The sequence below is a fragment of the Veillonella sp. 3627 genome, assembly GCF_003992195.1.
Classification (GTDB): Bacteria; Bacillota; Negativicutes; order Veillonellales; family Veillonellaceae; genus F0422.
The window spans coordinates 173015-282528 of record NZ_RQVG01000001.1 but is presented as its reverse complement, the minus strand read 5'-3'; the positions used below and the strand labels follow the sequence as shown (position 1 = coordinate 282528).

Annotated in this window: 106 protein-coding genes and 1 pseudogene (1 of these 107 cut by a window edge); 94 read left to right on the top strand and 13 right to left on the bottom strand. The window is 38.0% G+C overall.

All coding sequences use genetic code 11. From position 1 onward, the window contains the following. From EO114_RS07830 to EO114_RS01255, 14 genes and pseudogenes are all read left to right on the top strand, one after another. Positions 1-499: pseudogene (locus tag EO114_RS07830) on the top strand (hypothetical protein); the annotation flags it as partial. Between the two features lie 160 nt (positions 500-659). Next, on the top strand, positions 660-1094 hold the full coding sequence (locus EO114_RS01315) for a DNA/RNA non-specific endonuclease (RefSeq protein ID WP_164723734.1): 435 nt from the start codon (positions 660-662) through the stop codon (positions 1092-1094). Positions 1095-1098: 4 nt separating this feature from the next. Then, positions 1099-2649, top strand: a complete 1551-nt coding sequence (locus EO114_RS01310; protein ID WP_164723733.1) for an immunity protein YezG family protein — start codon at positions 1099-1101, stop codon at positions 2647-2649. Positions 2650-2666: 17 nt separating this feature from the next. Then, complete coding sequence (locus EO114_RS01305) at positions 2667-4325, top strand: ShlB/FhaC/HecB family hemolysin secretion/activation protein (protein WP_126941027.1); 1659 nt, start codon at positions 2667-2669, stop codon at positions 4323-4325. Positions 4326-4421: 96 nt separating this feature from the next. Next, positions 4422-5657, top strand: coding sequence for a serine hydroxymethyltransferase (glyA, locus tag EO114_RS01300; RefSeq protein ID WP_127061079.1), 1236 nt, complete (start codon positions 4422-4424; stop codon positions 5655-5657). A gap of 23 nt (positions 5658-5680) precedes the next feature. After that, on the top strand, positions 5681-6307 hold the full coding sequence (gene upp, locus EO114_RS01295) for a uracil phosphoribosyltransferase (protein ID WP_126941025.1): 627 nt from the start codon (positions 5681-5683) through the stop codon (positions 6305-6307). A 71-nt stretch (positions 6308-6378) separates the two neighbouring features. Further along, positions 6379-7755, top strand: coding sequence for a DNA repair protein RadA (gene radA, locus EO114_RS01290; RefSeq protein WP_127061077.1), 1377 nt, complete (start codon positions 6379-6381; stop codon positions 7753-7755). A gap of 83 nt (positions 7756-7838) precedes the next feature. Next, positions 7839-8972 carry a PIN/TRAM domain-containing protein gene (locus EO114_RS01285; RefSeq protein ID WP_126941023.1) on the top strand — a complete coding sequence of 378 codons (1134 nt, stop codon included), beginning with the start codon at positions 7839-7841 and terminating at the stop codon, positions 8970-8972. A 12-nt stretch (positions 8973-8984) separates the two neighbouring features. Next, the gene (gene ispD, locus EO114_RS01280; RefSeq protein WP_127010834.1) at positions 8985-10151 is read left to right on the top strand and encodes a 2-C-methyl-D-erythritol 4-phosphate cytidylyltransferase; all 1167 of its coding nucleotides are present in this window, start codon (positions 8985-8987) and stop codon (positions 10149-10151) included. Between the two features lie 3 nt (positions 10152-10154). Further along, positions 10155-11594 carry a glutamate--tRNA ligase gene (gene gltX, locus EO114_RS01275; protein ID WP_126941022.1) on the top strand — a complete coding sequence of 480 codons (1440 nt, stop codon included), beginning with the start codon at positions 10155-10157 and terminating at the stop codon, positions 11592-11594. A 24-nt stretch (positions 11595-11618) separates the two neighbouring features. Further along, positions 11619-13067, top strand: coding sequence for a cysteine--tRNA ligase (cysS, locus tag EO114_RS01270; protein WP_126941021.1), 1449 nt, complete (start codon positions 11619-11621; stop codon positions 13065-13067). Further along, positions 13057-13515 (top strand): Mini-ribonuclease 3, encoded by a 459-nt coding sequence (locus EO114_RS01265; RefSeq protein ID WP_164723732.1) that lies wholly within the window; start codon positions 13057-13059, stop codon positions 13513-13515. Before cysS ends, EO114_RS01265 begins: the two co-directional genes overlap by 11 nt. A gap of 662 nt (positions 13516-14177) precedes the next feature. After that, positions 14178-14897: a 23S rRNA (guanosine(2251)-2'-O)-methyltransferase RlmB gene (gene rlmB, locus EO114_RS01260; protein ID WP_126941020.1), complete on the top strand. Its 720-nt coding sequence runs from the start codon at positions 14178-14180 to the stop codon at positions 14895-14897. Positions 14898-14907: 10 nt separating this feature from the next. Continuing rightward, positions 14908-15444 (top strand): NYN domain-containing protein, encoded by a 537-nt coding sequence (locus EO114_RS01255; protein WP_126941019.1) that lies wholly within the window; start codon positions 14908-14910, stop codon positions 15442-15444. Positions 15445-15623: 179 nt separating this feature from the next. On the opposite strand, the gene rpsT is transcribed toward EO114_RS01255, so the two are convergent. Next, a complete protein-coding gene (gene rpsT / locus EO114_RS01250; RefSeq protein ID WP_009354152.1) occupies positions 15624-15884 on the bottom strand; it encodes a 30S ribosomal protein S20 in 261 nt (86 codons plus the stop codon). 210 nt (positions 15885-16094) lie between these two features. On the opposite strand from rpsT, the gene polA reads away from it, so the two are divergent. The 8 genes from polA (at position 16095) to trxA (ending at position 24401) form a co-directional block, all read left to right on the top strand. Then, positions 16095-18710 carry a DNA polymerase I gene (gene polA / locus EO114_RS01245; protein WP_126941018.1) on the top strand — a complete coding sequence of 872 codons (2616 nt, stop codon included), beginning with the start codon at positions 16095-16097 and terminating at the stop codon, positions 18708-18710. A 79-nt stretch (positions 18711-18789) separates the two neighbouring features. Beyond that, positions 18790-19404 (top strand): dephospho-CoA kinase, encoded by a 615-nt coding sequence (gene coaE, locus EO114_RS01240; protein WP_126941017.1) that lies wholly within the window; start codon positions 18790-18792, stop codon positions 19402-19404. Next, complete coding sequence (locus EO114_RS01235) at positions 19401-19964, top strand: lytic transglycosylase domain-containing protein (protein WP_062402504.1); 564 nt, start codon at positions 19401-19403, stop codon at positions 19962-19964. Before coaE ends, EO114_RS01235 begins: the two co-directional genes overlap by 4 nt. 11 nt (positions 19965-19975) lie before the next feature. Then, complete coding sequence (locus tag EO114_RS01230; RefSeq protein WP_126941016.1) at positions 19976-20620, top strand: hypothetical protein; 645 nt, start codon at positions 19976-19978, stop codon at positions 20618-20620. A gap of 100 nt (positions 20621-20720) precedes the next feature. Beyond that, entirely contained in the window at positions 20721-22733 is a 2013-nt protein-coding gene (locus tag EO114_RS01225; RefSeq protein ID WP_126941015.1) for an ABC-F family ATP-binding cassette domain-containing protein, read from the top strand. A gap of 9 nt (positions 22734-22742) precedes the next feature. After that, complete coding sequence (gene gluQRS, locus EO114_RS01220) at positions 22743-23669, top strand: tRNA glutamyl-Q(34) synthetase GluQRS (RefSeq protein WP_126941014.1); 927 nt, start codon at positions 22743-22745, stop codon at positions 23667-23669. A 24-nt stretch (positions 23670-23693) separates the two neighbouring features. After that, positions 23694-24065, top strand: a complete 372-nt coding sequence (locus EO114_RS01215) for a CoA-binding protein (RefSeq protein WP_062402516.1) — start codon at positions 23694-23696, stop codon at positions 24063-24065. Positions 24066-24077: 12 nt separating this feature from the next. Beyond that, entirely contained in the window at positions 24078-24401 is a 324-nt protein-coding gene (gene trxA, locus EO114_RS01210; protein ID WP_009354160.1) for a thioredoxin, read from the top strand. A 42-nt stretch (positions 24402-24443) separates the two neighbouring features. On the opposite strand, the gene EO114_RS01205 is transcribed toward trxA, so the two are convergent. Next, complete coding sequence (locus tag EO114_RS01205; RefSeq protein WP_062402519.1) at positions 24444-25772, bottom strand: threonine/serine exporter ThrE family protein; 1329 nt, start codon at positions 25770-25772, stop codon at positions 24444-24446. A 1-nt stretch (position 25773) separates the two neighbouring features. Then, a complete protein-coding gene (locus EO114_RS01200) occupies positions 25774-26040 on the bottom strand; it encodes a DUF896 domain-containing protein (protein WP_231723410.1) in 267 nt (88 codons plus the stop codon). 151 nt (positions 26041-26191) lie between these two features. Between EO114_RS01200 and nth the strand changes: the two genes are divergently transcribed. The 15 genes from nth (at position 26192) to EO114_RS01125 (ending at position 39380) form a co-directional block, all read left to right on the top strand. Next, positions 26192-26827, top strand: a complete 636-nt coding sequence (gene nth / locus EO114_RS01195) for an endonuclease III (protein ID WP_009354082.1) — start codon at positions 26192-26194, stop codon at positions 26825-26827. A gap of 1 nt (position 26828) precedes the next feature. Then, positions 26829-28331, top strand: coding sequence for a hypothetical protein (locus EO114_RS01190; RefSeq protein WP_127061075.1), 1503 nt, complete (start codon positions 26829-26831; stop codon positions 28329-28331). Between the two features lie 2 nt (positions 28332-28333). Next, on the top strand, positions 28334-28624 hold the full coding sequence (locus tag EO114_RS01185; protein ID WP_009354108.1) for a YdbC family protein: 291 nt from the start codon (positions 28334-28336) through the stop codon (positions 28622-28624). Between the two features lie 86 nt (positions 28625-28710). After that, complete coding sequence (gene rpmE / locus EO114_RS01180) at positions 28711-28908, top strand: 50S ribosomal protein L31 (RefSeq protein ID WP_009354094.1); 198 nt, start codon at positions 28711-28713, stop codon at positions 28906-28908. A 72-nt stretch (positions 28909-28980) separates the two neighbouring features. Beyond that, positions 28981-29871: a DUF1385 domain-containing protein gene (locus tag EO114_RS01175; protein WP_062402528.1), complete on the top strand. Its 891-nt coding sequence runs from the start codon at positions 28981-28983 to the stop codon at positions 29869-29871. Positions 29872-29883: 12 nt separating this feature from the next. Further along, positions 29884-30966 (top strand): peptide chain release factor 1, encoded by a 1083-nt coding sequence (gene prfA, locus EO114_RS01170; protein ID WP_062402531.1) that lies wholly within the window; start codon positions 29884-29886, stop codon positions 30964-30966. Further along, positions 30959-31915 carry a peptide chain release factor N(5)-glutamine methyltransferase gene (prmC, locus tag EO114_RS01165; protein WP_127061073.1) on the top strand — a complete coding sequence of 319 codons (957 nt, stop codon included), beginning with the start codon at positions 30959-30961 and terminating at the stop codon, positions 31913-31915. Before prfA ends, prmC begins: the two co-directional genes overlap by 8 nt. A 264-nt stretch (positions 31916-32179) precedes the next feature. Further along, a complete protein-coding gene (locus EO114_RS01160; RefSeq protein WP_127061071.1) occupies positions 32180-33274 on the top strand; it encodes an L-threonylcarbamoyladenylate synthase in 1095 nt (364 codons plus the stop codon). Positions 33275-33430: 156 nt separating this feature from the next. After that, positions 33431-33874 (top strand): low molecular weight protein arginine phosphatase, encoded by a 444-nt coding sequence (locus EO114_RS01155; protein ID WP_127061069.1) that lies wholly within the window; start codon positions 33431-33433, stop codon positions 33872-33874. Between the two features lie 176 nt (positions 33875-34050). Beyond that, complete coding sequence (rpiB, locus tag EO114_RS01150) at positions 34051-34488, top strand: ribose 5-phosphate isomerase B (RefSeq protein ID WP_127061067.1); 438 nt, start codon at positions 34051-34053, stop codon at positions 34486-34488. Positions 34489-34647: 159 nt separating this feature from the next. Continuing rightward, positions 34648-35409, top strand: a complete 762-nt coding sequence (gene surE, locus EO114_RS01145; RefSeq protein ID WP_127061065.1) for a 5'/3'-nucleotidase SurE — start codon at positions 34648-34650, stop codon at positions 35407-35409. 265 nt (positions 35410-35674) lie between these two features. Further along, positions 35675-36241 carry a biotin transporter BioY gene (locus tag EO114_RS01140; RefSeq protein ID WP_127061063.1) on the top strand — a complete coding sequence of 189 codons (567 nt, stop codon included), beginning with the start codon at positions 35675-35677 and terminating at the stop codon, positions 36239-36241. Between the two features lie 109 nt (positions 36242-36350). Further along, a complete protein-coding gene (gene bioD / locus EO114_RS01135) occupies positions 36351-37058 on the top strand; it encodes a dethiobiotin synthase (RefSeq protein ID WP_127061061.1) in 708 nt (235 codons plus the stop codon). Between the two features lie 70 nt (positions 37059-37128). Continuing rightward, positions 37129-38475, top strand: coding sequence for an adenosylmethionine--8-amino-7-oxononanoate transaminase (bioA, locus tag EO114_RS01130; protein WP_127061059.1), 1347 nt, complete (start codon positions 37129-37131; stop codon positions 38473-38475). 77 nt (positions 38476-38552) lie between these two features. Then, the gene (locus EO114_RS01125; RefSeq protein ID WP_127061057.1) at positions 38553-39380 is read left to right on the top strand and encodes an Rpn family recombination-promoting nuclease/putative transposase; all 828 of its coding nucleotides are present in this window, start codon (positions 38553-38555) and stop codon (positions 39378-39380) included. A 154-nt stretch (positions 39381-39534) separates the two neighbouring features. On the opposite strand, the gene EO114_RS01120 is transcribed toward EO114_RS01125, so the two are convergent. Next, positions 39535-41262: an NFACT family protein gene (locus EO114_RS01120; protein ID WP_127061055.1), complete on the bottom strand. Its 1728-nt coding sequence runs from the start codon at positions 41260-41262 to the stop codon at positions 39535-39537. A 487-nt stretch (positions 41263-41749) separates the two neighbouring features. Between EO114_RS01120 and EO114_RS01115 the strand changes: the two genes are divergently transcribed. From EO114_RS01115 to EO114_RS01035, 16 genes are all read left to right on the top strand, one after another. Next, positions 41750-42631 (top strand): YicC/YloC family endoribonuclease, encoded by an 882-nt coding sequence (locus EO114_RS01115; RefSeq protein WP_127061053.1) that lies wholly within the window; start codon positions 41750-41752, stop codon positions 42629-42631. A 24-nt stretch (positions 42632-42655) separates the two neighbouring features. Beyond that, on the top strand, positions 42656-43288 hold the full coding sequence (gene gmk / locus EO114_RS01110; RefSeq protein WP_127061051.1) for a guanylate kinase: 633 nt from the start codon (positions 42656-42658) through the stop codon (positions 43286-43288). A gap of 30 nt (positions 43289-43318) precedes the next feature. Continuing rightward, the gene (gene rpoZ, locus EO114_RS01105; RefSeq protein ID WP_009354099.1) at positions 43319-43531 is read left to right on the top strand and encodes a DNA-directed RNA polymerase subunit omega; all 213 of its coding nucleotides are present in this window, start codon (positions 43319-43321) and stop codon (positions 43529-43531) included. A 179-nt stretch (positions 43532-43710) separates the two neighbouring features. Continuing rightward, positions 43711-44205: a YajQ family cyclic di-GMP-binding protein gene (locus tag EO114_RS01100; RefSeq protein WP_127061049.1), complete on the top strand. Its 495-nt coding sequence runs from the start codon at positions 43711-43713 to the stop codon at positions 44203-44205. A gap of 54 nt (positions 44206-44259) precedes the next feature. Next, complete coding sequence (gene cbiD / locus EO114_RS01095) at positions 44260-45378, top strand: cobalt-precorrin-5B (C(1))-methyltransferase CbiD (RefSeq protein ID WP_127061047.1); 1119 nt, start codon at positions 44260-44262, stop codon at positions 45376-45378. Beyond that, a complete protein-coding gene (gene cbiE / locus EO114_RS01090) occupies positions 45354-45980 on the top strand; it encodes a precorrin-6y C5,15-methyltransferase (decarboxylating) subunit CbiE (protein WP_127061045.1) in 627 nt (208 codons plus the stop codon). Before cbiD ends, cbiE begins: the two co-directional genes overlap by 25 nt. Further along, on the top strand, positions 45977-46558 hold the full coding sequence (gene cbiT, locus EO114_RS01085) for a precorrin-6Y C5,15-methyltransferase (decarboxylating) subunit CbiT (RefSeq protein ID WP_127061043.1): 582 nt from the start codon (positions 45977-45979) through the stop codon (positions 46556-46558). The genes cbiE and cbiT overlap by 4 nt, the downstream gene beginning before the upstream one ends. A 1-nt stretch (position 46559) precedes the next feature. Continuing rightward, positions 46560-47318 carry a precorrin-4 C(11)-methyltransferase gene (gene cobM, locus EO114_RS01080; RefSeq protein ID WP_127010810.1) on the top strand — a complete coding sequence of 253 codons (759 nt, stop codon included), beginning with the start codon at positions 46560-46562 and terminating at the stop codon, positions 47316-47318. Continuing rightward, the gene (locus EO114_RS01075) at positions 47318-48418 is read left to right on the top strand and encodes a cobalt-precorrin 5A hydrolase (protein WP_240629044.1); all 1101 of its coding nucleotides are present in this window, start codon (positions 47318-47320) and stop codon (positions 48416-48418) included. Before cobM ends, EO114_RS01075 begins: the two co-directional genes overlap by 1 nt. After that, positions 48415-49104 (top strand): precorrin-3B C(17)-methyltransferase, encoded by a 690-nt coding sequence (gene cobJ / locus EO114_RS01070; protein WP_240629045.1) that lies wholly within the window; start codon positions 48415-48417, stop codon positions 49102-49104. Before EO114_RS01075 ends, cobJ begins: the two co-directional genes overlap by 4 nt. Then, positions 49101-49877: a precorrin-6A reductase gene (cobK, locus tag EO114_RS01065; RefSeq protein WP_127061039.1), complete on the top strand. Its 777-nt coding sequence runs from the start codon at positions 49101-49103 to the stop codon at positions 49875-49877. Before cobJ ends, cobK begins: the two co-directional genes overlap by 4 nt. Continuing rightward, a complete protein-coding gene (locus EO114_RS01060) occupies positions 49864-50529 on the top strand; it encodes a precorrin-8X methylmutase (protein ID WP_127061037.1) in 666 nt (221 codons plus the stop codon). Before cobK ends, EO114_RS01060 begins: the two co-directional genes overlap by 14 nt. A gap of 35 nt (positions 50530-50564) precedes the next feature. Next, positions 50565-51527: a FecCD family ABC transporter permease gene (locus tag EO114_RS01055; protein ID WP_370447265.1), complete on the top strand. Its 963-nt coding sequence runs from the start codon at positions 50565-50567 to the stop codon at positions 51525-51527. Then, a complete protein-coding gene (locus tag EO114_RS01050) occupies positions 51527-52300 on the top strand; it encodes an ABC transporter ATP-binding protein (protein ID WP_127061033.1) in 774 nt (257 codons plus the stop codon). The genes EO114_RS01055 and EO114_RS01050 overlap by 1 nt, the downstream gene beginning before the upstream one ends. A gap of 430 nt (positions 52301-52730) precedes the next feature. Then, positions 52731-53444, top strand: a complete 714-nt coding sequence (locus EO114_RS01040) for a DUF4241 domain-containing protein (RefSeq protein ID WP_127061031.1) — start codon at positions 52731-52733, stop codon at positions 53442-53444. A gap of 178 nt (positions 53445-53622) precedes the next feature. Further along, on the top strand, positions 53623-54096 hold the full coding sequence (locus tag EO114_RS01035; RefSeq protein ID WP_127061029.1) for a DUF2004 domain-containing protein: 474 nt from the start codon (positions 53623-53625) through the stop codon (positions 54094-54096). An 85-nt stretch (positions 54097-54181) separates the two neighbouring features. Here the strand turns inward: EO114_RS01035 and EO114_RS01030 are convergent, their stop codons facing one another. Further along, a complete protein-coding gene (locus EO114_RS01030) occupies positions 54182-55126 on the bottom strand; it encodes an ABC transporter substrate-binding protein (protein ID WP_127061027.1) in 945 nt (314 codons plus the stop codon). 74 nt (positions 55127-55200) lie between these two features. Further along, complete coding sequence (locus tag EO114_RS01025) at positions 55201-56172, bottom strand: sirohydrochlorin cobaltochelatase (RefSeq protein ID WP_370447299.1); 972 nt, start codon at positions 56170-56172, stop codon at positions 55201-55203. A gap of 341 nt (positions 56173-56513) precedes the next feature. Here EO114_RS01025 and EO114_RS01020 point away from each other — a divergent pair, with 341 nt between their 5' ends. From EO114_RS01020 to EO114_RS00930, 19 genes are all read left to right on the top strand, one after another. Continuing rightward, on the top strand, positions 56514-61670 hold the full coding sequence (locus EO114_RS01020; protein ID WP_206168656.1) for a TonB-dependent receptor domain-containing protein: 5157 nt from the start codon (positions 56514-56516) through the stop codon (positions 61668-61670). A 422-nt stretch (positions 61671-62092) separates the two neighbouring features. Next, positions 62093-67339 (top strand): TonB-dependent siderophore receptor, encoded by a 5247-nt coding sequence (locus EO114_RS01015; protein ID WP_127061020.1) that lies wholly within the window; start codon positions 62093-62095, stop codon positions 67337-67339. A 426-nt stretch (positions 67340-67765) separates the two neighbouring features. After that, positions 67766-73021, top strand: coding sequence for a TonB-dependent receptor domain-containing protein (locus EO114_RS01010; RefSeq protein ID WP_127061018.1), 5256 nt, complete (start codon positions 67766-67768; stop codon positions 73019-73021). A gap of 458 nt (positions 73022-73479) precedes the next feature. Beyond that, positions 73480-74688: an ATP-binding protein gene (locus EO114_RS01005; RefSeq protein ID WP_127061016.1), complete on the top strand. Its 1209-nt coding sequence runs from the start codon at positions 73480-73482 to the stop codon at positions 74686-74688. 68 nt (positions 74689-74756) lie between these two features. After that, on the top strand, positions 74757-75185 hold the full coding sequence (locus EO114_RS01000; protein ID WP_127061014.1) for a YbaN family protein: 429 nt from the start codon (positions 74757-74759) through the stop codon (positions 75183-75185). A gap of 246 nt (positions 75186-75431) precedes the next feature. Beyond that, positions 75432-76184 carry a type I 3-dehydroquinate dehydratase gene (gene aroD / locus EO114_RS00995; RefSeq protein WP_127061012.1) on the top strand — a complete coding sequence of 251 codons (753 nt, stop codon included), beginning with the start codon at positions 75432-75434 and terminating at the stop codon, positions 76182-76184. A 576-nt stretch (positions 76185-76760) separates the two neighbouring features. Further along, on the top strand, positions 76761-78224 hold the full coding sequence (locus EO114_RS00990; protein ID WP_127061010.1) for an anthranilate synthase component I family protein: 1464 nt from the start codon (positions 76761-76763) through the stop codon (positions 78222-78224). Between the two features lies 1 nt (position 78225). Continuing rightward, entirely contained in the window at positions 78226-78804 is a 579-nt protein-coding gene (locus EO114_RS00985; RefSeq protein ID WP_127061008.1) for an aminodeoxychorismate/anthranilate synthase component II, read from the top strand. A 154-nt stretch (positions 78805-78958) separates the two neighbouring features. Beyond that, positions 78959-79975, top strand: a complete 1017-nt coding sequence (trpD, locus tag EO114_RS00980) for an anthranilate phosphoribosyltransferase (RefSeq protein ID WP_127061006.1) — start codon at positions 78959-78961, stop codon at positions 79973-79975. Between the two features lie 225 nt (positions 79976-80200). After that, complete coding sequence (gene trpCF, locus EO114_RS00975; RefSeq protein ID WP_127061004.1) at positions 80201-81706, top strand: bifunctional indole-3-glycerol-phosphate synthase TrpC/phosphoribosylanthranilate isomerase TrpF; 1506 nt, start codon at positions 80201-80203, stop codon at positions 81704-81706. A gap of 59 nt (positions 81707-81765) precedes the next feature. Then, positions 81766-82959 carry a tryptophan synthase subunit beta gene (gene trpB / locus EO114_RS00970; RefSeq protein WP_127061001.1) on the top strand — a complete coding sequence of 398 codons (1194 nt, stop codon included), beginning with the start codon at positions 81766-81768 and terminating at the stop codon, positions 82957-82959. Further along, positions 82952-83737 (top strand): tryptophan synthase subunit alpha, encoded by a 786-nt coding sequence (gene trpA / locus EO114_RS00965; RefSeq protein WP_127060999.1) that lies wholly within the window; start codon positions 82952-82954, stop codon positions 83735-83737. Before trpB ends, trpA begins: the two co-directional genes overlap by 8 nt. 271 nt (positions 83738-84008) lie before the next feature. After that, on the top strand, positions 84009-84428 hold the full coding sequence (locus EO114_RS00960) for a HutP family protein (protein WP_127060997.1): 420 nt from the start codon (positions 84009-84011) through the stop codon (positions 84426-84428). 81 nt (positions 84429-84509) lie between these two features. Beyond that, positions 84510-85352: a 1,4-dihydroxy-2-naphthoyl-CoA synthase gene (gene menB / locus EO114_RS00955; protein WP_126937465.1), complete on the top strand. Its 843-nt coding sequence runs from the start codon at positions 84510-84512 to the stop codon at positions 85350-85352. Between the two features lie 11 nt (positions 85353-85363). Further along, on the top strand, positions 85364-86992 hold the full coding sequence (gene menE, locus EO114_RS00950; RefSeq protein WP_127060995.1) for an o-succinylbenzoate--CoA ligase: 1629 nt from the start codon (positions 85364-85366) through the stop codon (positions 86990-86992). Positions 86993-87058: 66 nt separating this feature from the next. Next, a complete protein-coding gene (locus EO114_RS00945) occupies positions 87059-87490 on the top strand; it encodes a PaaI family thioesterase (protein WP_127060993.1) in 432 nt (143 codons plus the stop codon). Positions 87491-87678: 188 nt separating this feature from the next. Continuing rightward, positions 87679-88509, top strand: coding sequence for a tRNA (guanosine(37)-N1)-methyltransferase TrmD (gene trmD, locus EO114_RS00940; RefSeq protein WP_127060991.1), 831 nt, complete (start codon positions 87679-87681; stop codon positions 88507-88509). Further along, a complete protein-coding gene (locus tag EO114_RS00935) occupies positions 88510-89082 on the top strand; it encodes an RNA methyltransferase (RefSeq protein ID WP_127060989.1) in 573 nt (190 codons plus the stop codon). It begins immediately after the preceding gene. A gap of 9 nt (positions 89083-89091) precedes the next feature. Next, on the top strand, positions 89092-89820 hold the full coding sequence (locus EO114_RS00930; RefSeq protein WP_127060987.1) for a YebC/PmpR family DNA-binding transcriptional regulator: 729 nt from the start codon (positions 89092-89094) through the stop codon (positions 89818-89820). 331 nt (positions 89821-90151) lie between these two features. Here the strand turns inward: EO114_RS00930 and EO114_RS00925 are convergent, their stop codons facing one another. From EO114_RS00925 to EO114_RS00900, 6 genes are all read right to left on the bottom strand, one after another. Beyond that, the gene (locus EO114_RS00925; RefSeq protein ID WP_127060985.1) at positions 90152-91018 is read right to left on the bottom strand and encodes a DNA adenine methylase; all 867 of its coding nucleotides are present in this window, start codon (positions 91016-91018) and stop codon (positions 90152-90154) included. Between the two features lie 58 nt (positions 91019-91076). Further along, the gene (locus tag EO114_RS00920) at positions 91077-92663 is read right to left on the bottom strand and encodes an ATP-dependent endonuclease (protein WP_127060983.1); all 1587 of its coding nucleotides are present in this window, start codon (positions 92661-92663) and stop codon (positions 91077-91079) included. A gap of 36 nt (positions 92664-92699) precedes the next feature. Continuing rightward, complete coding sequence (locus tag EO114_RS00915; RefSeq protein ID WP_127060981.1) at positions 92700-93773, bottom strand: tyrosine-type recombinase/integrase; 1074 nt, start codon at positions 93771-93773, stop codon at positions 92700-92702. A gap of 149 nt (positions 93774-93922) precedes the next feature. Beyond that, positions 93923-94909, bottom strand: coding sequence for an Abi family protein (locus tag EO114_RS00910; protein WP_127060979.1), 987 nt, complete (start codon positions 94907-94909; stop codon positions 93923-93925). A gap of 216 nt (positions 94910-95125) precedes the next feature. Beyond that, a complete protein-coding gene (locus EO114_RS00905; RefSeq protein WP_127060977.1) occupies positions 95126-95908 on the bottom strand; it encodes a hypothetical protein in 783 nt (260 codons plus the stop codon). 119 nt (positions 95909-96027) lie between these two features. Further along, positions 96028-96366 carry a helix-turn-helix domain-containing protein gene (locus EO114_RS00900; RefSeq protein WP_127060975.1) on the bottom strand — a complete coding sequence of 113 codons (339 nt, stop codon included), beginning with the start codon at positions 96364-96366 and terminating at the stop codon, positions 96028-96030. A gap of 167 nt (positions 96367-96533) precedes the next feature. Between EO114_RS00900 and EO114_RS00895 the strand changes: the two genes are divergently transcribed. The 5 genes from EO114_RS00895 (at position 96534) to EO114_RS00875 (ending at position 98346) form a co-directional block, all read left to right on the top strand. Further along, positions 96534-96734, top strand: a complete 201-nt coding sequence (locus EO114_RS00895) for a DUF739 domain-containing protein (protein WP_127060973.1) — start codon at positions 96534-96536, stop codon at positions 96732-96734. 84 nt (positions 96735-96818) lie between these two features. Further along, positions 96819-97019: a hypothetical protein gene (locus EO114_RS00890; RefSeq protein WP_127060971.1), complete on the top strand. Its 201-nt coding sequence runs from the start codon at positions 96819-96821 to the stop codon at positions 97017-97019. 507 nt (positions 97020-97526) lie between these two features. Next, positions 97527-97709, top strand: coding sequence for a helix-turn-helix transcriptional regulator (locus EO114_RS08040; protein ID WP_127060969.1), 183 nt, complete (start codon positions 97527-97529; stop codon positions 97707-97709). Positions 97710-97724: 15 nt separating this feature from the next. Then, positions 97725-97943 carry a hypothetical protein gene (locus EO114_RS00880; protein ID WP_127060967.1) on the top strand — a complete coding sequence of 73 codons (219 nt, stop codon included), beginning with the start codon at positions 97725-97727 and terminating at the stop codon, positions 97941-97943. Positions 97944-98013: 70 nt separating this feature from the next. Next, a complete protein-coding gene (locus EO114_RS00875; protein ID WP_127060965.1) occupies positions 98014-98346 on the top strand; it encodes a hypothetical protein in 333 nt (110 codons plus the stop codon). A gap of 313 nt (positions 98347-98659) precedes the next feature. Here the strand turns inward: EO114_RS00875 and EO114_RS00870 are convergent, their stop codons facing one another. Next, positions 98660-99364, bottom strand: coding sequence for a hypothetical protein (locus EO114_RS00870; protein ID WP_127060963.1), 705 nt, complete (start codon positions 99362-99364; stop codon positions 98660-98662). Between the two features lie 48 nt (positions 99365-99412). Between EO114_RS00870 and EO114_RS00865 the strand changes: the two genes are divergently transcribed. From EO114_RS00865 to EO114_RS00785, 17 genes are all read left to right on the top strand, one after another. After that, a complete protein-coding gene (locus tag EO114_RS00865) occupies positions 99413-99790 on the top strand; it encodes a hypothetical protein (RefSeq protein ID WP_127060961.1) in 378 nt (125 codons plus the stop codon). 107 nt (positions 99791-99897) lie between these two features. Beyond that, positions 99898-100224 (top strand): hypothetical protein, encoded by a 327-nt coding sequence (locus tag EO114_RS00860; RefSeq protein WP_127060959.1) that lies wholly within the window; start codon positions 99898-99900, stop codon positions 100222-100224. Then, the gene (locus tag EO114_RS00855) at positions 100217-100579 is read left to right on the top strand and encodes an HNH endonuclease (protein WP_127060957.1); all 363 of its coding nucleotides are present in this window, start codon (positions 100217-100219) and stop codon (positions 100577-100579) included. Before EO114_RS00860 ends, EO114_RS00855 begins: the two co-directional genes overlap by 8 nt. 210 nt (positions 100580-100789) lie before the next feature. After that, positions 100790-101581: a hypothetical protein gene (locus EO114_RS00850; protein WP_127060955.1), complete on the top strand. Its 792-nt coding sequence runs from the start codon at positions 100790-100792 to the stop codon at positions 101579-101581. Positions 101582-101592: 11 nt separating this feature from the next. Then, a complete protein-coding gene (locus EO114_RS00845; RefSeq protein ID WP_164723731.1) occupies positions 101593-101961 on the top strand; it encodes a single-stranded DNA-binding protein in 369 nt (122 codons plus the stop codon). A gap of 286 nt (positions 101962-102247) precedes the next feature. Continuing rightward, the gene (locus tag EO114_RS00840; protein ID WP_127060951.1) at positions 102248-102631 is read left to right on the top strand and encodes a DUF5651 domain-containing protein; all 384 of its coding nucleotides are present in this window, start codon (positions 102248-102250) and stop codon (positions 102629-102631) included. Between the two features lie 80 nt (positions 102632-102711). Next, positions 102712-103407: a dUTP diphosphatase gene (dut, locus tag EO114_RS07920; protein ID WP_206168655.1), complete on the top strand. Its 696-nt coding sequence runs from the start codon at positions 102712-102714 to the stop codon at positions 103405-103407. Between the two features lie 74 nt (positions 103408-103481). Continuing rightward, a complete protein-coding gene (locus EO114_RS00830) occupies positions 103482-103931 on the top strand; it encodes a hypothetical protein (RefSeq protein WP_127060949.1) in 450 nt (149 codons plus the stop codon). A gap of 29 nt (positions 103932-103960) precedes the next feature. Next, complete coding sequence (locus tag EO114_RS00825; RefSeq protein WP_127060947.1) at positions 103961-104254, top strand: hypothetical protein; 294 nt, start codon at positions 103961-103963, stop codon at positions 104252-104254. Continuing rightward, entirely contained in the window at positions 104232-104426 is a 195-nt protein-coding gene (locus EO114_RS00820; RefSeq protein WP_127060945.1) for a Lar family restriction alleviation protein, read from the top strand. Before EO114_RS00825 ends, EO114_RS00820 begins: the two co-directional genes overlap by 23 nt. Before the next feature lie 18 nt (positions 104427-104444). Next, positions 104445-104879 carry a hypothetical protein gene (locus EO114_RS00815; RefSeq protein WP_127060943.1) on the top strand — a complete coding sequence of 145 codons (435 nt, stop codon included), beginning with the start codon at positions 104445-104447 and terminating at the stop codon, positions 104877-104879. A 174-nt stretch (positions 104880-105053) separates the two neighbouring features. Then, the gene (locus EO114_RS00810; protein ID WP_127060941.1) at positions 105054-105458 is read left to right on the top strand and encodes a terminase small subunit; all 405 of its coding nucleotides are present in this window, start codon (positions 105054-105056) and stop codon (positions 105456-105458) included. Beyond that, complete coding sequence (locus tag EO114_RS00805) at positions 105445-106788, top strand: hypothetical protein (RefSeq protein WP_164723730.1); 1344 nt, start codon at positions 105445-105447, stop codon at positions 106786-106788. The genes EO114_RS00810 and EO114_RS00805 overlap by 14 nt, the downstream gene beginning before the upstream one ends. A gap of 23 nt (positions 106789-106811) precedes the next feature. Beyond that, the gene (locus EO114_RS00800; protein ID WP_127010640.1) at positions 106812-107021 is read left to right on the top strand and encodes a hypothetical protein; all 210 of its coding nucleotides are present in this window, start codon (positions 106812-106814) and stop codon (positions 107019-107021) included. A 9-nt stretch (positions 107022-107030) separates the two neighbouring features. Then, entirely contained in the window at positions 107031-108758 is a 1728-nt protein-coding gene (locus EO114_RS00795) for a portal protein (RefSeq protein WP_127060935.1), read from the top strand. Beyond that, positions 108755-109111: a hypothetical protein gene (locus tag EO114_RS00790; RefSeq protein ID WP_127010636.1), complete on the top strand. Its 357-nt coding sequence runs from the start codon at positions 108755-108757 to the stop codon at positions 109109-109111. The genes EO114_RS00795 and EO114_RS00790 overlap by 4 nt, the downstream gene beginning before the upstream one ends. Continuing rightward, positions 109104-109514, top strand: partial view of a hypothetical protein gene (locus EO114_RS00785; RefSeq protein ID WP_127060932.1) — the 5' portion only. It continues 213 nt past the right edge of the window; the window shows 411 of its 624 coding nt (coding positions 1-411); its start codon is at positions 109104-109106; the stop codon falls past the right edge of the window. Before EO114_RS00790 ends, EO114_RS00785 begins: the two co-directional genes overlap by 8 nt.

The window sequence follows — 109514 nt, the reverse complement described above, 5'->3', positions numbered from 1 at the left end:
GTATATGACTACAAAAACCTTTTTTCGATATGAAATAAATTATTTTTTTGAATTTAGGGATTATTTTAACGATATCAATATTGAAAATAAGGTGTATAGTTACACTGTAAAAGGTGATAACTTATATACTTATGGATTATCAGGATATACGAAGACAAAATTGGGGTTGGATATTCATATTATTAAAGTTTTGAATATAGAGTATGATAAAAACTATATTCATGACATAGAAGAAAGAAAATCTTATTCTAGCTTGGAGGGATTAAAAAATAAGTACATGTATGATGATGTTACCTTTACTAAAAGTTTTCATTCAATGGATGATGAAGATATAAATACTTTTTATATGTTGTATAAAAGAATACCAGATATTGAAGTATTTTTGTCTTCTATAGAAAAATCTCATTTATCTTATAAAGATGGAAAAAAAGTGGCACAAGGTCTCCGAGAACTAAACAATTCCTTAATTAAAGAATATATGAAGAGGAATGAGAAATAAACAATACTTCTAAATAATAGTTAAAACCTAGATGTTATGCAGAAATCTATGAGTATCCTTTAAACAATCTACTACTGAAACGGCAAGTCCTAATACAAACACAACAAGCTTAGCTGATAGTCCAGATATTTATCGGAATGGTGAGCAATATAAACCAGGAGTGGGAGCTAGACAATTAAAAGAAAACATTATATATGAGAGTAAAGGGTATTATTACCAAACTGATGAATTGGGGCGTATAAAAGCGGCCCAAGGTGAATTGCGATTAGAAGATGGCGTGAGAAATAAGGGGGATCAATTAAAAGCAGGTGGTGATGACCGATTACCAGGTGACCATGGTGGGCATCTAATAGCTAAAATCTTTGGAGGATCAGGAGAGTTAGATAATCTAGTTGCGATGGATAAAATTGTGAACACTGTAGAATATAGAGAATTAGAAAGGGTTTGGTATAAAAGATTAAATGAAGGTAAAAAAGTAGAAGTTACAATTGATGTTAAATACGAAGAAGTTAATAAGCGACCAACGGGATTTGATGTTATATATAAAGTAGATGACAATCCTGAGGTTATTCAGTTTCTTCCTAATGGAGGATGAATATATGTTTGTAAAAGAAATGAAAGATGAAGTAGCAATTAAGTTGACTGACTTACTAAAAGATAGATTAAATATTTTGTTACAAGATAATTGGGAAAGTTTAGTTTTTTTTGGACAGTGCTGGAGGTCAAGTTTAGCACCAAGATACATAATTACTTTTGAGGATGGAACATATATCATGGAGGGAGAGCTATTTTGTTTTTCCTCTGAACGTATTGGAGATAGGTCATTTTTTAATATGTTAGTGGATAATTTTCTCAAAGTATATAAGTTTAAGAATAAGGATAATGTGCACACTCTTAATATACTGAATATTGAGATTGGAAAAAATGGAGATTCTAGATATACATATAGCGAAGATTTGTATGGTAACTATGAATATCCACATACACCGTATATTTTATGGTCATATGTAGAGGTAGGAAATACAAAGGGATTTATAAGGGAGGAGGAAATAGAAGCAGAAAAGTATATTGATAAGTACAGTTTACAACCTAAAAGAATATTACAGCGTAGAACAAAAACTCTTAAAATACCTGATTTGCTAGAGAACTTGCTCTATAAACAAATTATGTATATCAATAGGTATTTGCCTAGTAAAACTAAAAAACTATACTTTCATTTAGATAGGCTGCATGAAAATTGGAAACTTAGTCTTTACATTAATACTATAGATAATAACTGGACACGAATTAGAAATATACAATCTAATGATAAGATGTGTACATATCAAGAGTTAATTATCTCATTAAAAGGAAGTATTGATGAAATTGATGAGTTGCATCGTATTTGCAGCAAAATGTATACATCTATTGACTACATTTTCGACGTTTCCACCGGTGAACTCTCTTATGTATATGACAATGTCACAGAAGATAATTTTACTGATGAGCTAGCTTTAGTAGAAGCTTGGGAAAAAAGATATTTCTCCCCAGATGGGGAACCACTGCTTACGCATGCAGTAGCACCCCATGAAGGATGTATCACAGGGACTATGCACATAGATATGTCTCAGTTTATTGAAGAGGAGGAAGAAGAAGTGGTTAGTGTAGATCCAGCTATAGAATTTACAGGGGAAGATATTCACGATTTGATTCCACAATATCTTCAAAATAGTTACGATATTTTGTATTCTATCTTGCCAGGTACATATCAGCGGATATACCTATATGTAGAGAATGATGGAACGGTATGTCGTCAACTAGGGTATATCATTGTCGATGGTGAATACCTTACTTTTGAGGAAATGATAGACCATAAGGTGGTTTCTAAGGCGACTTATGATGCTACAATGGAACAACTAGCACTGTGGTCGAATTACATGCGAAATGCATTTATTGCTTGTCATCTTGAACCGTGGACGGTGTTCTCCTATATGATAGATGAAGAACGACATATTTCTACTAACTTTGGTTACGATGTATTAGCAGAACAAGCCTATGACAATGAACTCTTTGACCTTTGGTCTTATGAAAAATTAGGAATTAAGAGTCCTAACTTGTCTGAAGAGAAGATAGCATCTATTGTTCCAAAAAATGAGTATGCCAAATTTTAATATGAAGGAGTCTAGGATTGACAAATCATAAAATAGTTACAGGCCTTGCTTGTTTGTGTATAGGGGCGCTTTCTCATAGTGTTCATGCTAATACTATAGACGAGCAAGGTAAACTGCTAGAGCAGATGGAGCGTTCTATATCTCATGTAGAGCAAAAGACACCCCCAGCTTTCACAGTTATTACAGAAGAGAAAGTATCTGAAAAGGTGAATCTACTATCCAATTATGCACCAGAATTTTTAATTCATCATATTGAACTTTCACAGGTTCCACCAGAGTTTAGTTTTCTGCAAACCATGGTGGCTAAGAAAGAACATCAATCGTATGGGGTAGAAACAATTAATACCTTGTTGCAGGAACTTAATACAGCATTACTAGATAGAGGTTACGTTACCTCTAAGGTCTATATGGAGCCTCAAAATATAGGAAGTGGCACACTTCGCTTATCCTTGCTGGTAGGAACCGTGGAAGAAATACAATTTAAGGGCGTGGCAGGTAATTATACAAACGCAATAGCCTTTCATAAGGGGCATATCTTAAATATAAGGAAGATAGAACAAACGGTAGATAATCTAAATACAGTGCCCCATCAGAAGGCTACGGTACAGTTACAACCGGGAAGTAAGTTAGGTACATCTATAGTGGTATTTCAGATAGAAAATAGGTCTAAAGTAGAGGTCACCACAGGATTTGATAATTTCGGTAATGAAGGAACAGGACGCTTTCAAGGGAATGTGTCCATCACGGTAGGTAGACCATTAGACCGTAGTGATACCTTGTACTATAGCTTAACTAGATCTAGACACTCAGATAGCATCAATACAAGTACATCAAATTATGTATCATATCAAATACCTATTGGATATGATAGTATTACCTTTAGCCATTCTAATTCAGACTATCAACAACGGGTTGGCTATGCCATTAAACCTTTTATTTCTAGCGGTAACTTTACTAGCAGTGAATTACGATGGAAACACGTATTGCACAGGAATAGTCAACAGATTACAGAATTAGTGCAAGGTCTTACGCATAAGACAAGGCATTCTTTTATCAATGGTAGTGAAATTGATGTGCAACGGAGAAATACCACGTCTTGGTCTATAGGAATACACCAAAAACGATATAGCAAGAATGGAAGTCTAGATTGGTTAGTGCAATATGAAAAGGGTGTTCCTTGGTGGGCTAGCCCTGGTCCTACTGATCATTTAGGAGAAGCCACTACACAATATCATATATATACGGGGAAAGTGAACTATCAGCGTACAATGACTCTTTGGAACCGGAAAGCAACCTATACAATGGAAGCGAAAGGACAGTATACGAATAGTAATCTTTACAGTAGTGAGTTCTTTACCATTGGTGGATGGTATACGGTGCGTGGGTTTACCGGCGATAGAAATCTAGCCGCAGAACGAGGGTTCTATGTACGGAACACCTTAGATGTATCATTAAATCAGAATCATACAGTGTATGTAGGTTTAGATTATGGTAAAGTATACGGAAAATCTACGGAAGATATATTGGGTACAGCGTTATGGGGCGGAGCGATTGGTATGAAAGGACACTATGGAAGTGCTAACTATAATATATTCTTATCCACCCCGTTACAAGTGCCAAACGGTTTTACAGTGCCATATCGAGTCCTAGGAATACAGATGAGTACTGCCTTCTAAGCACGGTTAGGTGATTCACTAATTTACCTTGCAAAAGGCTGTGATTATTACTATAATAAAGGATAGATTAATATGTTTCTTTCACAGGAGGTTACCATGAGCTATGTAAAACAGCAAGACCCTAAAGTTCAAGAAATGATTGAATTAGAGTTGGGTCGTCAACGCAATAAATTAGAAATGATTGCATCGGAAAACTTTGTGTCTCAAGCTGTGATGGAAGCACAAGGTAGCGTATTGACAAATAAATACGCAGAAGGATATCCACATAAACGCTATTACGGTGGATGTGAATATGTCGACATGGTAGAAGAGTTGGCTATTGAAAGAGCGAAACAACTATTCGGCGCAGAACATGTGAATGTACAACCTCATTCTGGCTCTCAAGCAAACTTTGGCGTGTACTTTGCCTTATTAGAGCCAGGCGACACTATTATGGGGATGAATTTATCCCATGGTGGACATTTAACACATGGATCTCCAGTGAATGTATCTGGTAAGTATTTTAATATTATTCCTTATGGCGTAGATGCAGAAACAGGTCGCATTGATTATGAGGAAATGCGTAAAATTGCGCAAGAGCATAAGCCTAAAATGATTATCGGTGGTGGCAGTGCTTATTCCCGTCAAATTGATTTCAAAACCATGGCAGATATTGCCCATGAAGTAGGCGCAATTTTCATGGTGGATATGGCACACTTTGCTGGCTTAGTGGCAGCAGGATTGCATCCAAATCCAGTGGAATATGCTGATATTGTAACTACCACTACACATAAAACATTGCGTGGACCACGTGGTGGTATGATTATGTGCAAAGAAGAATATGCTAAAGCGATTGATAAATCTATCTTCCCTGGTATTCAAGGTGGTCCATTGATGCATGTCATCGCTGCCAAAGCAGTTGCTTTTGGTGAAGCATTACAACCAGAATTTAAGGAATATGCAAAACAAATCATTGTGAATGCCCAAACATTAGCTGATGCGTTACAAGAAGAAGGTTTTACTATCGTATCTGGTGGTACCGATACGCATGTATTATTAGTAGACCTACGTACTGTAGGCTTAACTGGTAAAGTAGCTGAACATGTACTAGATGAAGTAGGTATTACATGTAATAAAAATACAATTCCATTTGATCCGGAAAGCCCATTTGTTACATCTGGTATCCGCCTAGGCACTCCAGCGTTAACAACTAGAGGTTTACATGCAGAAGATATGAAAGAAATTGCAAGTATCATTTCTTTAGTATTAAAACAGCCAGAAGATACTGCTGTATTAGCAGAGGCTAAACAACGTGTAGCAACACTTTGTGAAAAATATCCAATTTATGCTTAATTAATAAAAAGGAAGTAAGTAAGATGAACGTAAATGTAATGACACATCCTTTGATTCAACATAAAGTAACGTTGATTCGATCTGTAGATACTGGGACAAAAGATTTCCGCCAATTATTAGAAGAAATCGCTTTGTTAATGGGCTATGAAATCACACGTGATTTGCCATTAGAAGATGTAGAAGTAGAGACCCCATTGGTGAAAGCAATTGGTAAACAAATTGCAGGCAAAAAATTGGGTATTGTGCCTATCCTTCGTGCTGGCTTAGGTATGGTGAATGGTTTGTTAGAATTAATGCCAATGGCAAAAGTAGGTCATGTAGGTATGTATCGTGATCCAAAAACATTGCAACCAGTAGAGTACTATTGCAAATTACCATCTGATTTGGCTGATCGTCGAATTATCGTGACAGATCCAATGTTGGCTACAGGTGGTAGTGCAGCAGCAGCGATTTCTTTATTGAAAGAAAAAGGTGCTAAAGAAATTCAATTAATGTGTCTAGTAGCAGCCCCAGAAGGTGTAGAAGTTGTGAATAAAGCGCATCCTGACGTACGCATCTATGTAGCTGCATTAGATGAAAAATTAAATGACCATGGATATATTTTACCTGGTCTTGGTGATGCGGGAGATCGTATTTTCGGTACGAAATAAACGGTGTTACCCGAAGAGTAGTGCGCGTTTCTTTTCAGTGACGCGCATTATTTTTATAAGAAAGGGTATATATGGCTAAAAAGAAAACAGTTTTTTTCTGCTCAGAGTGTGGAAATGAATCATCGAAATGGTTTGGTCGTTGTACTGCTTGTGATGCTTGGAATACGGCGGTGGAGGAAGAACTGCAACCGGAAGTTAAAACAAAGCATGTAGCGTCTTATCGACCGGTAAAAGATGAAGATAACAAGCCCAAGGCTTTGACAGAGATTGAGGTAGGCGCTATAGCCCGAATTACATCTGGATATGGAGAAATTGATCGTGTTCTTGGCGGTGGCATTGTACCTGGTGCGTTAATCTTGCTAGGTGGGGACCCAGGTATTGGTAAGTCTACCTTACTGTTACAAGTGTCTGGTCGTATTGCAGAAGAGTCAGGTAAAGTCCTATATGCATCTGGAGAAGAATCAGATATGCAGTTAAAGCTGAGAGCGCATCGACTAGGTATCAATTCTTCCAATCTCTTAGTGCAGGCAGAAACTAATTTAGATACCATATTGAATGAAGCTAAACGAAGTCAACCAATGTTACTTGTTATTGACTCTATCCAAACTATGTATGTAGGTTCTGTAGAATCTGCACCGGGAAGTGTCAGTCAAGTTCGTGAATGTACAGCTAGATTGTTACGCTTTGCAAAAGATCAAGACATTCCAGTGATTATCATTGGTCATGTTACCAAAGATGGTACTATCGCAGGACCTCGTATGTTAGAGCATATGGTAGACGTAGTATTGTATTTTGAAGGAGAACGGTCCTATCAATTTCGTATTTTACGAGGAATTAAAAATCGATTTGGATCTACATCGGAATCAGGATTATTTACCATGGAAGAAGAAGGGTTAGGTGAACTCCTCAACCCATCAGCTACTTTATTAGCAGAGCGATCAGAAGAAGAGACGGGTTCTGCCATAATGGCATACTTAGAAGGAGTACGACCTATCTTGGTAGAAGTGCAGAGTTTAGTGGTATCCACTGCCTTTGGTATGCCACGAAGAACGGCTATTGGGTATGATTTAAATAAGCTGATTTTACTACTAGCAGTATTAGAAAAACGCTGTGGCTTTACCTTAGGTAACAAAGATGTGTATGTTACTATTATTGGGGGCTTAAAAATTAATGAACCTGCTTGTGACCTAGCCATGGCAGTAGCCATAATTTCTAACTTAAAAAATAAGCCTGTACCTCCAGATATGGTGATATTAGGCGAAGTAGGATTGACAGGGAATATTCGTAGTATTCCAAGAATAGAACACCGAATTGCAGAAGCCAAGAAATTAGGGTTTAAACAATTTGTGATTCCTGCTGGGAATGTAAAACAGTTGAAAGGAATACAAGAAGGTATCTCCATACAAGGGGTGACTAGTATTCAAGAAGTGATGAAAAGTATTTTCTAACCCTATGTGCAGAGTCTTTACTATCAAGTATTCATTAAAATTACACGTAGGGCTAGTATACTAAAAAAAGAGGAGGTGACCATATGATCTATAAATTATTGCGCTATGCTATTGCTATTTTATTTGGCAGTATGGGGTACGTCGGAGCAGATGCACTATCAACACTTATGGTATCTATATGGGATGAAAAGATGCTGCAAATGGGTGTATTTGGAATCTCTGCAGTGATGATATTGTACTATACTATAAGTATCTTACTGGCAGCTTTTATCGGCTATTTAGTGTCCCAGTATATTTTGCGTATAGGATTAAGAGTAGCAAAACAAATTGAACGTATTTTAAGTCGAGTTCCTAGTCAACAACTAGTAGCTGGCACGATAGGATTATTATTTGGACTCATTATTGCTAATTTAATTGGTATGGCTTTTGAGCGTGTACCAATTATTGGCTCATACTTACCTATCGCGCTCAGTGCTGTATTGGGATATATAGGGATTCGTTTGGGAATGGATAAAGGGCCAGACTTATATAAAGCTATGGTATCTTATACGTTTAGAGGATTGCTCAATAAGGGTAGATCACCTAAAGAATCAAAAGTAAAAGAAATCCGAACTTGTTCTGCTAAGGTCTTAGATACATCGGTTGTCATTGATGGTCGAATTTTAGATATTGTGAATACAGGATTTTTGGAAGGTCCTTTCATAGTGCCTGTATTTGTACTAGAAGAATTACAAAAATTGTCTGATTCTGCGGATACTTTGAAACGTAATAAAGGCAGACGAGGGTTAGACTTACTACAGACAATGCGTGAAAAATTAACAGAATCCATGGAAATCATAGATGTTGATTATGAAGATCTGTCAGAAGTAGATTTGAAATTGATTCGACTTAGTATGGATAAACATTGGAAGCTCATAACCAATGATTTTAATCTGAATAAAGTAGCCACATTGCAAGGAGTTGGGGTGTTGAACCTAAATGATCTAGCAAATGCTATTAAGCCAAAAATGACGAGTGGTGAAACCTTACTAGTACGTATTATGAAAGTTGGTAAAGAACCACATCAAGGAGTTGCCTATTTAGATGACGGTACTATGATTGTTGTGGAAAATGGTGTAGACTATGTGGATCAAACAGTAAATGTAGTAGTTACCTCTGTATTACAAACCAGTGCGGGACGAATGATTTTTGCCCGTGTAGAGGAATCAAATTCCTAGAAAGGGAGTACCATGATTAGTTGTATCTTATTAGCAGCAGGTGCAGGACGCCGAATGGGCTATACAGAGAATAAAGTGTGTATGCCGTTGGGACAGTATACAGTGTTACAATGGAATTTACATCACATGAAACAATGGGAAGGCTTAGAAGAAGTCATTGTGGTTGTATCGGAACAAGATCAACTCTCTATTCAAGAACAAGTGGAAGCTATGCAGGTACCGTGGATGGTACAATATGTGATTGGCGGTGCAGAACGACAAGACTCTGTAGCTGCTGGACTTTCACAAGTATCGAATGGAGCAGAGATTGTATTAGTGCATGATGGTGCAAGACCATTAGCGAACAAGGAGTTAGCTCATCGAGTGGTTGAGGGGGCTAAAGTATATGGAGCTGCAGTGCCAGCCATTCCTGTAGTAGATACGATAAAACGTGTGAATGCAGAGGGATATGTAGAAGAAACATTAGTACGTTCTGAATTATATGGAATGCAAACACCACAAGGGTTTCAAACTGCTATTTTGTTAGATGCTTATGTATATGCGGAAGAACACAGATATAAAGGAACCGATGATGTGTCTTTAGTAGAGTTTCAAGGAAACCCAGTGCACATTGTAGAAGGGGATAGAAAAAATATTAAATTAACAGTCCCTGAAGATGTGGCAATTGCTAAGAAGTATTTAGGAGTAGAATCTATGATGCGTATTGGTTATGGTTATGATATCCACCGTTTCAAAGAGGGACGACCTTGTGTATTAGGAGGGGTAACTATCGATAGCCCTATTGGTCCTGATGGGCATTCTGATGCGGATGTGTTGATTCATGCCCTTATGGATGCTATGCTAGGGGCTGCAGGTATGCGAGACATTGGCTATTATTTTCCTCCAGAAGATGATGCTTTCAAAGGGATTTCTAGTAGGCTATTATTAGAAAAAGTGGTACAATTATTAAAGGACTCAAATTTTGGAATCTACAATGCAGATATCATGGTCATTGCAGAAGCTCCAAAATTGAAACCTCATATTGAAAAAATGAAAGAAAATCTAAGTGTGGATTTAGGTATCCCTCTTAGTAGAATTAGTATTAAAGCAACGACAAATGAAGGGTTAGGTGCCTTGGGAAGAACAGAAGGTATAGCCGCACAAGCTGTTGTTTCAATGTATGAAAGAGAGGAGTTATAACTCATGAAAGTTCGTTTTGCACCGAGTCCAACCGGTCCATTTCATATTGGTGGAGCTCGTTCCGCATTATTTAACTATTTATTAGCTCGCAAGGAGCAAGGTACATTCTTATTGCGCGTGGAAGATACTGACCAAGCTCGTTCTACTCGTGAAAGCGAAGAAAACATTAAGGCTGCTCTTAAATGGCTTGGTATGGACTGGGATGAAGGTGTTGACGTAGGGGGCGAACATGGTCCATATCGCCAAACAGAACGTTTAGATATTTACGAAAAAGTAACACAACAATTGTTAGAATCTGGTCATGCTTACGAATGTTATTGTTCCCAAGAAGAATTAGATTCCGTTCGGGAAGAGCAATTAGGTCGTGGTGAAACTCCAAAATATAATGGTCATTGTCATCATTTAACGGAAGAACAAAAAGCTGCCTACAAAGCAGAAGGACGTAAACCAACCATCCGTTTACGTGTTCCGTTGCATGAAACAGTAGCTTTTGATGATATGGTTCGTGGTCATGTATCCTTTGAGTCTAATGGTATTGGAGATTTCGTTATTGTTAAATCCGATGGAATTCCTGTCTATAACTATGCCGTTGTGGTAGACGATCACACAATGGGTATTTCTCATGTTATCCGTGCGGAAGAACATTTATCTAACACACCACGTCAAATCGTGATCTATAAAGCTTTGGGCTGGGATGTACCAACATTTGGTCATATTTCCTTGATTATGGGCAAAGATGGCAAAAAAATGAGTAAACGACATGGTGCTACCTCTGTTGAACAATACCGTGAGTTGGGATACTTGCCAGAAGCGATTGTGAACTTCTTAGCCTTACTAGGCTGGGCTCCTGAAGGTGAGGAAGAACTATTCACTAAGGAAGAGTTGTGTCAAAAATTCTCTATGGATCGAGTGGCAAAAAATCCAGCTGTCTTTGATATTGATAAATTGAATTATATTAATTTCAATTATATGAAACAATTGACACCAGATGCATTATATGAATTATGTTTACCTCATTTGGTAAAAGCTGGCTACGCTAGTGAAAGTCCGTCTACAGAGGAACAAGCATGGCTCACAATGCTTTGTACTTGCGTGAAAGACCATATTAGTTATGGTGCTCAAATCGTAGATGAAGTAAATATGTTCTTCCAAGATGATATCCTAGAAGATGCAGAACATGCAGAAGAGATTGCAGCTGTGAAAGCAGAAGAATCCTATCCAACAGTAATTGGGACTTTTAAAGAAAAAATTGAAGCTATGGATGAGATTACCCCAGATGCTGTCAAAGCAGCAATCAAAGCGATTATGAAAGAAACAGGATTAAAAGGCAAATTTGTATTTATGCCAATTCGCATTGCTACCACAGGTCAAATGCACGGTCCTGATTTGAATTATATTATTACCTTATTTGGCAAAGAAAAAGTACTTCGCCGTCTAGGCTAAGTGCATACAAGGAGGCTATTTCTAATGAGAGAACTGACCGTTTTCAACACGATGACTCGTGAAAAATCAGTATTCCAACCTGTGAAAGAAGGGGAAGTTAGCATCTACGTATGCGGTGTAACACCATATAATCATCCTCATATTGGTAATGCACGTCCTTTTGTAACTTGGGACACCATTCGTCGTTATTTGAGCCATGTAGGCTATAAAGTAACATATATACAAAACTTTACAGATGTGGATGATAAAATCATTAATACGTCTAATGGTGAAGGGGTAGCATGGAATGTAATCTCTGATCGCTATATTGATGCCTACTATGATGTAATGGATGCATTACATGTGCGTCGTGCCGATGTATATCCTCGTGTGTCTACGCATATGGAAGAAATTATTTCCATGATCACTACATTAATCGACAATGGCTATGCCTATGCAGTAGATGGTGATGTGTACTATCGTGTAGAGAAATTTGAGCATTATGGTAAGCTATCTGGTCGTACTTTAGACGATATGGAAGCTGGTGCTCGTGTAGATGTAGATGACCGTAAGGAAAATCCAATGGACTTTGCTTTATGGAAAGCGGCAAAACCAGGCGAACCATTCTGGGAAAGCCCTTGGGGGCAAGGCCGACCAGGTTGGCACATTGAATGTTCTGCTATGAGTCAAAAATATTTGGGCGAAGAATTTGACTTCCATGGCGGTGGATCTGACTTAATCTTCCCTCATCATGAAAATGAAATTGCCCAATCTGAAGGATGCTCTGAACACCATCCAGCTGTACGTTATTGGGTGCATAATGGTTTCATTACGATTAATCAAGAAAAAATGAGTAAATCCTTGAACAATTTCTTCTTGGTGAAAGATATTTTAGAACAATATAGTGCAGATGCATTACGTTTCTTCTTGTTGAGCACACATTATCGTAGTCCATTGGACTTCAGTGATGAACGCTTAGATGAAGCGACTAAGGCTATTGAACGATTCCAAACCGTGATTGACAACTTACTGTACTTAGAAAGTCGTCCAGAAGGATTGTGTGAACTGGAAGCAGCAGAATTATTGAAAAATGCTCGTAACTATAAAGAAGAGTTTGAAGCAGCTATGAGCGATGATTTCAATACAGCGTTAGCAACAGCACCAATCTATGGTTTGGCAAAAGAAATTAACATCTATTACCAATCTGTTCAAAGCTGTGATGGCACTGTATGCCATAGTACTATTGGTGAAGTTAAAGAAATCTTTAAAATGATGTTAGATATTCTAGGTTTATTAGAAGAGGGCTGGAAAGGTCAAGAAACTAGTAATGAAGAATATAATCAATTAATGGAAGTCATCTTGAATATTCGTCAATGTGCTCGTGATCAAAAACAATGGGGCATTGCAGACTCCATTCGTGATGAATTGGCCAATATTGGAATTGTCATCGAAGATTCCCCACAAGGGGCACGGTGGAAAAAACGTGAACTTTAATCGATACAAACAGCTACGATCTATGGCGATTGATAAATTAAAATCTTCAGTGAAAGTAGAAGCAAATGGAGAGGGTCCTTTAGAGGACTCTCTTATGCTTGCTTATATTGGAGATGGTGTATATACTTTATTTATCAGAAATCGTGTAGTAGAAACGGGCATTACAAAAACACAAATACTTCATGATGTAGTGACGTCATTTATCAATGCAAAAGCACAGGCGAAAGTATTACAGGCATTAGAGCCAACTCTGACAGAGGAAGAGTTATTAGTGGCAAAACGGGCTCGCAATAGTAATGTGCATGTACCGAAAAGTGCCAGTGTACAGGAATACCGCATGAGTACAGCCTTTGAGGCGTTGTTGGGGTATACCTATCGCAAGGGGGATGAAGAGAGACTTACTACTCTCATGGAATTCGCTTTTTCTGAAACGTTGTCACATTTATAAAGTAAAAATCGCGACATATTCCTCCACAAACTGATCCTACGGTAGGTTTGTTCTGGAACATGTCGCGCTTTTTACTATAGACTGGCTCTGACAACGTTTCAGCGGGTGTCGCTTAGAGGAAAGGGAAGAGCACGGCATACCCCCTCTCAAACGGTATTTCATAATGTTTGTTCGGGGGCATACCGTGCTCTTCTTGTGTTTTCTAGATTAGAAAAAATTGAACGTGACATCGTATAGAATGTATCGCACTTTTTCATTATATGCTAGTGGCAGTGATAACGTTTCAGCGGATGGTGCTCAGAGGAGAGGGAAGTGCGCCACACATTCCTCCACAAACTGATCCTACGGTAGGTTTGCTCCGGAACATGTGGCGTTCTTCTAGGTTTTCGGCTAATCATCAAAAAGCCACAGACTTCTTATAGCAAATACAATATATCTTCATGGAAGTCTATGGCGTATTTCTTTAAAAGTATATAGGATGACAACGTTTCAGGGGGGCGCTCATGTGTTATGTTGGGGTTGTCCTCTTTTAATGGTATAATAGAGTAATAGCTAGTAGTAGCTAGTTTTTATAGATTCTGATGATATGACATAGATGCTATGTAATGGTAATAGCTTAACTAATATAGGTCGTATTACTGTTGGGAAGGTTTGAGGTTTTCATGGATACGTTTATTGTAGGTCGTAATGCTGTGCGTGAGGCGCTGAAGTCGGATCGTGGGATTCATCGTATTTTAGTGGCAGAAGGTAAGCAAGGTGGCTCTCTTTCGGAGATATTGGGCTTGGCAAAGTCTAAGGGTATTGAGGTTCGTCGCGTGAAGGAACGGGATTTACAGAAGTATCCTAGTGACGTGCCGAATCAAGGTGTGGTAGCCTTGGTGAATGCGGTGAAGTTTCAAGAGCTGCAAGATGTATTGCTCAAGTGTACGGAAGAGCATCCGTTGTTGATTTTAACGGATGGTGTGGAAGATCCTCATAATATGGGGGCCATCATTCGTACGGCAGAGTGTGTTGGTGCTACGGCTGTATTGATTCCCAAACGTCATAATGCGCCTATTAATGCGACGGTAAGTAAAACCTCTGCAGGGGCTGTAGAATCGATTCCTTTGGTGCAAATTGGTAATGTAGCACAGACCATTGAGCAATTAAAAAGTCAAGGATTCTGGGTGATGGGTGCTCATATGGATGGGACTGTGATGTATGATGTCAATATGACAGGTCCTATTGTATTGGTCATTGGTAATGAGGGAAAAGGTCTAAGTCGATTGACAAAGGAATTGTGTGATGTATTGGTAACGATTCCTATGTTTGGAACCATTAACTCATTAAATGCATCGGTAGCAGCAGCGGTCCTTTTATATGAAGCGAGACGTCAACGATAATAGGTATACTATGAAAAAAGATATTTTAATTGTAGATGGGTATAATGTTATTTTTGATTGGGCTGACTTGAAATCACTCAGTAAGGAGTCTTTAGAACATGCCCGATTAGAATTACGTCATAGATTACTCAATTATGGGACCTATAAGGGATATAAAATTATTCTTGTATTTGATGGTAAGCACGCACCTTTTACAGCAGATGAACAACGTATATCTGCAGATTTTATTGAAGTCTTTACAGGTACCCATGAGACGGCAGATGCTTATATTGAGCGTGAAGTCTTTAGTAAAAAGGGTCAATATAAAACAATCTATGTAGTAACAAGTGATGGGGAAGAACAAAACCAAATTTTAGGATTTGGAGGATTACGCATATCAGCACGTGAATTACGTCATCAAATAGACTTAGCTAAACAAGAAGAACGAAAACGATATACAGGTTATCATCAACGTGATGCTATGACATTACAACGTAATGAATTAGGTGCACATATTGATGGGGATGTGGCGGAAAAGCTTGAACGAATACGACGAGGGGAGCTATGAAAGTAGCTCCTTTTGTTATAATTGCCTTGATAATTTTTATAGAGGAATACTAGAATCAGTAGATACATGCATACATACTAGTATCTTACGGTGATTCTAGAACATAGAGGTGATATATAAAAAAGAGGGTTAACTAAGAGAAATAGTATTTCTCCTTGTTAACCCTCTTTTAGAGTTCATTATAGAGCATTTACTTTAGCTGCTAAATTGGATTTTTTGCGAGCTGCAGTATTTTTATGAAGAACGCCTTTGGAGGCTGCTTTATCAATTACGCTTGTAGCATGAACTAGTGCTTTTTTAGCTTCTTCTACAGCGCCTGCTTGAGCAGCTTCTACAGTCTTACGAGTAGCTGTACGAATTTGAGATTTTACAGCAGAATTTTTCGCACGACGTTCAGCATCCGTTTTTACGCTTCTAATACTGGATTTAATATTTGGCAATTGAGTCACCTCCTTGTGATTTACTGTATTATTACTAAAGTAGTATATCATAGGGCGTACAGTTTTGCAACTATTTTTATATTTACTCTAAGGAATATTGGCTTATATAGCAAGGGTTCATACAGGAATAACCTATATTTTCATCACTCATGAGAGCAGGAAATATGATATAATTAAGGATACATAAATCTATTAATAGGAGATGTTTATATGAAAAAATTAATGGTTATAGATGGCAGTAGTTTATTATATCGTGCATTTTTTGCGCTTCCACCACTGCAAAATGCTCTAGGAGTTCCTACTAATGCGGTGTATGGATTCTTAACAATGCTTACAAAACTGTATGAGGAAATCAATCCAGATTATATCGCAGTTGCCTTTGATAAAGGTAAACAAACATTCCGTATGGATATTTACGAAGACTATAAAGGAACTCGTCAAAGTGCACCAGATGAATTGCGCCCACAATTTAGCTTGATCCGTGAAGTCTTAGAATCCTTAGGTATCATTGTCATTGAAGAAGAAGGATTTGAAGGCGATGATATCATTGGCTCGTTGAGTAAAAAATGGGGCTCGTCAGACCTTGCTGTTCATATCATTACTGGCGATAGAGACAACCTGCAACTAGTCGATGAGTATACCAGTGTGTTTTTAACGAAAAAAGGCATCACTGATATGCTTCATGTGACTATGGCTAATATGGAAGAACTGTATGGGTATGGACCTCAAATGGTTATTGAAATGAAATCTCTTATGGGAGATTCTTCAGATAATATTCCAGGTGTGCCTGGTGTTGGTGAAAAAACAGCCCTTAAACTATTGAATCAATATGGTACTCTAGAAGGTGTATATGAGCATATTGAGGAACAAAAGGGAAAACTGAAAGAACGATTAGTAGACAATAAAGACTTAGCGTTCATTTCGCATCAACTAGCTACCATCAAAACAGATATGGATATGCCTTATGAACTAGAGCAATTTGTTCCTACTGTACATCGTGGTGAAGTGACACCTTTATTTGAAAAGTTAGGTTTTCACGCAGTAACACCAAGATTACTAAAGGCTATGGGTGTGGCAGAAGAAGGGACTTTATTCGATCAATTCTTAGCTCCACCAGCGGAAGAAATTGAATTAACTCATGTCACAGAAGTACCACGAGAATTTTACGAAGATAAAGTGATTAGCCTTGTCTTGAAAGAAGCGGGAACACATCCATTTAGGACGATAGAAGCCTTATATCTATATAATGGGGATACCCAATTAGTTGTGAATGGATTTGTAGATGTAGGGCATTTAGAAACAGTCTTTCAAGGGGCTAAGGAACTGGTTACAGATAATGCAAAATTGTTATTTGAAGTGTTAGGTACTGAAACAACAGGTCGTATTTCAATTTTGAAAGAAGAAACTGTTCATATCAAAGATCTTACATTAATGGCGTATTTACTTGATCCTACACGAGCAAACTATGGTATGACCTATTTATGCGAACGTTTTGGACAACCTTCCATTCCTGCTACGGAAAATGAAACAGAGTGGGCTCTACAAGCACAAGCTTTATACCATATGCACGAGAAGGCTACGGAAGAGATGGAAGTAGCAGGTGTGTGGGACTTATATCGAGATATTGAATTGCCATTATTACGTACTCTATGTGTACTAGAAAAAAATGGTATTTACATGGATGTAGACCAATTACACACTACATTGGAACGCTTCAAAGTAGAGGTTAGTGAACTACAAGAAAAGATATTTACATTGGCTGGAGAAACTTTCAACATTAATTCGCCAAAACAATTAGGTGTTATCTTGTTTGAAAAATTACAATTGCCAGTGATTAAGAAAACAAAAACTGGTTATTCTACGGATGCTGAAGTCCTAGACATGCTCAGAAATGACCATGAAATTGTAGAACAAATTTTGGCCTATCGTTCAGTAGTAAAATTGGTATCTACCTACTTAGAAAGGTTTGAAGGACTTGTAAATCCTCATACTAATCGGATTCATACTTCTTTTAATCAAATGGTAACAGCTACTGGTCGTTTAAGTAGTTCCGATCCGAATTTGCAAAATATTCCTGTACGCAGTGAAAAAGGCCGAGAAATTCGAGCTTTATTTAAACCTCATGATGGATATGATATGTTCATTAGTGCCGATTATTCTCAGATAGAATTACGTATTTTGGCGCACTTGTCAGAGGATCCTGCCTTAATTCAAGCATTCCAAAATGGTGAAGATATTCACCGTTTTACAGCAGCAGAAGTATTAGGTAAATCCTTAGAAGAAGTAACGCCACTAGAACGTTCCCATGCAAAAGCTATCAACTTCGGTATTATTTATGGTATTAGTGACTTTGGCTTGTCTCGTGACTTAGGTATTACGAGAGCAGAAGCAAAAGAATATATTGAGTTATATTTCAGTCGTTATCCACAAATTAAAGGGTACATGGACCGCATGGTGCAAGAAGCCCATGAAACTGGATCTGTACGCACTATGTTTGGCCGTGTTCGCCCATTGCCTGATATTAATAGCCGTAACTTTAATCGTCGTTCCTTTGCAGAGCGTACAGCTATGAATACGCCAATTCAAGGGACAGCGGCAGACATTATTAAGTTAGCCATGAACCAAGTAGAACAAGCGCTAGAAGAGCAAGGCTTACAATCTCGTATTTTATTACAGGTACATGATGAACTAGTGCTAGAAGTAGTAGAATCGGAACAAGAGCAAGTAGAAACTCTGTTGCGTAATTGTATGGAACAAGTAGTGACATTACGAGTGCCATTGCAGGTAGATGTGCACAGTGCACAGAACTGGGCAGATGTAAAATAGTAGGCTTTTACAATTTTTATGGAATAGCTTGTGTATAATAATAGTTGAGTATGACTAGAATCAAATGTGGGGTGTAAATATGTATAAAATCGGACTCACAGGAGGCATTGCTTCTGGTAAAAGTACAGTGTTACGATGGTTACAAAAAAAAGGTGTTCCCTATATTGATGCAGATGTAGTGGCTAGAGAAGTAGTAGAGCCGGGGACACCAGGTTTGCAGGAATTGGTAGAGGCCTTTGGACCTAATACAGTGCTAGAAGATGGTACGTTACATCGTGCCTATATTGGTAGCCTAGTATTTTCTGATCCAGAAGCCTTGGAGACCATAAATTCTATACTGCAACCCCATATTAGACATCGTATACAAGAATTGACAGAAGAATGGGAAGCAAAAGGAAAGCAGGCTATTATCTATGATATACCATTGATGTTTGAAACAGATTGGTATGCACGTATGGATGAAATTTGGTTGGTCTATGTGAATCCTGCTACTCAGTTAGAACGGCTGATGAAACGCAATAGTTATTCTGAACAAGAAGCATTAGATAGAATCCACAGCCAAATGAGTTTAGATGAAAAGCGTGCATTGAGCACAGTAGTTATTGATAATTCAGGGACTATGAAACAGTTAGAAAAACAATTACGAAAATTGTGGAAAACAGCGAAAATTCACTTTCAGAAGGAGGAACTATGAGGGTATCCACAGCATTTGCTTGGCTAATCGTTGTTCTTACGGCCTACTATGTGCAATATGGACAACCCTATTTAGCTAGACAGTATGCGTATCCGTTGGTATATGAAAGCGCGGTAATGAAAAATGCATCTACTTACCATGTAAGACCATCTATGGTTGCGGCTGTTATCTATACGGAAAGTAAATTTGATACGAATGCAAAATCTTTACCAGGGGCTATTGGATTGATGCAGTTAATGCCAGAAACAGCGCACTGGATTGGAGAACAATTAAATCAGTCTAGCCTATCTGACCAAGATATTAAGGAACCGAACACGAATATACAATTAGGGACTTGGTATTTATCATATTTATTAGAAGAATTTAAAGGTAACGAAATCTTAGCCTTAGCAGCGTACAATGCAGGACGTGGTCATGTGGAGGAATGGATGCAGACCTATGGCTGGGATGATAATTTTGATGATATAGACAAAATACCATTTCCAGAAACAAAAGATTACGTGAAACGCGTGATAGCGCATGAATCACAGTATCAAGCATTATATAGTCAACTACGATAAGGAAAGAGTCCATGGATACAATCATAAAAGAATGTGAAACCCTCGATTTATCATGGTTAGAATCCACTATTGGAGACTTTCACTTAGTGGTGGAACAAAAAGCCTTATCATCTACTGTATATAGTATCTTTTATTATACAAATGATAGAAATTGGCGTTGGTCAGCTCTCTATGATACGGAAGTAGGGGATTATATGGTACGTATTACAATACCTTTAGTAGAGTTTGTAGACATTGCTTTTATACGTGAGTCTTTAACCCCATTTATGGAGAACCTAAAGGCCAACTATAAAGCATCTATGATGACACGATTTATGGCGCCACAAGAAGGATTTGTGTACGAATACAAGAAAAAAGGTATACATCAGTGGAATTATACAGAGGCATTGCCACAAACAATCGCAGAATATCATTTAGATGTGACTCCTCATACTGCATTAGACATGATTAATGGTTCCTATATTATTGGCACCTATATCAAAGATAATGAGGAAACAGGAGTCGTCTTATTTTATAATACATTCCGCGATGAATTTTTTGGTGAAACTAGACAACAAGGCTATCCAGGAATTACACATGACTTGGACGCAACTACGATAGATAAATTTGAACAAGCTTTGACGAATCATTTACAAGAAGTATTACTTAGTTTATAAACTACCTATACTATTTACTAAGATAAATGGTATATTTTTTAGATACTATGTATTGGTAATACTTTTGTATAAGGAATAAAAATAGGATAGGGGAAGTATTTTGGAACAGATCCGAATAGAAAAACTAGGGAAATCCTTTGGGATACGAGAAATTTTCTCTAATGTATCTTTTACCATACGACAAGGAGAACGTCTCGCTTTAGTTGGCCCGAATGGGGCAGGTAAATCGACGTTGATGAAATGCATACTAGGCATAGAAGAACATGATGCGGGGATCATTGTGAAAGACAGTAGTATCACTATAGGCTATTTACAGCAAGATGTAAATTTAGGTGATGCTAGTTTAGAAGAAGAAATTCAAACGGCTTGGGCTGATGTACAGCACTTAGAATCCCAGTTAGAAGCGTTAACGACAGAATTAGAAAATCGAGATGCCACAGAACAGGACTTGCGTCGTTTATCCTATTTACAAGAGCGATTAGAATGGCTTGGTGGCTATGATTATGAAAAACAAAGCCAACGTATTGCTTATGGGTTAGGATTTAGTGACGAAGATTTAAAGAAGAAAGCCAGTGAATTTTCTGGGGGACAAAAAACGCGTATTAACTTGGCGAAAGCCTTGGTGCGTCGTCCTGATTTTTTATTTCTTGATGAGCCTACTAACCATCTAGATATGCCAATGTTAGAGTGGTTAGAGGGATATTTAAAATCCTATAAAGGTGGCATTGTCATTATCAGTCATGACCGATATTTCTTAGATCAAGTGGCGACAGAAGTGGTAGAATTATCTCATCATAAAGTGCATACCTATAAAGGTAATTATAGCCAGTTCTTGAAACAACGAGAGCAGCAACGAGTGGCGTATCAACGTGCGTATGAAAAGCAACAGGAACACATTCGTAAAACGGAAGAATATATTGACAAATATCGAGCAGGCATAAAATCTAAAATGGCTCGTGGTCGTCAATCACAGTTAGATAGACTAGAAAGATTAGAGGCACCAGACCAAGATAGAGAGTTTGCTTTTACCTTTCCTAAGGCAGAAATGAGTGCAGACAGAGTGTTGATGGTGGAAGATGTGTCCATTGGATATGATGTAGAACATCCAGTGGCTACACATATTACAACGACCTTACGTCGAGGAGATGTGGTAGGCTTAATTGGTGCGAATGGAGCTGGAAAATCGACTTTTGTAAAAACAATTATGGGGGAACTTAATACACTGGATGGATCGATTACAACTGGAAATCGTGTACAGACAGGATATTTCTCGCAAGAACATGAAGAATTACACCCTAGTTGGTCTGTGTTACAAGAGATCATGGCTCCTTATGATATGTCAGAAGAATCTGCTCGTAGCGTATTAGGTGCCTTTCGATTTAGAGGTGATGATGTATTCAAGTTAATAGGAGATTTATCTGGTGGAGAACGTGCTAGGGTAGCTTTATTACAGTTATTTTTAGAAGGCCGTAACTTCTTAATCCTTGACGAACCGACAAATCATTTAGACATCCCTACACGAGAAACAGTGGAGCAAGCCTTACAACAGTTTGAGGGCACATTGCTCATTATTTCCCATGACAGATATTTGTTGGATGCTGTGGCAAAACGCATTGTGGTCTTAGATAATGGTGGCATTGAAGAGTTTCATGGCAATTATTCGTATTATAAAGAAAAAATGTTGGAACGATCAGTGTTAGCAGCCCAACGATTAGAAGTTGAGCAGATGAAACGCAACAATATGTCCAGCAATACAGCAGGAAAGGCCGACAATGCTGGAGGTACAGCAGTGAGTACTGATTCTAATGGTGAGATACATAAAGGTATATCTGAGGCTGCTATAACAGAGGAACAAGATACTAGCTATTCAGAAGCAGTGACAGCCCCTAAAAAGAAAACGAATTCTTTTATGCTGGAAAAGGAATTAGCCAAAGTAGAATCAGATATTGCAAGGTATGAGGCGACAGTTAAAATGTATACGGTACAGCTACAGGACCCATCTATACAAGGAGATATATCAGAATATGAACGATTGTCTCAAGAGTTAGCCAATACAACATCACAGTTAGAGGCTCTCTATGAGAGGTGGGAACACCTTAGCGAAGAGGCCTAGGAGGTTTCTATGAAAGGTCGTTTTGCACCCAGTCCTACAGGCCATATGCATGTAGGGAATTTGTGGGTAGCATTTTTGTCCTATTGGTCTGCACGGCATCAAGATGGTGAATATATAGTGCGCATAGAAGATGTAGATACACAACGGTCTAAACCAATCTATGCAGAACATATACTAGAAGATTTATCTTGGCTTGGTTTTACTTGGGACGAAGCACCTACGTATCAATCCGAACGTTTGGATATATACGAGAGATATTTACAAGAATTACATAGCCAAAAACGGTTATATCCGTGTTATTGTAATCGAGCGCGCTTACAGGAAATCAGTAGCGCTCCTCATCAAGGTGAAGCCAATCATGTGTACGATGGATATTGTTTAACCCATGAGCCGACTATAGGTGAAAGACCACCTTCTTGGCGATTTCATATGGAGAATATAAAAGGATCCTTTCTGGACATATATCGAGGCACGATAGATTATGAAATCCAATCTTGTAATGATGATATCGTGTTAAAGCGATGGGATGGAATGATTGCCTATCATTTGGCGGTGGTCATTGATGATTATGAAATGGGTGTCACAGAAGTAGTTCGTGGTAATGATTTACTGCCTGTGACGGGTCATCAAATTGCGCTGGCCCAAGCCTTGGGGTTTCCTTCTTTGCAATATGGTCATGCCCCTATGCTAGTGGATGCAGAAGGGTATCGTCTGTCTAAACGGCAACAAAGTATAACCATACGTGATCTGCAGAACCAAGGGGCTACACCAGAGAGATTGTGGGCATGGTTTGCATTAGAAACAGGATTACTCACAAAGGGGGACTTACCTCTTAGCGGTCACATAGGGCTTTCAGAACTATTGGAGATTACAATTCCAAAGAAACTATTAAAACAAGATACAATTAAATTGACAAATTTCGATATTATGGTATGATAGTACAGTAACGAGGTGATACGTATGTCAATGGAAACAGCGATCCAAGAAAAAACGTGGGCCGTTTTAGGTGCCACAACAAGAACCGATAAGTTCGGATATAAGATTTTCAAACATCTTGTCAATAAAGGATATACAGTGTATCCAGTGAATCCTAATATTACATCTATCGATGGCGTACAATGCTATCCAAGCTTGCATGAGTTGCCAGTAGTACCTACTGTAGTCGACTTTGTTGTGCCAGAAAAAGTTGGTTTAGAAGCTCTAGATAGTTGTAAAGAGTTAGGGGTTAAGACCGTTTGGCTACAACCAGGTGCGGATAAACCGGCAGTAGTGAAAAAGGCAACTGAATTAGGTCTTGAAGTGATTCAAGACTGTGTATTGATTCAAATTTAATAGGAGGCTTATATGAGCGCAATTATTGATGTAACATCTGCAAATTTTAAAGAAGTAGTAGCAACAAATGATAAAGTAACTGTTGTAGATTTCTGGGCACCATGGTGTGGATACTGTGTTCGCATGATGCCAGTATATGATGAATTGGCAGCTGCCTTAGGCGACAAAGTGACATTAACAAAAGTAAACACTGATGAACAACCTGAATTGGCACAATTCTTCAAAATTGAAATTCTTCCTACTTTTGCTATCTTCAAAAATGGTGAAATCGTAGATCGCAAAATCGGTTTCATTCCATTAGAAGAATTAAAAGCAGCTGTAGAAGCTCATCTATAATACACAAAAAGGACTGATATCTTTGAGATATCAGTCCTTTTCTTATGTATACCGTTTATCTAATAAACTTTCTAGTTTTTTCTCTTTTCTAGCATCTAATATTTTACCAGCTAGAATAGAAGGAATAGCAACGCCCACACCGATGGATATGATGATTAGGATGGCAGTGACTCCACTTTGAATGGCTTCGACTAAGGTTGCAGATGTGAGAGAATTAATATGTAACATGGCATATAAAAATCGATAGATAAATACGCCAGGTACAAGAGGAATCGCTGATGGAATCGCTAATACTTTAGAGGATGTATGGGAATAACGAGCTGCTTTCAGAGAAAATAAACTGACCATAGCAGCAGCGATGAAAGTAGCGCCAAACACAGAAAATCCTAAGTATAATATGAGCGTATTTTTTACTAAAATAGCAATGAGGCCACCAATACCTATGAGTGGGAGTAGACGCTTTGGAGTATAAAACATGACAGCATAGCCTGCAGCACCCACAACGGCAGCACCTAATAAAACAATGGAAATGCTGTCTGGAACAATACTTAAATGGGTGAAATCATAAGAATGATTGAAGTATTGAGCCATGCTAATCCCTACAGTCATACTGCCCACAATGAGTAACGTATGTACAGATCGAGATATTCCTGCCAAAATGTAGTTGTTTAGCAAATCATCGACTGTATTAATGAGAGGAATGCCAGGAACCATAAACAATGTGCAAGCAATCATAGCATAGATGACATCGGCAGAGTCAAAAATACATCCGGATAGAAAGGCTAATCCAGAAGATACCGCAGCAGCACAGGCGATACTGATATACCCATTAATTTGAAAACGTTTTAATATCAATTGTATAATAAATCCAAGGAGAGCGCAGAATGTTGTAATCCATGCAGAGATAATAGTACCCCCAAATAAGATAGGAAAAGCACCACAGGCAAATCCTGCAAAGATGGCAGATGTGGCATCCGAATGGGGAGGATCTTTTTTAGCAATCTCTTCGAGTTTTTGGGAAAATTCATCAAGAGTATACTCATTACGTAATGCAGTCCAAGTTAAGACACTAATGGCGGAAATAATATCCATATTAGCACCTAAATATTGGACATTTCTAAAGGATGTAAAGCAATCTTCTGGACTATGAATATTAATTAAAATATTAGAGTAGGCAATATGGATATGAAGATGATCTGCTGGAATTCCCATATATGCGGCTGCGCGACGCATATCTCGAACAATTTGGTTCGCATTGGCTCCATTTTCAGATAATAAACAGCCCATACGAAGTAGAATTTTTACCTTTTTTCTGATTTCCACAAAGGGTTCTTCTAAAATGCGCAAATCCTTTTCTGTGTATTGAGACATATTAATACTTCTTCCGTAAGTGTTTTATGTCTAAATCTACATCCACTTCCACAGTATCTGCTTCAGGTTCAGCATCTACAAACTCAATAGATTCCAAATGTTGTACCACTTGGGCACGGATAAAACCTAAATACACTTCATATAAATCTTTCTTTTCTGCTAATTCTTCTTCTGTTAAAGTTTGACCAGATTTTTTTTTCGCTGCCAATGCATTAATGCGTGTTAATGCTTCTTCCATGGTCATTTCTTTTTTTTCTTGTTCAGTCATAGATAATCTCCTTATTTGTTAGTAGACTTTCTTTATGGTATGATACTTTATATACTTGGTTAGATGAAAGTATCTAATCGATGATATTCATTGTAGATTTATATTATAACACAATTTATATAGTTTTTTCATCTTAGAGGAGAAGGCTCCGATGCGAATCACAAAAGCCATCAAGGCAGAGCAAATACGAATATTGGGAGAAGTCTACCATGATGCAAAACCGGCACTAGAATTTACTACGCCTTTTGAATTACTAGTAGCAGTTGCATTATCTGCACAATGTACTGACGAACGAGTCAACATTGTAACAAAACGACTCTTTCCGAAATATAGCGATCCTAAAGACATGTATGAATTAGGTATACCTGGATTAGAGGCGCTCATTAAAGATTGCGGGTTATATCGTTCTAAAGCTAAACATATTCATGAAACATGCAAAATTTTAGTGGAACAACACAATAGTGAAGTGCCCCGAGATTTTGATACCTTAGTCACATTGCCAGGGGTTGGTCGTAAAACAGCCAATGTATTAGTATCCATACTATTTGATACACCAGCCATTGCGGTAGACACGCATGTGTTCCGTGTATCCAATCGCTTAGGTATTGCTAAGGGTAAAACACCAGACGAAGTAGAAAAGAAACTGAAAAAAGCAATTCCTATGGAACACTGGAGTGCCGCACATCATTGGATGATCTGGCACGGTCGAAAAATTTGTAAAGCACGAAAACCATTATGTGACGAATGTCCTTTATATGATGTATGCCAATCGGCAGGGAAGGTATAGTATGACAGAACAAATGAGACATCTCATAGAAACTTTTACAAAAGTAGGTGTTACAGGTCCTGCTATCGTACAGGAAATAGCAAGATTCCGTGTATTAGATCAAATCATCACCCAAAGCGGTGAAGTCCGTGAGTGGGGGATTACGCCGAAAGAATTGTTTGAGCTTGCTCAAACATCCACAGTAGATATGTTTGGACCCTTGCCATATGATGAAGCAGGCTTTAAGGACATTTACGGCATTTCCTTTAGCGTAGAATTAATGGATTTCATCAGTGCTACTGGCTATTATGAAGGTGTGTCCGCAGGTCGTCAATGGACTGTACCGTTCAAAGAAGTTATCGACTTCCACAAGAATACAGAAGGTATAATTCTTTTTGCCTATTTTGAGGAATATGCAGCCATTGCAGAAGAAATAATGCAAACCCTTCCCACAGATCGTTTGCTGTTTTATACAGCCTCTGAAAGCTGCTATGACCTATTCCGTAGTCTATATCCATTAGCACCAGTGATCAATGAATGGCCAGAAGATGTTATCTTTGACCACATTGTAGCAGCTACATCTGGCATGTTCACAGCACCAGTAACGACGATGGAAGAAATGGCGGCTCGTGTGAATAATGTAAGCGAAAAAGGCACTGTACGTTACTTCATTCCAGTGTCTGCCGTACAAGATCAGTTGAATATGAATCGAGTAGCCTTACAGTTCATGATTCTTCAAAATCATTTAGAAGTCGTTCGAGAATGGGCCCCATTGCAAACCTATGAATTCCGCTATGGCTTAGGACCTGTGAAAAAAGTAGATTTATCCATTTGTGAAATCGTTGAAGATGGGTATAAGCAAACCAACTTCATTCCATTGCCTCACGAAGTTTTGGCATCTATGGAAACATTTAGTTTGGCTCACTATGGACTTTCACTATATGGTGTACAAGTAAGTATGAATCCAAAACATCCAACCATGGGTGAAGATGGATATATGCATGGAGACTATCGTATTCCAACATACATGCAACGCATGTTTGAAGCTTTGGAGGGATATTATTTACAAGTATCTATGAAAGGCATCGATGTGTCTGTTACATTGGAGCAAAAGAGTGGCATTCCTTTAGGGGCATCCCCAGAGAATGAAGCCGTACAGTATGCGATGGAACAATCTGTTTTACAAGATAATACAGTAGAATATCGTTGGTATTTTAACCATCCAAGTGCACCATTCTTATGGTATACGTATTTCAATAGTGAAGAAGGAAAACGAGTAGTACGTACATTAGCGTCCATGGTAACTACCACACCAGCCTTATTACAATTAATGGGTAGTTGCCGTCGTCAAGTGGTGAAAGAAGAGGCGTTGGCTACATTTACTACAAGCTTTACCACTTCATTAGAACAATATGAAACAGAAAAAGTGCAAGCTGAAACAAACTGGGGCAATGCATTAGCCACACTAGCTAGTGAGGTTGTACCAGTGCCAACAGAAACGAATACAGAAGCAGAGGAGGGCTAATCATGGCTGTGGTGAATTATTCAATTTATAAAGTACTAGGTACGTTGTCAGAAAATAAAGATGGCATGAAAAAGCAATTAACATGCACAAGCTGGGGACGTTACAATCCTAAATTCGATATCCGTGCTTGGGATGAGGATTACTCACAAATGACAAAAGGTGTAACCTTAACATTAGAAGAAATTTTAGAACTAAAAGAAATCTTAAACTCTGTAGATTTAGAAGAAGCTTTAGAAGAAGCAAAACAAGAACGAGCAGAGGCTAAAAAATTAGAAGCAGAAAAATCTGAATAAGTCATAGTCCCTAGTATTGCATAGAGTATAGCATTCGTGATATAATCTATAGGAAAAGTTTAGACGTTGAAAAGAGGTGTATATACATGAAAGAAGGAATTCATCCTAATTATGCGGAAGCAACTGTAACTTGCGGTTGTGGAAACACATTCAAAACTGGTTCTGTTAAAGGTGATCTTCGCGTGGACGTTTGCTCCAACTGCCATCCATTCTTTACAGGCCAACAACGTGCGGCTAAAGCTCGCGGTCGTATCGAACAATTTAACAAACGTTACGGCAAATAATTACGTAAATAACCTATACAAATTAATTGGCAGAGCTAAGGCTCTGCCTATATTTGTTTTACAGGAGACCCTATGACTCAGGAACGAGTAAAAAAATATGTAGGTGGACAAGCCGTCATTGAAGGGGTTATGATGCGTGGTCCTAAGATTATGGCCACAGCTTGTCGAAAACCAGATGGAACCATCACGGTTAAAGAAGAACCTACGAAATCTATCCAAGACAAGTATCCCGTATTAAAGTTGCCGTTTCTGCGTGGAGTAGTAGCTTTATTTGAATCCTTAGTGATTGGTATGAAAGCCTTATCCTTTTCGGCACAGGCCTCTGGAGAAGAAGAGGAAGAGGTATCCAACAAAGAAATTGCCATCACTATGGCTGTATCTGTACTCATTGCAGCAGCATTATTTATCGCCTTACCGACATGGTTGGCAAAATTTATGCCAGGTGCAGGCACAGATCATATGATATTGAATTTATATGAAGGAATTATTCGTTTAATCCTTTTTTTATTATATATTTTTGCTATTGGACTCACTCCAGATATTAAGCGTGTCTTTCAGTATCATGGAGCAGAGCATAAAACGATACACACCTATGAAAATGATATGGAATTAACCGTGGAAAATGTGCGAAATCATTCTAGATTACATGCACGCTGCGGTACTAATTTCTTATTATTCGTCATGGTAGTGAGTATTATTGTATTCGCATTTCTAGGTTGGCCTAATTTAGTGGAACGTATAGTATCTAGATTAGCCTTGATGCCAGTGGTGGCTGGAATTTCCTATGAATTGATTCGCCTAGCTGGACGGACACAGCATCCACTCATGAAAGCCATCATTGCTCCTGGTTTGGCCCTACAATATATGACTACGAGAGAGCCAGAGGATGACCAAATTGAAGTGGCTATTCGAGCCTTACAATCTGTGCGACCTAGTGAAGAAGATGCTTACGAAGAAGATTAGAAAGGAGTCACCGTGTTAGTAGATAAACTGCAAGTGATTGAAGATAAATTTTTAGACTTGGAACAGCGCATTTCTGACCCAGATGTGATTGCTCGCCAAGAAGAATGGCGTAAACTGACTCGCCAACATGCGTCATTAACGGATACAGTGAACACATTCCGTCAATATAAACAAGTCTTAGCTGGCATTGAAGAAGCGTTAGAAGTACTAGGTGATAAAAGCCTAGATGAAGACTTCCGTGCTATGGCACAAGAAGAATTGAATGAATTAAAAGTTCGTCGAGATGAATTAGAAGCAGAATTACATATTTTGCTATTACCAAAAGATCCGAACGATGATAAAAATATTATCGTCGAAATTCGTGGCGGTGCCGGTGGTGATGAAGCCGCTTTGTTCGCAGGAGATTTATTCCGTATGTTTACAAAGTACGCAGAAACACAAGGCTGGAGATGTACCATCATCGATGCGAACGAGCCTGAATTAGGGGGCTTCAAAGAGGTCGTATTCTCCATCGAAGGCGACAGTGTATATTCTAAGTTAAAATTTGAAAGTGGCGTACACCGAGTGCAACGTGTTCCAGATACAGAATCTTCTGGACGTATCCATACGTCTACTGTAACGGTAGCGGTATTACCAGAAGCAGAAGATATCGACATCGAAATCAATGAAAAAGATTTGGAAATCGATACATACCGTGCATCTGGTGCAGGTGGACAGCACATTAATAAAACGGAGTCAGCTGTCCGTATTACACACAAACCATCTGGTATTGTGGTAGCTTGTCAGGATGAGCGTTCTCAGCTCAAAAACCGTGAAAAAGCAATGCGCGTATTGCGTGCTAAATTACAAGATAAAGCAGAGCAAGAAGCGACGTCCGCTATGGCAGCAGACCGTAAAAGCCAAGTGGGTACAGGGGATCGCTCCGAGCGTATTCGTACGTACAACTATCCACAAGGTCGTGTCACAGACCATCGCATTAACTTAACTTTATACAAATTAAATGCTGTATTAAATGGAGATATGGATGAATTAATTCAAGCCCTCATTACAGCAGAACAAGCCGCTAAAATGCAAGAGGCAAATCAACATGGATAATGAGTTATGGACTATTAGTCGCATGCTCCAATGGACAGAGCAGTATTTTCGCTCCAAAGGCATAGAATCAAGCCGCTTGGATGGGGAAGTACTGCTTTCTCATAGTTTGGGCTGTGACCGCATGTATTTATATGTCAACTTTGACCGACCTTTGGACAAAGCTGAATTAGATGCCTATCGACCTCTAGTGGTACAGCGTGCGAAGGGGTATAGCGTAGCCGCTATTACAGGGCATAAAGAATTTATGGGGTTAGACTTTCATGTGAACGAGCATGTATTGATTCCCCGTCCAGATACAGAAACCTTAATTGAAGATATGCTAGACCTTTATGAAGTAGATGCATCGCCACGCGTTTTAGACTTATGTACAGGTCCCGGTACCATTTTATTCAGTCTATTGCATTATTTGCCCAATGCCACTGGTGTAGGTGTAGATATTTCCAACAAAGCATTAGCAGTAGCTGAGGAGAATCGCGTATCCTTAGAATTAGCCGATGTTTCAAGGTTCTGTGAAAGTGATATAAAGCAACTATTAGAACAGGTGAAAGTAGGTAAAGGTACTGAATATAGTGCGCTGTTAGAGGCTTGTAAGTCTCTATTTGATGAACAACAAACATCCTTAGACGGTTTATTTGATATAATTGTGTCGAATCCACCGTATATTACCACCGCAGAGATGAACACATTATCTCAAGAAGTATTACATGAACCTCATATTGCCCTTCATGGAGGAACTACGGGATTAGAGTTTTATGTTCCTATCATTCGTGAAGGTTGGCGTCTAGTAAAAGACGGTGGATACCTTGCCATCGAAATTGGACAAGGTCAAGAAGAGGCTGTATCAAAGCTAGCTGCAGAAACAGGATACTATGGAGAACCAGTGTATCAACAAGATATAGCTGGTATTATTCGTGAAGTACGTTGGGAAGTACGACGCTCTTTTATATAAAATTTTGTTCGATACATGTAATAGTGGGGATAGAGCGCCATATACTTGTCCATAGATTTACGTTCCACTGAGATTTGCTCCGAAGTATATGGCACTCTATCTGTAGTAATCAACAATATCCTGTACAAACAAAAGTTTATATACGGCTCGCTTTGTGGAGGTAGGATGAGAGTCGAAAATTACTGTCTCATATAGTTTAAAATAAGTTTGTTATAAGTGATATAATAGTAAATAGGAAACAGTACATAGGAAAGGAGGTATGATATGGAAGTAGTAGAACATATTGAAACACAGGTATTGACTCCTGATGATGTAGAATTAGCCGGTACGTTGCTTCGTGTAGGCGATTTGGTGGCCATACCTACGGAGACGGTCTACGGCTTAGGAGCTAATGGACTGGCAGCAGATGCGATGGATCGTATTTATGCAGCCAAGGGGCGACCTTCTGATAATCCTTTAATTTTACATGTATGTGATCAGTCTATGGTACACCGTTTAGTGAAACATATCTCTCCTTTAGAACAAAGATTAATGGATACCTTTTGGCCAGGTCCTTTGACGATTACCTTTGAAAAGTCTGCGCTAGTGCCAGAGCGTGCGACCGGTGGACTTTCACGGGTGGCATTACGATGCCCAGACCATAAGGTGTGTCGTAAGATGATACGTATTGCGGGTGTGCCTATTGCAGCGCCTAGTGCCAATCGTTCAGGTCGGCCAAGTCCGACTACGGCAGAAGCAGTCTTACACGATATGAAAGGACGTATTCATGCTGTAGTAGATGCAGGGCCTTGTGAAATTGGCGTAGAATCTACAGTCGTACAAGTCGAAGATGATACGATAATTATCCTACGTCCCGGTGGTGTCACAAAAGAGATGCTAGAAATGGTGGCGGACCATGTGGTATATGATACGGCATTGCATGATCCTACAGAGGCGCCGAAAGCGCCAGGGATGAAATATCGCCATTATGCCCCTGATATGCCGGTACAAGTACTAGTGGGACAGTCATTAACAGTAGCGGAACACATGAAAGACATCATAGATAAGATGGTTCAGCAAGAAGCTATTTTACAGGAAGATTGCACAAGAAAGCCGAGAGTTGGGTTATTACTTTCAGAGAAAACTTTGGAAAATTTAAATACAGTACTTCCCAATTTTACACTTTCGGTAGATATCATTGTATATGGTGAACAAGCAGAGCCTATGGCATTGGCCAACCGTTTATATGATAGTTTATTACAGTTTAACGATATGGGTGTGGATACATTAATTGTGGAAGGCTGTGCTCCGGTAGGACTTGGTGTGGCCGTTATGAATCGCTTAGAGAAAGCCAGTGGTGGTCATGTACAATATATCTAAGGATGTTTGAAACGCTTGATGGGATGAGTGCAGTAGTTCTAAATATTGGTATGTTGATATATATCAGATATGGTTTTTCTTAATTGATTTTGTAAACGTGATGGCTAGACCATATTGGATGGTGTAAAATAGCTTTAAAGTGTAGTAGAGGTAATTATGAATTTATTGTTTGTTTGTACAGGGAATACCTGTCGTAGTCCCATGGGAGAAGGAATTGCCCGTGCTGTAGGGCGTGAACTTGGTATAGAGGTATTGACCTTATCCACAGGATTATTTTGCGTTCCTGGAGCTAAGGTGAGCGACGAAGCTGTGGAGGCAGTTCGTGAATTAGTAGGCGAAGATATTAGCGAACACAGCTCTCGCCCATTAAAAGTAGATTTTGTGAAAGCCGCAGATTATGTATTGGCAATGACAGAAGATCATAAAAAAATATTACTTCGCCAATTTCCTTTCGATAGTAAAAAAATTATGACCCTTGCTGAATTTGGTGGTGAAGTTGGGGACGTAGAAGACCCATTTGGACAATCTCAAGAAATATATACTAAAACAGCGGAACAGATTGTACGGTATGTACAACAAGGACTTGCATTGCATAAATAAGAATGCTCCAATTGATTCATCAAATAGATTGGATACCATAGTATATAAAGAATACTATAATTGCTTGTATGTATAAATCAACAATGCGGATATGTATCTACAATACAGGCGTATCTAAAGATATATATTAATAAGATACTATTTTATGAAGCTAGTATTAAATAAAGGAGGACGAAATGAAAGTAGCAGTTGGTTGTGATCATGGTGGATTTCATTTAAAAGAAGCGATTAAAGGCTTACTAGAGAAACAAGGCATTGAGTACAAAGATTTTGGTACGTACTCCACAGATTCCATGGATTATCCAGATGTGGCAAAACCATTGGCAGAAGCAGTAGCAGCTGGTGAATTTGATCGTGGTATTTTGACATGTGGTACAGGTATCGGTATCGGTATTGCAGCGAATAAAGTAAAAGGGGTTCGTGCTGCATTATGTCATGATACATTCTCTGCCCACGCTAGCCGTGAGCATAACAATGCCAACGTACTCACCATGGGTGAACGTGTTATCGGTCAAGGTTTGGCATTAGATATCGTTGACATTTGGTTGCACACTGAATTTGAAGGCGGTCGCCATGCAAAACGTGTGGATAAAATCTCCGCTATTGAAGAATAATATCGAACAAAGTAACGGCTGGTCCTAAAAATGGGCTAGCCGTTTTTATGTTCGATATAATTTTAAAATAAATATATTCGGAATCTTACAAATTATAGAAATATTAGTCAATTTACTATACAATAGTATATGTAATATTACTATTAGATAGGAGATACTATGCATATTTTATTAACAAATGACGACGGTTTATGGGCCCCAGGGATACAAGGATTAGCACAGGAGTTAGCAAAGCACTATCGAGTGACAATGGTGGCGCCTAAGGTGGAGCAAAGTGCTAAATCTAGTGCGTTAACGGTACAGGTACCGATTCGAGCAAAAGAAATGAGTGAAGAGGGAGAGAATCCTAGAATGCTCTTTGTAGAAGGGACACCAGTGGACTGTGTGAAATTCTCCTTGTCCTATTTATTGGAACAAGATCGTCCTGACTTAGTGGTATCTGGTATTAATCACGGATTTAATTTGGGTTCTGATGCGGTGTATTCAGGCACTGTTGGTGCCGCATTAGAAGGATTGATGTACGGCATTCCATCTTTGGCGCTATCTTTAGAGAAATATAGCGTGAAACGGATGGAAGAAATACTGCCCTTCATTACTGATTTTATCAAAGTCATGTACGAAGAGGGACACTACCAAGGTCTATTGAATGTTAACTTCTTAAAAGAAGGTCCTGTAGGTTGGGAGCAAGTGAAAGTATTCTATCAAGGCTTTCAAGAGTACACCAATGTTATCGATGTACGACAAGATGCCAAAGGCAGAGAATACTATTGGATTGTAGGGGACCAAGGATTCCAAAAGGAAGATAAACCAACCGATGTAGGACATATCAAGGAAGGATATATATCTGTGGTGCCTTTGACGTGGAAACAAGAAGATACAGAGCAAATTTCTGTGGTGGAACAGTTAATTGCAAATAAATAGCGTACAGTCATTAAAGTTTTACAACTCCATGGAGGCAGTATTAACTTTTGGATATATTTATTATCGTATAGTTATAAATCTTTGATGTATCTAATAATATACAAACGATCTATCTATCATGATATATGATACGATAGGTCGTTTCTTTTTATTGTAAACTCCTAGCAAATACATTGGAGTTGACAATAAAAAATAATAGTGTTTTAATACTACTTGAAAGACATTTTTTATCATCTTATGTTGTGGCTCAAGGGAGGGTCCTATCATGAAAGAAGAATCAAATGTAACAGGTATGATGAGTGCAAGGCAAATTACGATGACCGCATTATTTGTGGCGTTGGTAGCGGTAGGGGCATTTATTAAGATTCCTATTCCTAATTTGCCATTTACCTTGCAATTGCTCTTTACGACATTAGCTGGTTTAATCTTGGGAAGTCGATTAGGCGGTATGAGTGTGGCGATGTACATCATTCTTGGTCTTGTAGGGGTGCCGGTATTTACTGAAGGTGGTGGATTTATGTACATCTTCAAACCTACATTTGGCTATCTTTTAGGCTTTGCTATTGGCGCTTTTATGGCGGGTTGTATGATAGAAAAAGCAACAGTTGTGACTTTCAAAACATTGTTAACCGCTTCTTTTGTGAATTTAGCTATAGTATATGCCTTAGGCATGGTCTACTTATATGAAATCATGGATCTATACTTAGCAAAACCAATTGGACTAGATGAATTATTTATCTACTGTTTTGCATTGCCAGTGATTCCAGATATTTTCCTTTGTATCTTGGCCGCAGTGATTGCAAAACGATTACTTCCGATTTTAAAGCGATAGTATACATAACAGATGTGACATAAGGTGCATGTACACGTTGGTATGCACCTTATGTTGATAATTGTGAAAGTCACCGCAGGTGATGAACACCGTAGGAAAGGATAAAATCATGACAATAACTCAAAGCCCAAAAGGTTTGTATATATTAGGTACAGGAACGGATGTAGGTAAAACATATATCACTGCTTTATGGCTCAAAAAACTTCGTGAAGCAGGCCATGATGTAGCCTATTACAAAGCTGCTGTCAGCGGTGCTCCTAGTATTTCTGAAAGCGATGCAGGCTATGTAAAACAAGTGGCGGGACTTTCACAGGAGGATGAAACGTTACTGTCATACGTATTTGATGAGGCCGTATCTCCTCATTTGGCGGCTCTTCATGAAGGAAAGGTTATCGATAGAACCGTAGTGAACAAAAATTTCTGTAACGTTGCTAACACACATACATACACAACCGTAGAAGGTAGTGGGGGAATTATTTGTCCTCTATATGTAACAGATACAGAACTATATATGCTAGAAGATGTCGTAAAAGATTTAGGCTTGCCAACTATTGTGGTAGCTACAGCAGCACTTGGTACGATTAATAGCACAGTGTTGACAATCCATTATTTGCAATCCAAAGGCATTCCTGTGAAAGGTATTATTGTCAACCAATATACAGGTAACCCTATGGAAGAAGATAACTGCGTGATGATGGAACGATTGACAGGTATTACTGTGTTAGATAGAGTAGGACCTGGTGAAACATCATTGCATATGGATGTGGATACTATGTTAGGTTGCTACGAAGATATTGCGAATCCCATGCATAAATAGGAAGATAGGATTTATTTAAAATATATATTAGATATGGCATAGTAAATGTACGAGAGGTATAGGTATACACATGAAAGATTGGGCAAAAAAGGATTTAGAGTTAATTTGGCATCCATGTTCTCAAATGAAAGATTATGAAACATTGCCGCCCATTGTAATCGACCATGCGAAAGGTTGCTATTTATATGATGTAGAAGGAAAAGAATACATAGATATCATTAGTTCTTGGTGGTGTAATTTACTAGGACATTGTCATCCAAAGGTCAATGAGGCGATTAAACACCAACTAGATACATTGGAACATGTTATCTTCGCTAACTTTAGCCATAGACCTGCTATCACATTGGCGGAACGATTGAAAGAAATGGTGCCAGAAGGATTAACACGCTTTCATTTCAGTGATAATGGGTCTGGCGCTGTAGAATGTGCTTTAAAAATGGCATTCCAATATCATTACCAAACTGGACATCCAGAACGGCAAAAATTCTTATGCCTTAGTGAAAGTTACCATGGCGAAACCATTGGTGCTTTATCGGTAGGCAGTATGGATTTATTTGCTGAAATTTATAAGCCAATGTTGATGGATCAAACTATTCACACACAAGGACCAGACTGTTATCGTTGCGCTTATGATAAAACTCGTGAAACTTGTTCTTGTGAATGTTTTGAGCATATGGAAAAAGACTTTGCAGAACATGGCTCTACCTTAGCAGCAGTCATCGTCGAACCATTGATTCAAGGTTGTGCAGGTATGAAAATGTATCCGCCAGAATACCTACGTAAACTACGTGAGCTCTGCGATCGTTATGGAGTTCTATTGATTGCTGATGAAATTGCCACAGGATTTGGACGTACAGGCAAGCTATTCGCCTTTGACCATGCAGGAGTATCTCCAGATATTATGACTGTCTCCAAAGCGTTGACGGGTGGCTATATGCCGATGTCAATTACAGTAGTAGCTGAAAAAATTTATCAGGCCTTCTACGATGATTACCATACGATGAAAGCATTCATGCATAGTCATACCTATAGTGGTAACCCATTGGGCTGTGCCGCAGCACTGGCAGTACTCGACACATTGCGGGATGAACATATTTTAGAACAAGCTGAGAAGATGGGAAACTATTTACATGATGCCTTAGTGAAAGCATTGGGTAATCACCCCAATGTAGGAGAAATCCGTCGTATGGGATTAATTAACGCTATCGAACTTGTTACCAATAAAGAAACAAAAGAAGGCTTTGATGGATCCTTGCGCATGGGCTATCAAATCTACAAAAAAGCATTAGATAGAGGATTACTACTTAGACCATTGGGGAATGTCATTTACTTTAATCCCCCATTAACCATAGATAAAGAGACCATCGATATTGCCATCGAACGAACAGTACAAGCCATGGCAAATGTATTGGGATAAGCTTTAGTCATTAAATATATCTCGTTAATCTATCATCTTTGTGCTATAATCTAGATAGAAAAAGGAGTGTGAATCCTATGTCTATCAAGCCTTATGAAGAACTTACGATACAAGATAATTTTATCTTTCAGAAAGTGATGCGTAATAAACGCATTTGCAAGCAAACGATAGAAAGACTTTTAGATATTGATATTAAGGATATTGAATATCTGGAAGAAGAGAAGACTATTGATGTTCGCTTAGATAGTAAGAGTGTGCGACTAGATGTATTTGTCAATGATGATAAAGGAACTATCTTTAATATTGAAATGCAGACTAGTAAAGATATGAAGGAGCTTGTCAAAAGGGCTCGTTATTATCAAAGTGCCATAGATATTGATAGTTTAGAAAAGGGACAGCACTATTCAGAACTAAACGATGTATACGTTATTTTTATATGTACTTTTGAGGTGTTTCCAGATAAACTTCATAAGTATGATTTTCAATATTTATGTTTGCAAAATACGAATAGACCGTTGAATGATGGAACTCATAAGATTTTCTTAAGTACTAAGGGTGAATTGGATGATATATCTAAACCGCTAAAATATTTTTTAGATTATATAGATGGAAAAGAACCTGAAGATAGTCTGATGTGTGAGATTGATAGTGAAGTTCATACGATAAAACAATGTGATGAATGGAGGCGAGATTATATGACGTTAGCATTTGAAATGGATCGAAAATTAAAAGAGGGAATTGAAATAGGACGAGAAGAAGGTAGAGAAGAAGGCCGAACTGAAGGTAAGGTAGAAGCTGTTATTGGAATGCTTAAGGAGAAATTGTCCGTAGAGATGATTTCTCGTATTACAAAATTAACAGTAGAACAAATTACTGAAATTGGTAAAATGAATGCATTGCTATAGTAGTTTTGTAAGCAATGAATTAGAATGATAAAAAGGCTGTAAGCAAACGATATGAATGCTTACAGCCTTTTCTATATTCTGATTATGTTGTAAGGAATCAGTAGTTCTATTAGATTACAAAGAGCCTTCTATCTTGCATGTAAGATATTCTAAACTAGTTGTTTTCTATATACCCCTCAGGTGCTTTCGGTTCTACCACAATGTCGTTGTGGGTATTAAATATGACATATCCCAAAGGAGATCCAGGTGGCTTTTTAATGTGCTTCACTAAGGTGTAGTCCACGGTTACTTTAGATGTATCTTTTCCTTTGCTAAAATACGCAGCGATTTGCGCAGCAGCTTCAATCATTTTAATATCTGGCTCTATATCTGAATGTAAGATAACATGAGATCCTTGAATATGCTGTGTATGTAACCATAGGTCATTAGGTTTGGCCCAACGGTTGGTAAGGTATTCATTTTGTTGGTTATTTTGTCCTACATATACGTCACCATTAGGAATAGTGAAATGCAAGAAATTGTCTTTTTTAATCTTGAAAGGAATTGGCTTTTTCGATTGTCGCAAAATTCCTGCACTTTCACATTCGCTGCGAATTTCTTGAACAGATTGCTTGGTCGTAGCCAACGATAAACTGTATTGAATGGATTCCAAATAAGAAAGGCGTATGGAGCTTTGTTCTAGTTGGTATTGACCATTTTTCGTACGATTTTTCATCTTACGATACAGTTTATAATAAGCTTGCGCATTTTCTGTAATGGATAATGGGGGATCCAATGGGATTGTAATATCTTCAGCCGAGTCAGATAAAACATTTTGTACTGTCACTTCTGATTCATAGTGATGAGGTAAGTAGCTATAAATCATGAGTAAATCCCCATAGGATTTATACATATCCGCTTTGGATGTGTCGTCTAGTTCAGCTTTGATTTTTTCGTGACGGCATTCTTCTTTTTTGATGGCGGCGGCGATAATTTTTTCTAACTCTTTTCCTGCCGTGTGTATGGCTCCTAGCTTTGTCACATCCTGTGAAAGGGCCTCAGAAATTGTTGGATACTGGATAGTATCAACAATGGTGTGGGGGGAACTTTCACAGAGTGGAATAGGCGTTAATAAGCGTTTACCAGTAGCTGTAGTGTATTGCAATAATCCTTGTGTCCTAAGAAGTTGGGATTGCAAATTAGTAAGTCCTTCGGTGATACTATTGATGAGCTCCGCTGTCATCGGTGTCGTAGGAGTTAGCCCCATACGATAACATAGATCATCTAATAGGACAGGACCAAAGCCATTGAAGATATGACGAATGGTATTACCTACTGTATCTTGGGAAAAGGATTGTAGTAACTGCGTTATTTCATGACTAGAGAATTGCATGAGGTCGACACGAGATGTATTAGGCGGTAATTCATAGGGTAATTTAGGTGCCACTGAACGCACACGATTCATAAGTGGTGTGACATGAACAAGAGATTCTAAAATGATGCCATCTTGTACGAAAATGCAGTTGGAATATTTACCCATTAGTTCCACATAGATTTCATTTACAACGATGGAACCATCTAAGCCTAATTTATCGGCGGTAATGCGAATGATACGGTCTCCATGAAGTTGCTCAATATTGGTAATGCGAGCTCCTTCAATATGTTTCCGTAAATACATAATGAGGGAGGTGGGCTCCTTTGGGGCATCCACTATCGTATCTGTAACGTAGATGGACGGAGCACTGCCTACGGTAATTACCAAGTAGGGACTTGTGGTAGGTGTATTAATTTTTAAAAGTATACTTGTTTTATCGATCTGCTGAATACGTTGAATCTGACCGTTTCCGACTTGCTCGTTCAGTTCTCGTATCAATACAGACAATGTTAAACCATCTAAATTCATGGGGATCCTTTCGTTATAGGTGTATTGTATTGCTATACCTGAAAGTGTAACATATCAGTGAAATCATACTTCGATACTATACAAAAGACATAGCTATTTATTTATAAGATTACAAAAATGATTGACATTACATGGTATCTTACTAAGGATACAATGCGTATGTACTATTTATTAGGAAAAGGATAAATTTTAAAAACCATCCCTATACTAGTATACACTAATCTAGTACTAGTAGATATAGGTAGGTTTTGAATTAAAGGTATGACACCCAAAATATAGCTGAATAGAGACATGGTTAAACTTGATGTTTCATTGAGATAAATCTATAAGAGAAGGATAATGCATATCTGGATTAGCAGTGAATTAAAATTTCTAACTATATTAACTTTATGGTAGATCTAGATTAGAGCAAATAAAACGTTTTATTTTTAGTCTTACCGTGCTATACTGAAAGGTAAGAAATAGAACGGAAACGCGAGGTAAATCCATGAATAGTATGACAGGCTTTGGTCGCGGCATAGTGACTACAGAAACAGGAAGTTTCCAAGTAGAGATTAAAACGGTAAACACAAGATATTGTGATATTACAATTAAAAGTCCTAAACAATTTAATATCTTTGAAGACAAAGTACGACGGTTAATTCAATCTGCTTTTCAACGTGGTAAGGTAGAGGTGTCTATTTTATACAAAGAGTCCGGCGAGCAAGAGAAAGAATTATTTATGAACCGTGCCTTATGTGGACAGATTAAACAATTTTTGGTAGAAGAGGGATTCTATGCAGATGTGAAAGAGGTTCCTCTATCGGCGATTATGTCCATTTCTTCGGATTGGATCTCTGTAGAAGAACCACCTACTGATGAAGAGGCGATGGGACGATCTTTAGAAGAGGCAACAAAATTGGCCATTGACGGTGTTCTTGCGATGCGTGCCAAAGAAGGCGTTGCGATGAAAGAAGATATTACGAAACGCCTACAAGGGATTGAAACATTATTCGCTTACATGGAAAGTCGAAGGGATGTGGCCCTAGCACATCATGAAGATCGGTTATTACAACGAATCCAAACTATGCTAGATAAAGTGGGCGTAGATTTTCAAGAAGAACGGTTTATGCAAGAAGTGGCTATTCTTTCAGATAAAGTAGATATTTCAGAAGAGATTGCCCGATTTGCCTCACATGTGGTACAATTAAAGGAAATCCTTGAGGAAGAAGGACCTATTGGACGGAAGTTAGACTTCTTGTTACAAGAAATGAACCGTGAGGTCAATACAATGGGATCTAAAGGGAATGAAATTACAATTGTAGATACAGTTGTACAATTGAAAGTAGAGTTAGAAAAAGTAAGAGAGCAAATTCAGAATATAGAATAATGTGTAAGTAGTACTGGAGTTATCATGTCTGATAAAGGAATATTAATCGTCATTTCAGGACCATCTGGGGCAGGAAAAGGCACGATTTGTGCAGAACTCCGCAAACAAATGCCAAATTTGGTCTATTCTGTATCAATGACCACACGTCAACCACGAGTGGGTGAAGAAGAGGGTATTAGCTATTTCTTCCGAGATGTAGAGACGTTTGAAAAGTTAATCAAAGAAGATGCATTCTTAGAATATGCAAAAGTGTACGATAATTACTATGGTACACCGAAAGAGCACGTCATGAACTTATTAGAAGAAGGCAAGAGTGTGATTTTGGAGATTGATATTCAAGGTGCTATGAAGGTAAAAGAATCCTACAGCGATGCTGTCTTTATCTACGTTGTGCCGCCATCCTTAGATGTTTTAACATCTCGTCTGCATGGTCGTGGTACGGATGATAAAGAAGTGATTCATAAACGTTTATCTTTAGCTTGTTCAGAATTAGCATTAGCACATCGTTACGACTACATAGTGGTGAATGACGATTTGGAAGATGCCATTGAACGAACAGCATCTATCTTGCGGGCTGAAACATGTAAGATTAGTCGCAACAAAGAAAAGATTCAATACATTTATAAACGTTACAGCAATGAGCAAGGACAGCAATAATATAGTAAGTAGACAAAGGAGACTTTCATTATGATGGTAGAACCGCATTTAAAGGATTTAGAAAAACAAGTGGATAGTAAATACACGTTGGTAACATTAGCAGCTAAGCGTGCTCGTGAATTGACAGATGGAGATCCATCCCTTGTAGGTGAAGTAGGAACAGAAAATCCAGTGTCTATTGCTTTGTATGAAATCGCTGCAGAGCAAGTAGGGTTTGAACGCACAAAAGATGGCGTAAAATAATTTGATATAACGATACTAGATACCTAATGAATAGAGGAATTAAAACTGTATTCATTAGGTATTTTTTTTACGTATACTACATTCCTAAAAGCTATAATAAAAGATACTGTAAAGGTAGAAAATATAAGGGAAGTAGGGTATAATTAAACTGTTCATGTAAATATGTATTGGAGGTTTATATGGCTAAAGATTGTTCATTTGACGTTGTATCCGAAGTGGATATGCAAGAAGTAGATAATGCAGTAAATCAAGCAAAGAAAGAAATCGGCACACGCTATGATTTCCGTAATAGTAAAGCAGATATAGAACATGATGGTGATACCATTAAAATTCATTGTGATGATGAATACAAATTAGGTGCCATCATCGATGTGCTAAAAGGTAAAATGGTAAAACGTAATGTTGCCATTAAAAACTTGGAATATGGTAAAATTGAGCCTGCATCTGGTGGCACAGTTCGACAAATTGTGACGATTAAAAATGGCATCTCTAAAGAGGTGGCTAAGGATGTAGTTAAATTAATTAAGAATATGAAATTAAAAGTGACGGCTCAAATTATGGAAGACCAAGTACGTGTAGCAGGTAAAGATAAAGATCAATTGCAAGCAGTGATTACGATGCTTCGTGAGCAAGATTTACCTGTGGAATTACAATTTGTGAATTTCCGTTCTTAATCAAATAGAGGAGCATCACCCAATAGATGCTCCTATTTTATCATGTGAGGGACTATGAACGTAGAAGATATGCGTGGTGGCTACACCACTGGTTCCTGTGCAACAGCAGGGGTGAAAGCTGGACTCTTAGCCCTAATCGAAGAAGAAATAGTTGACCAAGTTTCTATACGAAATCCCCAAGATGCTTTCATTACTGTGCCTATTGCGAAGGTAGAAGTAATATCGCCTACTGAGGCTATGGTAACCGTTGTGAAAGATGGTGGTGATGATCCAGATGTAACACATGGTACAGATATTGTGACCACGGTAACATTAAATCAATCAGGAGCCATTACGTATGAAGCTGGATTTGGAGTGGGTATAGTGACTAAGCCGGGCCTAGCCTTACCTGTAGGAGAACCTGCTATCAATCCGGGGCCTAGAACGATGATTTCCTATGTTTTCGAGGAGCTCGTACCAAAGGGCATGGGCATTCATGTGAAAGTATCCGTACCAGCGGGGGAGACCTTAGCTAGAAAGACCTTGAATGGTACTCTTGGTATCGAAGGTGGTATTTCCATCATTGGCACCACAGGTATTGTAAAGCCCATGAGTGAAGAAGGTTTCAAAAACTCCCTAGTGCCGCAATTGCGTGTCATGAAAGAAGCAGGCTATACAACGGCCATCCTGGTGCCGGGGCGTATTGGTCAAGAAATCGCAAAAGAACAACTAGGGATTTCTATCAATCAAATGGCAGAAACAAGCAATTTTATCGGCTTCATGCTAGAACAATGTGTCAAAATTGGATTTAAAAATATCCTCATCATTGGTCACATTGGTAAAATTATCAAATTGGCTAGCGGCAGCTTTCATACCCATAATCGCATGAGTGATGGACGTATGGAAACGATTGTAGCTTATGCAGCCTTAGAAGGGGCATCTCGAGAAGTTTGTGAAGAATTGATGGAGTGTCGCACAACAGAGGCTGCCATGCCAATTATCGAACGAGAACACTTGGAGGGCATTTACCAGCGCGTAGCGGATCGAGCGTCTTTGCGCTCTATGCGTTATATTGCGCAAGATGCAAAAGTTGGCATTATCATATCTACCTTAGATGGCACTATATTGGCCGTCGATGAAGTAGCGAAGGAAATAGGAGAAGAAGAATCATGGCACATACCTTGTATGTCGTAGGTATTGGCCCTGGGAATCCAGAGTATGTAGTACCTAGAGGATTACATCTAATTAAACAGGCTAAGGTCTTGGTAGGAAGTGAGCGAGCATTAGAAGATTTTGCTCAGCCAGGTCAGGTAACCTTTCCTATTGCGAAACTAACACCCATGGCAGAGTGGATGGGAGAACAACTACAATCCAATGACATTGTAGTCTTAGTCAGCGGTGATACAGGATATTATTCCTTGTTGCCGTATTTAAAAACTAAGTTTCCTAATAATCCTATTGATGTGACACCGGGCATAAGTTCCATGACATTTGCCTTTGCTAGACTTGGAGAAGTATGGCACAATGCAGATTTAATGAGCTTTCACGGTCGTCGACCAGAGGAAACAGATTTGTATTATGCAGAAGGACGTAAATTAGGTTTCTTAACGGATCCTGAACAAAATCCTGCCTATATTGCAAACTATTTAATCGAAGAGCATGGTTGGCCGAAGAATACAAAAGCGGCAGCCTGTGAACGATTGAGTTATGAAGATGAGCGTATTGAACGCGGTACATTAGAAGAATTACAAAAATTGGAGGGCTTTGGGCACTCCGTAATGGTGGTATTAGGATGAGACATTTTTTTGGAATTGAAGACGAGGAATTTATTCGTGGCGATGTGCCAATGACGAAAAAAGAAATTCGTATGGTAGTCATGAATGCAGCTCGTGTAGAAGAAGATAGCGTGGTTCTCGATGTGGGAGCTGGTACTGGTTCCATTTCGATTGAAGCTGCCATAGCTGCTCCGAAAGGACATGTATATGCTATCGAACGCTTTGAAAAAGCAACAGATTTAATTCGCCAAAATCAAGAAAAATTTGGCGTAAAAAACTTAACAATTATTGAAGCCAAAGCGCCAGAAGGTATGGAAGATTTACCAGAATTAGACGCTGTTATCATCGGTGGTAGTGCTGGTGGTATGGGGACGATTATGGACGAAGCCTCACGGTTGTTAAAAGTGGGCGGTCGTCTTGTAGTAACCGCTGTGACTATGGAAACAGGCTATACGATTTTAAAAGAACTAAAAGGTAGACCGTATACTTATGAAGGATTTCAAATGCAAGTGAGCCGCTTTAGAAAAGCTGGTCCATACCATTTATTAAATCCATTGAGCCCTATTTTTATCGTAACTGCAGTGAAACAGGAGGCATAATATGGCACAAGTGCATATCGTGGGCGCAGGCCCTGGCGATCCAGAGTTAATTACCCGTAAGGGATATCGATTAGTACAAGAAGCAGACGTAGTAATCTACGCTGGTTCCTTGGTAAATCCAGCAATTTTAGAAGCTTGTAAAGAGGGCTGTGAAATACATAATTCTGCATCTATGAGCTTAGATGATGTATTAGCAGTCACAAAAGCTAGTGTGGCAGAAGGTAAAACGGTAGTGCGTTTACACACTGGTGACCCTGCTATCTACGGAGCGATCCAAGAGCAGATGGATGCTTTGAAAGAAATGGGTATTACTTATGATGTAACACCTGGGGTAAGCTCTTTCTTGGCAACGGCAGCAGCCTTGCAACAAGAGTACACATTGCCTAATGTAACGCAAACTGTCATCATCACTCGTATGGAAGGCAGAACACCTATGCCTGAAAAAGAAAAATTATCTATGCTAGCTAGCCATGGTGCGACTATGTGTATTTTCTTGTCTGTCCAAATGATTGACAAAGTGGCGGCAGAGTTAATTGAAGGTGGCTACGATAAAACGACACCAGTGGCCATCGTTGTGAAAGCATCTTGGCCAGACCAACGCATTATTCGTGGCACATTAGAAACGATTGCTGATGTGGTGGCAGAAGAAGGTGTTATTCGCCAAGCCATGATTGTAGTAAGCCGTGTATTAGATACAGATTATGAACTATCTAAACTCTATGACAAAGGCTTTGCTCATATGTATCGAGATGCTAAGTAATGAAGATAGCTATCGTATCGGTTACAAAACGTGGGGCTAAGCTAGGCCAACAAGTACGCAGTGCCTATATACAGGAACATGTGGTGGACTGTTATGAAAAAGTAGAACGTGAAAGTGGAGACACAGCCATATCCTTTTCTTCTTTGAAACCGCATATAAAACAGTTGTGGAAAGACTATGACCGTATCTTATTCATTATGGCCACAGGCATTGTAGTGCGTATGATTGCACCTTTCATCAAGCATAAATCGGAAGATCCAGCTATTTTAGTCATGGACGAAGGTGGTCACTTTGTGATTAGTCTATTATCTGGTCATTTAGGCGGCGCTAATGAATGGACTAGCGAGGTGGCAATGATTACCGGTGCGACCCCGGTGATTACGACAGCTACAGACGTGAATCAGTTGCCTGCACCAGATGTGTTGGCTCGAAGAATTGGCGCCAAGGTAGAAGACTTCTCCATGCTTATTAAGGTGAATGCAGCTATTGTCAATGGAGAATCTGTTAAATATTATTTGGATAGTACCTTGGCAGATGACTTTGAGCTAGCGGTACAAGCACATCAAGTGGACTATGCTCTCTTTCATCCAGAGGAAGTATTCCCATGGGGGGATGAGCCAAAGGTTGTGATTACAGATAGAACCATTGATTGCGTAGGTGTCACACTGGTGCTGCGACCACCGACTATGACGGTAGGTATCGGATGTCGCCGTGATACACCGAAAGAATTGATACTTTCAGCGGTAGCAGAATCATTGAAAAATGTAGGACGATCCCCATTAAGTGTCAAGGGAGCGGCCTCAGTCATCGTAAAAGCTGATGAAGTAGGATTATTGGAAGCCATGGAAGTGCTCAAATGGCCTATCCAATTTTATACACAAGAAGAAATGGCCCCTTGTATTGAAGAGGCACAAATTATTGAATCAAATTTTGTTAAACAAACCATAGGAGTAGGAAACGTATGCGAAACGACAGCACTATTACTAGCGCAGGGGCAGGAGCTACTGCAGCACAAAACAATATTTCCGAGAACAACCGTAGCCATTGCACGGGCACATTACAAGTCATCGGAATCGGACCTGGTAACCCAGAATTTATGACACCAGAAGCACGGGAAGCGATTTTACAAGCAGACCGTGTGGTAGGTTACATTACCTATTTAGATTTGATTAAAGACCTTGTAGCAGACAAAGTCACTGTAGGAACAGGCATGATGCAAGAAGTGGATCGATGCCAACAAGCTGTAGACTTAGCTGTAGAAGGTCATAAAGTGGTGGTGGTATCCAGTGGTGACCCTGGAGTATACGGCATGGCGGGTCTTGTCATCGAATTGGCTAATAAAGTGGCAGAGGAAAAACGTCCTCCTGTACATATCGTACCAGGTTTAAGCGCTGTAAACATGGCAGCAGCTGTGTTGGGTGCTCCATTGATGCATGACTTCGCTGTTATCAGCTTAAGTGATTTAATGACACCATGGGATTTAATCAAAAAACGTGCGGCCCTATGTGCAGAAGGAGATATGGTTATCGCATTGTACAACCCACGTAGTAAAAAGCGTGTCACTCATTTAGATGAAGTGCGTGAACTAGTATTGCAACATCGTGACCCTAAAACGCCAGTAGGCATTGTCCAAAAAGCGGGTCGTGTAGGTCAACATATTATTATTTCTGATTTAGAGCATTTCCATAAAGAAGAAATCGATATGCAAACATTAGTTATCATTGGTAACAGCCAAACGTATGTGGAAAATGGTAAAATCATTACGCCGCGAGGATATAAACTGTGATTTGGGTCATAGCGGGTACGCTAGATGGCCGTAATTTGGCGGTAGCAGTACAAGAGCATACAGGATTACCTGTGTTGGTGTCTGTGGTGAGCCAATATGGGGCACAATTAGCATCCCATCTAGGTATTGAAGTCCATGAAGGACGCTTAAATTTAGAGGAGATGAAAGCTCTCATTCAAAATAAAGGCATTACGATGCTCATCGATGCGAGCCATCCCTATGCGGCGATTGTGACTGCTACAGCTCGTGAAGCCGCTGCAAATATGGAAATTCCTTTCATTCGATTTGAACGGAAAGAAGTGCCATTGCCAGAGTATGATAAATTACATCATGTGAGCAATGAAGAAGAGGCAGCTACTTTAGCAGGTGAACTAGGTAAGGTGGTATATCTTACAACAGGTAGTAAGACGATGCATATCTTTGCCAAGTCCGAAGCTCTACAAGATAAAGAAGTATGGACTCGTGTATTACCGACGGCGGAAGTGCTGCAGATGATGGAAGATTTGGGAGTATCTCCTAAATATACCATTGCTATGCAAGGACCATTTTCTTATGACATGAATAAGGTCATGTTCCAAGATACAAAAGCAGAGGTAGTAGTCATGAAAAACTCTGGCCTTGTAGGAGGTTCAGACACTAAGTTACAAGCTGCTATCGATTTAGATGTTCATGTCATTGTTATCGATCGACCAACACCGGCGAAAGGAGCAGTGACGATTTCAACAGTAGAAGAATTTAAAACTCTATGGGAGGATTACGATGGATTACATTAAAAACCCTAAAGCAATTGAAGATAAAAGTATGGAAATTATTTACCCATATGTGAAAGACATGGGATTTACTGATGACGAAATTCGTGTGGTATCTCGTACTATCCATGCATCTGGTGACGTAGAATATGCGAAATTATTCCGTACTAGTGAAGGCGCTGTAGCGGCAGGTATTGCAGCTGTTAATAATGGCGCTCATGTTTACACTGACGTGGAAATGGTGCGCACAGGTATTTCTAAACCAGCATTGAAACTTCATAACAGTGAAGCACATTGCTTAATTCGTGACGAAAAAGTAGCTGAAATGGCAAAAGAATTAGGTGTGACACGCTCTATTGCTGCGATGCGTACATTCGGTAAACAGTTAGAAGGCCAAATCGTGGCGATTGGTAATGCACCGACTGCTTTATACGAAGTATTGCGCCTTGCCTTAGAAGAAGGTATTCGTCCTGCTTTAATCATCGGGATTCCAGTAGGCTTCGTAGGTGCTGCAGAATCTAAAGATTATTTGGCAGAAGTATCTCCAGTTCCTTACATTACAATTCAAGGTAACAAAGGTGGTAGCTCCATTGCTGCATCCGTTGTTAACGCATTGTTCTACACAGATGTAAAACGTAACGACATGTTATTTGTAGAAGGAAAAGAAAAGAAATAATGAATAGAACGAGTCAAACACGCAATGCATGGCGTATGTTTCTCGTTCTAGTGTTTGGGGCAGCAGCGATTGCTGCCCTAATCTTGTCATTAGTATTTGGGTCCGCCCAGACTACATTGGCTCAAATTTGGCATACACTGTGGTCTCCCACTTTATCTGATACAAACTCACTAGTCATATGGAACATTCGCTTACCGAGAAATATAGTAGCGGCTCTAGTAGGCTCAAATCTAGCTGTAGCAGGTGCTATTTTACAAGCAGTAATGAAAAATCCATTAGCAGATCCGCAAATCGTAGGGGTTTCCTCGGGGGCAGGATTAGCTGGTGTCATAGTATTAATTTTATTTCCTTACCTAGAATATGCAGTGCCATTCATCGCCTTCATTGGCGCTTTGACAGCGGCCATACTTGTGTATGCCTTAGCCTGGAAACAGGGTATACGTCCAAGTCGTATTATCTTGGCTGGGGTAGCCGTAGCAGCATTCTTAGGGTCCATGATATCTGCCCTTCTTGTATTCTATGGAGATCGTGTGCAAGGGGCTCTACTATGGATGGTTGGCGGTTTAGCCGCTCGTAGTTGGCCACAAGTATATGTCTTAATTCCTTATACAATAGGGGGCTTGTTATTTGCCTTCTTAGGGGCAAAACGATTGACCATACTCAGCTTAGGTGATGAAACAGCACGCAGTTTAGGCTTAGCCGTTGAAAAAACACGGTTTATGATGACTGCTGTGGCAGCATTATTAGCAGCCAGTGCCGTATCAGTAGCGGGTTTAATTGGTTTCGTAGGATTGATTATTCCGCATATTGCGCGCATGATGTTGGGCACAGATTATCGCTTTCTATTACCAGGATCTGCCTTCTTAGGAGCGTTTGTGCTTGTTATTAGCGACACAGTGGGACGTACATTATTTAGCCCTATCGAGATTCCAGTAGGCATCATTATGGCATTCTTTGGGGCTCCATTCTTCTTGTATTTATTGAGGAGGGATGACTAATGAAACCAGTAATTTCTGTGAAAGATTGTCATGTCTCCTTCGGTGAAAAAGAAGTCTTAAAGGGCATCGATTGGACCGTGTACGAAGGGGAAATCGCTACCTTAATCGGTCCTAATGGCTGTGGTAAAAGTACTTTATTACATGCCATTACCAGTGCTATTAAAAGTACGGGAACCATCCAAATTGCAGGGAAAGAGGCAAAGGGCTTTTCTAATAAAGAATTGGCTAGATATATGGCATTCTTACCACAAGTACCATCTATCCCGAAAGATATGTTAGTAGAAGAACTCGTTAACTGTGGTCGATTTCCTTACCAATCTTGGTGGAAGCAACAAGGGTCTCATGATAAAGAAGTGGTAGATGCTGCCTTAGAGGCCACACAAGTGAGTCATTTACGGAATCAGCTAGTATCTTCCTTATCCGGCGGGGAACGGCAACGTGTATGGATTGCTATGGCGTTAGCTCAAGAACCAAAAGTATTAATCTTGGATGAGCCTACTACGTATTTAGATATTAACCATCAATTGGAGATTATGGAGTTACTACAGGACTTAAATCGCCGTGAAGGGTTAACAGTTGTTATGGTTCTCCATGAATTGAACCAAGCCGCACAATATTCCCATCGGGTCGGAGTACTCTATCAAGGACAGATCTTGGCCGATGGATCACCAAAAGATGTGATGACAGAAGAATTACTAGAGAAAGTATTTGCTGTTAGAACAGACGTAGAAGTAGGGGAGTTTCCTTACATACGGATACAGGGGTTGCTGTAGCACTTGAGTAAAATTTAACAAAGGAGTTATCATTTTGTAAATTGGCATAGTCATAACCATGGACTATGCCGATTTTTTTAGTTGGGATATGTACTGATGGTGTTAGTATATAAATCAATAATTGTATGATACAATAACGGTATATTAATGAGTAAAATTGATGAATAATTTTAATACTATCGAATATTTAGGGATTTGGGAGAAGTTAAATAGTCCAGAATTTAACCCCCTCGAAATCGAGGGGGTTTAAATATGCAAGTGAAGCAGATATGTTAAATGTTTCCTTATTTGATAAATTGGCCACAATGCAATCCTCATTGAAAAAGGTTTAGAACAAAAAAAAGAATGATAGAACTTAGGATTCTATTTTTAAAATACGTGGTGAAAGATTAGGAATAGGGTAGAACGATAAATTTTTAAAGGAGTATATATGAATACAACAAAAGAATGGATTGAAAAATATGAAACAGTAAAACATTTATTAGTTGCCCCTATGAACTATGCAGAAGTTTTTGAAAAAAATGAAATTCATGGAAAAAAATTATTTGTTTTAGAAATGGGAGAAATCATATTTCCGACGGGAGAACTTTTGGTAAGAGATCCTTTGGTTTGGCTGAGTAGAGCAGAAAAACCTTATTTAACCAAAGTACCAAGAGGAAAGTATAGCATTGAAACTTTGGTAGTAAAAATCGAAGAAGAACACTATCGTTATGTACTTACAAGAGTAAAATTTAATGAAAATAAGCCAGTGATTTATTACGAAGCTTTAAAAGGTGATGAAAACCTAGAAGGTGTAGATAGTGAAAGTATTTTTGGATTTATGGTTGATGCAGGATTGGCAACTATAGTTGATGTAGAAACAAGAGATAAATATTGTGATTTTGTAGAGAAGTGGTATAAAGAAAATACTGAAAAAAATATTTATAATGATTTTTTTGCAAAGGAATTTAAAGAAAATGCCATGAAATATCCAAAATTTCAAAGAGAAGATGGAGACTGGATAAACTTTAAAATTCCTAATACAGATTTATCAATTCCTATGATTCAGTCTGGTTTTGGAGATGGACAGTATCCTGTATATTTTGGGTATGATGAAAAGGGAAAGCTTTGTGATATTGTTTTAGAGTATATACCGATAAATTAATTTCAAAGGGGGATATATGAACTATTTATTAAATAAAGAAGATTTTATTTTATATGAATCTAAGTTTTCCCGAAGAAACTGTAGAAAGTATTATCCCTACACTTGGAATTAATGCAGAAAATGGATAGATGTAACAAGTTAATTTATAGAATAAATAAAAAGTGTAATGAGGTAGAATATGGAAAAAATAAAACATGAATTTTTTGGAGAATTAGATTTAGTAAATGGATTAGACGATGGTATGGGATTTAGTAACGATGTTGTTGTATTGTGGGAAGAAGAGGTAAATGGAATTAATACAACACTTTGGTATGGTAAACCAGCTAAAATCACAACAGTATTATTAGATAATTTTACGAAATTTTTACAAAATTTTGGTGAATATAACAAAAAAGCTAGAAAAGTAATAGGAGAATATCTATTAGAAGATAATACATATATTACATTTCATAAAGAAGAATTAGAACTTGATTTACCAGAAGATGTAAATGGATTTGTAGAATGTATGAAAGTTACGAATATTGGATTATGGACAGATGGAGAGAATGTAATGATTGTAGATTATATGATTTCTCCAGAAGAAAGTGATGAAATTTTAGCTGTTAAATTTGATGATAGTCTTGATATTATAGATATTTCTTGGGAAAGTTAAAATTTAAAAAGCAACAAGATAGCAAATTAAAATGCATGCTATACAGTATATAGGTTGCTATATACGTTAGCATGCATTTTATCGTTTATAATTGTACTTTCACACCATAGATAATATTGACTAATTCAGCCATAGCTTCTGGTGTTTCCAAGCCAGGATTCAATAAGAACCATTGGGATGGTAAGAAGATGACTTTGTCATTTTTCACAGCTTGTAATTGATTCCAAGCTGGGTTGCTAGTCATTTCTTTGGCAAAGGTTGCATTGATTTCATCCTTTTTACCCATGGTAACAACAAGGATTATGTCCGGGTTATCTACTGTTAATGTTTCTAAGGAATAAGGCACTGTTTTAGAAGTTACATTATCTTTTAAATGTTGTTCGACAACATTGGTAATGCCTAATTCACGAACCATAGACGCTGTGATTGCTAGAGGAGTTTCGGCTGTTACCGATTTACCGGTAGCTCGTAATACAGCGATTTTGACAGGTTTATTTTTAGGGACAGCAGCTTTCACAGTATCGATTTTTTTATTGTAATCTTCGATGACAGATTTGGCCTTGTCTTCTGTATGGAAAATATTGCCCAATAATGTTAATAATGGAATATTATCATTGATTCCATCATAGTTAATCAAAATAGATGGAATGTTATTGCTATCTAGTTGCCCTTTGAATTTTTCATGTTGGCTAGGTAAGCCTAATACTAAATCAGGATGTAGACCAACTAATTGTTCCATATTAGGATTGGCTGTATGGCCTATGCTTGGTAATGATTCAATTTCACTAGGTAATTTTTCGTTACTTTCAACACGAGCGATGGCTTTGCCACCTACAGCATAGATCATTTTAGAAATAGAGTTAGATAGGGCTACCACCTTGGATGGGTTAGCAGGAATTGTGTAGGACTGATCTTGGTAAGAGACAGTGCGAGTTGTTTCTGTTGTAGTAGGACCTGTTTTTGCGCATCCACCTAGTAACAAAGAAGTGGAAAGTAGAACAGCACTACAAATTTTTAAATATGTTTTCATTGTTTATTTCTTTCAAATAAGGGGATACGAAACGTATCCCCCTAAATTTTAATACTATACTATTGTGATTGCAATTATTTTACTAATGCATCATATGCTTCGGAAGCACGTTCAGCAAAAATATCACGAATTTGTTGGTTTTCACCAGCACCATGGATGTAAGTATCTACAGTGAAGCCTTCTTTCATAAGGATGCTTTTGTGTGAATCAGGTTCGTCACCAGCCATGTCGTTGTTTGCATGGTCACCAGCCACCATCATTAATGGCATTAATGTAACGTGTTTGATACCTTTTTCTTTCAATTGAGGGATAACTGTTTCAAGGTTTGGCCATCCTTCAACTGTGTAAAGGTATGTATTTTGGAATCCCATGGAATCGATACGATCTTGGATTACTGCATAGTACGCATTAGATGGATCTGGAGTACCATGAGCCATGATCAATACAGCAGAATCTTTTGTTTGGATCATAGGGAATTGGGAAGAGTATGCTTTTAATGCTTGTTCAATATCATCGCGTTGTTCTTCTTGGCCCATCCAGTACATTAAAGGTAAACCTAATGTCATTTTTTTGAAATCTTGTTTATGATGGTTGAATACAGCACCAGCATAGTTATATTCCATGCCTGGAATCATATTTAATGTTGTTAAAGCAACACGAGTGTATCCATCAGCTTTTAATTGGTCTAATGCTTCTTCTGGAGTAGGGTATGTAATACCTTCATGGGCTTTAATGCGATCAATAATAATATGGGATGTAAAAGCAGTTACAACTTTAACATTTGGATGTTGTGCTTTGATTTCATTGATAGTAGCATCAATTGTTTTTGCACGAGTATCTTTGAAAGTAGTGCCAAAGGACATAACTACGATAGCATCTTTATTCATTGCGTTTTTCATCATTGGATTTTCATATGTGCGAACACCAATGGAAGCAGCTTCTTGTAATGCTGGAGTTGCATCTTTTACTTCAGAGTTTAACATGTACGCCGCATCAGTAGATTGAGAAACGCCGAAAGCTGCAGTTACTGCTAATGCCGCAATCATAGCGCTTTTAGAAAAGAATTTCATAATAATTCTCCTTACCTAAAACTAGAATATACCCAAAAGCATGAATCTTTATTTCCCTATTCATACTCATTTATTATTATATTCCTAGCTGTGATAAGTGTCAATGAAATATAAACATATAATCATGAAAGTTAGATATGATTAAAGTATATTATCATGAACTCATCGTCTAAAATATAAATATAATTTTACAATTCGTGAATCAAATGGAGCATTTGAAATCCATATGGAGTAGATGGGATATTTGATTAGGTCTATAATACAAATGATTAATGTTATCAAATTTATTTGTATTTATAGGAAGATGGTGGAATGCTATGCATTATTCTAAGCCGTATCAGAAATGTTTACTTACTGGTGCAGTCATGAGTTGGATGGCTTGTTCTTGGTATCTACTTGGTGGATTAGCACCTGTACAGGCAGAAGGATCTGTGTTTGTTACAGCAGACCGTGCACAAGAAGAAGCAAAATATAACTCTCAACAAGTGCAAATCATTACTAAAAAAGATATTGAACAAAAACAGGCTAAATCTGTGGAAGATATTGTATTTACACAAGCTGGTGTGAGTCGTACAGTGGACAGCATGGGTCGTGTCGGTGTATCGATTCGTGGTGCTGAACCTCGTCATACATTAATTCTTGTAGATGGGCAGCCAGTGATGGGTGAATTTGCAAAATACCAAGGTCAAGGTGATGAATTACAACGACTAGGTACAGAAAATGTAGAACGTATAGAAATTATCCAAGGCGCAGCCAGTGCAAAATATGGATCCGATGCCATTGGTGGTGTTATCAATGTCATCACGAATAAACCAAATAAAAATGCGAATATCCGTATCAATGGTGAAAGTATTCGTTCCCGTGGGGATCAAGGTTTGTTCCCATATAGTAACTTCTTTATGCGTGCTGACTCTGGCCAACAAGGTAAATTACGTGTGAATATTCATGGTAGTAAACGTGATATCGTTCCTGTATATGCAGCGAGAGAAAGAAAAGAAGTTCCATTTGGTAATGCAGCTGTCAATGAACAATTTCCTAAAAATTCCTTAAGGTATTACGGAACAAACTCCAATTTAGGATTGTCTGCGATTTATGATGTGAATCAAAATAATTCATTTACATTTACAACAGACCGTTATAACGAAGATTTAGAACGTTTTGTAAAACGTACAAACTCCGAAGATGAACCACAAGTTCATTACAAACGTGATTTAGATAGAAATAAAAGTAACCTTTCCTATGCAGGACAAGATGAAAAAAGCAATTGGAAGGTTGAATTAAACTATACTCGTACAAAAGAAGATGATGTAACCTTAACAAGTGAGTATGGTCGCAGTAATTATGAAGGTAAAAACACATTGAACTATGTGGACAATGTGGACCATAAACAATGGAGCTTTAATATCACTGGAGACACTCAAGCCAACGATAATCACTTACTTTCTTATGGTTTTGGATATACTACTGAAAGTGGCGAAGGTAGCCGTCTAAAAAGTGCACCTCATACATGGGTTAGAAATATTGATCCATGGGACTATGATAAAAGTTTAGCTGTAAAACATGGTAAACCAGAAAGTACCATTTATCGTCATTCTTTCAAAGAAAATAGTGATGGCGTATTACAATGGGATAAAGAAAAAGAATGGTATGGCTACGATCATACAGATAAAACGAGTGTGCCAGAGTTTACTTATGAAGATTTCAAAAACTATTTAGACCCAGAGGCTAATCTAGACCCTGCTGCATTCCATGGACTTGTGTATAACTCTGGATATACACCAAACAATATGGAATCCCGTAATCCAGAAGCATTGAAACGATTCAAGGCATTCAACGATAAATTAAATGAAATTCCGTACAATAAAGAACTGATTGCTAAATATGGCCCAGGTCATCAAGGTACTGAAACCATTGATGGGGTCAAACCACCTGTAATTAATAAAGATTATTTAGCTTTATTCTATTACATGGAAGATCCATCTTTCAAAATTGTACGACCTCAATTTAATGGCGGTCATTTCAAAGATGAATACAATAAACGTATCAATCAGCAAACCATGGGTAGTGCAAGATTACGGAAACAACATTTCTTCTTGCAAGATACATGGCAAATCAACAAGGATACTCTGTTACAACCAATTGTACGTTTAGATCATAGTGATTTATTCGGATCTCATATGACGTTCAATATGGGTGTTACACACAATGTAGGTGGCAATGCCCATCGTCGCTTGAAAGCCAATGTAGGAACCAGTTACACAGAGCCAGGTATGGGTGAACTATACTATAACTGGGAAATGTTTGGACCTACGGTAACGAATGTGGCTCCATTGTCAGGTGGACGTGCTCGCTTAGGTTGGTATTGGATTGGCAACCCTACATTGAAACCGGAAACGTCAAAAAATATAGATATTTCCTTTGAAGGAGAAAATAAAAATACCTATATGAAATTGACGGCTTTCCGTAATCAAATTCGCAACTATATGACCATTGCTAATACTGGACATTTAATGGATTTCTATCCATATCTTGATGAAAGCACTTATTTCGGAGCTACAAAATATGCGCATGCACCAGATATGCTTTATACATTCCGCAATATCGGAAAAGCTCGTGTCAATGGTGTTGAACTAGAAGTGAAACAACGGTTGAATGACCATGCGAAATTAAAAGTAGGTTATACATATTTAGATGCAGTGAATAAAACGAATCCAGATATGCCAAAACGATTGTTGGACAAACCAATGCATAAACTCGATTTAGGATTGGAGTTAGAAGATAAAGTAAGTGGCTGGAGTGGCAATATTTGGACTGATTACTATTATGGTATGTTAGATAGTAACTCTGTTGCTGGCGGTGGTAACTATATTACATCACAAGTAAATCCAGAAAATAACGATAAGTCTATTATCACGTACGAGTTCAATACGAAAAAAACAGCGGATATGTACAAGAAGAAAACCTATGGTATTTGGAATATGATTGTACAGAAAAAAATCGATAAAGATTCCCTTGTTTACTTTGGCATGAACAACCTATTCAACCATCGTGATGATGATTTTGCTCTACAAGGACGTCAGTTCCGATTTGGTATGAACTTAAAATTTGGTTCCGATGGTTCTAGTACTTCTAAACATACTGATGCGAAGGCTGTAGCAATGAATGGAACAACTCCAATCACAGAACATGGTGTATCTAAAGCTCAAGAAGCTCTAACGCCGTCAGTATTAGAATCTCAATTTGACCAAAATCGAGAAAAAGGGGCTACTGTAGTGGGAGATATCCGATTTGGTGGTGACAGTCACTTAGGCAGTGATAGACCAGCAAACCGTGTGACAGCAGTAAGTTCAATTAGCGATGGAGCATTGAAAAACTTACAAGATAAAAATGAACATGGCTTCCATAGTCGCTTACGCTTAGGTGTGGATGCTCGTGTGGGCGATCATACGAATGTAAAAGTAGTAGCTACAGCACAAGGTCAAGAAGGCGTCGATGCATCGCATGTCACAACAGGGTCTAAAGGACTTTCTCATAGCCGTTTAGAAACAATAGATGTCACAAACCATCATGCTAAATGGGATTTCAGTGTCGGTCGATTGACTGAGAAATTTGGTATGACCGGCTATTGGTTTAATAAGGAATTTGATGGACTACGCAGTGTTTGGACTAGCGATAAAGATCAAGTGCGTATTGGTTATGGTGATTTCCGTCATAGTACAGGTATTGAAGATTCTGCATACACCCATGCAATTTTCACTAAATTCAAACGACCTCCAACTGTGGATGAATTCGTAGGAACAACCTTTGATTACACGGGTCTTTCTGAAGAAGATAAAAAATTAGTAGGTGGTGCAAAAGTTGAAAAAGTCGTGAAGGATGCACCAAATACAATTAATTTCTATCAACAATTGAAAGCCTTACAAGGGGATTACAAATCACTAAGTGAGAAAAAAGAAGAGTTTGCTAGTGAACTTGCTACCTTGAAAGATGAAATGGACAACGAATACATTGCTGATACACCTGAAAAGAAAGAGCAGTATCGCAAAGATATTGAGGCAAAAACAAAAGAACTTCAAGAAGTTAGCACTAAACTAGATGTTAATATCGATGCCCAATATGATGTAGTATCTCGTATGCAAGAAAATGTGCTTAAAGCCTATGGTCATGATAAAGCTTTTAAAAAATATAATTTAGCTAAAAAAACAGAAGAAGAAATTACGATTCCGATTAAGATGCCAGAAATAACTTATAGACTAACTGGCAAAGAAAAAAGCTATAAGTATGATGATGATGGTGAACTAGTATATGGGCCTGATGATCAACCTGTAGTGGATGGTCCAGACAGAGAAAGTTCTTTCACTAAACCTATTAGTCCTAGCGGTGCTAATTTAGAGAACCCTATCTTTAAATTAAAGTTAACTGATATGAAAGTTCTGGGAAATAATAAGAAAGAATTTTTAAAAGAATGGTTTAAATCGAATAAAGAAGCCATCCTAAAAGGTTATCAAGAGCAAGCAGAAGCGATTGCTAAAAACTCATTTAATGCAGGGGTAGTAAAAGTTGAGGCAGAGAGTAGCTTGTTAGATAACATAGGCGATAAACTTTATGAAATGAATTACCTTGCTATCGGTACTCCTGGTGAATCATCTATTGCCAAAACATATGAATCTGGTATGTATCCATATCTTGTGGCGAGCTACTTCAATGAACTAGTCAACGCCCTAGAAGCGACAGATGGACATAGTAAATTGCCAAGAGAAGCTTTCATTCCATACACTGGCGCTATCATTCCAGCAGAAGGCATTGTATTACAACGTGATGTCATTCCACCGATTAAACGAGCTGGTTATGTACAGTTACGCCATATGGTTGGTAAGCAATTAGGCCTTACTGCTTGGTACTTGCGTTCCATGGGTAATGATACAAATACAGTACAATTTGCTAGTGGCTTAGGTACATCAAGTACAACTTTCAAAGGTGTGGCTAATGTAATCGGTATTGGGGCAAAATATAGTACAGGTAATGCATCTGTATCCTTTGACTATGGTCAAAACAGAACTGACTTTGGTCGCTTTATGAATGGACGTACTGTGTATAACTATGTTCCAGGTAGTATTAACTTTACACCAACTGGTCGTGCTATGGGTGGAAATCCAAGCTTCTGGGTAGTGCGTTTTGATATAGGTCAATCTGATTATAAACGTGCAGGAAGTTGGAATGGTTTCATCGATTATAAACGATTTGATCATGGTTCCTTCTTTGGTGGTAATGGTAGTGGTTCTGTTCCAGATCGTTACTTAGATGGTATTAGTAGCTTTACTGTAGGTGGTGGTTACGTGCCTCGTAAAGATTTCTTACTAGAAGCATTCTACACATTTGATGCGAAAGCTATTGGACAACGTGATACATTGTATGGTGGAGAAAACTTTAAATTAGGTAACTATACAAGAATTCAAGGAACATATAAATTCTAATACTATTTTATTGTATACATCCATGATGTAATGTAAAAGATTATTTTTAATGCCTAATGAGTGCGTATCTAGTGCTCATTAGGCATTTTATGTATTGACACTCATATGATCTTAAAATAGGAAGGACTATAATACTCTTTAATGAATCTCCTTAAAAGAGTGTGTAATGGTTATACGTATATAAGTAGACTTATATGTACCCTTCGTTGATCGATAGAAATATATGCTAATAAACCTAATTTATATACCTATTACATTATAAAATGAGAAATATTTACAAAAAACATAACTAAATGGGCTAATTGAAAACCTTTCGGAGTGGATTTGATAGATAAATTAGTATAAAATTAAAGCAAAATGATATTTTTTGTCATTTGTGTTATTATTTGTGTTAATTTTTTTGTATGTAGGAGTAGATTGCCATGACGACAAATCGTAGAAAGCAACAGAAATACTTCATGCTATCATGTGCGATTGCTACATGGATAGCGCTACCAGGTTTAATGTATTCCAACTCAGTACAAGCTGAGGGGTCTGTATATGTTACAGCTGATAGAGCTCATGAAGAGGCTAAATATAACTCACAACAAGTGAGCATTATTACTAAAAAGGATATTGAACAAAAACAAGCTAAATCAGTAGAAGATATCATTTTCACTGAAAGTGGCGTATCAAAAACTGTAGACTCCATGGGTCGTGTGGGTGTATCCATTCGTGGTGCAGAAGCCCGTCATACTTTGATTTTAGTAGACGGTCAAGCTGTATTAGGTGACTTGGCTAAGTTCAGTGGTGCAGCTGATGAAGTTATGCGCTTAGGCACAGAGAACGTAGAACGTATTGAAATAGTACAAGGTTCTGCCAGCGCTAAATATGGATCTGATGCCATTGGTGGTGTTGTTAATATCATCACTAAAAAAGCGGCTAAAAAACCAACAATCCAAATCAATGGTGAAGGATCTCGTGCAAAAGGTGGAGAAACTGGCTATGGTAATACTAATTTCTTCTTGCGTGCTGATTCTGGACAAATGGGTAAAGTACGTGTAGCTATCTCTGGTAGTAAACGTGATATTTTACCAGTATATGCTACAAAAGAAAGAAGAGACACAGGTGATAAATTAGAAGGAGACTTCAAACCTAATGCACTTCGTTTCTACGGTGATACTTCTGATATTGGTTTTAATGGAATTTATGATATTAATAAAGAACATAATATTCAAGTACGTTTAAATCGTTATACAGAAGACTTACATCGGGAGGTTAAAAATAGTACGTCACCAATGGAGCCTCAACGTCATTTTAAACGTGATAGTAACCGTAATACATTAAACATGATTTGGAATGGTCGTGGTGGTGCCAGTGACTGGAAATTAGAATTAAATCATTCTCGTATTAATGAAAATGATGTTTCTTTAATTAACTATGCTGGTCGTTCTCAATATGAAGGTAAAAATGAATTAAAATATATTGATAATGTAGATCATCGCCAAACAGATATCCGCTTCAATGCAAACTCTGCTATTGGGGATAAGCATACTTTGAGCTGGGGGATTGCACAAACTAAAGAAACAGGTTCTGGTAGTCGACTAAAAAGTTCACCTAATGTAAAAACTCGTTATATTGATCCATGGGATTACGATAAAAACTTATTAGTAGCAGGTGTTGACCGTTTGCAACGTAGACCTGGTGACAATAGTTTGCGTCTGTATTCTCATATTCATGATTATAAATTTAAACCAAGTAAAGAAGGTTTACCTATTTGGGATAAGGATTATGAGTATTATGGAGCTGAGAAAGAAAGCGAAGCACCACCTATTTCATATGAATATTATCGTGAACATGGTTTGGATAAATCTCCGTATGCAGATGTAGAAGTTCCTTGGTGGTCTAGCGCTACAATGCCTGAAAACCCATATGAAGCTTATGGTATGACGGATGAGTATTGGAAAAGATGGGTTAAGTTTGAAAAAGAGTTAAAGGCACAAAACCCAGATTTAGCTAAGGCTCAAGCAAGTAGCTTAATTAAAAAATATTTTGATCAAGGTGAATCGCTTGATCCTGGACAAAGAGAAAGAGCTCCCCAATATAATGGTGTGAAATTTTTAGAAAAATATCGTGAACGTGATCAACGCATCACAGAAGGTGAAGGTAGTATTAAAAAAAGTAATTACTACTTATCTGATGCATGGCAAGTAAACAATGATTTATTAGTTCAACCAACGCTTCGTATCGATAAGAGCAGTTTATTTGGAACACACTTCTCTTGGAATTTAGGGGCTACCTATAATCTTAACTCCAACGCTCATCGTCGTTTAAAAGCGAATATCGGTACTGGATATTCTGAACCAGGTATGGGTGAATTATGGTATAACTGGGAAATGTTTGGCTCTAACCCAGTAGCTCAAGGTGTAGCTAAAATGGGATGGTATTGGGCTGGCAATCCAAATCTTAAACCTGAAACTTCAAAAAATATTGACATTAGTTTCGAAGGGGAAGGTAAAAATGATTATGCCCGTTTCGGCCTGTTCCAAAATCATATTACGAACTACATGTCCGTGTACTATACAGGCAAGTTACAGGACTGGGCACCTCAGTTACGCGACGAAGATAAATGGATGCAAGCACCAGATTTAATCTACAGTTTCAAAAATATTGGCAAAGCCAAAGTTACGGGGGCTCAAATTGAGTGGAAACATAAAATTGGATCTAAATGGAGTACTCGCTTTGGCTGGACTCGCTTACAAGCATTGAATAAATCGGACCCAACAATGCCAAAACATTTATTAGATCGTCCAACCAATAAAATTGACTTCGGCATTACTTATGAAACTAAAAAATGGAATGCACAAATTTGGGCAGATTATTACCATAAGATGTTAGATAGCAATACGCAAAAAAATAGATCAAACTATTGGATTGGACGTATCGATGAAGATAGTGCTATTTACAATGTCTCTAATCAATATGAAGAAAAATCATTTGGTACATGGAATGCCATGGTACAACGTAAGTTTGGTAATGATTCCTTAGTGTATTTCGGCGTTAATAATATCTTTGATCATCGTGATGATGATAGAGCTACGCAATCTCGCGTATATCGTTTTGGTGTAAACCTTAAATTCGGTGCAGGCGGTGACAGTAAAGCTCAAGATGCCAAAGGTCAAGGTTCTATCGGTGCTACTGGTGTAAATGGTACAACTCCTATTGCAAAAGTTCATGTAGATAAAGCTATAGCTACTGTGAATGGCGATGATATGGGACGTGAACATCAATTCTTAGAAAGACCATTTGATGCTAAGAAAGAAAAAGGAACTGAATTTATTGGCGATTATCGTGCACGCTTAATGGCACATGGTGGTTCTGAACGTCCACAATCCTTGTACACAAGTACTTCGTATGTAGGAAATGCTGAATATAACTTAAAAGATCAAAAAGAGCATGGGTTAGAACAACGTATTCGTTTTGGTGTAGATGCAAGAATCAATGATACTACTAATGTAAAAGTTCTTGCTAGTGCTAGTGGAAATCACTCTGTAGATACAACATCCACTACAATTCAATCTAAAGGTCTGAATAAACAACGATTGGAAAACTTGGACGTAACAAATTCTAATGGACGTTGGGATTTCTCTATCGGTCGTTTATCTGAATCTATGGGTACCACAGGTTATTGGTTTAATAAAACGTTTGATGGCATTCGTGCTGTTTGGACAGATCAACGTAATCAATTCCGTACGGGTATCGGCTCTTTCAAAAGAAGCACTGGTATTACAGACTCTGCGTATAGCCATAGCACATACTCTACATATTTCAGAGCTCCAACATTAGAAGAATTTATTGGTTTAAATCACTTGTATCCATACGATGTAGATAAAGCGATGTATGCAGATAAATGGGGCGTTGTAGATAAAGTAGATGGTAACAAGATTCCTGGTGAAGGATCACCAATGGAAACGTACTTGAAAGACTTTAAAGGTAAAAATGATAACCTATACTTCTTAGAACAATTAGCTGATGTAGATGCGTCTATGCCGAATGCGACGGATGCTGAAAAAGATGCTAAAAAAATAGAAATCCTTCAACGTATGGCGAAAATTATAAATGAAGCATATCCAGAACTGTTAAAAGATAAAGTGATTAGCTACAGAATGGAAAAAGAACCTGAATCTATGTTGATGTTCTATGAGGTAGAGGATGCTAATCATAATACAGCCTTGCTACAATTGAAAATGAATGGTTATAGTCATAACATTACGTATAGTGAAGACAAGATTCGTTCTAAAGATTCTGATGCTGAAAAACAATTCAAAACAGAAAAAAATAAAGTATTGTATGAATTGAAAGTAGTAGAAAAAGAAGCGCTGAATAAAAAATTAGCAGCTCCTTTATCAGATAGTTCTATTTTAGCGCCTGACTATATTGACAAACATAAAGCGCAGTTAGAAGAAGGCTATATGGCAGCTGCTGAATTATTAGCTAAAACAAATTGGAATGAAATCTATCTATATGATAGAGACTATAGGAATTCAGCTTTAAAAGATATGGAAATCTATAAGATGGAAGGTGACCATTATAAAAAGATATCCTCTTGGTCTTCTGAAGCAAATAAATGGTCTAATCCAGTAAATGAGTATAAGTTCAAACGCGTGGTTAAAGTTTTCAAAAACGGTAATTATGAATCTCCTAATGGATATAAAATGAATTCTTACGATGTTGCAGAAGAGTTAAAAGGTGGCAACTTTAAACCAGAAAAAAATGAGTATGGTGATAACACATTACCTTCTATTGCAAAAGAATATTTAAAAGAACTATTAACAGCAATAAAAGACTCTGAACAAGGTAATACATTGCCTCGTGCAGCCCTAGAAAAAGTTGTGGGCAAACCAGTTAAAGTAACAGGGTTAAAATTAGAGCGTGATAACATCCCTGCTATTGATAAAGCTATTTTTGCTCAATATAAAACGCAAGTTAATCCGCGGTTAGGAATTCAAGCATGGTTCTTACGTTCCTTGAATAATAATGAACATTCAATGCAAGCTGGTCATGCAAAAACTAAGATGCTTACGCACCGAGCTATAGTAGGACATACAGATGAGTGGGACCCAAAACCTATTTACGGAGATGTAACATCTGAAGTGCCAGATTTAGCTAATGATACATATACATCAAAACGATTGGCTAATATCTTTGCCATTGGTGCACAATATCAAGTCGGTGATAATGCTCTTATCTCCTTAGATTATGGTTTCAACCGCAGTGATTTCGGTCGCTATATGAACGGACATACAAACTTTGATCATGTACGAAATACAGCTGACTTTACAGTAAAAGGTCACTCCATGGGTGGTACGCCACACTTCTGGACAGCTCGTCTCGACATCGGTCAATCTGATTACACAAGACCTGGTAGCTGGAATGCATTTATGGATTACAAATACTTTGCTCATGGTTCCTTCTTCGGTGGCAATGGTACAGGTGCTGTGCCAGATCGTTACTTAGATGGTATCCGTAGCTTTACATTGGGTGGTGGCTATGTTCCTCGTAAAGACTTCTTAGTTGAGGCATTCTATACATTCGATGCAAAAGGTATTGGACAACGTGATACTTTATATGGTGGAGAAAACTTTAAATTAGGTAACTACACTCGTATCCAAGGTACTTACAAATTCTAATTAACAACAACATAGTATTTTGCTGAAATTACATGCAATGATAGCTAAGTGTATATATATAACAGTTATTTATTGAATAAAAAGTGAAATACCTATAGGAAAAGCTATAACTTATTTGAGGTATATACTCAATTAGTTATAGCTTTTCTATATGTTATGAAGCTAGCCTATCTTACCTATTCAATAGACAAAGCTAAAATAATACTAATATTTTTTTGTTAACATGAACAATTATTGCAGTTTTATGGGAATTTATTTATTAAATAGTAAAAATCAAAAAATTAATTAAATAATTCTTAAAATGTCGCAATGGATTAGTTAGAAACTTTTTAGAGTAGAAAAAGATTATCAATACAAGGTACAATAATAGTAATTTGACTTATTTTCTCATTATTAAGAGAGTTTTGTTCTAATAGGAGGATACCAATGACAAGGAAAAGCGAAGCAAGAAATAAATATTTTATGCTTTCCTGTGCCATTGCTACATGGGTTGGGGGCGCAAGTTTTTTAGTTCCGACTGTAGCACATGCAGAAGGATCTGTATATGTTACAGCGAATCGTGCACAAGAAGAGGCGAAGTATAATTCGCAACAAGTGCAAATTATTACTAAAAAAGATATTGAAGCTAAGCAAGCTAAATCTGCTGAGGATATCGTATTTAGTGAAACTGGTGTGAGTCGTACTGTAGATGCTATGGGTAGGGTTGGTGTATCCATTCGTGGTGCAGAACCTCGTCATACATTAATTTTGGTAGATGGTCAGCCTGTGATGGGTGATTTGGCGAAATATCAAGGTGCAGGCGATGAATTGCAACGTTTAGGTACAGAAAATCTAGACCATATCGAAATCGTTCAAGGTGCTGCTAGTGCTAAATATGGCTCTGATGCTATGGGTGGTGTTATTAACGTTATCACGAATAAACCACGCAATAAAGCAGGTTTACAATTTAACTTTGAAGGTATTCGTGAAAAAGGGAATAGCGATATTCTACCTTTTAATAATGTATTTGTGCGAGCTGACTCTGGTAAAATCGGTAAGGTTAAAGTGAATATCTTCGGTAGCAAACGAGATATTATGCCAATCTATGCTAGTGAAAGTCCTAGACAATCTGCACTAGGAGCTGATGATACTGTTGATCATGGATTCCTAAAAAATTCTTTACGGTATTATGGTACAAATGCCAATGTAGGTGTGGCTAGTATTATAGATATGAAAGATAATCAAACGATCAGTATGAAGCTAGATCGTTATCGTGAAGATTTAGAGCGCTATGTGAAAAATAGTGATTCTTTCATGGTGCCACAAATGCACTATAAACGTGACCTAAATCGTAATACAATGAATTTGACCTATGAAGGTAGAGACGATGTTTCCAATTGGAAAGCGGAAGTTAACTATACTCGTACCAATGAAAACGATTTAACGTTGAGCAGTGACTATGGAAAAAGTACCTATGAAGGTAAAAACACTTTAGAATACACAGATAATATTGACCACAGACAATGGAATTTTGGAGTTTCTGGAGATATCCAAGCTAACGATAATCACCTAGTATCCTATGGTGTTGGTATGTCTCGTGAAACAGGTACAGGTAGCCGTTTGAAAAATGCACCGCATACCTATGTGCGTGATATAGATCCATGGGATTATGATAAGAGCTTATCTGTAGATCGTAATGGTAATCCAAAATCTAATATTTATGACTATTCTTTCAGTAAAGGCAAAGATGGCATTATCGAACGAAATAAGGAAAAAGAGTGGTACAACACAGATAAATCCAATCCAAACAGTAAAGTACCTGAGTTTACCTATGAAGATTTCTTGAATTATAAAGAGAAGTTGACGGAAGGAGATCCGGCAAACTCTCAAGCTTGGATTTTTGGAACAACAGATAATACATTAAAGAAAAAATATCCTGAAGCTTATGCCAAATATATGGAGTTTGCTGCCACATTAATGGCGGAAAATAAAGCAGCCATTGATGAAAATAATACGACAGCAACTAGTTGGAGAGATAGAATTTATAGCTCTGATGTAGAAAAATTACCATTGTATTATTATGATAAAACAGTACATCCTAAACTCAGTGCTATCATCAAATTAAATGGTGCAACTTTCAAAGAAGAAGAGAACAAGCGTATTAATAAACAAACGGTTGGTACTGGTACTATTAATAAACAATACCTATTTGTACAAGATACATGGCAGTTAAATAAAAACACGATGTTAACTCCAATTGCACGTTTAGATCATAGTAGCTTATTTGGTTCTAACGTATCTTTCAATATGGGTTTAACTCATAACTTGAATGGAAATACACATCGTCGTTTCAAAGCAAATGTAGGTAGTAGCTATGTAGAACCAGGGATGGGTGAGTTATTTTATAACTGGGAAATGTTCCCATCCCATATAACAGCGTTTAGTTTAAATGGGGGTCAAGCACGATTAGGTTGGTACTGGCAAGGAAATCCTAACTTAAAACCAGAGAAATCTTTAAATTTTGATGTCTCTATTGAAGGGGAAAATAAAAATACTTACAGTAAATTGACTGTATTTAGAAATAATATTAAAAACTATATTACTGCTTATAATACAGGCCATGTGTTAGATTTCCACACAGATTTGAACGAAAATACTGAACGTGGTATCTATAAATTCTTATATGCACCAGATATGGTTTACAGCTTTAAAAACATTGGTAAAGCCGAAATTACTGGTCTTGAATGGGAATTAAAACAAAAACTTTCCAATAAATGGAAAGCTCGTTTTGGATATACATTCTTTCATACAGTGAATAAGAGCAATCCAGATATGCCACGTCAATTGTTAGATAAACCGGCACATAAAATTGGTATTGGCGTTGACTATGAAGATGAAAAAACTGGTTGGTCTGGTAGCCTTTGGAGTGACTATTACATTAATATGTTAGATAGTAACTCCGTATCTGGCGGTGGCGGATATATGACGTCTGGTACAGCCTATGAAAGAGATCCAATTATAAAAGCTATTGTACTTGATCCTGTTACAAGAAAAGCTAAGAAAATAGAAGGTAAATCTGAAATTTCCTACTCTGGATCTGACCGTCGTACTAGCGATATGTATGAACGTAAAACATATGGCATTTGGAATATGATCGTTCAAAAGAAAATCAATAAAGATTCCCGTGTATACTTTGGTATTAACAACTTATTCAACCATCGAGATGATGATCGTGCTTTGTCTACTCGACAATTCCGTATGGGGATTAATTTAAAATTTGGTGCGGATGCGACTACAGATAAGAGTCAACCAAATATGGCGAAAGTGGAAGTGAAAACACAAGTGGTAGACCATTTGAATACTTTCATTCATCGTGACTTTAATGTAGATAAAAAAGCCGGCGTTGAGGTTGTTGGTGATTTTAGAAATCGTTGGGATAGCCATTTAGGCTTTGACCGCCCGACTAGTCGTGTAACAGCTACAAGCTATATTGAGGATGATGCAGCAGATAACCTTCGTGATGAAAATAACCATGGCATCACATCTCGAGTAAGAGCCGGTATTGATGCACGTATTGGCAAAGATGTAGATGTACGCGTGATAGCTAGTGCCAGTGGTCAACGTGGTGTAGATACTGATCACCAATTAAAAGTGACAAAAGGATTCAATCATCAACGTATTGATGAAGCGACAGTAACTAAACATACCAATAAATGGGACTTAACAGCTGGCCGTATGACGGAACCAATGGGCGTCACAGGATATTGGTTTGGTAAAGAATATGATGGTGTTCGCGGTGTTTGGACAAATGATACAAAACAAGTTCGTGTGGGCTACGGTGATTTCTCACATAGCACAGGTGTAACAGACTCTGCCTATACACATGCGATTTATAACTCGTTTAAACGAGCTCCAACTGTTGATGAATTTATGGGAGTTAAAACTAGCTCAGGTGGCGGTAATGAAGAACTTAATATTGAAAATGCTGGAGATACCATTGGATTCCATAAACAGTTAGAGGTTATAAAAGAAGCCGAGAAAAAAGCAGTAGAAGCAGCTACAGATGTTATTAATAATGCGGGAGAAGAAATAAACTCTAAAATTGATGAGATAACTAATGAATTAAATACATTTAAAGAATCTAATGCTTACAAGGAATATAACGATAAAAAAGTTGATTTAGAGACTAAGATTAATAAGCTTAACGATGACATTGAAGTGGGAGACCCAGAAGGAGATCCTGAGTGGGGAGGAAAACCACTACCTGAAGATGAATACAATGCATTGCTTGAAAAAAGAACGGAATTAGTTAAAGAGCAGTCAGATTTAAAAGTAAAATATAAATCTGTGATTGATGAAGAAAATAGATTTATAAGTAAACGTAATGATTTAGAGAATAGTAAAGAAGATAGTAAAGAAGCGAAAAGAAATGAAATACGTAAGCCATTTATAGATAAACAATTTGAAGTTTTAAAACGAATGACTGATTTAGCTAATCAAGGATATAGTGGTGCTTTATCAGAAAAAAATAAACTTAGAATTGAGATTCCTGAAGTCAAATTACCAGTATTAGAAAATGGCAATATAGATGAAAAAGTTTCTGTGGATCCAACTGGGTACTTAAGTGATAAAGATAAAGCATTATTTGATATACCATTAAATACTCCAGGGTTATTAGACAATGGTGGTATTACATATCTGACAAAATGGTTTGATACTAATAAAGATAAAATAGCTACTATTTATAAATCAGCTACAAATAAATCTATAGTACTTGATGATCAAGCGATTAGTAACTTAAAAGAGCGTTTTATTTATGAAAACATTTATAAAGCTCATTCTGGTCAACGAGGTTTGTTAACAGGAACTTCTAATACATATTCAAGAATGGTAGTATCATTTTTTGATAATATGAGAAAAACTTTAACAGAAGCTGACCACTACAGTAAACTTCCTCGTGAAGCATTAGGCAATGCAACTGGTAAAGTGATTCCAACAGAAGGTGTTATCATCCAACGTGATGTGATTCCTGCGGTTAAACGTGCTGGTTTTATCCAATATCGTCAACAAGTAAATAATAAATTAGGTGTCACAGCTTGGTACTTACGCTCTACAGGCCATGAAAATCATACTGTACATTATACAAGCGATAAAGGAAATGAGTCTCGCAGTTTTGGTCGTTTAGCGAATGTATTTGGTTTAGGCTTAAAATACCAAATTGGTTATAATACAGCTGTATCTTTCGACTATGGTCAAAATAGAACAGACTTTGCTCGCTATATGAATGGTGGAAGTATCTATCAATCTACAGCAGGTAAAGTATATGATAATCCAGCAGGTAATCCTCAGTTTGAATTGAAAGGCCATAAAACAGGTGGTACTCCACACTTCTGGGCACTTCGTTTTGATGTAGGTCAATCTGACTATCATCGTCCTGGCAGCTGGAATGCATTTATTGACTACAAATACTTCGGACATGGCGCTTTCTTAGGTGGTAATGGCACAGGAGCTGTACCTGATCGTTACTTAGATGGTATTCGTAGCTTCACATTAGGTGGTGGCTATGTACCAACGAAAGATTTCTTAGTAGAAGCATTCTACACATTCGATGCAAAAGGTATTGGACAACGTGATACATTATACGGTGGAGAAAACTTTAAATTAGGTAACTACACTCGTATCCAAGGTACGTACAAGTTCTAAGATAAAGGAATAGAAATCTTATAGATATTGGACTATACCTGTGTATAACTGCATAGGAAGATAGACAGGCATTCAGTACATAATGATATACCGTAGAGGATAGTTAACGATACAAGTTAGCTATCCTCTATTACCATGCTATGTGCAACAGTATAGCAGCATAGGACTGCGATCTATCTAGAGGCAAGGAATATTCTCAGCGTATCCGAAATTACATCGAGATACAGTGACTACATTGAAAAAAAAGATTGCATTGAGATACAAAGATTGTCTATTATAGAATAAAAGTTACATCAGAATGCAAAAAGTAATTTATTTAAAATAAAGATTGCAATCAAATGCAATCTTAGTTAAAATTATAACAAAGATTGCATTGTAATGTATTTTTGTAATATGCTGAGAGTATGGATAACGCTTTCATTGTATTGAAGAGTATCACAAATGATAGAGGAGTAGACATGAAGCTAATTAATAGGGAAAAGTACATACAGTTTCTGAGAAATCACAGAGAAAAACGTGTTATAAAAATTGTGTCTGGCGTGCGCAGATGTGGTAAATCAACTCTATTTTATCTCTTTCAACAAGAGTTACTACAAGAAGGGGTAAATGAAAATCAAATCATCGCCATTAACTTTGAAGATTTGGAATACAGGGACTTAACGGATTATATACGGTTGTATGAATACATAAAATCCAAAATAATTCCTAATCAACAAATGTATATATTTTTGGATGAGGTCCAACATGTGCAAGGGTTCGAACGTGTGGTAGATAGTTTCTATATTAAAGATAATGTAGATATCTATATTACCGGATCTAATGCGTACTTTATGTCTTCAGAAATGGCTACATTATTAGCGGGTCGATATGTTCAGCTAGATATGTTACCTTTATCATTTAAAGAGTTTGTTGAAGCACACAAAGAGACAACGAATCTATCTTTGAATGGTTTGTATCGACTATTTGTAGCGCAGAGTGGTTTTCCAGGGACACTAGAATATGCTGGTCATGATGAAATGCTACGTACCTATTTAGAAGGTATAGTCAATTCTGTAGTGTTGAAAGATGTTATGACGCGCTTAAAGGGAAGCGATATTTTAATATTAGAAAGTATTATTCGGTATATTGCTGCCAACGTGGGAAGTTTATTAACACCTAAGAAGATAGCTGATTCTCTTACTAGTATGGGGAGAAAGGTAGATAGTCGTACTGTAGAAAGGTACATAGCAGCACTGAGAGATGCATTGTTAATTTATGAAGCGTCTAGATTTGATGTGCGAGGGAAAGAATTGCTTAGATTATATTCTAAATTTTATTTAGTTGATCCTGGGCTGAGAATATTTTTCATACCTAATACAGGACGAGATACAGGTCACATTCTTGAAAATGTGGTGTATTTAGAATTATTACGCCGAGGCTATACGGTTCATGTTGGTATCCTAAAAAATGGTGAAATAGATTTTGTAGCTCAGAAACATGGACTATTTGAGTATTATCAAGTGAGTCAAAGTGTGTTAGATCCTACCACATTAGACAGAGAACTAACGCCTTTATTTGAGGTGAAAGACTATCATCCGAAATTTTTGCTTACTTTGGATGAGATTAATAGCAATGCATCTTATGAGGGAATACAACAAAAAAATGTGATAGAATGGCTATTGGAATAGGGATTTTAAATATGGAATAAACGTATTAGAATATACGTATTAGAATATACGTTATATAGGGGTGACAAGTGAAAGAAACAGTAACAAAAGAGTTACAAGAACCAACGGGTGTGATTCGTTATATTTGGATTATATTAGGTGCTATTAGCTTTGGCTTAGGGTCTTTGGGAATTGTATTGCCATTATTACCAACGGTACCGTTTTATTTATTTGCCGTATTTTGTTTTGCTAGAGGCTCTAAACGATTCCATGAGAAGTTTGTAAACTCTAAGCTTTATGCAAATTATGTAGAACCTTTTAAGAATAAAAGTGGTATGCCACTACGCACTAAGATTAATATTTTAGTGTCTGTGTCTATTTTATTAGGTATTGGGGCTTATAGTATGCGCAATATGCCGGTGGCATTGTATGTTATGGGAGCAGTGTGGATCGGTCATGTCATTGCCCTTGCGTTTATTGTGAAAACGGCACCACCTGAACCTAAAGCAGAGCAATAGTTATTTTAGTAGTAGTGCAAGTGTATCTTGTTTATATAGTATTGAATAGGATATGCACATACGGATAGAATATTTATATTAGCCAAATCATGAATGAACTCTCATCGTGATTTGGCTTTTATAGTGTTGTGCTTATGTGGTATAGTAGTAGCTATACATATGTGTAAAGATAAATTGGTCATTGGGTGTATTAGCAGTGATACATGGCTGTGTCTATGTATAGATAATAATTAGGAGCGGAATACTATGAAATTAAAGCAACAAGGGCCTATACAAGGAGAACGATGTGGTATTTGTGTTCCTATTGTAGGACCGACAGTAGAGGATATACTTTCACAAGTGAAAGAAGCAGTGCAAGCAAAGGTAGACCTCATCGAATTGCGCCCAGATATGTGGATGAAGTGTTCCAATATATCTGAAGATGAGTATATACCAACAATAGTAACATTCGTTAAGGAAGTGCGTTCTAGAGTTGTAGATATACCTGTGTTGTTTACATGGCGCACAATAGGTGAAGGTGGAGAAACGCCGTTATGTAGTGATAATTACATCAAATTATTACAAGCGATTGTGGATCAAGACTTGGTACAAGCCATCGATGTAGAATTATTTGCCTACACAGTGGAAATGGGTAGTATCATGAAACAAGCCCATCAGCAAGGGATGCAAACGGTAATGAGTTATCATAACTTTCAAAGTACGCCAGATATAGAAACATTACATGTCTACGCAGAACGCATGGTATCTGTGGATGCACAAGTGATTAAGTTTGCGCTGATGCCAACCACAAATGTTGATGTACTATCCGTATTACAATTTACAAAAGAATTAACGGAACGGTATCCACAGTTGCCACGGATAACCATGTCTATGGGACAATTAGGACAGATGACACGCACTTGTGGACATGTGTTTGGGAATTGTTTGACCTTTGGCACACTGGGACAAGCATCAGCGCCTGGACAGGTAGAGGTGGCGGTTTTAAAACAACTAGTATAAGGTAAAGAATGAATGTGATAGTAAATTTATTTTACAAACTACTATACTATGGCATTAAAAAAATTATTTTCTGCTACTCTGCATTATAAGGAGTAGATATGAAATAATTAGTTTTTATTCTTTACATTTACTTATATATAGAGTCTATCTATAGGATAGACAGAATACTCTATAAAAAATTATAGAAAAAATGTTACTATTCAGTAGACAAATGTATTTTAGTGTGATAATATTTGTTACATAATTTAATACTCGCCTACGAAACCGATGAGGTGGAGATAAAAATAGAACGTGCACTTCCAGAGAGTGGGGGTAGCTGAGAGCCCCGCAGAACGCAGTCTATTAAATGGACCACCGAGGGTATGGGGAACGGACAATTGTCCTAGTATAGCATAACGTGTCATGAGCGTTAATCGTGAGGGATATGATAGTATCCTGCAAAGGGGAATGCATGCATTCAAACAAGGTGGTACCGCGATTTATATGAATCTTTCTGCGCATTCGTGCAGTTATTTGGCATATGAACTCGTCCTTGACGTATAGTCTAGGGCGAGTTTTTTTATTGCAGGAGGATTTATGAAACCATCATTAGAAAGCGTAAAACAATTAGGACAAGGGTACGACATTGTACCGGTTTACGTGGAATTACTGTCGGATATTCGCACACCTATTTCTGTACTGAAAGCATTAAAAAAGGTGAGCGCTCACACATTCTTATTGGAAAGTGCAGATAACACCCATCACTGGGGGAGATATTCTTTCCTAGGTTACAATCCCTTGTTAGAAGTGACATGCAAAAACCATACGATGACGATCAAAGGAGATATGACACGTACTTTCACATGTCATAATCCAGCGGAAGAAATTCGAACTATTTTAGGCCAATATAAAAGCCCTAGGGTAGAAGAATTGCCAACTTTCACCGGTGGATTTGTGGGATACTTCGCTTATGAATACATCCGCTATATAGAACCGACCTTAGATCGACATATCAGTGATACAGATACGAGCATGGTTAATGATGTAGACCTTATGCTCTTCGATAAAGTGATTGCTTTCGATCATTACAAAAATAAAATCTATATCATCGGTCATGTGCGTACAGACGATATAGAACGCAATTATGAGCGGACCCAACTGGAATTACAAGCCTTAGCAGACCTAGTGAAAGAAGGCGAAGAGGCGCACATCGAACGCGGTGTATTAACAAGTGAATTTTCCTCTGAGTTTACTTCCGAAGAATACCAAGAGGTAGTACGAAAAACACAGCATTACATCACAGAAGGAGATATTTTCCAAGCCGTTGTATCGAACCGTCGAGAAGCAAAGTTCAAGGGGAGTTTGCTTAATGCATACCGTGTATTAAGAACGATGAACCCTTCTCCATATATGTTCTACATGAGTGGTACGTCTGTGGAATTAACTGGGGCATCTCCAGAAACACTGGTGAAATTACAAAATAGAAGCGTCTACACATTCCCTATTGCAGGCACATTGCCACGGGGCAAGAATGAAGAGGAAGATAGAGGGCAAGAGGCTAAGCTAAGTCAGGACGAAAAAGAACTAGCGGAACATAATATGCTTGTCGATTTAGGCCGTAACGACATTGGTAAAATCTGTGAGTTCGGATCCGTTCAAGTAGAAGCGTTACATCAACTACAACGATTTTCTCATGTTATTCATTTAACAAGTACTGTGAAAGGAACCTTACGAGAAGAGTTTGATGCCTTAGATGCCATTGGCGCTACCTTGCCGGCAGGGACTTTATCGGGAGCTCCTAAAATTCGTGCCATTCAGATTTTACAAGAATTAGAGAAAAGTCCTCGTGGTGTCTATGGCGGTGCCGTAGGGTACTTAGATTTTTCTGGCAATATGGATGTGTGTATTGGCATTCGCATGGCTATGGCAAAAGAGGGATATGTCTTTGTTCGGTCTGGCGGTGGCATTGTGCGAGATAGTGTGCCCGTGAATGAATACAATGAAACGATCCACAAGGCACAGTCTATGGTGACAGCCATCACATTGGCGCAGGAGGTGTAACATGGTATTACTCATCGATCATTACGACAGTTTTTCTTTCAATATTTACCAACTAATTGGTTCTTTAGTGAAGGACATTAAAGTCATCCGCAGTGACGAAATGACAGTGAAAGAAATCCAAGAGCTTTCACCAGCATGTGTGATTCTTTCACCAGGAACAGGACGACCAAAAGATGCAGGAGTGTATGAAGAATTACTGGAAACATGCCAAGGGCAGTTTCCTATCTTGGGTATCTGCTTGGGCCATCAGGCCATGGGCGAAGTGTTCGGAGCTACTGTAGGGTATGCGAAAGAAGTGATGCACGGGAAACAAAGCGTGGCTACCCAATGTTATCCATCCATACTATGGAAAGATATTCCTCAAGAATTCCCCGTAGCACGGTATCATTCCTTAGCAGTGCTAGAAGATACCCTAGGAGATGAACTGGTGGTAACAGCTCGTACAGCAGACGGAGAAATTATGGCCATGGAACATAGGACGCACCCGATGTATGGTGTGCAATTCCATCCAGAGTCTATTTTGACACCGCAAGGAACGCAAATGGTAAAAAATTTCTTAGAGCACCATACTATTAATTAATTGATGGATTATGTGATAGAAACATACAAGGGCAAAGTAACGTATTTATACAGATTATGAAAGTAATATTATATCCAACCATGGTTATGATTTATGAATAGTTACTAGCTCGATTTCATACAAGAGGAATTGTAGTGTATAGGAGGACATACAGATGATTCAACAAGCAATACGCCTCGTCACAGAGGGTCAAGATATGCCTTATGAATTGGCAAAAGCAACGATGAATGCGATTATGAGCGGAGATGTACAAGAAGTGCCTATGGCGGCCTTTTTAGGAGGCTTACAAGCAAAGGGTCCTAGTGTCACAGAGATTACAGCCTTTGCCGAGGTCATGCGAGAAAAAGCTGGTTCTGTGCCACATGACAATACAGTGGTAGAAATCGTAGGTACTGGCGGAGATGGTAGTAGTACTTTCAACATTTCTACAACATCTGCCATCCTATTAGCTGCAGCGGGCATTCCTATCGCTAAACACGGTAACCGCAGCGTGTCTAGCAAATGTGGTGCTGCTGATGTACTAGAAACACTGGGCGTGAAACTAGAACTGAATGGAGAGCAAAATAGAAAAGTTTTAGAGGAAGCAAATATTTGCTTTATGTTTGCTCCTGTGTACCACGAAGCTATGAAGTATGCGGGCCCAGTGCGAAAAGCTATGGGGGTCAGAACGGTATTTAATATCTTAGGACCTTTGGCAAACCCTGCGGGGGCTACGGTAGAGCTCATGGGTATGTACGATCGGTCCTTAGTGGAACCATTGGCACAGGTCTTGTCGAACTTAGGCGTTCATCGAGGTGCCGTCGTATATGGTAGTGACGGACTTGATGAAATTACTGCCACAGGTATAACTACAGTGTGCGAAATTGACCATGGCGCGTTTAAGACCTATGAATTAGATCCTAAGGATTACGGTTTTACTTATGCTACAGCGGATGAATTAGTGGGCGGTGATGCACAGGTGAACGCTGACATTACACGTACTTTACTAGAAGGAAAAGATAGAAGCGGTCGTGCTACAGCAGTGATACTCAATGCGGGCATGGCTTACTACTTGGCTAAAGATAGAGATGTAACCTTAGAAGCAGCGTTTAAAACAGTAGAAGAATTACTATATTCTGGTGCGGGAGCAGAGGCGCTTGCAAGATTTGTGAAAGCATCGCAAAATGTTTAATACCCGGTGGTTGCCATTATTTTTATAAAGCGGGAGATATCCTTGAGGAATAGCATATTCTTATAGGGATTTAGGTATTTAGGTATCTTGGTAACTAAATAGTGCAGATATATGAACTCCTACCGATATCATTTAGATATATGAATACTACTGATGGTGTGTTGGCATATACATACTATGATAATAAGGTTATTGCAGAATAATAGGATAGAAATAGAGATAGTTATGATATTAGATAACATAGTTGCAGCTACTGAAAAACGTGTCAAAGATGCAAAAGCAAAGCTATCCTTTTCAGAGTTGCAACAGAAAGTAGAAAGAATGCCTACAGGCAAGGATTTTCCCTTTGAACAGGCATTACAAGAGTTAGATTTTAATTTTATATGTGAAGTGAAAAAAGCATCTCCATCCAAAGGGGTGATTGCAGAAGACTTTCCTTATTTAGACATTGCGAAGGACTATGAAATGGCAGGGGCGGCCGCCATTTCCGTGCTGACAGAACCAGACTTCTTTTTGGGGAGCCCCCGGTATTTACAAGAGATTGCTGAACATGTACACATTCCCGTACTTCGGAAAGACTTCATCATTGATGCATACCAAATCTATGAAGCAAAACTGTGGGGCGCCTCGGCTATATTGCTGATTGCCGCTATCTTGGATGATGAGACGATGAGAGGCTTTCACAAGCTAGCAGATAGCTTAGGTCTGTCTTGTTTAGTAGAGGCTCATGATGAAACAGAAGTGTTGCGAGCCGTGAATATAGGGGCCCGCATCATTGGAGTGAATAATCGCACTTTAAAAGATTTCACGGTGGACGTGAGCAACAGCATTCGCCTACGCAACCTAGTGGATGATTCCGTAATTTTTGTTTCTGAAAGTGGCCTAGACACAGCAGCAGATATTCGACGTTTACGAGAGAACAAGATTCACGCTGCTCTTATGGGTGAAAGTTTTATGAGAGCCGCCGATAAAGTGGCAAAGCTAGCTGAATTGTATGGGCCAATCAGACCGAAACGTTTCGCCTATAGTACTAATAATAGAGAATTGATAGAACAGAACTATCAGCCTAAAGTAAAGTTCTGTGGTATAACTCAAGAAAATACAGTCCCTGTATTACTAGATGCACAACTAGACTATGTAGGCTTTGTCTTTGCACCGAGTAAGCGACAAGTGACGGTAGAACAAGCCCAATCCATTGCACGAAGTTTGCAAGATAGCTTAACAACTACAAGCGGTGATAAATCCAGCTCATCGGTAGGTGTGTTTGTCAATGAAATGATACCTACTATTGTAGAGATTGCCAGAGCAGTGCCACTTTCAGTAGTGCAATTACATGGAGATGAAACTATAGCCTATATTGAAACATTGCGGAACCATTTACAGGAAGAACAATTAGAATCTGTTCAGATATGGAAAGCCATACAGGTGCAGAGTAAAGAAGATGTTTTGCCATGGGAACAAGCGCCTATTGATGGACTGGTGGTTGATGCCTACTCTAAGGAAGAGCGTGGAGGCACGGGTAAGACCATGGATTGGTCGTTGCTAGAAGGTGTAGCGGTGCCATACTACCTAGCCGGTGGTATAGATCTACACAATGTAGCGCGTGCTATTCGTCGACTGCAGCCCTATGGACTCGACATGAGTAGTAGTCTAGAGACAAATGGACAAAAAGATGCTAAGAAAATGAAAACTATGGCACAGATCATTAAGACAGTAACAAATAGATGCTAAAAAATGAAAACGATGACACAGATCGTTAAGACAGTAATAAATAGATGAGGAGATATAAAATGACAACACATCGCCACGGCTATTTTGGGGACTTTGGTGGACAATTCATGCCAGAAACGTTAATGAATGCTATCATTGAACTAGAAGAAGCCTATGAAACGTATAAGAAGGATCCAGATTTTATTAAAGAATTAGAAGACCTACATGTATCCTATACAGGTCGCCCTTCTTTGTTATATTATGCAGAGAAAATGACGAAGGATTTAGGGGGCGCCAAGATTTACTTAAAGCGGGAAGACTTAAATCATACGGGATCTCATAAATTGAATAATGTGCTAGGCCAAATGCTATTAGCCAAACGGATGGGTAAAACAAGAGTCATTGCCGAAACGGGAGCGGGACAACATGGAGTGGCTACGGCAACAGTGGCAGCCTTGATGGGCATGGAATGTGAAATCTTCATGGGTCAAGAAGACTGCGAACGACAAGCTCTTAATGTGTATCGTATGGAACTATTAGGGGCCAAGGTACATCCTGTTATGTCTGGTACGAGCACTTTAAAAGATGCAGTATCCGAAGCGATGCGTGAATGGACAAATCGTATTGCAGATACGCACTACGTATTGGGATCTGTCATGGGTGCCCATCCATTCCCTATGATGGTACGTGATTTTCAGTCCATCATCAGTCGGGAAGCAAGAGAACAAATTCTAGAAAAAGAAGGTAAGCTACCTGCAGCAGTGTTAGCATGCGTTGGTGGTGGCAGTAATGCTATCGGTATGTTCTACCACTTCATTCCTGATGAAGGGGTACAACTCATCGGCTGTGAAGCGGCTGGCAAAGGAGTGGATACAGAGGAACATGCGGCGACCATGACGAAGGGGACAGTGGGGATTTTCCATGGTATGAAATCCTATTTCTGCCAAAACGCCTACGGCCAAATTGCGCCGGTCTATTCCATTTCTGCAGGATTGGACTATCCAGGTATTGGACCAGAGCATGCTCATTTGCGTGATAGTGGACGCGCGCAATATGTGCCTATCACTGATGATGAAGCGGTGGATGCTTTTGAGTATCTATCCCGTACAGAAGGCATTATTCCAGCTATTGAAAGTGCTCATGCTGTCGCCCATGCATTGCGGTTGGCACCAACATTGAGCCCTGAGGAGAGTATTATTATTTGCTTATCTGGACGAGGCGATAAAGACGTAGCCGCCATGGCAAGATATAGAGGGGTGAATTTACATGAATAACATAACCATAGCACAGGCTTTCACTAAGAAAGCATTTATCCCTTTTATCACTGCAGGTGACCAAGGGATCGGAACAACAGAAAAATACATTCGTACCATGGCGAAGGCGGGGGCGAGCTTGATTGAAATCGGTATACCGTTTTCCGATCCTGTCGCAGAAGGGCCTGTGATTCAAGCGGCTAGTGAGCGTGCTCTATCCACAGGCGTTACAACGGATGACATTTTCGATATGGTCCAACGCTTGCGCACTGGTGATGATGCGCTGACCATTCCTCTTGTGTTCATGACCTACCTGAACCCTATCTATGTGTACGGTGTTGAAAGTTTCATGAAACGTTGCGAAGAAGTGGGAGTCCAAGGGGTTATCGTACCAGATTGTCCATTTGAGGAAAAACAGGAATTAGCCCGCCAAGCAAAGGCTCATGGTGTTTCTGTGATTTCCTTAATTGCCCCTACGTCGGAACAACGTATTAAAGACATTGCGGCAGACGCAGAAGGTTTCGTGTACTGTGTATCTTCTCTTGGTGTGACAGGCATGCGCAGTGACATCAAAACAGATATCGCTAGCATTGTGCAACAAATCCGTCAATATACAGATATTCCCGTAGCCGTAGGTTTTGGCATTTCCACACCGGACCAAGCGAAGGCGATGGCGGCACTATCTGATGGTGCCATCGTAGGTAGTGCCATTGTGAAACAAATTGGTGAATGGGGCCAAAATGGTGAAGAAAAACTTTATGAATATGTTCGTTCTATGGTAGAAGCTGTAGGTAGCTAATAGTAATGCGTTTTAAGGTAACGTATATGTATTACAGGGTTACTTCGTTATACTATCCTTTATATCCAATTCTGTTATTTACGATGCCTTTTGAATAGCTGTGCAAGAAGTGTATCTTGTGCAGCTATTTTGTTTGTTTACTATCTATAAGAGGGGGAGTATTTGTTGTCCTTAAAATATATATTCTTTCCTATTGAAAATAATATGGAAACATGACTTCATATACTGTATACTTAAGAATATATAAAGTTCTTAACAGGAGACATAGGGTATGGAAAAAACAAGTATTGGTGTTGGGCGTGCTGCATTGCATGTGGCTATCTCTGAAAGTCGTGCCGAAGAGATGGCTTTACGGAAAGAGTTTGAAGCACTAGGGATTCGTAGTTGCGCCGTAGATTTTGGAGGAACTTTCACAGAGATTATTCCTAAAATCATTGAACGAGCTGTGGTAGCGGCGGATCGACAAGGATTGATTCAAGATGACCATGTCAGCAAGGGAGCTGTTGTGGGTGCTACAGCGCAAGCCTTGGAACAGTTGAAAAATAAATGTGTTGGTCTCAATGTAGGGGGAAAAGTAGGGATTGCACGAAGTCAAGAACATTTAAGTGTAGCCATCTATTTAGGGGTTGGTGTACTCCATTTAGATGAGATAGCCGTGGCTATGGCACATCGAGCTGTACCAAGTATGTAGATATGCTATAAATTTTACTGTATTTTTGGTATAATACTCTGTAGAGTGTATAGACAATAGCTAATCATTTTGGAGGTAACTATGAGTCAATTCGATTGGAAAGTATTAGATCGTAATTACGAAGATGTAATTTATGAAACATATAATGGGATTGCTAAAATTACGATTAATCGTCCGGAAGTTCGCAATGCGTTTCGTCCTAAAACGGTTATGGAGTTAATTGACGCTTTCACTATTGCTCGTGAAGATGCAGAAGTAGGCGTTATTATCTTGACTGGGGCTAATCATGGTCAAGGAGAAGATAAAGAAGCGTTCTGCTCCGGTGGTGACCAACGTGTTCGCGGTGATGGCGGTTATGTGGGGGATGACAAAATTCCTCGTTTAAACGTGTTGGATTTGCAACATTTAATCCGCATTACCCCAAAACCTGTTATCGCTATGGTTAACGGTTTTGCTATTGGTGGTGGTCATGTATTACACATCGTGTGTGACCTTTCTATCGCCTCTGAAAATGCAAAATTTGGTCAAACAGGCCCTCGTGTAGGTTCCTTCGACGCTGGTTACGGTGCTGGTTACTTAGCTCGTTTAGTAGGCCATAAAAAAGCTCGTGAAATCTGGTTCTTATGCCGTCAATATTCTGCGAAAGAAGCATTAGACATGGGTCTTGTGAACACTGTGGTTCCATTTGATCAATTAGAAGCAGAAACAGTGAAATGGTGTGAAGAAATTCTTCAATTATCTCCAATGGCACTTCGTTTCTTGAAAGCGTCCTTCAATGCGGATACAGATGGTCTAGCTGGTTTACAACAATTTGCAGGGGATGCGACTTTATTATTCTACACAACAGACGAAGGTAAAGAAGGTCGCGATGCATTTAAAGAAAAACGTAAACCTGATTTCAAACAATTCCCTAAATTCCCTTAATGGCTTAGGTTATGAAGTGGTTATATGAACTGGCACAGACACATAGAGATAAGTACTTCTTAAACGAACTTACCTATGGAGATGTGTTGACTGTAACAATAGCTACAGCAAAACGACTCGCTCCTCATCTTCGAGGGGAGAGTCGTATTGCTTTATGGGCAGAAAACTCAGTATCCATGGCGATACATATATTTGCTCTATCTGCATTGGGCATAGAAACGGTATTGCTAAATACGAATCTGACTGAACGAGAAGTAACAGAGCAAATGGAAAGTACTGGAGTTCTGACCTTGTTAGTGTCGGAAAAAATGGCGCAGGTCTTGCGAACACAAAAGGAAGTTTGTGACGTAGATGTCATAAATGTCATAGATGTCATAGATGTCATAGATGTTTCTAGTTCTGTATGTAGACTTGGTCAAGAGGACTTGCGGTATTTATGCTTTTCTACATGTATAGATACTGATTTCAAGGCTGGTTCTCCTATGTCTATTGACGGAGATTTCAAAGGCGATAGTACTAATAGTGTACATCGTGCATCTATCACAACAAGTAATGAAGAAAATCCTAGCAAGGACTCCTTTACAAATAGGTGTTGCCATCTAGGTGATGTTGGAGATTTTGTAGATGGTAATATCAATCTAATTTGGAATCCATCCGATGAAACCGTATTTTGCATTATTAACACTAGTGCTACTACAGGAAAGTTTAAATCGGTCCCTGTGCGATGGTCACAGATTGAGGCTCATGTGAAAGCCTCCGCTAAAGTGCTTGGCGTGGAGGAAGAGGACAATTGGCTTGTGGTACTCCCGATGTTCCATGTCAGTGGCTTATCTATTATTCTACGTACCTTGTATAATGGTATAAGAGCGACGATTCGTGAAAAGTTCTCGGAACAAGTGGTACTAGATGCATTAGAAACAAAAGAAGTCACTATGGTATCCTTGGTGCCCACTGTGTTACAACGCATAGTAGAACGAATACAATCACCAACTTTACGGGCTATCTTATTAGGTGGCGAGTTCATTCCTATGCCACTGTTACAAGAGTGCGTACAACGAGATTTACCAGTCTATAAGACGTACGGCATGTCAGAAACTTTTGCGCAAAGTACGACCTTCAGTATTCGGGAGTATCCAAATAAATTAGCCTCTGTAGGATATCCTTTAGAAGGTGTTACTATTGAAATTCGCAATCCCGATGAACAAGGAGTAGGTGAAGTGTGGCTTTCATCGCCTATGCTGATGAAAGGATACCTTAACAAAGAGCCGATTCAAGGCGCTTTCAATACAGATGATATTGGCTACGTAGATGACGATGGATTTTTATATCTTTTGAACCGCAGAAAAGACATCATCATTTCAGGGGGCGAAAATATTTATCCTAAGGAAATCGAGGATGTCCTATATGGAATGGACGGTATTCTGGAATGTGCCGTCATCCCTGTATCGGATCCTAAATGGGGGCAAGTGCCTGTCTTGTGCGTGGTAACAAATTGTTCCGAAGAAGATATATCACAATATCTACTGAGTCGGTTAGCGAAGTATAAAGTGCCGAAGCGTATTGTATATTATGATGCATTGCCGAAAAATAGCATGGGGAAAATATTGCGACAAACCCTTATACAGCAGATTCTTATATAACGTTATTTTGCAGTATCCTAAACTAAATTAGGTGTACTATATATAAGTATATGGAAAGGACATAGTATGAAAGAAACAACAGCCTCTTTATTAGAACAATTACAGATAGAGACATTCCACTGTGCGGGGCAAGCCTTTCAAAGTACTATGAAACTTTCACCATTTCATGCACAACCCTTTGGATTTGTCAACGGTGGCGTGTACCTTGCCTATGGAGAAGCATTGGCAGGCATGGCATCCAATGCGTTATTGGCGCAAGAAATGACGGCGCCTAGTGAAAGTGGCACAGGTTCAGAACCTATCAAACAACGAGTAGCGGTAGGTCAATCGGTGACGGCTAATCATGTGAAAGCGAAACGATGTGATGGCTATGTAGTAGCGCGTGGTCAATTGTTACACAAAGGTGGACGTAATCATGTGTGGATGATTTCTATATTTGATGAAATGGATCAACTGTTATCTCATATGACGGTGACAAATAGTATAATTAACATGTAAGAAACTATGCCTATTAGCTGGAATTTATATATAACACGATGTTATCAATACATCGATGTTAATTATACTAGAGTATCTATAGATAGATTGGTAGTACATCGTTACACTTTATAAATAAGTAGCATAAGTCTGATTAGAATTAATTTATGATACATCTTTGTATTGACTAGAAAGGAGGTGCGACTTTTATGAAAATAGATATTATATCGTTATTCCCAGAGTTTTTTGATGCTTTTTTCACACATTCCATCATCAAACGTGCTTTGCAGGCGAATCGATTAGAGATGAAAGTGACAAATCCAAGGGAATTTTCTCATAGTAAGCATGGTCAAGTGGATGATACTCCTTATGGAGGTGGCGCTGGCATGCTCATGAAAGCACCTCCTCTCTTTGAGGCTGTAGAATATGTGTTGCAGATGCCTATAGAAGAACATCGTCGTACAAAGGCGAATCACACGCGTCATGTTGTGTTTATGGGACCTACAGGGACACCGTTTACGCAAGAAAAAGCAAGGGAACTAGCCACCTATGATCAACTTGTTATAGTCTGTGGACACTACGAAGGGGTAGATTACCGAGTGGAAGAACACTTAGTGGATGAAACTATATCCATTGGTGATTATGTGTTAACGGGTGGTGAATTACCGGCTATGGTAGTAGCCGATGCAGTGGCGCGCATGATTCCTGGTGTGTTAGGAGCTACATCGGGAGCTATAGAAGATTCCTTTTATCATCCTGTACTTGAATGTCCACAATATACGAAACCCCAAGAATACAGAGGTATGATAGTGCCAGATATATTGCTAAGTGGACATCATAAAAATATTGCAGAATGGCGACTCGAAGAGTCATTGAAACGGACTGCGTTACTGCGTAATGATTTGTTGCAACGGGAACTAACCGTAGATGAAATTAAGGCGCTGAAACGATTACTAGATAGAGTTGATTCTGAAGAGGAACAACAAATACTTTCAAAATTGGTAGAACAGCCTACTTTCACAGAGGAAAAGAGGAAATAAATGGCGAATTTATATATCGGCCTCGTTCATTATCCCATTATGAATAAACATGGTGAGGTGATCACGACGGCCATCACGAACTACGATATCCATGATATTGCCAGAGCATCTACAACCTACGATGTGGAACGGTATTTCATCATTCACAATGTACCGAGCCAACGTGAATTGGCAGAAACCGTGATGAGTCATTGGAAAACGGGATTTGGCAGTACCTACAATCCGGATCGAAAGGATGCTTTCAAACATGTGGAGCTAGTCAATTCCATTCGACAAGCCATCGATATGGTGACAGAACTGGAAGGACAGGCGCCGATCGTGTGTACTACGGATGCGCGGACCTACGATAATACCATTACCTATGCGTCGCTCCGTAAATCACTTGAAAGTGAGAGCCGTCCTGTGGTAGTATTATTTGGAACGGGGTATGGTATGACGAAGGAAACAATGGAAGATTTCGATTATATCTTAGAACCCATCTACGGACATGGTGAGTACAATCATCTTTCAGTTCGTAGTGCCGTATCAATTATATTAGACCGCTTACGAGGCGAAGCGTGGTGGAATAAATAGGAGGACAGTATGTCAGGACATTCTAAATGGTCAAATATTAAACATAGAAAAGGTAAAAATGATGCGTTAAAAGCAAAAATTACCACAAAAATTAGCCGTGAAATCACAGTAGCTGTGAAAGCTGGTGGCACAGATGCAACCGGCAATATGCGTTTGAAATTGGCGTTACAAAAAGCTCGTGAAAATAATATTCCTAAGGATAATATCCAACGTGCCATCGACAAAGGTGCCGGTGCAGGGGATGCGAACAACTATGAAGAAATTACTTATGAAGGATACGGTCCAGGCGGCGCTGCCATCCTTGTAGAAGTGATGACAGATAACCGCAACCGTGCCGCAGCTGATGTACGACATGCGTTCTCCAAACGCGGTGGCAACCTAGGTGAAAGTGGATCCGTCAACTGGATGTTCAAACGCAAAGGGGTATTCGTAATTCCACAAGAAGGCAATGATGAAGAAACATTGACATTATTGGCTCTTGACGCTGGCGCAGAAGACATCAAAGTAGAAGACGATGTATTCGTTATCTACACTTTGCCAGACGATTACGATGCCGTAGAAGCTGCCCTAGCAGAAGCATCCATCGCTACAGATATGGCGCAAATCACAATGGTTCCAGATACTAATATGGAATTAACCGGTGATGACGCAGTAAATATGCAACGAGTACTAGATATGCTGGAAGACTTGGACGATGTACAAGATGTGTATCATAATTCAATTCTCAATATCGAGTAGCTAGAAATGCGATGAAGTAGCACTCTATAAGGTTTTTTGAGAGTGCTACTTTTATCAAATATGCCCTAAAAATGGCAAAAAATAAAACGGTTGCACAACCGTTGCACAACCTTTTCATATGAATGGTATTACAGAGATTAGAATAAATATAAAAAATACCTAAATTTACATATCTAATTATTGGGATTTATTTTAACAATTCATGGTAATTAGATTATTTGTGATGTAAAGAATTTTTAGTGGATTTTATTTCTGTCTGGATAAGAAAATTAAAAAAAATTAACTAATGAGCATTAATGAAAGAGCACAGCTTTTAAGCTGTGCTCTTTTTTTATTTCAATATTACTTTGTCAAATGACTCTATCTGAGTGACAGGACTACTAAATATATATTCGTTGGCATTACGAACTTTATTAATAGAATAACGTAGTTGATATGTGTATAAATTATAGTCAGAATATATATCTTGAATTTCTGAACAGTCATCATAAGTAGTAATCCACTTGTATTGATTCATCAATCTAATAGAATTTGATAACTCCACATGATCAGTATGAGTAAGTGAGTTTTTATAAAGTGCTTGTCCTTGATGATAGTAGGGAGGGTCGAAAAATATAAATAATTGATTAGGGTCTTTAGTAAGCAATATCTCTGAAATTAATCTCTTTGCATCTAACATATAAAGTTCTATTCTATTTTTTTGTTTAGAAATATCCTTAATTTTTTTTATTAGATTTTGTTTGTTAAATCTGCAATCAATAGAGTATATTGAGGATTGTTTGTATCCACCTATAGGACCACCAGTAATTATACCACCACGATTTGTACGATTCAGAAATAAGGTAGCAAATGCTAAGGAAAAGTTGTAATCTGAGATATCTCGTAATGTTAAATATATTTCTTTTTGGTGGTACCATTCGTCTATTGTAATAGGTGTATTTTCAATGGTGTCAATTAATCTATCAGTATCATATAGTATGGAATACCAAATAGAGAATATGGAGGGATCTAAATCATTAAGAATGATACTATTTACTTGATTAGCTAGTAAGAGTTCCATAGATATGCCAGAACCTCCAGAAAATGGTTCACAGTATATGGGGGATTGTATTTTATTAATTTTAATAAGATGATTTGTAAATTTTGCTAGTTGTGTTTTACCACCTGGATATCTTAATATTGATTTTGTTCTTGGCATTTGATACACCTCCTTTTATCTTATTATAAAACAGAAAATGAGGTTTGGCCATAAAAATTTACTCAGGAATATATAGTTTTTTAGAAATAATAGATACTGCATTTTTGATAGCCTCAATTAAATCATTTCCTTCTTGTTCATAGTCTTTAATCCAATAGCCAAATAAATTTGTATCATCAAATTGCGCTTGATGATATTTAAACCATTCTTTTAGCTTTTCTCTTTTTTTTCCTCTTCTTTTAAATTTTGATAAATCAGTATTTTTAAAATAATTATAAGTAAGACCGTTTACTAGGCACATAGGTTGATTTAAATATTCATTAGAATTATCGGAGTTAGAAGTCAGAAAATCATATAGACTTTCTTCAATAGATTTTGTTGAAGGAAGGATATAAATATGATGTCCAGAGGCATTTTGTGCGGCAATATCATCCATATTTCCTCTTTTAGTTTTTATATCTCCATCGAGAATTATAATTCTAGTGCCAAAGTAAGTTGGATCACATTTACTTAAGGATAATACTTCATTACAACCAACAGTTGTATTAAGCAAATTAACTTTGTGCAAAATAGATTCTGGTAATAGGTGATTAAGGACCCATCTTGCTTCAGCATCTTCAGTAATAATTTTAATTTTTTGGTTCATTCTAGTTGATGTTTCTTGCAGAAGATTTTTATACAATAATGGACCAGGTGAAGAAATAATTGTTGGAGTAGGTTCGTTATTGGCACGACTCAAAAAGTATATTTCTATCGGTTTGATATCATTATGTGAATGCTGTTGTGGTTCAGCAATTAAACGTGCATAATCAAGTAAAGAAATACTATGAGTAGTGAATATAATTTGTAAATCTAATTCTTTAGAAGATTTATATAAATAATCAAATAACTTATTCTGTGCAGATGGATGCAATGCAGCATCAAGTTCATCAATTAATAGCAGTCCACCATTATAATCGTCAGGAAAATCTATTTGTAACTTTCTAAATGATTCAACTGCTAAAAGGATTTGTGCTAGGTTATCTTGTCCAGCTGAATTAGTAAGATAGTCATATTTATCCGTATTAATACCGATAGGTGATTTATTATTCCCATCAAGATAAACACGATTAACTGATTGAATATTCTCATTGATAGAGAGAATTTTTTGGTAATTCGTAAGAAATGAATCAGAAATATTATCAATAGCTATTGGATTCTTGTCAGATGATATTAAGGCTTCTCCTAATGGGAATAAACGTGATAGGCCTAAATATAGAGAAGGATGTGACAGTTTTGCATTTGATAGTTTGCCATCTGCAGTTTTAGTTGAAGGAATAAGTCTTCCTCGTGTATTGTTTTCTTGCCATGTTATTCTGTACTTTAAGTCAGGTTCACTATCGTATGAAATACTTGCAATATTTGATTTGCTAGTGTCAAATGTAGGAGACATTTTAAATAAATCACTCCATTCACATCTAAAGGCAGATTGTAATATTGGACGACCTTTATTAGATTTTAATTCACAAGAGTTTCCTAATAAGCCAAGAATTGTAGATTTACCAACGGCATTAGTGCCAGAAAAAATAGTAATATTTTGACCAATTGTAAACTTTGAATCCTTGAAACATCTAAAGTCATTAATAGTTAGTGATGTAATTTTCATAGATTTCTCCTTTTAATTTATTGTTTATAACTAAGCTTATTTCACCATACTCATCATTTCCTCAGTAAACGTTACAGGTAATGTATTAACGGCATCTAGGAATTGTTTTCTTGTCTTATGGGTATATACATCACTGGTTACGTCGCCACTGTGTGAATGTCCTACAATGGATTTTAGGATATAGATATCCATATCGACATTGCGTGCCAGGGTGATGAACGTATGACGTGTATCGTGTGGCTTATGGTCAGAGAGTCCTAATGAGTTACATAGGCGCTCTATAGGCCTTGATAAGCGTGTAGGGATTAATTTGGGTGGTAGTAATGTTTCTGAACGTGAGAAATGTGCTTTGCTGTAAATCTCTTTTATAAAGGGCATAATACAATCAGCTAAAGGTATGATACGATCCTTGCCAGCAGCTGTTTTTGAACCGCCAATTAGATATTGTTCCTTTAGATTTACATTCTCTAGTTTCACCTGGTAGAGCTCAATAGGTCTCATTCCTGTATAGATATAGATTAACACTACACGTACAAGGATATCATCAGTATGCTGCCATAATATGGTAATCTCCTCTGGAGTAAAGGGTTTATGTATGTTTGATTTAATGGCAGGAGGAAGTGTAATATCTAGGGCATAGTTCTTTGTGATAATATCATTCTTAATAGCTTCTTTGAAAGCACCATTGATAGCTTTATAAATAGCATCATGGGAAGAACGCCCTAAATGCTTATATTGATCAATGATGTTCTGTAGGTGAATTAATCGAATGTCTTTTATAGGCATAGACCAAATACTGGACAGTTTAGGTTTCACAGCTTCAAATTTTCCTTTCTTTATATCTATACCTTGGCGTTGCTTTTCTAGTAACATCCAGTCCCAACATTGATAGAAGGGAACTGTATCACGATGCACTTTCATAGGATCGTAGACATAATTAGCGATGGCATCGTAGGCTTCCTTTTGTGTAGCAAAGGTACCGATTGTTTTACGAATATTTTTGCCATTGCTATCTTGGCCAATATACACCATAGCACGATATGGCTTGCGTAACTTCTTATGTTTCATCTTATAAACGGAACCAGTTCCATTTGCACGTTTCATTGCCATAACATAACTCCTGTAAAAAAATAACCCTCTCTATATAATAGAGAAGGTTATTTTCCATACAGGTCCCCTGAGGGATGATTGCACTTATCTTGTCTCTATTATATATAGGCCCATAAAATATATCAATAGGGATACTATCTATTTGGATATTAAATTAATGAAAGTAGTGAATCCTTCCATTGCAGTGTAAGTCCAATTTTATTAAGAAGCGAGTTGAATTGTTGTTGTGGAATAGCTTTTGAAAGAGTAGCTAGGCTACTTATCATATTTTGTATCATACATTTATAATCATGATAAGGTAAAAATAGTCGCAATGTTAAAATGAGACCCCATAATGATGTTTCACTACCTTTTGGGGTAGTTAGGTGAAAGAATAAGAGTTTCCGAGTATGTTTTCCCTTTCTAACACGATGATTATATAGCCTATCACCATGAGCACAAATATTTCTATAGGAAACTAATGTATCTAGCATGTCGTTGAAATTATTGATTAATGTTGATGTTGGTAAAGAAACTTCAAAGCCAAACTCTGAATGATAGTCATCTAGGATATTTCCAAGTACCTTCTCTTGAAGAACTGGAAGCATAGACTTGTAAAAATAAGTTAATTCACCAAAAGTTAGCTTAGTGACTAAGACCCATAAAGGCAAGGATTGATGTTTTGTTAGGTAGTGATAAAATCCAGAGTCTTGAAATTTAGAGTTTTTTTGAGTAACTGTTGATAATATGGATATAAGTCTTGTTGTAGTGTGGAGATCTGATTTAGAAAAATTATTAATATTTAAATGGCTAAATTCCGCTTTATTCTTATCAGAAAAATGATAGGCAAGTTTAGTAGCAAGATTTTTTTCAGCTTGCAATAGATACCGAAGTAGTAGGTGACGTAATTCTCTATCGAAACAATATACCTCATAAATTTGGAAGAATGTTGTACCAGAAATATAATAATCATCACCAGAAGATTCAGTAATCGTTTGATCGAGAAATATATCCTTATATCCATTAATAACGGAGTAGTAATTTTCTCTTGAAAGAATATTTTTAACCTTGCTTCCTTCAGTCCCTTTTTTTATTGAAATATTTCTTTTACGCATTAATCGCAATAAAGAGTTGAGAGATGTAAATGGTTTCGACATAGATAAAACCTCCAAAAAAAACTCGCCAACCCTTAGGTTGACGAGTGGTGTACTTCGCTCGTAAGGTCAGTACGTTTTCTCTAGTAACAGTATACTATAGGAAAATATACCCGTCAATAAGAGTTATGGTATATGATATAATTTAAATTAAAAATTATTCAAAATTTGTATCTTTTATATCAAATATTTGCATAGTAGCTCCTTTATACTATTGATTTAATACGTATAATACTTAGGATAATAAGTAGGGATATAGGTAGGCGAGTAAGTCGGTGTGGAAGAGTCCTTTACTTCTTCAATTTGACTTCTAATAGAATCTATATCATCTGATAATTTTTCTAAAGTTTTATTTATCTCACTCGTTGTAGTGTAAAGAGGGGCAACATTATCTTCAATAGAGTGGATATCATTCCTAAGAGAGTTAATTTGAATAGATTGATGTATGGATAAGCCAATTAGTATAATAATTAATATATAAAGAATACTAATTTGATTGATGCGGAATAATCTAAAAGAGAGGCATTTATAGAACGGTTTGGATGATTCCATAGAACTCGTAGGTTCAGTTGGTTGTACTAATGATATTGTAGGTAAAGATTCTACAGGTGTAAGTATAGGGGTAGAGGCATTATTAGATTTAGTAAATAAAAGCCATAGAATGGGAAGAATACAAACGAATGGTAATATGCCGAGTATAATAACTAGACCTGTTTTCCAAATAGATTTAAATCTTACATAGGCAAAGGCACCTAGATATACCACATTAACGAGAGAAACATAAAATAAATACATAGATTTATGATAGTGGAAAGTGTGGTTATTAAGTCCAGTTGCAATGAAGACAAACATAAGTAAAGCAATGACTTCAATAATAATCAAGGTAGATTTACAGAACACTCGATTAGGGTAATTGGAGAATTTTTTTATTAATGAAAGAAACAAAACTATTAATAATACCTCAATAATAAGTGTGGCATACATAAAAGTGTTAAATGGCATGATATGTTCCTCCTAATCCTATAAAGACTTTAAAATTAAAATATACTCCACTAACTTAGAAAGTTGTTCCTTAGAGAAGTCCTAGATGAGATCCAAGGCTTCTCTTTTTTATATATACACTAAGAAGACTTAGAAAGTTTAAGAAAGTTAATATAGTCAAATAGCTTATCATATTGTTCATCAGTAAATGAAGCGGTTTCAGCTAAAAGCATTTCTTGTTCTGGGGTATATGTAATAGGTTCCCACCCCATTAGTATCTGTGGCGTAGTATCTAAAACCTTTGAAAATTCTAATGCCATTGAGATACTAACGTTAGTGATATTACCTGATTCATATCTTTGTATAGTTCCCTCACTAAGTCCTAATAGATTACCTAGTTCTAATAGTGTTAAACCTCTTAATTTTCTAAAATATCTAATGTTTTTTCCTATGGTTTGATTTATAATGTCTTTACTCATGAGATTACTCCTTTCTTTTATATAATATCAGAATACTTGTACCATGTACAAGAAAAAATGAAAATAAAAGAAAAAAACTTGCATATCATTATTGACATATTATTTGTATGATGATATTCTAATTACAGAACTTGCATAATATGCAAGAAATATAAAGGGAGGTACAAATGGATATGAATAAATTGAAAGTTAAATTATTTGAAAAGGGATTAACATATTCGGATGTTGCTAAAAAGTTGGATTTATCAGTTACAGCAGTATCAAATAAACTTAACGGGCAAAGTAAATTTAATTGCGCAGAAGCTACAATTATTAGTAACTGGCTTGAGTTAACGATTCCGGATAGAGTAGAAATTTTTTTAAACTAAAACTTGCATGATATACAAGTTTGGTAACTCATGAGTTTTAAAAATAACCATAAAATAGTGAAGCGGATATTCAAAGGAGGAACTATGTTACCAGGATTGACGGAAGAACAAAATGAGTGGCTACGAAGCATGCATGTGGCTTCAATGGACGAGTTGCAAATAATAAAAAAGATAGAAAAAACGGATAAATTATTGGCATATAAGTTAGGATTGGCTACTTTCACTCAAGCAAAAATATATTTAGAGTTAGGGAAATTTGAAAGTGATCCAAGATTCCCAAAGTAAGGAGCAGAAATCACAATGTTTCAGTCCCCGCAATGGGGAAGTAATTCTAAAGAAGAAAGGGAGTGGGTAATATGTATTTAATTTCTTAATATGGATTTACTAAATGAAAAACAGCCAAGAGCATTAAATACTCTTAGCTGCTTAACCAATATAGTTTTGGGTTTTCAAGTCAAAGCTATATTGCCATAGGGGTTTGCCTACCTCTTGCATTGCGGTCACCGCATGAAATAGACGATATATACTAGACGCTGCGATCTATTAGAGCTGTGACAAACAAACGGTTGAAAAGACCGTTGCTATGGGAGTTAATCTTCCTTAGGCCGCTAGGACGACCGCTTTTAAGCCAAAGCGAGCTCGGATATTAAAAGGCACAGGCAATCATCAAAAATTGGCTCATAAGAACCACTTCCTTTCGTGTTAGAAAAAAAGTTTTGAGATTAATTTGATTATAAAATATACGGTTTTGAAAGTCAATGAATGTATTCAGCATAAAGAGGTAGGGAGACCATGAAAATTTATGAAAACATTAAGAAGAAGTGCAAGGAGAAAGGCGTCAGCATTGCCAAGCTGGAGCGCTCTGTAAAACTTTCCGTAGGGAGCATATCCCATTGGAGAACATCGAATCCAAAATTAAGTAATGTAAAGGCAGTAGCTGATTACCTTCAATGTACTATAGATGAGTTGCTATAGGGAGGTAGAAACTATATGGCAAGAAAAATAATAAGATACCAGACAGATGGAAACTGGATAGGAAGTATTAGATTTAAAAGTCAAATAGAAGAAAAAGAATTTGAATCAACTAGCTTATGTCCTAAAAATATATTGCATAAGGAGAAACTAAAAAAGAACACTCCTCTTCGGTATGAATTGGAGTGTTCAGAAATAGTAAAAGGTCCTATAAAAATCACATTAGAGATTTTCTAGGTTTTGTCTTAATAATGCAGCTATAACTGAATAGATACAGAAAAATATAGTTAGAAGAAAGGAGTACATCATGGATGAATTAATGACTAGGTTAAAAGCTTTAGACAATGTAATGGATCGTGTAGAGTTATTACCAGATATTGCGCCACTCGATGTGGCAGCGGTTGCCTTAGGGTATACGAAAGCAAGATTGATGGCTGGTGGAAAATCAGGAGACTTACCGTATGTAGAGGTAATCCATAATCGTGAAACGAACACACATACATACTCAGTCATCAAACCACGGCTATTAGCATATTTACGTGGAGATGACATTGGTCGTGAACGTACGATTGTTCTAGTTACACCAGATGGAATTATGCCTTCACAATCGTATCTAAAACGGTTACTTAGCAATGATTAAAAAAAGAAAAAAGTCTATATGCACCATATGCGATGAAAGGGATAAACAAACTAGAGCATATGTGCATTGTAGCCAGGTGGATAACATTATATGTATGGAACATTGTGAAAGGTGTCAGTACCTCAAGACATCTATGGGGCAATGGAGGTGTACCTATGAGAAATTATGAGATATATGCTGATGAAGGTACTGATTTAAAAACATTTATAAGTGCAGAAAGAGTGACTATAACAAAGTTAACGTATGTAGAAAATAATAATCCCCTCTTTCCAAACAGAACTATCGTTGAGTATTGGGAAGAAGGGAGAATGATTTACAAGGTTGATCCGTTAGATGACTTACGAGATATCATTTCTTTAGCAGAAAGTATGGAAAGCTCTGTTAGCAATAAATAGGTAAGTGCATCTATAAAAGCTTTCAAATCTGAAATATCTTTATCAGGCCATTTTACAGAAGTATGAACATGATCATTACCGAGCCAATTAGAAGCAGTAGCAAGGGATCTAAGATTTTCATTTGGTATTAATTTAATGTTTTGAGATAAAGTAGAGCTTTTAATTTTTTCAATATCATTTGGATTGATAATCGATAGGTAATCTTGTAAAAGATACTCCAATGATTTACGTAATCCCATACCGACTAAATGATGAAGTCCATAATGCTCAGCCATTAGAGACTGCTTATACACCTCTAAAAATCTCTCTGATATATCTGTTAAGCTACTTTCATTAGAAATAGATATTTTAAAAGGTATGGTATAAGGTCTAGCTACAAATTCGGTTAAATCAACATCATGGATAAAAATAGGGTCTTGTATGTACTCAGTGATGAAGTATTTAGAACAGTTTGGACATTGATGTACAACGATAAACGAATAGATATCTTTAATATACTCTACATCAGAAACAAATAAATTTTGAGCTTGAATACCATAGTTACAGCATGGACAAATTTTGGGATCAGGGGCTATCACCTCTAGGGACGAAGCGTCAGGAAATATAACAGTAATTTTAGACATATAATCACACTCCTTTTAATTTAGTATATCACAGAAAGGAAAAGAAAAATGGAAACTATAAAGGCAGTATTGAAATGGATTGGCAAACAGTATCTTTGGTTAGTCGATATACGGGATAACACCTTATTAAAAATCGCATTGTTAATAGCAGGTAGTTGTCCTGTCATCTGTTGGGTGGTTGATCCTCGTAATGAACAGTATATCTATATGTCCTTATTAATGTGGATTGTCATAGCTGTAGCATTGACATACATGCGTATAGCAGAACACTACGAGGAACGAGAAGCTGTACTATTGCAAGGGATTAAGGTTGTTCATGTTGTGGCGGAAGAGATTCGTATCGAAAAACGGTATCCTGTTAAAAATCAATATTACGAAGCTATTACAAAAGAGGTGGCAGAACATGAAGAAAATGAAATGCATTAAGTGCGGTTTAGATATCACCAACAAAGGTGGGTTATATATTCGTGAGGATGGAAAAGTTATTAAAGTATGTAAAGATTGTCATCAAAAACATCTTAAGGAGCGAGCACATGCAAGATTTAATGCAAGAGTTACAGCAATTACGAAGTGAATTGAATACGGCATTAGCCTTATTGAAAGAACGAGGTATCAAGTTAGCAGAAACAGAACGTGCCTATAAGTTGGCCAAGGCGAGAAAAATCGAAGATGAGCGAGATAAAAAAACAGCCGTTTCATTGATTCGAGAATTAGTCGTTGGGGATGTGTCTGTTAGTCAGTTACGAATGGAACGAGATAAGGCAAGAGTCATGTATCGTTCTGTAGATGAAGCTATCAATATTAAAAAGTTAGAGTTACGCATCGTAGAATCACAGATAGGACGGGAATGGCATGCTTAAACGAACACCACTACAGAGGAAAACACCATTACGAGCAAAGACTGCTTTATCTAGGGGAACATCACAATTAAAAAGAACTCCGTTAAAGGCACGAAGTAAAAAGAGAAATCAATATGAGTATGAATTAAATAAGATGAGAGATTTAGTAAAAGCAAGGGATCATCATAGCTGTATTATCTGTGGAGCACCAGCACAAGAGATTCATCATATAGAACCTCGTTCAAATGGTGGAACGAATGATCTAGATAATTTATGTTGTGTATGTTGGTATTGTCATCATGCAGTAGTGCATGGTCCAGAGTCCAAAGCTATCAAGAAAGTATTAAAGGAAAAAGTAGCGGAGCGAAGTGCATAAAAAAAGACCACTTAGCGGGAACTAAGTGGTCTCATATATCCATATGTAGATACAACCTTATTTATAGTATACCACATATGGTAGAAGAAATACAGAGAAATAGTAGATTTTCAAAGAAAAATGATATAGATATTAGGACTAAAATAAAAGGCTGAAAGGCCTTGTATTGACTAGATATGTATATTATTTTTTCGACCATATGAGGTACTAATGAGATATCGAAAAAAAGTATACGGAAAAACAATGTGTGAAGTTACAGATTACCATACAGGAAGAACGTATAAAAAACAAAGTGTACGACAAAAGAAAGAAAAGATTACACCACTGCAAATGGCATTGCAGAATCAAAAGAATGCAGAAGCACAGTTGCGTATGTTAATAGATATCAATTTTCATGAAGAAGATTTTTATATTACTCTCACCTATGAAATAGAACCCACTTTGAAACAAGCAAAAAAAGATATTACATTGTTCATCAAAAAGCTGCGTAGAAGGTATGCAAAGCTAGGACAACCGTTGAAGTATATCTACACTTGCGAAGGAGAACGTAGGATACACTTTCATATTCTGGTGAATCGAATACAAGATATGACGGTGAAAGAATTAAAGGGGTTATGGCCTCACGGATATTCTAAAAAAGAAGCTTATCAAGGTGAGTGGCGTGATGCGGTTCGGATTGCAAGCTATTTTGTTAAGGAAAGTGATCGTAAGTTAGAGGCTACTGGTTTTAAACGTAAATGGGTATCTAGCCAAAACTTGGAGAAACCAAAAGTAAAAAAAGAGCGATTACAAGCAAATACCTGGGCAGAAGTCATCATTCCACCGAAAGGATACTATGTAGAGACAGATAGCATTGTAGAGGGAGTAAGTTTAGCTGGATATCCCTATCGATTTTATCGTCTCATAAAGATTGAGGAACCGAAGAGTAATCAAAAGTGGTGGAAAACAAAAGAGTTGAATACACCTAGAAATAAAGTTTATATGGAACGATGTTGTACATAAAGGAGGTTAGTATGGAAAACAATCAAATCGTACTTGTAGGCTATGCAGTGAAAGATGCAGAACTACGGTACACGAAAACAGGTAAGGCAGTGTGTTTATTTTCGATAGCTACGAATAAACGTATTTCAGAGGATAAGGAAATTAGTTCATTTCATAATGTCGTGGCATGGACCTATGCGGAAGAAGTAGGGATTATACAAAAAGGGCAGCCTGTGATTGTGGTAGGTAGTGTACAAACTAGATCCTATGAAAAAAATGGAGAGAAACGATACATCACAGAAGTAATCGCAGAACGGGTGGGAATACAATTGGTAAAGCAAAAAGATGTAGGCAGCCACTATGATGCTTTTACCAAAAATGATGAGGAAATTCCGTTTTAGAAAGGAGTCAGCATGGGAAGACCCAAGGAGTATAAGAAAGCAAGAACATGTAAGCATGCCAATATCGTTACTAAAACTGGTGGAGTATTTACTACACGTGAATGTCCAGAACGAAATATAAATTTATATATAGAGGGAAAGGGGTACATTGTGAATGCTAATCGGTGCACAAAATGTAAAGCCTATAAAGCAAGAACCTAAGATAAATCCTAATGCAGGCACACTAAGATATTTTAATGCTAAAAACAAGCAGAACTTTACCACCGTAGCATTTATAAGTAGGGTTATGAGAGATATTATAGAGCCACTGCATTTAGAAAAAGAAAACAAAAAAATGGCGAATATGTGTGCCACCCTAGCGCATAAGTTGATGATCAATTTAGTTGATGGATTAGATGAAGATGCAAAACGAGAAATCGTAAGGGCTATAGGGCGGTACGACATAGAAATTGTTCAGAAAGGGACTATTGATGATGCGGAAATCCGAGAGCAAGAGGGATACCTAAGTACCTTAGCAGAACATGCCCTACAGGGTAGTTGCCTATCCTGCACAAAGGAAGGGAACGATATAGAGAATTGTGAACTACGGGTAGCCATGCTTTATGTGGAGGTACCTGTGTTCGATGAGACGTGTCCTAGTGGGCGATGTCCTTATAAAGTAGAGTGCTAAGAGGAGGGGACGCTATGGATACAAGTTAAAGTTACCGTGGTACTTTTAAATTACTATTGTTATGGACAAGGAGATTAATCATGGAATTAGAAAATACAGTGCAACCAAGTGTAGAAGAAAATAAAGTGGAAGAAACCCATACAGAAGAGACACATACAGAAGAACATAAAGCGGAGGAAGTAGGCAATGTACAACCACCGACAGAAGAACCGCCAACAGTAGAACCACCAAAAGCAGAAGAAACCACAACGGTAGAACCGCATACTGCGGAAGCGGATACTCCGTCACAACCTGTGGTAAATACAGAAAATAAAGAAACAGCACCTACAGCTAATGGGATGTTTATTAAGGTAAAACGTGTACATAAGGATGCCATCTTACCTACTTATGGAACTGAAGGAAGCGGCGCATTAGATTTCTATGCAGCAGAAGATGTCACTGTGTGGGAAGAGCGTACGTATAGAATTGGCTTAGGCGTAGCTTTAGAAGTGCCAGTAGGATATGTATTGCAATTAGTACCACGTAGCTCTATGGGGGTAGATACACCATTGCGTATGCCAAATTCGATGGGGGTTATTGATTCGGATTATCGCGGAGAAGTGGCGGCCATTTATGTCAATGATGAAACCAAAGGCATGATTCCTTATCAAATCAATAAAGGCGATAGAATTGCTCAAGGCTATTTAGTAGCTACACCAAAAATTAATCTTGTTGAAGTAGAAGAATTATCTGATACAGATCGAGGAGATAAAGGCTTTGGTTCGACTGGAAAATAAATGTAGATAACCACAGGTGCATGAGATTAGAAACAATATCCTGAAATAAACTAAGGTTATGTGGAGGTGATGCAATGCTCATTCGTAAAATAGCTGTAGTTGGTAGCACAAAAACATTTGATTATGTGAAAGGAAATGATGCGGGCGGTAAATCAGTTTACTCTATGACAGCACGAGAAGATGGACGAGAGTCATTTTACACCGCCTGGAAAGAATTGGTAAGCATTGTAAATAGTCATATGCGAACAGAACGAGGCGACTATATATTTCTTGGAGTTATGTTGATCATAAAACGGTTAGAAATCAAATATATGGAAGCGGTTGTTGGTGAAAAAATAACTCAAATACCAAGTGAAGTTAGATTTAGTGGAACTGCCATTACAAAAGATGGTAGCTTTAAATACGTTACAGACTGGATAGAACTTGATGAAAAGGAGCTTACACTAGTGAACAAAATGCTCAATGAAACCAAAGCATATATACAGGGAAGAAGAGCACAAGAGCAACTGTTTGAAAGTAAATAATCATTGAATAGCGAAAGGGATATGCTAGGATGATAAAACGATGTAAGCGATGTGAAAAACTCTTTGATGGCTCTGCAAGACAAATCTATTGCCCAAACTGTGCTAAGACGAATCGTGCAGTGAATGAAAGAGCAAGCAGAGTATCGCAACAAAGGGCGATTGCCTATAACTTGCTAAGTGAGGAGCCTTGTGAGAACGTCTATCATGGGCGTATGTCAGAGGAAGAAAGACTTTGCATGATAGAAAAACAAAAGAAATTTCGTGAAGCAAGGCTTAAGAGTGAATCACCTAGGAGAACCTATGAAGAAAAAGGCAAACTATAAAAATGGGTTGGCACCATGTCCATTTTGTCGGAACCCAGAGGTGCGCACAGTGATTGGCGTAGGCACGGGAGTACGACATAATATGGTGGTATGTGATGTTTGTGGTGCTACTGTATCCTTTGAAGATAAGCCACAGTATTTAGCCGCGGCAAAGGCTTGGAATAGTAGATAACGATAAGGTGGTGATTCAATGCATATAAAACTAAAAAAGCAAGTAGAGTGGTATTTGTATCACTACCAAGATATAAAACGTGCTGTTTTACAAGCTAGGTTAGATCCAGTAAAAAAGAAAGCTGGAGGTGGATGGATACAAGACCCTACTGGACAAGAAGCGGTGTCTAATATAACGCCCCTACGAGAGGTGTATATTGTTGACGGTAAGGCAAGAATACACATTGATTATCCAGAACGATTAGTAGAAGCGGTTGAGTCTTGTGAATGTGAGCTGAATGCGGTACTCAGAGAGTTATGTGAACGTAAGTATTATGGGAAACAACGATCTATTAACTGTATGATTGCAATGGGTTTAACAAGAGATGTATACTATGCAGCTATTAATGAACTGTTGCAAATTATGTCGTTATATATGGTAGAACATCGGGTATTAAAAATATCAAAAAAGTAGGCGACAAAATCGAAAAAAAGTGTGATATATTAATAGTATGTGATGGGTATAACCTACATAAGGCGTTCATTACATAATTATAGATACACATCAAATCAGGACTTTTAGCACATAGTCTTTAAAGAATGTGCTTTTTTCATGCCAAAATATTTCAAATCTAGGAGGTGAGGAAGTATGTTAACTGAGCAACGGAAACGATTTGTCAAAGAATATATGGCATTAAAATGTAAAAATATGAGACAAGCAGCAATTAATGCAGGCTATAGTGAAAAGTCAGCTCAGCAACAAGCCTCTAATCTTATGAAGGATAATGAAGTGTTGGCATACTTACAAGTCTGTAAGGATGATATGGATAGAGAGTTACGAGAAGCCTTTGTATTTGAAGCAAAAGAAGCGTTTCGAGTGATGTGTAACATCTTAAAGGATCCTAAGACGAAACCACGAGAAAGAATTACAGTGGCAAAAGACTTTTTAGACAGAGCTGGGTATAAACCTGTGGATAAAACAGAATTAACAGGAAAAGATGGAAGTGCTATACAATTAGCCATTGGATGGGAGAGTCAAGGTGAAGAGAATTAACATAACGATTCCATACACACCAAGGCCCCTATGGAGAGATTTCATACATCCAGCTATAGAAGCACATCGTTTTAATGTGATTGTCGCACATCGTAGGTTTGGAAAAACGGTAGCTACTATAAACCATGTGATAAAAATGGCTATACAAAACAATTTACCATCACCACAATATGCGTATGTAGCACCACTACGAACGCAAGCTAAGCTAATTGCTTGGTCATATTTGAAGTTCTATACCAGTGTCATACCAGGTATACGGGTAAATGAAAGTGAATTGTATGTAGAGTTACCAACTAAACATAGGAGTCGTGCAGGACCGAGAATTTACATCCGAGGGGCAGATAATCCAGATAGTTTACGTGGGTTGTATTTAGATGGTGTAGTGCTAGATGAATACGCCCAAATGAAACCTGAAGTGTTTGATGAAATTATTCGTCCAGCTTTATCTGATAGAACTGGGTGGGCTATATTTATAGGAACACCAAAAGGGCAAAATCGGTTCTATGAACTATTTTTAAAAGCACAGAAATTACAAGAAGATTCCAATTCGGGGTGGTATACATGTATGTATACAGTTGATGATAGCCAGATCATACCGAAAGAAGAATTAGAGGCAATGATGGTCGAGATGACAGAAAATGCTATTCGACAGGAGCTATATTGTGATTTCACAGCTAGTGCAGAAAATGTATTGGTGAGTATTGATGATATTAACATGGCCATGAAGCGGACAGTAGCACCACGAGATATTCAATACAGTCCGCTTGTGTTAGGGGTAGATATTGCACGTTTTGGTAACGATGCAACCACAATTGCAATACGTAAGGGATTAGTTGCCTATAAGCCACTGCGGTACAAGGGACTAGATAACATGCAAATTGCTAATATTGTGGCTGGGCTTATCCAAGAGCATAAGCCTAGGGCAGTCTTTATAGATGCTGGTCGAGGTGAAGGGGTAATAGACCGTCTACGGCAGATGGGTTACCGTCACATTATCGAAGTACCATTTGGAAGCCAAGCATCGAAATCGGAACGATTTGTCAATAAACGTGCTGAAATGTGGTATGAAATGGCCCAATGGATAAAGCAAGGAGGAAGTTTGCCAGATGATGGCTCACTGCGAGCTGATCTAGCAACACCAACCTATAGTTTTGATACCAGAGGACGTATTGTACTAGAAAGTAAGGACAAAATTAAAGAGCGATTAGGACATTCGCCAGATAAAGGTGATGCTTTAGCTCTTACATTTGCGTATACAGTGCCACAAGAGGACATGTATGCGCAAGCAGTACCACCAATGGCCAATACAAAATATAATCCATTTGGTTAAGAATAAGGAAAGGAGTGGATAGTATGTGTGGTGGATTTGTAGGAAAATTATTAGGAGTTAAACAGCCAGAGGTGCCAGAGATTAAACCTCCAGCACCATCACCTACAGTAGAAAATAATGAGGTAGATGATGATACGATGGCGAAAGAAAATCAACGTAAAAAACGTGGGTTCTCCTCAACTCGTACAACAGATACATTATTGTCTAGTGCAGGGCGTAATAAATTAGGATAAGGTGATTCTATGAGCTTATTGGCTAGAGCTCCAACAGGAGCGAAATTTAAAGAGCTAGGCAATACAAAAGAAGTCAGTCAAAAGGTAGAGCATCTATTTGATGCACAGCAATCACATGTAAAAGTATGGCGTGAAATTAAGAAATATCAGTTACCTTTCATAGGTAAATTGAATGACAAAAATGGGAAAGCCATTGATTATGATACCAGTCATTTGTTAGATAGCTATGCATCACATTGCAATGATATTTTTGCTAGTGGAGTTATGAGTGGATTAACACCGCCAAGCAGACAATGGTTCAAACTAACATTGGCCAATAGTGGATTACAGGCAAATCATGAAATGTCAGCCGTCTTAGATCAACGGCATGAGATTATGCAATCTATTTTTGGAAAGAGTAACTTCTATATAGGATGTTACCAAGCGTATCAAGAATTAGCCTATGGGCAAGCTGCTATGGGTATATTTAGAGATACACGAACAGGGATCCGTGTAGAACAGTTTACCATTGGCACCTATGCCATGAGTGTAGGTGGTAATGGTATCGTAGATACATTTACTGTGAAGCGGGCAATGACCCTAATGCAGATTGCAGAACAGTTTAGTGTGGAATCTATACCACCTAGAATGCAAGACTTACTTCGTAATCATACATACAGTGCAGATACATACACTGTATATTGGTTAGTAGAACCTAATCGGGACTATGTAAATGGTAAAATCGGTAAACGGCATATGAAATATCGGAGCTATTATTGGCTAGAAGGGGAAGAAACCTTTCTAGAAGTAGGTGGATTCAACACCTTTCCTGTATGTGTAGCAAGGTATCAAGTAGTAGGAAATGAAACCTATGCAGTTGGTGCTGGGTGGTATGCCAATGATGATGTAAAGATGTTACAAACCTTGATGAGTGATAGATTGCGAGCGGTAGAGTTAATGGTAAAACCGCCAATGCAAGTATCCTCTTCGCTAGCGTACAATGTGAATCTGATTCCAGGGGGAATTACAACCACAGATAACCCTAATGATGTGGTAAAGCCCTTGTTTGATGTAAACATGCAATTGGGACCATTAGGTGAAATTGTCATGGAAACACGTGAGAATATTAAGCGATGTTATAATGCAGACCTATTCTTGATGTTAGAACAGCTAGATAGCGGTCAAATGACGGCACGAGAGGTCATGGAGCGAACACAGGAAAAGTTACAACAACTAGGTCCTGTAGTTGAAAGATTACAATACGAGTTTTTAAATAATGTAATTGAACGCACCTACGCTATTCTATCAGATGCGAAAATATTCCCACCAATACCAGAAGAACTAAGAGAAACGTTATCAGATAAGGAAATTAAAGTAGACTTTACGTCTCCATTAGCACAAGCGCAAAAATTGGCAGGTTTAACCACTATCGAACAAGCATTTGGTTTTGCCATGAACATGATGCAAGTATATCCAGAGGTGAAAGCAAAAATTAACCCAATAGGACTTGTTAATGAATACTTTAAGTATTTAGGTGCACCTGCTGCGATGTCTTTTAGCGATGAAGAAACACAAGCTAAGATAGAGGCAGAACAGCAAGCGATGATGGCACAACAAGAACAAATGCAACAACAACAGATGTTAGAACAAGCCCCTAATCTAGCGAAAGCGACAAAGGATATGGCGGAAGCAGCGAATACTAATCAATCAGTAGTAGGAAATTGGCTAGGTATGCCAGGATTAGGTGGTGAAGAATGATAGAGTATGGTGTCAAGAAGAAAGATGAACTTATTCGAGAGATTCGGCAGATGGAAATTCAGAATCGGGATCGCAAGGGGTTAGAAGCTGTATTGGGTACCGAAGAGGGGCGTTGGTTTCTCATGCGGTTACTAGACACATGCTGTATCATGCAGACAACTTTTACAGGCAATTCCCAATCATTCTTTAATGAAGGGAGACGGTCTGTAGGCATAGATATAGTAAAGAATATTGCTACATTACTTGGTGTAAAAGGTATAGAGCAAAAGCAATTAGCGGAGCTAGAATACATTCAACATCAAGAGCGTATTAATGAATTGATTACAAGAAAGGTGGGAGAGTCAAATGGATAATGAATCCACAAATACAGTGACACAAGAACCAAATACAGAGGTACAAGATACTCATGATAACACAAATAGTATAACGGATACCTCAACACATTCTGCGGACACTGCTAATACGACAGAACAAACTACAGGAGTACCTGATAGATATGACTTTACCAGTTTATTAGGTGAAGGGGAAAGCATTGATGAGCAGAATGCGGAGGCCTTTGGTGAAATTCTTCGTAACATTGGTGTATCTCAAGAAGGTGCGGAGCAAATCGCTAAGTTTGGTATGGGCTATCTACAAACTATGGGAGATGCCTTACTGAATCATATTGATGGATTACAAGAGGCACAAGCAGAAAGTTGGAAAGAAGAAACTGTAAAGGAATTAGGTTCCAATTTTGATACCACCATTGCTAAAGCA

Excerpts from the sequence above, each read along its gene's own strand:
- EO114_RS01310 (WP_164723733.1), top strand. The coding sequence starts at position 1,099 with ATGTTTGTAAAAGAAATGAAAGATGAAGTAGCAATTAAGTTGACTGAC.
- glyA (WP_127061079.1), top strand. The coding sequence starts at position 4,422 with ATGAGCTATGTAAAACAGCAAGACCCTAAAGTTCAAGAAATGATTGAA.
- upp (WP_126941025.1), top strand. The coding sequence starts at position 5,681 with ATGAACGTAAATGTAATGACACATCCTTTGATTCAACATAAAGTAACG.
- radA (WP_127061077.1), top strand. The coding sequence starts at position 6,379 with ATGGCTAAAAAGAAAACAGTTTTTTTCTGCTCAGAGTGTGGAAATGAA.
- EO114_RS01285 (WP_126941023.1), top strand. The coding sequence starts at position 7,839 with ATGATCTATAAATTATTGCGCTATGCTATTGCTATTTTATTTGGCAGT.
- ispD (WP_127010834.1), top strand. The coding sequence starts at position 8,985 with ATGATTAGTTGTATCTTATTAGCAGCAGGTGCAGGACGCCGAATGGGC.
- gltX (WP_126941022.1), top strand. The coding sequence starts at position 10,155 with ATGAAAGTTCGTTTTGCACCGAGTCCAACCGGTCCATTTCATATTGGT.
- cysS (WP_126941021.1), top strand. The coding sequence starts at position 11,619 with ATGAGAGAACTGACCGTTTTCAACACGATGACTCGTGAAAAATCAGTA.
- rlmB (WP_126941020.1), top strand. The coding sequence starts at position 14,178 with ATGGATACGTTTATTGTAGGTCGTAATGCTGTGCGTGAGGCGCTGAAG.
- EO114_RS01255 (WP_126941019.1), top strand. The coding sequence starts at position 14,908 with ATGAAAAAAGATATTTTAATTGTAGATGGGTATAATGTTATTTTTGAT.
- polA (WP_126941018.1), top strand. The coding sequence starts at position 16,095 with ATGAAAAAATTAATGGTTATAGATGGCAGTAGTTTATTATATCGTGCA.
- coaE (WP_126941017.1), top strand. The coding sequence starts at position 18,790 with ATGTATAAAATCGGACTCACAGGAGGCATTGCTTCTGGTAAAAGTACA.
- EO114_RS01235 (WP_062402504.1), top strand. The coding sequence starts at position 19,401 with ATGAGGGTATCCACAGCATTTGCTTGGCTAATCGTTGTTCTTACGGCC.
- EO114_RS01230 (WP_126941016.1), top strand. The coding sequence starts at position 19,976 with ATGGATACAATCATAAAAGAATGTGAAACCCTCGATTTATCATGGTTA.
- gluQRS (WP_126941014.1), top strand. The coding sequence starts at position 22,743 with ATGAAAGGTCGTTTTGCACCCAGTCCTACAGGCCATATGCATGTAGGG.
- EO114_RS01215 (WP_062402516.1), top strand. The coding sequence starts at position 23,694 with ATGTCAATGGAAACAGCGATCCAAGAAAAAACGTGGGCCGTTTTAGGT.
- trxA (WP_009354160.1), top strand. The coding sequence starts at position 24,078 with ATGAGCGCAATTATTGATGTAACATCTGCAAATTTTAAAGAAGTAGTA.
- EO114_RS01205 (WP_062402519.1), bottom strand. The coding sequence starts at position 25,772 with ATGTCTCAATACACAGAAAAGGATTTGCGCATTTTAGAAGAACCCTTT.
- EO114_RS01200 (WP_231723410.1), bottom strand. The coding sequence starts at position 26,040 with ATGACTGAACAAGAAAAAAAAGAAATGACCATGGAAGAAGCATTAACA.
- nth (WP_009354082.1), top strand. The coding sequence starts at position 26,192 with ATGCGAATCACAAAAGCCATCAAGGCAGAGCAAATACGAATATTGGGA.
- EO114_RS01190 (WP_127061075.1), top strand. The coding sequence starts at position 26,829 with ATGACAGAACAAATGAGACATCTCATAGAAACTTTTACAAAAGTAGGT.
- EO114_RS01185 (WP_009354108.1), top strand. The coding sequence starts at position 28,334 with ATGGCTGTGGTGAATTATTCAATTTATAAAGTACTAGGTACGTTGTCA.
- rpmE (WP_009354094.1), top strand. The coding sequence starts at position 28,711 with ATGAAAGAAGGAATTCATCCTAATTATGCGGAAGCAACTGTAACTTGC.
- EO114_RS01175 (WP_062402528.1), top strand. The coding sequence starts at position 28,981 with ATGACTCAGGAACGAGTAAAAAAATATGTAGGTGGACAAGCCGTCATT.
- prmC (WP_127061073.1), top strand. The coding sequence starts at position 30,959 with ATGGATAATGAGTTATGGACTATTAGTCGCATGCTCCAATGGACAGAG.
- EO114_RS01160 (WP_127061071.1), top strand. The coding sequence starts at position 32,180 with ATGGAAGTAGTAGAACATATTGAAACACAGGTATTGACTCCTGATGAT.
- EO114_RS01155 (WP_127061069.1), top strand. The coding sequence starts at position 33,431 with ATGAATTTATTGTTTGTTTGTACAGGGAATACCTGTCGTAGTCCCATG.
- rpiB (WP_127061067.1), top strand. The coding sequence starts at position 34,051 with ATGAAAGTAGCAGTTGGTTGTGATCATGGTGGATTTCATTTAAAAGAA.
- surE (WP_127061065.1), top strand. The coding sequence starts at position 34,648 with ATGCATATTTTATTAACAAATGACGACGGTTTATGGGCCCCAGGGATA.
- EO114_RS01140 (WP_127061063.1), top strand. The coding sequence starts at position 35,675 with ATGAAAGAAGAATCAAATGTAACAGGTATGATGAGTGCAAGGCAAATT.
- bioD (WP_127061061.1), top strand. The coding sequence starts at position 36,351 with ATGACAATAACTCAAAGCCCAAAAGGTTTGTATATATTAGGTACAGGA.
- bioA (WP_127061059.1), top strand. The coding sequence starts at position 37,129 with ATGAAAGATTGGGCAAAAAAGGATTTAGAGTTAATTTGGCATCCATGT.
- EO114_RS01125 (WP_127061057.1), top strand. The coding sequence starts at position 38,553 with ATGTCTATCAAGCCTTATGAAGAACTTACGATACAAGATAATTTTATC.
- EO114_RS01120 (WP_127061055.1), bottom strand. The coding sequence starts at position 41,262 with ATGAATTTAGATGGTTTAACATTGTCTGTATTGATACGAGAACTGAAC.
- EO114_RS01115 (WP_127061053.1), top strand. The coding sequence starts at position 41,750 with ATGAATAGTATGACAGGCTTTGGTCGCGGCATAGTGACTACAGAAACA.
- gmk (WP_127061051.1), top strand. The coding sequence starts at position 42,656 with ATGTCTGATAAAGGAATATTAATCGTCATTTCAGGACCATCTGGGGCA.
- rpoZ (WP_009354099.1), top strand. The coding sequence starts at position 43,319 with ATGATGGTAGAACCGCATTTAAAGGATTTAGAAAAACAAGTGGATAGT.
- EO114_RS01100 (WP_127061049.1), top strand. The coding sequence starts at position 43,711 with ATGGCTAAAGATTGTTCATTTGACGTTGTATCCGAAGTGGATATGCAA.
- cbiD (WP_127061047.1), top strand. The coding sequence starts at position 44,260 with ATGAACGTAGAAGATATGCGTGGTGGCTACACCACTGGTTCCTGTGCA.
- cbiE (WP_127061045.1), top strand. The coding sequence starts at position 45,354 with ATGGCACATACCTTGTATGTCGTAGGTATTGGCCCTGGGAATCCAGAG.
- cbiT (WP_127061043.1), top strand. The coding sequence starts at position 45,977 with ATGAGACATTTTTTTGGAATTGAAGACGAGGAATTTATTCGTGGCGAT.
- cobM (WP_127010810.1), top strand. The coding sequence starts at position 46,560 with ATGGCACAAGTGCATATCGTGGGCGCAGGCCCTGGCGATCCAGAGTTA.
- EO114_RS01075 (WP_240629044.1), top strand. The coding sequence starts at position 47,318 with ATGAAGATAGCTATCGTATCGGTTACAAAACGTGGGGCTAAGCTAGGC.
- cobJ (WP_240629045.1), top strand. The coding sequence starts at position 48,415 with ATGACACCAGAAGCACGGGAAGCGATTTTACAAGCAGACCGTGTGGTA.
- EO114_RS01060 (WP_127061037.1), top strand. The coding sequence starts at position 49,864 with ATGGATTACATTAAAAACCCTAAAGCAATTGAAGATAAAAGTATGGAA.
- EO114_RS01055 (WP_370447265.1), top strand. The coding sequence starts at position 50,565 with ATGTTTCTCGTTCTAGTGTTTGGGGCAGCAGCGATTGCTGCCCTAATC.
- EO114_RS01050 (WP_127061033.1), top strand. The coding sequence starts at position 51,527 with ATGAAACCAGTAATTTCTGTGAAAGATTGTCATGTCTCCTTCGGTGAA.
- EO114_RS01040 (WP_127061031.1), top strand. The coding sequence starts at position 52,731 with ATGAATACAACAAAAGAATGGATTGAAAAATATGAAACAGTAAAACAT.
- EO114_RS01035 (WP_127061029.1), top strand. The coding sequence starts at position 53,623 with ATGGAAAAAATAAAACATGAATTTTTTGGAGAATTAGATTTAGTAAAT.
- EO114_RS01030 (WP_127061027.1), bottom strand. The coding sequence starts at position 55,126 with ATGAAAACATATTTAAAAATTTGTAGTGCTGTTCTACTTTCCACTTCT.
- EO114_RS01025 (WP_370447299.1), bottom strand. The coding sequence starts at position 56,172 with ATGATTGCGGCATTAGCAGTAACTGCAGCTTTCGGCGTTTCTCAATCT.
- EO114_RS01020 (WP_206168656.1), top strand. The coding sequence starts at position 56,514 with ATGCATTATTCTAAGCCGTATCAGAAATGTTTACTTACTGGTGCAGTC.
- EO114_RS01015 (WP_127061020.1), top strand. The coding sequence starts at position 62,093 with ATGACGACAAATCGTAGAAAGCAACAGAAATACTTCATGCTATCATGT.
- EO114_RS01010 (WP_127061018.1), top strand. The coding sequence starts at position 67,766 with ATGACAAGGAAAAGCGAAGCAAGAAATAAATATTTTATGCTTTCCTGT.
- EO114_RS01005 (WP_127061016.1), top strand. The coding sequence starts at position 73,480 with ATGAAGCTAATTAATAGGGAAAAGTACATACAGTTTCTGAGAAATCAC.
- aroD (WP_127061012.1), top strand. The coding sequence starts at position 75,432 with ATGAAATTAAAGCAACAAGGGCCTATACAAGGAGAACGATGTGGTATT.
- EO114_RS00990 (WP_127061010.1), top strand. The coding sequence starts at position 76,761 with ATGAAACCATCATTAGAAAGCGTAAAACAATTAGGACAAGGGTACGAC.
- EO114_RS00985 (WP_127061008.1), top strand. The coding sequence starts at position 78,226 with ATGGTATTACTCATCGATCATTACGACAGTTTTTCTTTCAATATTTAC.
- trpD (WP_127061006.1), top strand. The coding sequence starts at position 78,959 with ATGATTCAACAAGCAATACGCCTCGTCACAGAGGGTCAAGATATGCCT.
- trpCF (WP_127061004.1), top strand. The coding sequence starts at position 80,201 with ATGATATTAGATAACATAGTTGCAGCTACTGAAAAACGTGTCAAAGAT.
- trpB (WP_127061001.1), top strand. The coding sequence starts at position 81,766 with ATGACAACACATCGCCACGGCTATTTTGGGGACTTTGGTGGACAATTC.
- trpA (WP_127060999.1), top strand. The coding sequence starts at position 82,952 with ATGAATAACATAACCATAGCACAGGCTTTCACTAAGAAAGCATTTATC.
- EO114_RS00960 (WP_127060997.1), top strand. The coding sequence starts at position 84,009 with ATGGAAAAAACAAGTATTGGTGTTGGGCGTGCTGCATTGCATGTGGCT.
- menB (WP_126937465.1), top strand. The coding sequence starts at position 84,510 with ATGAGTCAATTCGATTGGAAAGTATTAGATCGTAATTACGAAGATGTA.
- menE (WP_127060995.1), top strand. The coding sequence starts at position 85,364 with ATGAAGTGGTTATATGAACTGGCACAGACACATAGAGATAAGTACTTC.
- EO114_RS00945 (WP_127060993.1), top strand. The coding sequence starts at position 87,059 with ATGAAAGAAACAACAGCCTCTTTATTAGAACAATTACAGATAGAGACA.
- trmD (WP_127060991.1), top strand. The coding sequence starts at position 87,679 with ATGAAAATAGATATTATATCGTTATTCCCAGAGTTTTTTGATGCTTTT.
- EO114_RS00935 (WP_127060989.1), top strand. The coding sequence starts at position 88,510 with ATGGCGAATTTATATATCGGCCTCGTTCATTATCCCATTATGAATAAA.
- EO114_RS00930 (WP_127060987.1), top strand. The coding sequence starts at position 89,092 with ATGTCAGGACATTCTAAATGGTCAAATATTAAACATAGAAAAGGTAAA.
- EO114_RS00925 (WP_127060985.1), bottom strand. The coding sequence starts at position 91,018 with ATGCCAAGAACAAAATCAATATTAAGATATCCAGGTGGTAAAACACAA.
- EO114_RS00920 (WP_127060983.1), bottom strand. The coding sequence starts at position 92,663 with ATGAAAATTACATCACTAACTATTAATGACTTTAGATGTTTCAAGGAT.
- EO114_RS00915 (WP_127060981.1), bottom strand. The coding sequence starts at position 93,773 with ATGGCAATGAAACGTGCAAATGGAACTGGTTCCGTTTATAAGATGAAA.
- EO114_RS00910 (WP_127060979.1), bottom strand. The coding sequence starts at position 94,909 with ATGTCGAAACCATTTACATCTCTCAACTCTTTATTGCGATTAATGCGT.
- EO114_RS00905 (WP_127060977.1), bottom strand. The coding sequence starts at position 95,908 with ATGCCATTTAACACTTTTATGTATGCCACACTTATTATTGAGGTATTA.
- EO114_RS00900 (WP_127060975.1), bottom strand. The coding sequence starts at position 96,366 with ATGAGTAAAGACATTATAAATCAAACCATAGGAAAAAACATTAGATAT.
- EO114_RS00895 (WP_127060973.1), top strand. The coding sequence starts at position 96,534 with ATGGATATGAATAAATTGAAAGTTAAATTATTTGAAAAGGGATTAACA.
- EO114_RS00890 (WP_127060971.1), top strand. The coding sequence starts at position 96,819 with ATGTTACCAGGATTGACGGAAGAACAAAATGAGTGGCTACGAAGCATG.
- EO114_RS08040 (WP_127060969.1), top strand. The coding sequence starts at position 97,527 with ATGAAAATTTATGAAAACATTAAGAAGAAGTGCAAGGAGAAAGGCGTC.
- EO114_RS00880 (WP_127060967.1), top strand. The coding sequence starts at position 97,725 with ATGGCAAGAAAAATAATAAGATACCAGACAGATGGAAACTGGATAGGA.
- EO114_RS00875 (WP_127060965.1), top strand. The coding sequence starts at position 98,014 with ATGGATGAATTAATGACTAGGTTAAAAGCTTTAGACAATGTAATGGAT.
- EO114_RS00870 (WP_127060963.1), bottom strand. The coding sequence starts at position 99,364 with ATGTCTAAAATTACTGTTATATTTCCTGACGCTTCGTCCCTAGAGGTG.
- EO114_RS00865 (WP_127060961.1), top strand. The coding sequence starts at position 99,413 with ATGGAAACTATAAAGGCAGTATTGAAATGGATTGGCAAACAGTATCTT.
- EO114_RS00860 (WP_127060959.1), top strand. The coding sequence starts at position 99,898 with ATGCAAGATTTAATGCAAGAGTTACAGCAATTACGAAGTGAATTGAAT.
- EO114_RS00855 (WP_127060957.1), top strand. The coding sequence starts at position 100,217 with ATGCTTAAACGAACACCACTACAGAGGAAAACACCATTACGAGCAAAG.
- EO114_RS00850 (WP_127060955.1), top strand. The coding sequence starts at position 100,790 with ATGAGATATCGAAAAAAAGTATACGGAAAAACAATGTGTGAAGTTACA.
- EO114_RS00845 (WP_164723731.1), top strand. The coding sequence starts at position 101,593 with ATGGAAAACAATCAAATCGTACTTGTAGGCTATGCAGTGAAAGATGCA.
- EO114_RS00840 (WP_127060951.1), top strand. The coding sequence starts at position 102,248 with ATGAGAGATATTATAGAGCCACTGCATTTAGAAAAAGAAAACAAAAAA.
- dut (WP_206168655.1), top strand. The coding sequence starts at position 102,712 with ATGGAATTAGAAAATACAGTGCAACCAAGTGTAGAAGAAAATAAAGTG.
- EO114_RS00830 (WP_127060949.1), top strand. The coding sequence starts at position 103,482 with ATGCTCATTCGTAAAATAGCTGTAGTTGGTAGCACAAAAACATTTGAT.
- EO114_RS00825 (WP_127060947.1), top strand. The coding sequence starts at position 103,961 with ATGATAAAACGATGTAAGCGATGTGAAAAACTCTTTGATGGCTCTGCA.
- EO114_RS00820 (WP_127060945.1), top strand. The coding sequence starts at position 104,232 with ATGAAGAAAAAGGCAAACTATAAAAATGGGTTGGCACCATGTCCATTT.
- EO114_RS00815 (WP_127060943.1), top strand. The coding sequence starts at position 104,445 with ATGCATATAAAACTAAAAAAGCAAGTAGAGTGGTATTTGTATCACTAC.
- EO114_RS00810 (WP_127060941.1), top strand. The coding sequence starts at position 105,054 with ATGTTAACTGAGCAACGGAAACGATTTGTCAAAGAATATATGGCATTA.
- EO114_RS00800 (WP_127010640.1), top strand. The coding sequence starts at position 106,812 with ATGTGTGGTGGATTTGTAGGAAAATTATTAGGAGTTAAACAGCCAGAG.
- EO114_RS00795 (WP_127060935.1), top strand. The coding sequence starts at position 107,031 with ATGAGCTTATTGGCTAGAGCTCCAACAGGAGCGAAATTTAAAGAGCTA.
- EO114_RS00790 (WP_127010636.1), top strand. The coding sequence starts at position 108,755 with ATGATAGAGTATGGTGTCAAGAAGAAAGATGAACTTATTCGAGAGATT.